At 63.5% G+C, this 110,965-nt stretch carries 105 protein-coding genes, 4 tRNA genes and 1 pseudogene (2 of these 110 only partly in view); 47 read left to right on the top strand and 63 right to left on the bottom strand.

Annotated features, from left to right (window positions below):
* Positions 1 to 376, bottom strand: the beginning of a protein-coding gene (gene gloB, locus N5C28_RS11925) for a hydroxyacylglutathione hydrolase (RefSeq protein ID WP_279822524.1). It extends 398 nt beyond the left edge of the window; 376 of the gene's 774 nt are visible here — the first part of the coding sequence; its start codon is at positions 374 to 376; the stop codon falls past the left edge of the window.
* Between the two features lie 74 nt (positions 377 to 450).
* Between gloB and N5C28_RS11920 the strand changes: the two genes are divergently transcribed.
* The 7 genes from N5C28_RS11920 to nudC all read left to right on the top strand — a co-directional run bounded on the left by N5C28_RS11920 (position 451) and on the right by nudC (position 8,415).
* On the top strand, positions 451 to 1,224 hold the full coding sequence (locus tag N5C28_RS11920) for a methyltransferase domain-containing protein (RefSeq protein ID WP_279822523.1): 774 nt from the start codon (positions 451 to 453) through the stop codon (positions 1,222 to 1,224).
* Positions 1,225 to 1,251: 27 nt separating this feature from the next.
* Entirely contained in the window at positions 1,252 to 1,704 is a 453-nt protein-coding gene (gene rnhA / locus N5C28_RS11915; protein WP_279822522.1) for a ribonuclease HI, read from the top strand.
* Positions 1,697 to 2,440 carry a DNA polymerase III subunit epsilon gene (gene dnaQ, locus N5C28_RS11910; RefSeq protein WP_279822521.1) on the top strand — a complete coding sequence of 248 codons (744 nt, stop codon included), beginning with the start codon at positions 1,697 to 1,699 and terminating at the stop codon, positions 2,438 to 2,440. The genes rnhA and dnaQ overlap by 8 nt, the downstream gene beginning before the upstream one ends.
* A 128-nt stretch (positions 2,441 to 2,568) precedes the next feature.
* Positions 2,569 to 4,818 (top strand): Orn/Lys/Arg decarboxylase N-terminal domain-containing protein, encoded by a 2,250-nt coding sequence (locus N5C28_RS11905; RefSeq protein ID WP_279822519.1) that lies wholly within the window; start codon positions 2,569 to 2,571, stop codon positions 4,816 to 4,818.
* Between the two features lie 220 nt (positions 4,819 to 5,038).
* A complete protein-coding gene (locus N5C28_RS11900) occupies positions 5,039 to 5,851 on the top strand; it encodes a crotonase/enoyl-CoA hydratase family protein (RefSeq protein WP_279822517.1) in 813 nt (270 codons plus the stop codon).
* 50 nt (positions 5,852 to 5,901) lie between these two features.
* Complete coding sequence (locus N5C28_RS11895; RefSeq protein ID WP_279822515.1) at positions 5,902 to 7,584, top strand: ferrous iron transporter B; 1,683 nt, start codon at positions 5,902 to 5,904, stop codon at positions 7,582 to 7,584.
* Positions 7,585 to 8,415 carry an NAD(+) diphosphatase gene (gene nudC / locus N5C28_RS11890; protein WP_279822513.1) on the top strand — a complete coding sequence of 277 codons (831 nt, stop codon included), beginning with the start codon at positions 7,585 to 7,587 and terminating at the stop codon, positions 8,413 to 8,415. It abuts the gene before it with no gap.
* On the opposite strand, the gene N5C28_RS11885 is transcribed toward nudC, so the two are convergent.
* Positions 8,389 to 9,162 carry a TSUP family transporter gene (locus N5C28_RS11885; protein ID WP_279822657.1) on the bottom strand — a complete coding sequence of 258 codons (774 nt, stop codon included), beginning with the start codon at positions 9,160 to 9,162 and terminating at the stop codon, positions 8,389 to 8,391. The genes nudC and N5C28_RS11885 overlap by 27 nt on opposite strands.
* Positions 9,163 to 9,268: 106 nt before the next feature.
* Between N5C28_RS11885 and N5C28_RS11880 the strand changes: the two genes are divergently transcribed.
* The gene (locus N5C28_RS11880) at positions 9,269 to 9,916 is read left to right on the top strand and encodes a hypothetical protein (protein WP_279822511.1); all 648 of its coding nucleotides are present in this window, start codon (positions 9,269 to 9,271) and stop codon (positions 9,914 to 9,916) included.
* 61 nt (positions 9,917 to 9,977) lie between these two features.
* On the opposite strand, the gene N5C28_RS11875 is transcribed toward N5C28_RS11880, so the two are convergent.
* The 4 genes from N5C28_RS11875 to N5C28_RS11860 form a co-directional block, all read right to left on the bottom strand.
* Positions 9,978 to 10,745: an SDR family oxidoreductase gene (locus tag N5C28_RS11875; RefSeq protein ID WP_279822510.1), complete on the bottom strand. Its 768-nt coding sequence runs from the start codon at positions 10,743 to 10,745 to the stop codon at positions 9,978 to 9,980.
* 27 nt (positions 10,746 to 10,772) lie between these two features.
* Positions 10,773 to 11,840, bottom strand: coding sequence for a phosphotransferase family protein (locus N5C28_RS11870; RefSeq protein WP_279822508.1), 1,068 nt, complete (start codon positions 11,838 to 11,840; stop codon positions 10,773 to 10,775).
* Positions 11,841 to 12,046: 206 nt separating this feature from the next.
* Complete coding sequence (locus tag N5C28_RS11865; protein WP_279822656.1) at positions 12,047 to 12,361, bottom strand: SCP2 sterol-binding domain-containing protein; 315 nt, start codon at positions 12,359 to 12,361, stop codon at positions 12,047 to 12,049.
* A 55-nt stretch (positions 12,362 to 12,416) separates the two neighbouring features.
* Positions 12,417 to 13,127, bottom strand: coding sequence for a phosphoglycerate mutase family protein (locus tag N5C28_RS11860; protein ID WP_279822506.1), 711 nt, complete (start codon positions 13,125 to 13,127; stop codon positions 12,417 to 12,419).
* Positions 13,128 to 13,341: 214 nt separating this feature from the next.
* On the opposite strand from N5C28_RS11860, the gene sohB reads away from it, so the two are divergent.
* Together sohB and N5C28_RS11850 are read left to right on the top strand one after the other, a co-directional pair.
* Entirely contained in the window at positions 13,342 to 14,361 is a 1,020-nt protein-coding gene (gene sohB / locus N5C28_RS11855; protein WP_279822503.1) for a protease SohB, read from the top strand.
* Positions 14,362 to 14,386: 25 nt separating this feature from the next.
* Positions 14,387 to 15,376: a YhdH/YhfP family quinone oxidoreductase gene (locus N5C28_RS11850; RefSeq protein ID WP_279822501.1), complete on the top strand. Its 990-nt coding sequence runs from the start codon at positions 14,387 to 14,389 to the stop codon at positions 15,374 to 15,376.
* Between the two features lie 52 nt (positions 15,377 to 15,428).
* Here the strand turns inward: N5C28_RS11850 and N5C28_RS11845 are convergent, their stop codons facing one another.
* Entirely contained in the window at positions 15,429 to 15,866 is a 438-nt protein-coding gene (locus N5C28_RS11845) for a hotdog fold domain-containing protein (RefSeq protein WP_279822499.1), read from the bottom strand.
* A 113-nt stretch (positions 15,867 to 15,979) separates the two neighbouring features.
* On the opposite strand from N5C28_RS11845, the gene N5C28_RS11840 reads away from it, so the two are divergent.
* Positions 15,980 to 16,558 carry a TetR/AcrR family transcriptional regulator gene (locus tag N5C28_RS11840; protein WP_279822498.1) on the top strand — a complete coding sequence of 193 codons (579 nt, stop codon included), beginning with the start codon at positions 15,980 to 15,982 and terminating at the stop codon, positions 16,556 to 16,558.
* 47 nt (positions 16,559 to 16,605) lie between these two features.
* Here the strand turns inward: N5C28_RS11840 and N5C28_RS11835 are convergent, their stop codons facing one another.
* Positions 16,606 to 17,103, bottom strand: a complete 498-nt coding sequence (locus tag N5C28_RS11835; RefSeq protein WP_279822497.1) for a DUF934 domain-containing protein — start codon at positions 17,101 to 17,103, stop codon at positions 16,606 to 16,608.
* Positions 17,087 to 18,745 carry a nitrite/sulfite reductase gene (locus tag N5C28_RS11830; protein ID WP_279822495.1) on the bottom strand — a complete coding sequence of 553 codons (1,659 nt, stop codon included), beginning with the start codon at positions 18,743 to 18,745 and terminating at the stop codon, positions 17,087 to 17,089. Before N5C28_RS11830 ends, N5C28_RS11835 begins: the two co-directional genes overlap by 17 nt.
* A gap of 623 nt (positions 18,746 to 19,368) precedes the next feature.
* Between N5C28_RS11830 and N5C28_RS11825 the strand changes: the two genes are divergently transcribed.
* Positions 19,369 to 20,472: an ABC transporter substrate-binding protein gene (locus tag N5C28_RS11825; protein ID WP_279822494.1), complete on the top strand. Its 1,104-nt coding sequence runs from the start codon at positions 19,369 to 19,371 to the stop codon at positions 20,470 to 20,472.
* Position 20,473: 1 nt separating this feature from the next.
* Here N5C28_RS11825 and N5C28_RS11820 read toward each other — a convergent pair whose 3' ends face one another.
* Genes N5C28_RS11820 through N5C28_RS11810 form a run of 3 tightly spaced genes read right to left on the bottom strand, consistent with a single transcriptional unit; the run spans position 20,474 to position 22,329 of the window.
* The gene (locus tag N5C28_RS11820; RefSeq protein ID WP_279822493.1) at positions 20,474 to 20,698 is read right to left on the bottom strand and encodes a DUF2970 domain-containing protein; all 225 of its coding nucleotides are present in this window, start codon (positions 20,696 to 20,698) and stop codon (positions 20,474 to 20,476) included.
* Between the two features lie 60 nt (positions 20,699 to 20,758).
* Positions 20,759 to 21,805, bottom strand: coding sequence for an RNA methyltransferase (locus tag N5C28_RS11815; protein ID WP_279822492.1), 1,047 nt, complete (start codon positions 21,803 to 21,805; stop codon positions 20,759 to 20,761).
* A gap of 53 nt (positions 21,806 to 21,858) precedes the next feature.
* Positions 21,859 to 22,329, bottom strand: a complete 471-nt coding sequence (locus N5C28_RS11810) for an OsmC family protein (RefSeq protein WP_279822490.1) — start codon at positions 22,327 to 22,329, stop codon at positions 21,859 to 21,861.
* Positions 22,330 to 22,430: 101 nt separating this feature from the next.
* Here N5C28_RS11810 and N5C28_RS11805 point away from each other — a divergent pair, with 101 nt between their 5' ends.
* Positions 22,431 to 22,733, top strand: a complete 303-nt coding sequence (locus tag N5C28_RS11805; RefSeq protein WP_279822487.1) for a DUF1883 domain-containing protein — start codon at positions 22,431 to 22,433, stop codon at positions 22,731 to 22,733.
* A gap of 4 nt (positions 22,734 to 22,737) precedes the next feature.
* Here the strand turns inward: N5C28_RS11805 and N5C28_RS11800 are convergent, their stop codons facing one another.
* Entirely contained in the window at positions 22,738 to 24,048 is a 1,311-nt protein-coding gene (locus N5C28_RS11800) for a diguanylate cyclase (RefSeq protein ID WP_279822485.1), read from the bottom strand.
* Between the two features lie 103 nt (positions 24,049 to 24,151).
* Entirely contained in the window at positions 24,152 to 27,868 is a 3,717-nt protein-coding gene (gene metH, locus N5C28_RS11795; RefSeq protein WP_279822484.1) for a methionine synthase, read from the bottom strand.
* 159 nt (positions 27,869 to 28,027) lie between these two features.
* On the opposite strand from metH, the gene N5C28_RS11790 reads away from it, so the two are divergent.
* Together N5C28_RS11790 and nfuA are read left to right on the top strand one after the other, a co-directional pair.
* A complete protein-coding gene (locus N5C28_RS11790) occupies positions 28,028 to 30,307 on the top strand; it encodes a fatty acid cis/trans isomerase (protein WP_279822482.1) in 2,280 nt (759 codons plus the stop codon).
* Between the two features lie 114 nt (positions 30,308 to 30,421).
* Complete coding sequence (nfuA, locus tag N5C28_RS11785; protein ID WP_279822480.1) at positions 30,422 to 31,006, top strand: Fe-S biogenesis protein NfuA; 585 nt, start codon at positions 30,422 to 30,424, stop codon at positions 31,004 to 31,006.
* A 70-nt stretch (positions 31,007 to 31,076) separates the two neighbouring features.
* On the opposite strand, the gene N5C28_RS11780 is transcribed toward nfuA, so the two are convergent.
* The 3 genes from N5C28_RS11780 to N5C28_RS11770 all read right to left on the bottom strand — a co-directional run bounded on the left by N5C28_RS11780 (position 31,077) and on the right by N5C28_RS11770 (position 32,741).
* Positions 31,077 to 31,325, bottom strand: coding sequence for a DUF1272 domain-containing protein (locus N5C28_RS11780; RefSeq protein WP_279822478.1), 249 nt, complete (start codon positions 31,323 to 31,325; stop codon positions 31,077 to 31,079).
* A 15-nt stretch (positions 31,326 to 31,340) separates the two neighbouring features.
* On the bottom strand, positions 31,341 to 32,336 hold the full coding sequence (locus N5C28_RS11775) for a GlxA family transcriptional regulator (RefSeq protein ID WP_279822476.1): 996 nt from the start codon (positions 32,334 to 32,336) through the stop codon (positions 31,341 to 31,343).
* 135 nt (positions 32,337 to 32,471) lie between these two features.
* Positions 32,472 to 32,741: a hypothetical protein gene (locus N5C28_RS11770; protein ID WP_279822473.1), complete on the bottom strand. Its 270-nt coding sequence runs from the start codon at positions 32,739 to 32,741 to the stop codon at positions 32,472 to 32,474.
* A gap of 563 nt (positions 32,742 to 33,304) precedes the next feature.
* Between N5C28_RS11770 and N5C28_RS11765 the strand changes: the two genes are divergently transcribed.
* Positions 33,305 to 33,973, top strand: a complete 669-nt coding sequence (locus N5C28_RS11765; protein ID WP_279822471.1) for a hypothetical protein — start codon at positions 33,305 to 33,307, stop codon at positions 33,971 to 33,973.
* Between the two features lie 293 nt (positions 33,974 to 34,266).
* Here N5C28_RS11765 and N5C28_RS11760 read toward each other — a convergent pair whose 3' ends face one another.
* Both N5C28_RS11760 and N5C28_RS11755 read right to left on the bottom strand, forming a co-directional pair.
* Positions 34,267 to 34,893 (bottom strand): hypothetical protein, encoded by a 627-nt coding sequence (locus tag N5C28_RS11760; RefSeq protein ID WP_279822470.1) that lies wholly within the window; start codon positions 34,891 to 34,893, stop codon positions 34,267 to 34,269.
* A gap of 48 nt (positions 34,894 to 34,941) precedes the next feature.
* Positions 34,942 to 36,021: a patatin-like phospholipase family protein gene (locus N5C28_RS11755; protein WP_279822468.1), complete on the bottom strand. Its 1,080-nt coding sequence runs from the start codon at positions 36,019 to 36,021 to the stop codon at positions 34,942 to 34,944.
* A 184-nt stretch (positions 36,022 to 36,205) separates the two neighbouring features.
* Here N5C28_RS11755 and N5C28_RS11750 point away from each other — a divergent pair, with 184 nt between their 5' ends.
* The 4 genes from N5C28_RS11750 to N5C28_RS11735 are packed head-to-tail and all read left to right on the top strand — an operon-like array spanning position 36,206 to position 38,834.
* A complete protein-coding gene (locus N5C28_RS11750) occupies positions 36,206 to 36,514 on the top strand; it encodes a PepSY domain-containing protein (protein ID WP_279822466.1) in 309 nt (102 codons plus the stop codon).
* Entirely contained in the window at positions 36,514 to 36,828 is a 315-nt protein-coding gene (locus N5C28_RS11745; protein ID WP_279822464.1) for a PepSY domain-containing protein, read from the top strand. The genes N5C28_RS11750 and N5C28_RS11745 overlap by 1 nt, the downstream gene beginning before the upstream one ends.
* Entirely contained in the window at positions 36,829 to 37,497 is a 669-nt protein-coding gene (locus N5C28_RS11740) for a response regulator transcription factor (protein ID WP_279822462.1), read from the top strand.
* Complete coding sequence (locus N5C28_RS11735; RefSeq protein ID WP_279822460.1) at positions 37,494 to 38,834, top strand: sensor histidine kinase; 1,341 nt, start codon at positions 37,494 to 37,496, stop codon at positions 38,832 to 38,834. Before N5C28_RS11740 ends, N5C28_RS11735 begins: the two co-directional genes overlap by 4 nt.
* A gap of 17 nt (positions 38,835 to 38,851) precedes the next feature.
* Here the strand turns inward: N5C28_RS11735 and N5C28_RS11730 are convergent, their stop codons facing one another.
* Both N5C28_RS11730 and N5C28_RS11725 read right to left on the bottom strand, forming a co-directional pair.
* Positions 38,852 to 39,448, bottom strand: coding sequence for an NAD(P)H-dependent oxidoreductase (locus N5C28_RS11730; protein ID WP_279822459.1), 597 nt, complete (start codon positions 39,446 to 39,448; stop codon positions 38,852 to 38,854).
* A gap of 133 nt (positions 39,449 to 39,581) precedes the next feature.
* Positions 39,582 to 41,729, bottom strand: a complete 2,148-nt coding sequence (locus N5C28_RS11725) for a methyl-accepting chemotaxis protein (RefSeq protein ID WP_279822458.1) — start codon at positions 41,727 to 41,729, stop codon at positions 39,582 to 39,584.
* 176 nt (positions 41,730 to 41,905) lie between these two features.
* Between N5C28_RS11725 and N5C28_RS11720 the strand changes: the two genes are divergently transcribed.
* The 3 genes from N5C28_RS11720 (at position 41,906) to N5C28_RS11710 (ending at position 46,200) form a co-directional block, all read left to right on the top strand.
* Positions 41,906 to 43,225, top strand: a complete 1,320-nt coding sequence (locus N5C28_RS11720; protein ID WP_279822456.1) for a Na+/H+ antiporter NhaC family protein — start codon at positions 41,906 to 41,908, stop codon at positions 43,223 to 43,225.
* A 110-nt stretch (positions 43,226 to 43,335) separates the two neighbouring features.
* A complete protein-coding gene (locus tag N5C28_RS11715) occupies positions 43,336 to 45,021 on the top strand; it encodes a methyl-accepting chemotaxis protein (protein ID WP_279822655.1) in 1,686 nt (561 codons plus the stop codon).
* 114 nt (positions 45,022 to 45,135) lie between these two features.
* Entirely contained in the window at positions 45,136 to 46,200 is a 1,065-nt protein-coding gene (locus N5C28_RS11710; RefSeq protein ID WP_279822654.1) for an AI-2E family transporter, read from the top strand.
* Positions 46,201 to 46,269: 69 nt separating this feature from the next.
* On the opposite strand, the gene nuoN is transcribed toward N5C28_RS11710, so the two are convergent.
* The 13 genes from nuoN to N5C28_RS11645 form a co-directional block, all read right to left on the bottom strand.
* Positions 46,270 to 47,763, bottom strand: coding sequence for an NADH-quinone oxidoreductase subunit NuoN (nuoN, locus tag N5C28_RS11705; RefSeq protein ID WP_279822454.1), 1,494 nt, complete (start codon positions 47,761 to 47,763; stop codon positions 46,270 to 46,272).
* A gap of 21 nt (positions 47,764 to 47,784) precedes the next feature.
* Positions 47,785 to 49,314, bottom strand: a complete 1,530-nt coding sequence (gene nuoM, locus N5C28_RS11700) for an NADH-quinone oxidoreductase subunit M (RefSeq protein ID WP_279822453.1) — start codon at positions 49,312 to 49,314, stop codon at positions 47,785 to 47,787.
* A gap of 39 nt (positions 49,315 to 49,353) precedes the next feature.
* A complete protein-coding gene (nuoL, locus tag N5C28_RS11695) occupies positions 49,354 to 51,201 on the bottom strand; it encodes an NADH-quinone oxidoreductase subunit L (protein WP_279822451.1) in 1,848 nt (615 codons plus the stop codon).
* Complete coding sequence (gene nuoK, locus N5C28_RS11690; RefSeq protein ID WP_279822449.1) at positions 51,198 to 51,506, bottom strand: NADH-quinone oxidoreductase subunit NuoK; 309 nt, start codon at positions 51,504 to 51,506, stop codon at positions 51,198 to 51,200. Before nuoK ends, nuoL begins: the two co-directional genes overlap by 4 nt.
* A complete protein-coding gene (gene nuoJ, locus N5C28_RS11685; RefSeq protein WP_279822447.1) occupies positions 51,503 to 52,012 on the bottom strand; it encodes an NADH-quinone oxidoreductase subunit J in 510 nt (169 codons plus the stop codon). Before nuoJ ends, nuoK begins: the two co-directional genes overlap by 4 nt.
* Positions 52,013 to 52,021: 9 nt before the next feature.
* On the bottom strand, positions 52,022 to 52,570 hold the full coding sequence (gene nuoI, locus N5C28_RS11680; RefSeq protein ID WP_279822445.1) for an NADH-quinone oxidoreductase subunit NuoI: 549 nt from the start codon (positions 52,568 to 52,570) through the stop codon (positions 52,022 to 52,024).
* A gap of 11 nt (positions 52,571 to 52,581) precedes the next feature.
* A complete protein-coding gene (gene nuoH / locus N5C28_RS11675; RefSeq protein WP_279822442.1) occupies positions 52,582 to 53,574 on the bottom strand; it encodes an NADH-quinone oxidoreductase subunit NuoH in 993 nt (330 codons plus the stop codon).
* Complete coding sequence (nuoG, locus tag N5C28_RS11670; RefSeq protein ID WP_279822440.1) at positions 53,571 to 56,300, bottom strand: NADH-quinone oxidoreductase subunit NuoG; 2,730 nt, start codon at positions 56,298 to 56,300, stop codon at positions 53,571 to 53,573. The genes nuoH and nuoG overlap by 4 nt, the downstream gene beginning before the upstream one ends.
* A gap of 94 nt (positions 56,301 to 56,394) precedes the next feature.
* The gene (gene nuoF, locus N5C28_RS11665; RefSeq protein WP_279822439.1) at positions 56,395 to 57,744 is read right to left on the bottom strand and encodes an NADH-quinone oxidoreductase subunit NuoF; all 1,350 of its coding nucleotides are present in this window, start codon (positions 57,742 to 57,744) and stop codon (positions 56,395 to 56,397) included.
* Positions 57,741 to 58,241 (bottom strand): NADH-quinone oxidoreductase subunit NuoE, encoded by a 501-nt coding sequence (gene nuoE / locus N5C28_RS11660; protein ID WP_279822436.1) that lies wholly within the window; start codon positions 58,239 to 58,241, stop codon positions 57,741 to 57,743. The genes nuoF and nuoE overlap by 4 nt, the downstream gene beginning before the upstream one ends.
* A 1-nt stretch (position 58,242) precedes the next feature.
* The gene (gene nuoC / locus N5C28_RS11655) at positions 58,243 to 60,024 is read right to left on the bottom strand and encodes an NADH-quinone oxidoreductase subunit C/D (protein WP_279822435.1); all 1,782 of its coding nucleotides are present in this window, start codon (positions 60,022 to 60,024) and stop codon (positions 58,243 to 58,245) included.
* A gap of 62 nt (positions 60,025 to 60,086) precedes the next feature.
* Positions 60,087 to 60,764: an NADH-quinone oxidoreductase subunit B gene (locus tag N5C28_RS11650; RefSeq protein WP_279822433.1), complete on the bottom strand. Its 678-nt coding sequence runs from the start codon at positions 60,762 to 60,764 to the stop codon at positions 60,087 to 60,089.
* A 10-nt stretch (positions 60,765 to 60,774) separates the two neighbouring features.
* Positions 60,775 to 61,188, bottom strand: a complete 414-nt coding sequence (locus tag N5C28_RS11645) for an NADH-quinone oxidoreductase subunit A (RefSeq protein ID WP_279822432.1) — start codon at positions 61,186 to 61,188, stop codon at positions 60,775 to 60,777.
* Positions 61,189 to 61,739: 551 nt separating this feature from the next.
* On the opposite strand from N5C28_RS11645, the gene N5C28_RS11640 reads away from it, so the two are divergent.
* Positions 61,740 to 63,122 carry a pectin acetylesterase-family hydrolase gene (locus N5C28_RS11640; RefSeq protein WP_279822431.1) on the top strand — a complete coding sequence of 461 codons (1,383 nt, stop codon included), beginning with the start codon at positions 61,740 to 61,742 and terminating at the stop codon, positions 63,120 to 63,122.
* Between the two features lie 3 nt (positions 63,123 to 63,125).
* Here N5C28_RS11640 and N5C28_RS11635 read toward each other — a convergent pair whose 3' ends face one another.
* From N5C28_RS11635 to N5C28_RS11580, 12 genes are all read right to left on the bottom strand, one after another.
* Positions 63,126 to 63,749 (bottom strand): hypothetical protein, encoded by a 624-nt coding sequence (locus tag N5C28_RS11635; RefSeq protein ID WP_279822430.1) that lies wholly within the window; start codon positions 63,747 to 63,749, stop codon positions 63,126 to 63,128.
* Between the two features lie 177 nt (positions 63,750 to 63,926).
* The gene (locus N5C28_RS11630; RefSeq protein WP_279822429.1) at positions 63,927 to 65,522 is read right to left on the bottom strand and encodes an isocitrate lyase; all 1,596 of its coding nucleotides are present in this window, start codon (positions 65,520 to 65,522) and stop codon (positions 63,927 to 63,929) included.
* A 483-nt stretch (positions 65,523 to 66,005) separates the two neighbouring features.
* Positions 66,006 to 66,818: a secretin N-terminal domain-containing protein gene (locus N5C28_RS11625; protein WP_279822428.1), complete on the bottom strand. Its 813-nt coding sequence runs from the start codon at positions 66,816 to 66,818 to the stop codon at positions 66,006 to 66,008.
* The gene (locus tag N5C28_RS11620) at positions 66,815 to 67,456 is read right to left on the bottom strand and encodes a histone acetyltransferase HPA2 (RefSeq protein ID WP_279822427.1); all 642 of its coding nucleotides are present in this window, start codon (positions 67,454 to 67,456) and stop codon (positions 66,815 to 66,817) included. The genes N5C28_RS11625 and N5C28_RS11620 overlap by 4 nt, the downstream gene beginning before the upstream one ends.
* 94 nt (positions 67,457 to 67,550) lie before the next feature.
* Positions 67,551 to 67,976: a GNAT family N-acetyltransferase gene (locus N5C28_RS11615; RefSeq protein WP_279822426.1), complete on the bottom strand. Its 426-nt coding sequence runs from the start codon at positions 67,974 to 67,976 to the stop codon at positions 67,551 to 67,553.
* The gene (locus N5C28_RS11610) at positions 67,969 to 69,135 is read right to left on the bottom strand and encodes a cupin domain-containing protein (protein WP_279822425.1); all 1,167 of its coding nucleotides are present in this window, start codon (positions 69,133 to 69,135) and stop codon (positions 67,969 to 67,971) included. The genes N5C28_RS11615 and N5C28_RS11610 overlap by 8 nt, the downstream gene beginning before the upstream one ends.
* Positions 69,136 to 69,213: 78 nt before the next feature.
* Positions 69,214 to 70,584, bottom strand: a complete 1,371-nt coding sequence (gene purB / locus N5C28_RS11605; RefSeq protein ID WP_279822424.1) for an adenylosuccinate lyase — start codon at positions 70,582 to 70,584, stop codon at positions 69,214 to 69,216.
* 87 nt (positions 70,585 to 70,671) lie between these two features.
* Entirely contained in the window at positions 70,672 to 71,529 is an 858-nt protein-coding gene (locus tag N5C28_RS11600; protein WP_279822423.1) for a DMT family transporter, read from the bottom strand.
* 6 nt (positions 71,530 to 71,535) lie between these two features.
* Positions 71,536 to 72,156, bottom strand: coding sequence for a high frequency lysogenization protein HflD (hflD, locus tag N5C28_RS11595; RefSeq protein ID WP_279822421.1), 621 nt, complete (start codon positions 72,154 to 72,156; stop codon positions 71,536 to 71,538).
* Positions 72,153 to 73,271: a tRNA 2-thiouridine(34) synthase MnmA gene (gene mnmA / locus N5C28_RS11590; RefSeq protein ID WP_279822419.1), complete on the bottom strand. Its 1,119-nt coding sequence runs from the start codon at positions 73,269 to 73,271 to the stop codon at positions 72,153 to 72,155. The genes hflD and mnmA overlap by 4 nt, the downstream gene beginning before the upstream one ends.
* A gap of 59 nt (positions 73,272 to 73,330) precedes the next feature.
* Positions 73,331 to 73,771 carry an NUDIX hydrolase gene (locus tag N5C28_RS11585; RefSeq protein ID WP_279822417.1) on the bottom strand — a complete coding sequence of 147 codons (441 nt, stop codon included), beginning with the start codon at positions 73,769 to 73,771 and terminating at the stop codon, positions 73,331 to 73,333.
* A 157-nt stretch (positions 73,772 to 73,928) separates the two neighbouring features.
* Positions 73,929 to 76,157, bottom strand: a complete 2,229-nt coding sequence (locus tag N5C28_RS11580; RefSeq protein WP_279822416.1) for an NADP-dependent isocitrate dehydrogenase — start codon at positions 76,155 to 76,157, stop codon at positions 73,929 to 73,931.
* A 369-nt stretch (positions 76,158 to 76,526) separates the two neighbouring features.
* Between N5C28_RS11580 and icd the strand changes: the two genes are divergently transcribed.
* Positions 76,527 to 77,783 (top strand): NADP-dependent isocitrate dehydrogenase, encoded by a 1,257-nt coding sequence (icd, locus tag N5C28_RS11575; protein WP_279822414.1) that lies wholly within the window; start codon positions 76,527 to 76,529, stop codon positions 77,781 to 77,783.
* Between the two features lie 70 nt (positions 77,784 to 77,853).
* On the opposite strand, the gene cspD is transcribed toward icd, so the two are convergent.
* Positions 77,854 to 78,117 carry a cold shock domain-containing protein CspD gene (gene cspD, locus N5C28_RS11570; RefSeq protein WP_279822413.1) on the bottom strand — a complete coding sequence of 88 codons (264 nt, stop codon included), beginning with the start codon at positions 78,115 to 78,117 and terminating at the stop codon, positions 77,854 to 77,856.
* A gap of 232 nt (positions 78,118 to 78,349) precedes the next feature.
* On the opposite strand from cspD, the gene clpS reads away from it, so the two are divergent.
* Together clpS and clpA are read left to right on the top strand one after the other, a co-directional pair.
* Positions 78,350 to 78,712 (top strand): ATP-dependent Clp protease adapter ClpS, encoded by a 363-nt coding sequence (gene clpS, locus N5C28_RS11565; RefSeq protein ID WP_279822652.1) that lies wholly within the window; start codon positions 78,350 to 78,352, stop codon positions 78,710 to 78,712.
* Positions 78,713 to 78,741: 29 nt separating this feature from the next.
* Positions 78,742 to 81,012 carry an ATP-dependent Clp protease ATP-binding subunit ClpA gene (gene clpA, locus N5C28_RS11560; RefSeq protein WP_279822411.1) on the top strand — a complete coding sequence of 757 codons (2,271 nt, stop codon included), beginning with the start codon at positions 78,742 to 78,744 and terminating at the stop codon, positions 81,010 to 81,012.
* A gap of 142 nt (positions 81,013 to 81,154) precedes the next feature.
* Here the strand turns inward: clpA and infA are convergent, their stop codons facing one another.
* The 4 genes from infA to trxB all read right to left on the bottom strand — a co-directional run bounded on the left by infA (position 81,155) and on the right by trxB (position 83,917).
* On the bottom strand, positions 81,155 to 81,373 hold the full coding sequence (gene infA / locus N5C28_RS11555) for a translation initiation factor IF-1 (protein ID WP_002553999.1): 219 nt from the start codon (positions 81,371 to 81,373) through the stop codon (positions 81,155 to 81,157).
* A gap of 99 nt (positions 81,374 to 81,472) precedes the next feature.
* A complete protein-coding gene (locus N5C28_RS11550) occupies positions 81,473 to 82,180 on the bottom strand; it encodes an arginyltransferase (RefSeq protein WP_279822410.1) in 708 nt (235 codons plus the stop codon).
* Positions 82,181 to 82,234: 54 nt separating this feature from the next.
* A complete protein-coding gene (aat, locus tag N5C28_RS11545) occupies positions 82,235 to 82,915 on the bottom strand; it encodes a leucyl/phenylalanyl-tRNA--protein transferase (protein ID WP_279822409.1) in 681 nt (226 codons plus the stop codon).
* Between the two features lie 51 nt (positions 82,916 to 82,966).
* Positions 82,967 to 83,917: a thioredoxin-disulfide reductase gene (gene trxB / locus N5C28_RS11540; RefSeq protein WP_279822408.1), complete on the bottom strand. Its 951-nt coding sequence runs from the start codon at positions 83,915 to 83,917 to the stop codon at positions 82,967 to 82,969.
* A gap of 223 nt (positions 83,918 to 84,140) precedes the next feature.
* Here trxB and ftsK point away from each other — a divergent pair, with 223 nt between their 5' ends.
* From ftsK to cysG, 6 genes are all read left to right on the top strand, one after another.
* A complete protein-coding gene (ftsK, locus tag N5C28_RS11535; RefSeq protein ID WP_279822407.1) occupies positions 84,141 to 86,543 on the top strand; it encodes a DNA translocase FtsK in 2,403 nt (800 codons plus the stop codon).
* Positions 86,544 to 86,573: 30 nt separating this feature from the next.
* Positions 86,574 to 87,200: an outer membrane lipoprotein chaperone LolA gene (gene lolA, locus N5C28_RS11530; RefSeq protein WP_279822406.1), complete on the top strand. Its 627-nt coding sequence runs from the start codon at positions 86,574 to 86,576 to the stop codon at positions 87,198 to 87,200.
* Between the two features lie 19 nt (positions 87,201 to 87,219).
* Positions 87,220 to 88,545: a replication-associated recombination protein A gene (locus tag N5C28_RS11525; RefSeq protein ID WP_279822405.1), complete on the top strand. Its 1,326-nt coding sequence runs from the start codon at positions 87,220 to 87,222 to the stop codon at positions 88,543 to 88,545.
* The gene (crcB, locus tag N5C28_RS11520) at positions 88,542 to 88,916 is read left to right on the top strand and encodes a fluoride efflux transporter CrcB (RefSeq protein ID WP_279822404.1); all 375 of its coding nucleotides are present in this window, start codon (positions 88,542 to 88,544) and stop codon (positions 88,914 to 88,916) included. Before N5C28_RS11525 ends, crcB begins: the two co-directional genes overlap by 4 nt.
* Before the next feature lie 16 nt (positions 88,917 to 88,932).
* Positions 88,933 to 90,213, top strand: coding sequence for a serine--tRNA ligase (gene serS, locus N5C28_RS11515; protein ID WP_279822403.1), 1,281 nt, complete (start codon positions 88,933 to 88,935; stop codon positions 90,211 to 90,213).
* A gap of 123 nt (positions 90,214 to 90,336) precedes the next feature.
* Positions 90,337 to 91,731 carry a siroheme synthase CysG gene (cysG, locus tag N5C28_RS11510; protein WP_279822401.1) on the top strand — a complete coding sequence of 465 codons (1,395 nt, stop codon included), beginning with the start codon at positions 90,337 to 90,339 and terminating at the stop codon, positions 91,729 to 91,731.
* Here cysG and N5C28_RS11505 read toward each other — a convergent pair.
* The 7 genes from N5C28_RS11505 to N5C28_RS11475 form a co-directional block, all read right to left on the bottom strand.
* Positions 91,728 to 92,729: a glutathione S-transferase family protein gene (locus N5C28_RS11505; protein ID WP_279822399.1), complete on the bottom strand. Its 1,002-nt coding sequence runs from the start codon at positions 92,727 to 92,729 to the stop codon at positions 91,728 to 91,730. The two genes, cysG and N5C28_RS11505, sit on opposite strands and share 4 nt — an antisense overlap.
* A gap of 88 nt (positions 92,730 to 92,817) precedes the next feature.
* Complete coding sequence (locus N5C28_RS11500) at positions 92,818 to 93,801, bottom strand: glycosyl transferase family protein (RefSeq protein WP_279822397.1); 984 nt, start codon at positions 93,799 to 93,801, stop codon at positions 92,818 to 92,820.
* Positions 93,798 to 94,133, bottom strand: a complete 336-nt coding sequence (locus tag N5C28_RS11495) for a TusE/DsrC/DsvC family sulfur relay protein (RefSeq protein WP_279822395.1) — start codon at positions 94,131 to 94,133, stop codon at positions 93,798 to 93,800. The genes N5C28_RS11500 and N5C28_RS11495 overlap by 4 nt, the downstream gene beginning before the upstream one ends.
* Positions 94,130 to 94,429, bottom strand: coding sequence for a sulfurtransferase complex subunit TusB (tusB, locus tag N5C28_RS11490; protein WP_279822394.1), 300 nt, complete (start codon positions 94,427 to 94,429; stop codon positions 94,130 to 94,132). The genes N5C28_RS11495 and tusB overlap by 4 nt, the downstream gene beginning before the upstream one ends.
* Positions 94,429 to 94,788: a sulfurtransferase complex subunit TusC gene (tusC, locus tag N5C28_RS11485; protein WP_279822392.1), complete on the bottom strand. Its 360-nt coding sequence runs from the start codon at positions 94,786 to 94,788 to the stop codon at positions 94,429 to 94,431. Before tusC ends, tusB begins: the two co-directional genes overlap by 1 nt.
* Position 94,789: 1 nt before the next feature.
* Positions 94,790 to 95,182 (bottom strand): sulfurtransferase complex subunit TusD, encoded by a 393-nt coding sequence (gene tusD, locus N5C28_RS11480; protein ID WP_279822390.1) that lies wholly within the window; start codon positions 95,180 to 95,182, stop codon positions 94,790 to 94,792.
* A gap of 114 nt (positions 95,183 to 95,296) precedes the next feature.
* Positions 95,297 to 95,965 (bottom strand): Bax inhibitor-1/YccA family protein, encoded by a 669-nt coding sequence (locus tag N5C28_RS11475; protein WP_279822387.1) that lies wholly within the window; start codon positions 95,963 to 95,965, stop codon positions 95,297 to 95,299.
* A 135-nt stretch (positions 95,966 to 96,100) separates the two neighbouring features.
* Here N5C28_RS11475 and N5C28_RS11470 point away from each other — a divergent pair.
* Positions 96,101 to 96,190 (top strand) — tRNA-Ser (locus N5C28_RS11470).
* A gap of 122 nt (positions 96,191 to 96,312) precedes the next feature.
* Here the strand turns inward: N5C28_RS11470 and N5C28_RS11465 are convergent.
* Complete coding sequence (locus N5C28_RS11465; protein ID WP_279822386.1) at positions 96,313 to 96,660, bottom strand: tyrosine-type recombinase/integrase; 348 nt, start codon at positions 96,658 to 96,660, stop codon at positions 96,313 to 96,315.
* 683 nt (positions 96,661 to 97,343) lie between these two features.
* On the opposite strand from N5C28_RS11465, the gene N5C28_RS11460 reads away from it, so the two are divergent.
* Positions 97,344 to 99,014 carry an AAA family ATPase gene (locus N5C28_RS11460; protein WP_279822385.1) on the top strand — a complete coding sequence of 557 codons (1,671 nt, stop codon included), beginning with the start codon at positions 97,344 to 97,346 and terminating at the stop codon, positions 99,012 to 99,014.
* A 163-nt stretch (positions 99,015 to 99,177) separates the two neighbouring features.
* Entirely contained in the window at positions 99,178 to 100,026 is an 849-nt protein-coding gene (locus N5C28_RS11455; RefSeq protein WP_279822383.1) for a hypothetical protein, read from the top strand.
* A 34-nt stretch (positions 100,027 to 100,060) separates the two neighbouring features.
* On the opposite strand, the gene N5C28_RS11450 is transcribed toward N5C28_RS11455, so the two are convergent.
* On the bottom strand, positions 100,061 to 100,309 hold the full coding sequence (locus N5C28_RS11450) for a DUF1654 domain-containing protein (protein ID WP_279822382.1): 249 nt from the start codon (positions 100,307 to 100,309) through the stop codon (positions 100,061 to 100,063).
* Positions 100,310 to 100,361: 52 nt separating this feature from the next.
* Between N5C28_RS11450 and N5C28_RS11445 the strand changes: the two genes are divergently transcribed.
* Entirely contained in the window at positions 100,362 to 100,784 is a 423-nt protein-coding gene (locus N5C28_RS11445; RefSeq protein ID WP_279822662.1) for a S24 family peptidase, read from the top strand.
* Positions 100,670 to 100,960 (top strand): annotated as a pseudogene (locus tag N5C28_RS11440) (Presumed portal vertex protein); the annotation flags it as partial. The gene N5C28_RS11445 and the pseudogene N5C28_RS11440, both read left to right, overlap by 115 nt.
* A gap of 64 nt (positions 100,961 to 101,024) precedes the next feature.
* Here N5C28_RS11440 and N5C28_RS11435 read toward each other — a convergent pair.
* Both N5C28_RS11435 and N5C28_RS11430 read right to left on the bottom strand, forming a co-directional pair.
* Positions 101,025 to 101,942: a hypothetical protein gene (locus tag N5C28_RS11435; RefSeq protein ID WP_279822380.1), complete on the bottom strand. Its 918-nt coding sequence runs from the start codon at positions 101,940 to 101,942 to the stop codon at positions 101,025 to 101,027.
* A 533-nt stretch (positions 101,943 to 102,475) separates the two neighbouring features.
* Positions 102,476 to 102,868, bottom strand: coding sequence for a RidA family protein (locus tag N5C28_RS11430; protein ID WP_279822378.1), 393 nt, complete (start codon positions 102,866 to 102,868; stop codon positions 102,476 to 102,478).
* Between the two features lie 342 nt (positions 102,869 to 103,210).
* On the opposite strand from N5C28_RS11430, the gene uvrY reads away from it, so the two are divergent.
* From uvrY to N5C28_RS11400, 6 genes are all read left to right on the top strand, one after another.
* Positions 103,211 to 103,855: a UvrY/SirA/GacA family response regulator transcription factor gene (gene uvrY, locus N5C28_RS11425; RefSeq protein ID WP_279822376.1), complete on the top strand. Its 645-nt coding sequence runs from the start codon at positions 103,211 to 103,213 to the stop codon at positions 103,853 to 103,855.
* Between the two features lies 1 nt (position 103,856).
* Entirely contained in the window at positions 103,857 to 105,677 is a 1,821-nt protein-coding gene (gene uvrC, locus N5C28_RS11420) for an excinuclease ABC subunit UvrC (protein ID WP_279822374.1), read from the top strand.
* A gap of 33 nt (positions 105,678 to 105,710) precedes the next feature.
* Positions 105,711 to 106,271, top strand: a complete 561-nt coding sequence (gene pgsA, locus N5C28_RS11415; protein ID WP_279822372.1) for a CDP-diacylglycerol--glycerol-3-phosphate 3-phosphatidyltransferase — start codon at positions 105,711 to 105,713, stop codon at positions 106,269 to 106,271.
* Positions 106,272 to 106,338: 67 nt separating this feature from the next.
* Positions 106,339 to 106,414 (top strand) — tRNA-Gly (locus tag N5C28_RS11410).
* Positions 106,415 to 106,453: 39 nt separating this feature from the next.
* Positions 106,454 to 106,527 (top strand) — tRNA-Cys (locus N5C28_RS11405).
* Between the two features lie 112 nt (positions 106,528 to 106,639).
* Positions 106,640 to 106,726: transfer RNA gene (locus N5C28_RS11400), tRNA-Leu, on the top strand.
* A 133-nt stretch (positions 106,727 to 106,859) separates the two neighbouring features.
* Here N5C28_RS11400 and N5C28_RS11395 read toward each other — a convergent pair.
* Positions 106,860 to 107,438, bottom strand: coding sequence for a hypothetical protein (locus tag N5C28_RS11395; RefSeq protein WP_279822370.1), 579 nt, complete (start codon positions 107,436 to 107,438; stop codon positions 106,860 to 106,862).
* A gap of 427 nt (positions 107,439 to 107,865) precedes the next feature.
* Between N5C28_RS11395 and N5C28_RS11390 the strand changes: the two genes are divergently transcribed.
* From N5C28_RS11390 to galU, 3 genes are all read left to right on the top strand, one after another.
* On the top strand, positions 107,866 to 108,771 hold the full coding sequence (locus N5C28_RS11390) for a hypothetical protein (RefSeq protein WP_279822368.1): 906 nt from the start codon (positions 107,866 to 107,868) through the stop codon (positions 108,769 to 108,771).
* A 105-nt stretch (positions 108,772 to 108,876) separates the two neighbouring features.
* Entirely contained in the window at positions 108,877 to 110,238 is a 1,362-nt protein-coding gene (locus N5C28_RS11385; protein WP_279822367.1) for a UDP-glucose/GDP-mannose dehydrogenase family protein, read from the top strand.
* Between the two features lie 39 nt (positions 110,239 to 110,277).
* Positions 110,278 to 110,965 carry the 5' portion of a UTP--glucose-1-phosphate uridylyltransferase GalU gene (galU, locus tag N5C28_RS11380; RefSeq protein ID WP_279822366.1) on the top strand. The gene runs 152 nt beyond the window's last position, so only the first 688 of its 840 coding nucleotides appear in the window; the start codon lies at positions 110,278 to 110,280; its stop codon lies off the right edge, out of view.

The raw sequence follows: 110,965 nt of genomic DNA, 5'->3' as shown, positions 1-110,965 counted from the left end.
AGTGCTGCTCGGCCTGGTGGTAGGCAATGTGGCCCAGGGTGTGGCCGGGCACGCTGAAAATGGCGAAAGGCAGGCCGAGTACCTCGACCTGCTGGCCCTGTTCCAGCGCAACGTCACGCCCGGGAATGGTTTCCTGGGCCGGGCCGTAGACCCGGGCGCCGGTCTGCTGCTTGAGGGCCTCGACGCCGCCGACGTGATCGAAGTGATGGTGGGTGATCAGGATGTCGCTCAGCACCCACTCGGGATGGGCGGCCAGCCAGGCCTGTACCGGTGCCGCATCGCCCGGATCGACGACCGCGCAGCGCCGCTGTTCGAGGTCCTGCAACAGCCATATATAGTTGTCGTTGAAGGCGGGAAGGGCGTCGATCTTTATCATGGGACGGGTCGCTAAGCTGAGCACAAAGGTGCATCTTAGGCGTCATTGCTATCGACGGCTACGTAGGTATTCCCATGTCTGACCATCCATTCGCCCAGGCCGATGCCGATTGGCTGCAGCTGATCGGGGATGCGCGTACCTGGTTCGGCGGGCCCCAGGGGCAGCAGTTGCTCCAGGCCGAGCAGCCCTTGCTGGAGGAGGAGCTGGCGCGGTTCTTCGGCGGCTACCTGGTGCACTACGGTCCGTCCGCCGAGGCACCGCCCAATGCCGTGCAGATCCAGCGCAGCGTCCGCCTCGGAGCGCCGTTCAAGGGGGTGGAAATCGTCTGCGAGGAGCAGGCCTGGCCGCTGACCGAGTTCGCCGCCGACGTGGTGCTGCTGCAACATGGCCTGGATTTCAGCCTGTCGCCCCATGGACTGCTGCGCGAGGCGGCGCGCAGCGTGCGCCCGGGCGGCCACTTGCTGATCGTCGGCATCAACCCGCTCAGCACCTGGGGCGTGCGTCGGCTGTTCGCCCGTGACAGCATGCGCCACGCGCGCTGCATTGCCCCGACCCGGGTCAGCGACTGGTTGCACCTGCTGGGGTTTGCGCTGGAGAAACGCCGCTTCGGGTGCTATCGTCCGCCGCTTTCTTCGGCGACCTGGCAGGCGCGTCTGGCGCCGCTGGAGCGTTGGGGCGGTTCCTGCCAGTCACCGGGTGGCGGTTTTTACGTGCTGGTGGCGCGCAAGCTGGTGGTGGGGCTGCGGCCGTTGCGCAAGCCCCGACGCGAGCCCATGGGCAAGCTGGTGCCGATGCCGGTGGCCAAGGTCAGCCGCCGCGATGCCAAGGACCCCGATGCCTGCCGATAGCACTATTTACTGAGAGATAAGCGCTGCATGACCGATCAAGTCGAGATCTACACCGATGGCGCCTGCAAGGGCAATCCGGGCGTTGGAGGCTGGGGCGCGTTGCTGGTGTTCAAGGGCGTGGAAAAGGAGTTGTGGGGCGGCGAGGCCGAAACCACCAACAACCGCATGGAACTGATGGCGGCCATTCGTGGCCTGGCCGAGCTCAAGCGGTCCTGCGACGTGCGCCTGGTGACCGACTCCCAGTACGTCATGCAGGGCATCCAGGACTGGATGCCGAACTGGAAGAAGCGCGGCTGGAAGACGGCCGCCAAGCAGCCGGTGAAGAATGCCGATCTGTGGCAGCAACTGGATGAACAAGTGAACAGGCACACCGTGACCTGGCAGTGGGTGCGTGGCCATACCGGCCATGCGGGCAACGAGCGTGCCGACCAGCTGGCCAACCGCGGGGTGGATGAAGTGAGGGCGTTGAAGCATGCGTAGTGTCGTACTGGATACGGAAACCACCGGTATGCCGGTCACCGATGGCCACCGGGTCATCGAGATCGGCTGTGTCGAGCTGATCGGGCGGCGCCTGACCGGGCGGCATTTCCACGTCTACCTGCAGCCCGATCGCGAGATCGATGAAGGCGCCATCGCGGTCCACGGCATCACCAACGAGGACCTCAAGGACAAGCCGCGCTTCAAGGACGTTGCCGATGAATTCTACGAATTCATCAAGGATGCCCAGCTGATCATCCACAACGCCGCGTTCGACGTGGGCTTCCTCAACAATGAATTCGCCCTGATCAAGCAGCAGGATCGGGCCGACATCAGCGAATACTGCACCGTACTCGACACCCTGGCCTTCGCCCGTGAGCGTCACCCGGGGCAGCGCAACAGCCTCGATGCGCTGTGCAAACGCTACGACGTCGACAACTCCGGCCGCGAACTGCACGGCGCCTTGCTCGACGCCGAGATCCTGGCCGACGTCTACCTGGCGATGACCGGTGGCCAGACCAACCTGTCCCTGGCCGGCGACGGCTCCGAGGGCGACGGCTCGGGTCGCCAGCAGGCCACGCCCATTCGCCGCCTGGCGGCGGATCGTCCGCGCACCCGGGTCATCCCGGCCACCGCCGAGGACCTGGCGGCCCATGCGGCGCGCCTGGCGATCATCGAAAAGGCCTCCGGTGCACCGGCGCTGTGGGTGCAGCTGGAGCAGGCCAAGGCCGAAGCTTGACGGTTTGCCGAGTTATCGCTGCGCGACCTTTTCGTACAGCGTGAAGCAACAGGGGTTCCGCCCATCCGGGCGAGCCTCTACCCTGAGGCGATAGGCAGGTCGGGCCTGCCGCCTCCAGGGACGCCACAATGTACAAAGACCTCAAGTTCCCCGTCCTGATCGTGCACCGCGACATCAAGGCCGATACCGTGGCCGGTGATCGCGTGCGGGCCATCGCCCGGGAACTGGAGCAGGACGGCTTCACCATCCTGTCCACGGCCAGCTCGGCCGAAGGGCGCATCGTCGCCTCGACCCACCACGGCCTGGCGTGCATCCTGGTGGCGGCCGAAGGCGCCGGCGAGAACAAGCACCTGCTGCAGGACATGGTCGAGCTGATCCGCATCGCCCGGGTACGGGCGCCGCAGTTGCCGATCTTCGCCCTGGGCGAGCAGGTGACCATCGAGAACGCCCCGGCCGAGGCGATGCCCGACCTCAACCAGTTGCGCGGCATTCTCTACCTGTTCGAAGACACCGTTCCCTTTCTCGCCCGCCAGGTCGCCCGTGCCGCACGCAATTACCTGGATGGCCTGCTGCCCCCGTTCTTCCGCGCCCTGGTGCAGCACACCGCGCAGTCCAACTATTCCTGGCATACGCCGGGGCATGGTGGTGGCGTGGCGTACCGCAAGAGCCCGGTGGGGCAGGCGTTCCACCAGTTCTTCGGCGAAAACACCCTGCGTTCGGACCTGTCGGTCTCGGTGCCCGAACTGGGCTCGTTGCTCGACCACACCGGTCCGCTGGCCGAAGCCGAGGCCCGGGCGGCGCGCAACTTCGGCGCGGACCACACCTATTTCGTGATCAACGGCACCTCCACCGCCAACAAGATCGTCTGGCACAGCATGGTGGGGCGTGACGACTTGGTGCTGGTCGACCGCAACTGCCACAAGTCGATCCTGCATTCGATCATCATGACCGGGGCCATTCCCCTGTACCTGTGTCCGGAGCGCAACGAGCTGGGGATCATCGGGCCGATTCCCCTCAGTGAATTCAGCCGCGAATCGATCCAGGCGAAGATCGATGCCAGCCCGCTGGCCCGGGGCCGTGCGCCCAAGGTCAAGCTGGCCGTGGTGACCAACTCGACCTACGACGGCCTGTGCTACAACGCCGAGCTGATCAAGCAGACCCTGGGCGACAGCGTCGAGGTGCTGCATTTCGACGAGGCCTGGTACGCCTACGCGGCGTTCCACGAGTTCTACAGCGGCCGCTTCGGCATGGGCACCTCCCGCGGCGAGGGCGCGCCGCTGGTGTTCACCACCCATTCCACGCACAAGCTGCTGGCGGCGTTCAGCCAGGCGTCGATGATCCACGTGCAGGACGGCGGCACCCGCCAGCTGGACCGTGACCGCTTCAACGAAGCCTTCATGATGCACATCTCCACGTCGCCGCAGTACGGCATCATCGCCTCGCTGGACGTGGCCTCGGCGATGATGGAAGGGCCGGCCGGCCGTTCGCTGATCCAGGAAACCTTCGACGAGGCCCTGAGCTTTCGCCGGGCCCTGGCCAACCTGCGGCAGAACCTGGCGCCGGACGACTGGTGGTTCAGCATCTGGCAGCCGCCCCAGGCCGAGGGCGCGGAGGGCGTGGCGACCGGCGATTGGCTGCTGCAGCCCCAGGCCGACTGGCACGGCTTCGGCGATATCGCCGAGGACTACGTGCTGCTCGACCCGATCAAGGTCACCCTGGTCATGCCGGGCCTGACGGCCGCTGGTGCGCTGGACCTCAGCGGGATTCCGGCCGCGGTGGTCAGCAAGTTCCTCTGGGAGCGCGGCCTGGTGGTGGAAAAAACCGGCCTGTACTCGTTCCTGGTGCTGTTCTCCATGGGCATCACCAAGGGCAAGTGGAGCACCTTGCTCACCGAGTTGCTGGAGTTCAAGCGCAGCTACGACGCCAACCTGCCGCTGTTCGATGCCTTGCCATCGATCGCCCGGGAGGGCGGCACGCAGTACCAGGGCATGGGCCTGCGCGACCTGTGCGACGCGCTGCATGCCTGCTACCGCGAGAACGCCACGGCCAAGGCGCTCAAGCGCATGTACACGGTGCTGCCGGAGGTGGCGCTGATGCCGGCCGACGCCTACAACCAGCTGGTGCGCGGCGAGGTGGAGGCGGTGCCGATCGAGCAGCTCGAAGGGCGCATCGCCGCGGTCATGCTGGTGCCGTATCCGCCGGGCATCCCGCTGATCATGCCGGGGGAGCGCTTCACCGCGCAGACCCGTTCGATCCTCGATTACCTGGCCTTCGCCCGAACCTTCGCCGAGCGCTTCCCCGGTTTCGATGCCGACGTGCACGGCCTGCAGCGCCAGGAGGAAGACGGCGCCTACACGGTCGATTGCATCAAGCTGTGAAGGGCAGGGCCTGCCCGTCCGTGGCAGGCCCGAGCGCGCCGGCTGATCTCCCGCTAGATCAACTGCTTAACGTCAAGAGCGAAACTCGGACTTAACTGCGATGACGTGGCGTGTGTCACGCTTCGTGGCATCGACATTTGTGCCTCGCTTGTTATAGTTGCTCGGTTTTAACTGTCAGAATTTTCTGGGTGTCGCGCGCCCGCTGCCGAGGATGACTGCTGTGTCTGACTACAAAGCCTTCCGTGTCGAGCTGGCAGACAAGATTGCCCACGTGGTGATCAACCGCCCGGAAAAGATCAACGCCATGAACGCCGACTTCTGGACGGAGATCATCGAGGTCTTCCGCTGGATCGACGCGACCGATGAGGTCCGGGTGGTGGTGCTGTCGGGCGCCGGCAAGCATTTCTCGTCGGGCATCGACCTGATGATGCTGGCGCAGGTCGGCAGCCAGCTGGGCAAGGACGTGGGCCGCAATGCCGAGGCCCTGCGCCGCAAGATCCTCGAGCTGCAAGCCTCGTTCAATGCCGTGGACACCTGCCGCAAGCCGGTGCTGGCAGCGATCCAGGGCTATTGCCTGGGCGGCGCGATCGACCTGATCTCGGCCTGCGACATGCGCTATTCGACCACCGATGCGCAGTTCTCCATCAAGGAGATCGACATCGGCATGGCTGCCGACGTGGGCACGCTGCAGCGCCTGCCGCGCATCATCGGCGACGGCATGATGCGCGAGCTGGCCTTCACCGGCCGCACCATCGACGGCAACGAGGCCCAGCGTATCGGCCTGGTCAACAGCACCTATGACGACACCGAGTCCCTGCTGGAGGGCGTGATGGCCATCGCCAGGGAAATCGCCGCGAAATCGCCGATTGCGATCCGGGGTACCAAGGAAATGATTCGCTACATGCGCGACCACCGCGTGGACGACGGCCTCGAGTACGTCGCCACCTGGAACGCCGCGATGCTGCAATCGAGTGATTTGCGCGTGGCCATGGCCGCGCACATGAGCAAACAGAAACCGGAGTTCGCCGACTGATGCTACTTCAGCAACTGATTTTTCTACCTGCGCGGGAGGCGCACTAGCTCATGGTTTCTGGAGCCACGTCGCTCAGCCTGGTGCGTGATGAGCTGTTCACCACCATGGAGGAGGCTGAGTCGAGTCTCGAACAGTTCATTGCCGAGCGGCACAACGGCAGCCTGTTGCAACAGGCCGTTGAGAACCTGCAGCAGGTGCGCGGCACGCTCAACCTGATCGAGCTGGCCGGGGCCGAACTGCTGGCCCAGGAAGTGCTTGACCAGGCCACCGATATCCCGGCAGGCGCCGGCGAAGAGCGCGACACGCAGTTGTCGGCCCTGAGTAACGCCCTGCACGTGCTGCGCCGCTACCTGGAAAACGTCGACGCCCACCGCCAGGAAATGCCCGAGCTGCTGCTGCCGGCCATCAACAACTTGCGTCAGGCTGGCAACCAGCCGCCGCTGCCGGAAAGTTTCTTCTTCAGCGTACGCCTCGACCATGCCCGGCCGCGCTCCGTACCGGCCAGCCTGGATGCGGCCGCGAAGGAAAGCGAAGGGCGTCGCCTGCGTCACATGTATCAGGTCGGTCTGCTCGGTTTCATCCGCGAACAGAACCCGCAAGCCAGCCTGAAGCTGATGAACCGCGCCATGGGGCGCCTGGATACCCTGTACGCCAACGAGCCGCGCGGGCGTCTGTGCTGGATCGCCGCGGCGGCGGTCGAGGCGCAGATCGATGGCCAGTTGCTGCCCCGCAAGTCGCGCAAGCAGCTGTTCTCGCGCCTCGATCGCGAGCTCAAGCAGATGCTCGGGAACAGCGTTTACGAAGCGCCGCGCAGCCTGCTCAAGGAATTGCTGTACCTGGTCGCCCTGGCCGACAGCCATGGCCCGCAGGTGGCCTCGCTGCGCGAGGTCTTCGGCCTGACCCCGCTGCCGTTCACCGATCACCTGCTGGAAGAAGAGTACCGTCGCCTGTCCGGCCCCGGGCAGTCGGTGATGCGCTCGCTCAGCTCGGCGATTCGCGAAGAGCTGGCTAGCGTCAAGGACATGCTCGACCTGATTGAGCGCGGCACCTTCCAGATGGACAGCCTGGGCAACCTGCACGCCCTGCTGGGCCGCCTGAGCAAGACCCTGGGCATGGTCGGCCTGAGCTCTGCCGGTAACTCGCTGAATGCGCAGTTGCAGGTGGTGGCGGGCTGGAGCGAAGAGCAGCCGCCGCAGACCGAAGAGCTGCACAAGCTGGCCGATGCCGTGCTGTATGTCGAGGGCATGGTCGCCAGCCTGGAGCGCGGCGACGAGCGCCGCGAGATTCGCCCGACGGCGGCGCAGCCGGGCAACGAGGCCGAGTCCTTCGCCTTCCACCAGCTCAATGAAGCCCGCATCGTGGTGGTCGACGAGGCCCAGGCCGGCCTGGCCCTGGCCAAGCGCGCCATCACCGCCTACCTGGAATCCAACGGCGACCGCATGCACCTGTCCAACGTGCCGTTCAGCCTGCAGGCGGTGCGTGGCGGCTTGTGGTTCCTCGGGCAGGAGCGCGCGGCGCTGCTGGTCGGTGCGTGCTCCGACTACATCCAGGAGCAGATGCTGGACGCCCCGCAGATGCCGTCCGAGCAGATGCTGGAAACCCTGGCCGATGCCCTGACCAGCCTGGAGTATTACCTCGAAGCCGGCGCCGTCCTGCGGCCGGAAACCCAGCCCAGTGTGCTCGACCTCGCGTCGGAAAGCGTGCGCGCCCTGGGCCTGCAGGTGGCTGCGTAAGTGGCCACGCGCTGGCAGTCGGCCCGGCTCGACAGCCAGCAGGCGGGCGGCTGGGTGGTTGTCCATTGCCGTCAGCAGTTCCTGGGTGACAGCAACGGTGTGCTGTTTCCCCGGGAATGGCTGAAGAAGCAGGACCTGCCGATCATCGCCGAACACGGCATCGGCCATTTCGATGGCGATGCGGTGTACCTGCTGGAACTCGAATACCCCGCCGAATTGCCCGGCGCCGCCTGGCAGGGCTTGCGCCAGCACATGCTGCAGGGCGATGCCGACACCTTCGCCATGCTCAGCTACGCCACGCAGATCGGCACCTGGGCACGGCAGAATCGCTTCTGCGGCAGCTGCGGTGGACGCATGCAGCCGCTGTCGGGCGAGCGCGCCATGCTGTGCCCTGACTGCGATATCCATCATTACCCACGGCTGTCACCGAGCATGATCGTGCTGGTGACCCGCGGCGACGAGATTCTCCTGGCCCGCTCGCCACGCTTTGTCACCGGGGTCTACAGCACCCTGGCCGGCTTCGTCGAGCCGGGGGAGTCGGTGGAGCAGTGCGTGGCCCGGGAGGTGCAGGAGGAGGTCGGTGTGCAGGTCACCAACCTGCAGTACCTGGGCAGTCAGGGCTGGCCGTTCCCGCATTCGCTGATGCTTGGCTTCCACGCCGAATACGCCGGTGGCGAGATCGTCATGCAGGCCGACGAAATCGAGGATGCCCAGTGGTTCAGCGTGCACGACCTTCCGCCGCTGCCGGCCACGCGCTCCATCGCGCGCTACCTGATCGACACCTATGTCGCCCGCCGCCTGGGTCTAGCTGAGCCAGTGCTGCCAGGTTAGGCGAGCGGTCAGCGCCAGCACCACCATGATGAACACCGGGCGAATGAACTTCGAACCGCCCTTGATCGCCGTGCGCGCGCCGAGCAGGGCGCCGACGCTCAGCGCCACGCCCATGCACAACCCCAGCACCCAGGCGACCTGCCCGCTGACGATGAAGATCGACAGGGCGCAGGCGTTGCTGACGAAGTTCATGCTGCGCGCCACGCCGCTGGCCCGCAGCAGGTCCAGGGGGTACATCAGCAGGTTGCTGACGGTCCAGAATGCCCCGGTACCCGGACCGGCCACCCCGTCGTAGAAACCCAGGCTCAGGCTCTGCGGCCACTGCCGGTAGCGCGGGATCGGGGCGTCCGGGTCCAGCGGCGCATCCGGGGTGCGGCCGAACAGCAGGTAGAGCGCGCAGGCGAATACCACCACCGGCAGCATCATGTTCAGCCATTCCGCCGGCAGCCACTGGGCGATGATCGCGCCGAGAAAGGCGCCGACGGCGGTGCCGATCAGGGCGTTGCGCCACTGGCTGGGGTCGAACAGTTTGCGTCGGTAGAAGGTGTAGCTGGCCATGGCCGAGCCGAAGGTCGAGCTGAGCTTGTTGGTGCCGAGCACCAGGTGCGGCGGAAGGCCGGCGGTGAGCAGGGCCGGGGTGGTCAGCAGGCCACCGCCGCCAGCGATCGCGTCGATGAAGCCGGCGACGAATGCAACGCACGTGAGAATGACCAGCGTCGTTGGGTCAACGGCCAGCTCGAAGGGCAGGGGCATAAAAAAGACGACCTGTGTCAGATTGCGTGGTGATCCCGCTGTTCTGCAGCAGAACAGCTGCGCATAATGCCGGCATTTTCATCTACAAGGAATGGCGTCGATGCAATACGACGGTCTGGCCTGGGCAACGGCATTGCTGGCACTGCTGGCGGTGTTCATCGCGGCCCGGATTCTGCTCAATAGCCAGTGGTTTCTCGGCTGGTTGCGGGGCACCTGCGGCCTGGCATTTCTTGCCCTGGCCGGGCTGGTCGGGCTGGTGGCCTACGACCTGTACAGCTACCGGACGCTGCCGGAAAACAAACCCCTGGCGACCCTGAGCTTCAAGGCCGACGGCCCCTATTACCGGGTCAGCGTGCTGGAAGGCAGCCAGGAGCGGACCGTAACCCTGGAAGGCGACCTCTGGCAGCTGGATGCGCGCCTGTTGCAGTGGAAAGGCCTCGCCGCGCTGATCGGCCTGGAGCCGGGCTACCGCCTGGAAAAACTCTCCGGTCGTTTCCTGGCGATCGAGCAGCAGTCCCTGGCGCAGCATGCCCAGGCCGAGCTGGCGGAAAGCCCCTACGGTGTCGATTTGTGGCGCTGGCTGCGCCTGGGCCAGCATGACCTGTTCATGTTCGACCCGCAGGCCCTGCGGGTGACCTACCTGCCGATTGCCGATGACGCGGTGTACAGCGTCAGCCTGACGCCCACCGGCCTGCTGGCCCAGCCCATGAACCAGGCGGCCAACCAGGCGATGCAGGACTGGCAGTAAGTCGAAAGAAGGGTGTAGCGAGGCAGCAGACCGGGACCGCAGTGCGGTCCCGGTTGCGTTTTCAGGAGAGGAAACCGCCGTCGACGTTCAGTGCCACGCCGGTGGTGTAGCTGGAGGCATCGCTGGCCAGGTACAGCACGGTGCCGGCCATTTCGCTCGGATCGGCCACGCGCTTGAGCGGAATGCGCTGCAGGGCGTGCTTGAGGATGGCGTCGTTCTTGGTCAGGGCCGAGGCGAACTTGGTGTCGGTCAGGCCCGGCAGCAGGGCGTTGCAGCGAATGCCGAACTGCGCGCATTCCTTGGCGAAGACCTTGGTCATGCTGATCACGGCGGCCTTGGTCACCGAGTAGATGCCCTGGAACTCGCCCGGCGAGACGCCGTTGATCGACGCGACGTTGATGATGCTGCCGCCGCCGTTCTGCTTCATCAGCTTGCCGCCTTCGATGGACATGAAGTAGTAGCCGCGGATGTTCACATCGACGGTCTTCTGGAACGCGCCCAGGTCGGTGTCCAGCACATTGCAGAACTGCGGGTTGGTGGCGGCGTTGTTGACCAGGATGTCCAGGCGACCGAACTGCTCCTTGATCTGGGCGAATACGTGGGTGATCTGCTCCATTTCGCCAATGTGGCAGGCGATGGCGGTGGCCTTGCCACCCTCGGCAACGATGGCGTCCGCCACGGCCTGGCAGCCGTCGATCTTGCGGCTCGACACGATGACGTGGGCGCCTTGCTGGGCGAGCAGCTTGGCGATGGCTTCACCGATCCCGCGGCTGGCACCCGAAACGAAAGCGATCTTGCCGTCGAGGTCGAACAGTTGAGTCTTGGACATTGCGGATTCCTTGTGGTGTGAGGCCGGTTACAGGGTCGATTTGCCGATGACCTGCAAGCTCATCTGCTCCAGCAGCTTGTTCATGTGGATGAACTGAGCGAAGCGCTTGTCCTGGGTCTGGCCGTGGTAGTAGCGGTAGTAGATCTGCTGCACGATGCCGGCCAGGCGGAACAGGCCGTAGGTGTAGTAGAAATCGATGCTCTTGATCTCGATGCCGGCGCGCTCGGCATAGTAGTCGGCGAACTCCTGGCGGGTCAGCATGCCCGGCGCGTTGCTCGGCTGGCGGCGCATCAGTTGGACCGGTGGCGGGTCGCCGGCTTCGATCCAGTAGGCCAGGGTGTTGCCCAGGTCCATCAGCGGGTCGCCGATGGTGGTCAGTTCCCAGTCGAGCACACCGATGATCTGGCTCGGGTTCTGCGGGTCGAGGATCACGTTGTCGAAGCGGTAGTCGTTGTGCACGATGCCGGGCTTGGCATGGTCGGCCGGCATCTTGTCGCGCAGCCAGGCCTTGACTGGTTCCCACAGCGGCGCGTCCGGGGTCAGGGCTTTCTCGTAGCGGTCGCTCCAGCCACCGATCTGGCGCTGCACGTAACCTTCGGGCTTGCCCAGGTCACCGAGGCCGCAGGCCTGGTAGTCGACATTGTGCAGCTCGACCATCTTGTCGATGAAGCTCTTGCACAGGGCGCGGGTCTTGTCGGCGTCGAAGTTCAGCTCCGCCGGCATGTCCGAGCGCAGGATGATGCCGTTGACCCGTTCCATCACGTAGAACTCGGTGCCCAGCACTGATTCGTCGGTGCAGTGCACGTAGGCTTTCGGGCAGTAGGGGAAGCCGGCGTTGAGCTGGGTGAGAATGCGGTACTCGCGGCCCATGTCATGGGCGGACTTGGCCTTGTGACCGAAGGGCGGGCGGCGCAGGACGAATTCCTTGTCGGGGTATTCGATCAGGTACGTCAGGTTCGACGCGCCACCGGGAAACTGGCTGATGCGGGGTTCGCCGGTCAGGCCGGAGATGTGTGCCTTGAGGTAGGCATCGATGATCGTCGCGTCGAGCTCTTCGCCTTCGCGGATGTGAGTGGACTGATCATTAAGCGCCATGCTTATCCCTTCTACTTATAATGGTTGCCCTGCAACATAGGTAAATCTAATGCTGCCCCGGTGTCGTCACAAGCGATACGTGCCGTTATAGGCGGGCGTGTTGCCCCGCAATCAAGCTGCCTGATCCATGCCGCCGCGCGGCCTGCAGGCGAAAAAAAACCGGAGCACGGGACTCCGGTTTCTTTCGGTTTCGCGGCCGCTGAAGCTTAGACCGGGAACAGCTCGCCGAGCTTCATGGCCAGCATCATGTCGCCTTCGGCGCGCAGCTTGCCGGCCATGAAGGCCTGCATGCCGTCGGTTTCGCCGCTGGTGATGCCTTTCAGGGTTTCGCTGTCCATGATCAGGGTCACGTTGGCGTTCGGGTTGTCGCCTTGCTCGACGGCGCAGGTGCCGTCCTTGACGATCAGGGCGTAGTTTTCGCCATCTTCGATGTTGAACTGGAACACCAGATCCAGGCCTGCAGCGGCGCTGGCGTTGAACTTGGATTGCATGGTTTGGACGATGTCAGCAACGCTCATGATCTTATCCTTTTTCTCGGTTTTTTCGCGCAGCCTTGCGGCTGCAGTAGGCCGGAACTCAGCGGTAGGTGATGAGTTCCGGCGCCTTCAACAGCTGTAAATGCACATGGCTGTTGAAGGAAGCCAGGCTCACTTGGCTGCCACGGAACTTCAGGCAGCTTAGTGAAGTGTTGACGATCTGCCAGTTCAGCTCGAAGGCATTGGCGGGCGGAACGCCGGTAATCAGGTGGAGCAGGGCGGTGATGGTGCCGCCCGAGGTGAACACGGCAATGCTGTCCTTGTTGCCGGCGTCTGCCAGCAGGCGGTCGAGCCCGCCCCGGACCTGTTCGACGAAACCCTGCCAGCTCTGCAGGCCTTCCTTGTCCTGCTCGCCGGAGATCCAGCGGCCGATCAGGCGGGCGAACAGGCGCTGGAATTCCGCGCGGTTCTGCGCGGCGTTGCGCAGCACGTGCAGGGCTTCGGGCTCTTCGGGCAGCAGGTCGGGCAGCAGGGCGCGAATGACCGCGTCGGCATCGAATTCGTTGAAGGCGGCATCCACCTGCAGCGCCGGAATCCCCACGCCGGCGGCTTCGAGCTGGGCGAGGGCGGCGGTGGCGGTGTGCTGCTGGCGGCGCAGCTCGCCGCTCACGCAGCGGTCGAACTGCAGGCCGAGCTGCGCCAGGTGCGAGCCGAGCACTTCGGCCTGACGAACGCCGACCGGCGACAGGACATCGTAGTCGTCGGCACCAAACGAGGCTTGGCCATGTCGAATCAGGTAGATGCTGCCCACGTCCGCTCGCGTCCCGGTACCTTGAAAGTTTCGCGAGGGTAGGGGTAAGCCGAGGGACCTGTCAACGAAAAAACATACGCTTGTTTGAATTGACGCCGTGCGGCCTGCAAAGGCTGCGGCTGCGGCTGGCCGTCCTACCATGCCGTCGGTATGCTTGGGCGTTACGGGTGCCGCGCGGCAGCGGGCACCGATATCCACGTACAAGGGGAAACGTGTGGAGTTTTTTGCAGATTACGCGGGATTTCTGGCCAAGACCGTCACCCTGGTGGTGGCCATCGTGGTGGTGCTGGTCGCCCTCGCGGCGGTACGGGGCAAGGGGCGCCGGGGCGGTGGCCAATTGCAGGTCAGCAAACTCAACGACTTCTACAAGCAACTGCGCCAGCGCCTGGAACAATCGATCCTCGACAAGGACCAGCTGAAAGCCACGCAGAAGGCCGAGAGCAAGGCCGCCAAGCAGGCCAAGAAAGCCGGTGTGCTGAAGCCCCGGGTGTACGTGCTCGATTTCGATGGCGACATCAAGGCCTCGGCCACCGACAGCCTGCGCCATGAAGTCACCGCGGTGCTGAGCATGGCCACCCCGCAGGACGAGGTGGTGGTGCGCCTGGAAAGTGGCGGCGGCATGGTGCACAGCTACGGTTTGGCGTCCTCGCAGCTGGCGCGTATCCGCCAGGCCGGCGTGCCGCTGACCATCTGCATCGACAAGGTGGCGGCGAGCGGCGGCTACATGATGGCGTGCATTGGCGAGAAGGTGATCTCCGCGCCGTTCGCCATCATCGGTTCGATCGGTGTGGTCGCCCAACTGCCGAACGTGCACCGCCTGCTGAAGAAGCACGACATCGATTTCGAGGTGTACACCGCTGGCGAGTACAAACGCACCCTGACCGTGTTCGGCGAGAACACCGAGAAGGGCCGGGAGAAATTTCAGGAAGACCTGCTGGAGATCCACGAGCAGTTCAAGAACTTCGTGGCCCGCTACCGCCCGAAGCTGGACATCGACGAGATCGCCACCGGCGAAGTCTGGCTCGGCATGTCGGCCCTGGAAAAACAGCTGGTCGACGAACTGAAGACCAGTGACGAATACCTGGCCGAGCGCGCCAAGGAAGCGGACCTGTTCCAGGTGCACTATGCCGAGAAGAAATCCTTGCAGGAGCGTGTCGGCCTGGCCGCCAGCGTGGCGCTGGACCGCTTCGCCCTGACCTGGTTGAGCCGTCTCAATCAGCAACGCTTCTGGTGAATTCCATTCAGTCGAGGGGGAAGGTATGAGCAGATTCACTGCGCTGCAGGCGCGGGAAACCGCAGCAGGAACGTTCGAGCAGGTGCTGGTCGAGCGCGATGTGGCCGAATTGCCCGCCGGGGAATTGCTGGTTCGCGTGCGCTACTCCTCGCTGAACTACAAGGACGCGCTGTCGGCCAGCGGCAACCGCGGCGTCACCCGCCAGTACCCGCACACCCCGGGCATCGATGCCGCCGGGGTGGTGGAAGCATCCAGCGTGGCCGAGTTTGCGGTCGGCGATGAGGTGATCGTCACCGGCTACGACCTGGGCATGAACACCGCCGGCGGTTTTGGCCGGTACATCCGCATTCCCGCCGCCTGGGCGTTGAAGCGCCCCCAGGGCCTGTCGCTGCGCGAGGCCATGGTGCTCGGCACCGCCGGCCTGACGGCTGCGCTGTGCGTCGACAAGCTCGAGCAGGCTGGTGTCACGCCGGATGCCGGGCCGATCCTGGTCACCGGTGCCACCGGCGGCGTGGGCAGCGTGGCGGTGGCCTTGCTGGCGAAGCTCGGGTTCACGGTGGCGGCCTCCACCGGCAAGGAAACCCAGGCGGATTTCCTCAAGGCGCTGGGTGCCGAGCAGGTGGTGCCGCGCAGTGCCCTGCAGGAGGGTGCCGAAAAGCCCATGCTCAAGGAGCAGTGGGGCGGGGCGGTGGACACCGTGGGCGGCGACATCCTGTTCAACGTGGTCAAGTCGCTGCGTTACGGCGCCAGCGTGGCCTGTTGCGGGCTGACCGCCGGGGTCGGTTTCAAGGGCAGCGTGCTGCCGTTCATCCTGCGTGGCGTCAACCTGCTGGGGGTCGACTCGGTGGAGCTGCCGCTGGTCGTCAAGGCGTCGATGTGGGACAAGCTGTCCCTGCAGTGGAAGCTCGACCTGGACGCGCTGGTCACCGAAGTCGCGCTCGATGAACTGCCCCAGGCGATCCCGCGGATCCTGGCGGGTGAGCTGGTCGGGCGGGTATTGGTGCGGCTCGACTGAGCACCAGCATGCATTGAAGCAAACGGCCCGGTTGATCCGGGCCGTTGCGCATTCAGGCGCGGCTGACGTACATGGTGATGTCGGCGCGGAACACCGGTTTGTCGCCGACGAAGGCCTGCACCGGCACCGTCACGTCGCCGATCTGGTTCCAGTCGATGCCGCTGCCATCGGCCACCGTGCGGATGTCGCCGTCGGCCTTGGCCAGGTATTCCACGCTCATGCCGCGCGGAATCCAGCGGCAACCGCTCGGGATCGAGGCATCGGTCATGGTGCCGGCGGCCAGCTCGGCGGCATTGCACAACGCGATCGCGTGCACGGTGCCGATGTGGTTGAGCACTTCACGGCGCTTGGCGAAGGTCACTTCGGCGTACCCCGGGCGCAGTTCGACGATCTGCGGGGCAATGCTGGCGAAGTAGGGCGCGACCTGGCCGATCATGGCGCTGAACTGGGCCGGCCCGGCCTGCTGGAACATCTGCAACATCTGACTCATGGGCTTTCTCCTGGGCAACATGGGTTTGATCGAGTGCGCGCGCCCAGGCAGTATACGAGCAATAGAATTAATTTCTAGAATATTATTCTAGTCGGATTGTTGCAGAGGACCGCATGGCCCATCGTTCGCGAAAAGATGAAATCCTCCAGGCCGCCCTGGCCTGCTTCACCGAGTTCGGGGTGGAAAACACCACCATCGAGATGATCCGGGATCGTTCCGGCGCCAGTATCGGCAGCCTCTATCACCATTTCGGCAACAAGGAGCGGATCATCGCGGCGCTCTACCTGGCGGGTACCGCCGAGTATGCGGCGCTGTTGCAGGACGGCTTCGCCACGGCCGACAGCGCCGAGGCCTGCGTGCGCCTGCTGGTGACCAGCTACGTGGACTGGGTGGTGGCCAACCCGGATTGGGCGCGTTTCATCCTGCACAGCCGTGGGAGGGTCGAGGCGGGCGAGATGGCCGAGCAGCAGCGTGAGGCCAATCGCGAGCACTTCCTGCGTATCTACGAGGCGCTGGCGGTGTACCGTGAACAGGGGGCGTTCAAGGTGCTGCCGGCCGATTGCTTCGCCTCGGTGGTGATCGGCCCGGCCCATGATTTTGCCCGCAACTGGCTGGCGGGACGCACCCAGACGGCCTTCGCCGACTGCCGCGAGGTGCTGGCGCGGGTGGCCTGGGACAGCGTCCGGGCCTGAAACGAAAAAGCCCCGCAAATGCGGGGCTTTTACTGTCCGGTCGTCGCTCAGGCGCGGCGACGGAACAGCGGCAGCGGCTGGTCGGCGGAGGCCTGGTAGACCTCGCTGAACTCCTCGAAGGCTTTCAGCGCGTCTTCCGGGTCCTTGTCAGCACGCAGGGCAAAGGCATCGAAACCCACGCGGTGGTAGGAGAACAGCTGGTCGCGCAGCACGTCGCCAATGGCGCGCACTTCGCCCTTGTAGCCATAGCGGGTGCGCAGCAGGTACGCCGTGGAGCAGTGGCGGCCGTCGGTGAAGGCGGGGAAGTTCAGGGCGATCACCTGGAAGTTGTCCAATTGATCAGCGATTTCCTCGATTTCTTCGCCGGCATCCAGCCACACACCCAGGCCGCCGTCGCGGGCCTTGAGGGCGTGGGCGTGTTCGACCCAGAGGCCGAGCGGGACGATCAGGTCGTCGCAGTTCGGCACGCCGTCGAGGGTCGCGTCCTTGGGCAGCAGGTGCCAGGTCTCGTCGAGGACCTGGCCATTCTTAATGATTCGCTGCATACACGCGCTCCTTGAACGGGTCGACACCGATACGGCGGAAGGTGTCGAGGAAACTTTCTTCTTCGCTGCGCTGCTCGACATAGACCTTGATGATCTTGTCGATCACGTCGGCCATGTCCGCTTCGGCGAACGACGGGCCGAGGATCTGCGCCAGGCTGGCGTCGCGGCCGGCGCTGCCGCCGAGCGACACCTGGTAGAACTCCTGGCCTTTCTTGTCCACGCCGAGGATGCCGATGTGGCCCACGTGGTGGTGGCCGCAGGCGTTCATGCAACCCGAGATGTTCAGGTCGATGTTGCCGATGTCGAACAGGTAGTCCAGGTCATCGAAGCGGCGCTGGATGGCTTCGGCGATCGGAATCGACTTGGCGTTGGCCAGCGAGCAGAAGTCGCCGCCCGGGCAGCAGATGATGTCGGTCAGCAGGCCCACGTTCGGCGTGGCGAAACCCTGCTCGCGCAGTTCGCCCCAGAGGGTGAACAGCTGCGCTTGCTCGACGTCGGCCAGGATGATGTTCTGGTTGTGGCTGTTGCGCACCTCGCCAAAGCTGTAGCGATCGGCCAGGTCGGCGATGGCGTCGAGCTGCTTGTCGGTGACGTCGCCCGGCGCCACGCCGGTGGGCTTGAGCGACAGGGTCACGGCGACGTAGCCCGGCTTCTTGTGGGCGAAGGTGTTGCGCTGGCGCCAGCGGGCGAAGCCCGGGTGCTCGGCGTCGAGCTGCGCCAGGGCGGCGTCCTCGTCCGGCAGGGCACGGTACTCGGGGTCGATGAAGTGCGCGGCGACGCGGGCCACTTCGGCCTCGGTCAGGGTGGTGGGGCCGTCTTTCAGGTTGGCCCACTCGGCATTCACGCGCTCGGCGAAGACCTCGGGGGTGAGCGCCTTGACCAGGATCTTGATGCGCGCCTTGTACTTGTTGTCCCGGCGGCCATAGCGGTTGTACACGCGCAGGATGGCGTCGAGGTAACCGAGCAGGTGCTGCCAGGGCAGGAATTCGTTGATGAAGCTGCCGACGATCGGGGTACGGCCCAGGCCGCCACCGACGGACACGCGGAAGCCCAGCTCACCGGCGTCGTTCTTCACCGCTTCCAGGCCGATGTCGTGCACCTCGATGGCGGCGCGGTCGCTCACGGCGCCGTTGACGGCGATCTTGAACTTGCGCGGCAGGTGGGTGAACTCGGGGTGGAAGGTCGACCACTGGCGAATGATTTCACACCAGGGGCGCGGGTCGATGATCTCGTCCTTGGCCACGCCGGCGAACTGGTCGGTGGTGGTGTTGCGGATGCAGTTGCCGCTGGTCTGGATCGCGTGCATCTGCACGGTGGCCAGCTCGGCGAGAATCTCGGGGACGTCTTCCAGGTCCGGCCAGTTGAACTGCACGTTCTGGCGGGTACTGATGTGCGCATAGCCCTTGTCGTAGTCGCGGGCGATCTTGGCCATCATGCGCACTTGCTTGGAGGACAGCAGGCCATAGGGCACGGCTACGCGCAGCATCGGCGCGTAGCGCTGGATGTACAGGCCATTCTGCAGGCGCAGGGGACGGAACTCCTCGCCACTGAGCTCTCCGGCCAGGTAACGGCGGGTTTGATCACGGAACTGCTTGACGCGGTCCTCGATGATTTGTTGATCGTACTGGTCGTATACGTACATGAAGTGTCCTGTTATCAGGCTGCTTACCAGGTCACCGAGGGCGGGGCGCCGGGCCTGGGGTGTGGAAAACGCCTACCGGGTGCCGATGTGCGTCGACATCGGGCCCTGTGGATCGATTTCGCCCTGGCCGGACGTTTCTTGCGACACGTCTCAATGACCTTTTACAGCAAATCTGCGCGCACGGCCGCGCACTCCTGGCGGAGCCGGAGGAAGATACCAGCTCAGGGTTATGCGCAAAAGTGAAGTTTGAGTATATGGAAAGAACTTTAAGTACTAAGTCAGGCGCCGTGCATAACTGCGTCGCTTGAGCACCGCGCCTGCGTGGTCTTAACTACCAGGGCGAACCACCCATAATCATAAGTAGAGGGGCTTGCCGATGACGGACCATACCGAACGCGACAACCGTGACAGTGCCGTTGATGCGGCGGCGATATTCATCCTCATCCTGCTCGTCGTGGCCACGGCGGTGTTCTGGGTCAGCGGGCAGTAGCACCGCTGGCGGCACCGGGACAGGGCCGGCCTCGCTCGACCGACGCCGGCTTTTTCCCGTTCGACGGATGGGTGGCGGCACAATGCCATGCCAGACCGCGTATACTGCGCGCGCTTTTTTCGGGGTGCGTGCGTTGAGAGCTGTATTCGCTGTCCTTACCGTGTTGTTTCTGCTGTCGGCTGGTGCCTCGCTCCAGGCCGCGGTCGAGACGCGCCCGACGGTTGCCCCCGCCTCGGTGATCTTCCTCAGCCCGGGGCGCTCCGACGAAGCCTTCTGGATCGACAGCGCCAACTTCATGCAGGCGGCGGCGACGAGCCTCGGCATGCGCCTGCAGGTCACCCACAGCGAACGCGACGCCAGTACCCTGATCGCCCACGCGCGGCGTATCCGCGAACTGCCGGAACCGCCGGACTACCTGGTGTTCGTCAACGAGATGTACACCGCGCCGGAGCTGCTGCGGATCTTCGACGGCAGCCCGATCAAGCTGTTCGCGTTGAACAGCACCCTCACGCCCGAGCAGCAGGGCATCATCGGCGGCACGCGCCAGCACTACGCCAACTGGATCGGCAGCCTGGTACCGGACGACGAGGAGGCCGGCTACCTCATGGCCCGCCAGCTGATTTCCCTGCTCGGTGGCCAGTCGACCAGCATGGTGGCGTTTTCCGGGGTGCGCTCGACGCCCTCGGCGGCCCTGCGCGAGCAGGGGCTGCGCCGCGCCCTGGCCGACAACCCGCAGATCACCCTGCGCCAGTTGGTCTATGGCGAGTGGCAGCGCGCGCGGGCCTATGAGCAGGCCCGCACCCTGATGCAGCGTCACAAGGACATTCGTGTGGTCTGGTCGGCGAACGACGAAATGGCCTTTGGCGCCATGCAGGCGGCGCGGGAGCTGGGGCGGCAACCGGGGCGGGATGTGTACTTCGCGGCCATGAACAGCTCCCAGGCGGTGCTGCAGGCGCGGGTGGCAGGTGAGGTGTCGGTGCTGTTCAGTGGCCATTTCACCCTGGGCGGCTGGGCCATGGTGCTGCTGCACGACTACCATGCCGGGCTTGACTTCGCCCAGCGTGGCGGCAAGGACCGCGCCCTGTCGGTGTTCCGCTCGCTGGACGAGGAGCAGGCCGCGCGTCTGGCCAAACGCCTGCAGGTGCCGGGCTACGGCCTGGATTTCAAACGCCTCAGTGCGGTGTACCGGCCGGGCCTGCAGCGCTATGACTTCTCGCTGGCGCCGCTGCTGGAGTGACTCAGACGCCGGCCAGGTGCAGCACCAGCTTGACCACGGCGAACAGCACCACCACGAACAGGCCGGTGAACAGCACGCCGAGGATTATGAAGTGGCTGGGTTTGCCGCGGCTGAAATCACGGCTGCGATTCTTGCCGCTCTGCACGCCGAACGCGGCGGCCAGCACGCTGTGCAGCATCTCCCAGAGGGTCAGTGGCTTATCGTCGTCATTGCCCGGCTCGCTCATCGCCCGCTCCCGTTGCTTTTACGACAAGCGTAGCTTCTTTGACGCGGGCTGCCCGGCGCCTCAGGACGGCTTGCGCACCGGGTGCAGGCGGCGGGTGTTGACGATGTCCACGGCGCGGGCGCGCAGCTGGCCGCAGCCGCCGTCGATGTCCTGGCCGGCGGAATTGCGCACCTTGGTCAGCACGCCGCGGCTGTGCAGATAACGCACCATCTGCACGATGCGGTCGCCGTCCGGACGCTGGTAGTCGTCGGCTTCCAGGCTGTTGTAGGGGATCAGGTTGAGCACCGCGAACTTGCCCTTGAACAGGCGCAGGATGCCGTCCATTTCGTCCTGGCTGTCGTTGATGCCCTTGAGCAGGGTCCACTGGTACTGGATCGGGTAGTCGACGGCCCGGGCGTACGCTTCGCCCAGCTCCATCAGCTCTTCCGGGTCGATGCGCGGTGCGCGGGGCAGCAATTGCTGGCGCAGCTCGGCATTGGTGGTGTGCAGCGACAGCGCCAGGGCGGGCTTGATCTGCTGCCGCGGCAGCCGTTCGAAGACCCGCGGGTCGCCGACCGTGGAGAACACCAGGTTCTTGTGGCCGATGCCGCCTTCGGTGCCCAGCAGGTCGATGGCCTCGAGCACGTTGTCGAGGTTGTGCGCCGACTCGCCCATGCCCATGAACACCACTTTCTTGACCTTGCGGTAGCGGCGGGCCAGGGCGACCTGGGCGACGATCTCGGCGCTGCTCAGCTGGCGCAGCAGGCCGCTCTTGCCGGTCATGCAGAACACGCAGCCCACCGCGCAGCCCACTTGGCTCGACACGCACAGACCGTCGCGGGGCAGCAGCACGCTTTCCACCATCTGGCCATCGTGCAGGGCCACCAGCAGGCGCGCCGAGCCGTCGCCGCCCGGGTGTTCCGAACGCAGGCGTACCAGGCCGTCGAGTGCCTCGCTCAACTGCGGCAGGGCGTTGCGCACGCTCAGGGGCAGGAAGTTTTCGGTGCGCTGGTAGCGGGTGCCGGTGTCCAGCGGCTTGCCGGCCAGCCAGGCACGGGTGATGCGCCCGATGTGCTGGGGTTTGGCGCCGAGGTCGACGAGCTGCTGCTGGAATTCGTGGATATGCATGGGGCGCGCATCCTACCACTGGCCGCAGGCAAGGCGTAGCGCCCGCTGCGCGGTCAGGTGCGAATCAGCGGCTCGCAGCGCACCACGGTCTTCACCGAGTTGGCGATGAAGCATTCTTCATGGGCCTGGTGGTGCAGGGCATGTTGCTGGGCCTGGGTGGGCAGGCGGTCACCGCCGAAGGTGACGTCCGGGTAGAGCACCACCTCGGTCATGGCCAGCCGGCCGTCGCCGTTGCGGCTCATCTCGCCCTGGGCCTTGTCCACGTAGCGTTCCACCTGGAAACCCTGCTTGGCCGCGAGCGACAGGAACCACAGCATGTGGCAGCTCGACAGGGACGCGACGAAGGCTTCTTCCGGGTCTACGGCGCCGGCATCCGACCAGGGCAGCGGCACCACCTGGGGCGAGGAGGAGGCGGGCACCTCGACGCCGCCGTCGAAACGCCAGCGGTGGGCGCGGCTGTAGCGGTTGCCGAGGAAATCCTGCTCATCGCGTTGCCAGAGAATTTCTGCGCTGTAGTGACTCATCGGGGCGCCTCCTGCGCTATTGGGCAGGCCCTGACGATGGGGGAACGAACCGTGTCGTGGTATCGTTCCGCTTTGGCTGACAGGGCCCAGTGGAGCGGTTCATGAAGTTCATACACCAGCGCGAGCACTTGAACGAAGATGACCTGGTCATCATCGAGTGTTCGCAAACCTGCAATATCCGCCTGATGAACGATGCGAACTTCCGCAGTTTCAAGAACGGCGGTCGTCATGTCTACCACGGCGGCGCGTTCGACAAGTTCCCGGCGAAGATCACCGTGCCCAGCACCGGTTTCTGGAACATCACCATCGACACGGTTTCGCGCAAGGCGATCAGTGTCACCCGCAAACCGACGCTCAAGCATTCGATCAAGATCGTCCGCCGGTCCTCATCGCACCTGAGCTGACGCCTTATTCGTGCCGCTGCAGCGAGTGGCCTTCGAGCTCGCTGCCCAGGCGGTACAGGTTGTTGCCGCTGCGCTTGGCCGCGTACATGGCCTGGTCGGCGAGGTGGATCATGCGGTCCATGCTCGTCGCGTGATCGGGATACACCGTGATCCCCAGGCTGGCGCCGATGCGCTGCTGGTTCGCGCCCAGCTGCAGGGGCAGGGCGAGGGCGGTGAAGATCTTGTCGGCTATCAGGCGGGCTTCCTCCTCCAGGTCGGTGCCGGCCGCCAGCCCCTCCAGTACCACCACGAATTCGTCGCCGCCGATGCGCGCCAGGGTGTCGGACTCGCGCAATGCATGGCGCAGGCGTTCGCCGGTGGTAACCAGCACGTGGTCGCCGGCGGCATGCCCGCACTGGTCGTTGATCGCCTTGAAGTCGTTGAGGTCGATGAACACCAGCATCACCCGCGTGGTGTGGCGTCGCGCCCGTTCCAGGGCCTTGCCCAGGTGCTCTTCGAACACCAGGCGGTTGGGCAGGCCGGTCAGCGAGTCGTGGTGGGCCAGCTGGTGCAGCTGATTGGCCCAGGTCTTTTCGTCGGTGATGTCACGCACCACGCCCATCATGCGCACTGTGTTGCCGTCTTCGTCCTTGACGATATTGCCGGTCTCGCGCAGCCAGCGCTGGGTGCCGTCCGGCCAGATGACGCGGTATTCCTCGTCATGGTTCTCGCCGGTCTCGATGCAGCGCAGCTCGCCCGCTCGGACCCGCTCGCGGTCATCGGGGTGGACACTGGCGCAGAACAGTTCGTAGGTCGGCACCAGGCTGCCGGGCTTGTGGCCGAACATGCCGTAGATGGCGTCGGACCAGTACAGCTCCTGGGTATCCACGCGCCAGTCCCAGGTGCCGATGCGGGCGAAGTACTGGCTGCGCTCGAAGCGTTCGGCATCGTCCTGGGCCACGGGGTAGAGCAGGACGATGGTGGAACCGGTGTGCGGCGAGGGGAAGCGCGAGATTTCCAGCGGCCGCTGGGTGTAGCGGCAATGGATGGTCTGCCGCTGCGCCAGCGGGTCGAGGTCGGCCAGTTGCGGCAACCAGTGTTCAAGGGTGGTGTCGCACAGCGGCACCTCGCCGCTGTCCAGCAGGTGCACCGCCATGGGGTTGTGCTGGCGGATGCGGCCACTGTCATCGACCAGCAGCACGCCCTCGGACAGGTGTTCGAGCATGGCGTCGTGGTGCGCCAGGGCCTTGTGCAGTCGCCGTATGCGCAACGCCTGGATGGCCAGCAGGAGCAGGGCACACAGGGCAACGGCAAGGCTGATCAGAAGCTGGGTCATCGCGTTCGGTACTACAGGGCCGACAGGGTGAATTTCGAGGATCGCTGCGGGCCATTATGCACGGCGCACAGTAAAAGGCCCGCCATTTGGCGGGCCTTGCGGATCAGTTGTCGTACCCCAGGTTGGGCGACAGCCAGCGCTCGGTGACGCTCAGCTCCTGATTCTTGCGGGCGGTGTAGCTGTCGATCTGGTCCTTGTCGACCTTGCCCACGGCGAAGTACTGCGCCTGCGGGTGGGCGAAATACCAGCCGCTGACGGCGGCGGCCGGGAACATCGCGTAGTGCTCGGTGAGGAATACGCCGCTGCGGCCTGCCTTGTTGAACGCCGCCTCGGGGTCGAGCAGCTTGAACAGCGTCTGCTTCTCGGTGTGGTCCGGGCAGGCCGGGTAGCCGGGCGCCGGGCGAATGCCCTTGTAGCGTTCCTTGATCAGGTCCTCGTTGCTCAACTGCTCGTCCGGCTCGTAGCCCCAGTATTCCTTGCGCACGCGTTCGTGCAGCCACTCGGCGCAGGCCTCGGCCAGGCGGTCGGCGAGGGCCTTGACCATGATCGAGTTGTAGTCGTCGCCCTTGTCCTGGTAGGCCTTGGCCACCTCTTCGGCACCGATCCCGGCGGTGGTGATGAAGCCACCGATGTAGTCGGTCACGCCACTGTCCTTGGGGGCGACGAAGTCGGCCAGGGAGAAGTTGGGCTTGCCGTCGGTCTTGATGGTCTGCTGGCGCAGGTGGTGCAGGGTGGCCAGGGGCTGGCCGTCAGCGCCGTAGACTTCCAGGTCGTCTTCACGCACCTGGTTGGCCGGCCAGAAGCCGAACACCGCGCGGGCGCTGATGAGCTTCTCGTCGATCAGTTTGTTGAGCATTTCCTGGGCATCGGCGTACAGCGTGCGCGCCGCTTCGCCGACGATCTCGTCGTCGAGGATGCGCGGGAACTTGCCGGCCAGGTCCCAGGAGATGAAGAACGGGGTCCAGTCGATGTACTCGGCCAGGACGCGCAGGTCGATGTTGTCTAGCACCCGGCTGCCGACGAAGGTCGGTGTCGCGGGTTGGTAGTCGGCCCAGTCGAATTGCGGTTTCTTGGCGATGGCGTCCGGGTAGGTCAGGCGCTCGGTGCGGGCGCTGCGCTTGGAGGTGCGCTCGCGGACTTCGACGTATTCCTCGCGGGTCTTCTCGACGAAGCCGCTTTTCAGTTCCTTGGACAACAGCTGGGTGGCCACGCCCACGGCGCGCGAGGCGTCGGTGACGTAGATGACCGCGTCGTTCTGGTACTTGGGCTCGATCTTCACCGCCGTGTGGGCCTTGGAGGTGGTGGCGCCGCCGATCATCAGGGGCAGGGTGAAGCCCTGGCGCTGCATCTCGCGGGCCACGTGCACCATCTCGTCCAGGGATGGGGTGATCAGGCCGGACAGGCCGATGATGTCGCATTTCTCGGCGATGGCGGTCTGCAGGATCTTCTCCGCCGGCACCATCACGCCGAGGTCGACGATGTCGTAGCCGTTACAGCCCAGCACCACGCCGACGATGTTCTTGCCGATGTCGTGCACGTCGCCTTTCACGGTGGCCATGAGGATCTTGCCCTTGGCTTCCGGCTTGTCGCCTTTTTCGGCTTCGATGAACGGAATCAGGTGGGCCACGGCCTGCTTCATCACCCGGGCGGACTTGACCACCTGGGGCAGGAACATCTTGCCCGAGCCGAACAGGTCGCCGACCACGTTCATGCCGCTCATCAGCGGGCCTTCGATCACCTCGATGGGGCGCGCGCACTGCTGGCGGCATTCCTCGGTGTCTTCGACGATGAACGCGGTGATGCCCTTGACCAGGGCGTGCTCCAGGCGCTTGTCCACCGGCAGCGAACGCCATTCTTCGTTTTCGACTTCCTTGGCCGCGCCGTCGCCCTTGTATTTGTCGGCGATGGCCAGCAGGGCTTCGGTGGCGTTGGGGTTGCGGTTGAGCACCACGTCTTCGACGGCGTCGCGCAGCTCCTTGGGAATCTCGTCGTAGATTTCCAGTTGGCCGGCGTTGACGATGCCCATGGTCAGGCCGTTCTGGATCGCGTAGTACAGGAACACCGAGTGAATGGCTTCGCGCACCGGGTTGTTGCCGCGGAATGAGAACGACACGTTGGACACGCCGCCCGAGGTCAGGGCGTAGGGCAGGTTGTCACGGATGTAGGCACAGGCATTGATGAAGTCGACGGCGTAGTTGTTGTGCTCGTCGATGCCGGTGGCCACGGCGAAGATGTTCGGGTCGAAGATGATGTCTTCCGGCGGGAAGCCCACTTCATTGACCAGGATGTCGTAGCTGCGCTGGCAGATTTCCGCCTTGCGCGCCTCGGTGTCGGCCTGGCCGGCTTCGTCGAAGGCCATCACCACCACGGCGGCGCCGTAGCGCTTGCACAGCTTGGCGTGGTGCTTGAACTGCTCGACGCCTTCCTTCATGGAGATCGAGTTGACGATGCCCTTGCCCTGGATGCACTTGAGGCCGGCTTCGATCACGTCCCACTTCGAGGAGTCGATCATGATCGGCACGCGGGAGATGTCCGGCTCGCCGGCGATCAGGTTGAGGAACTTCACCATCGCCGCCTTGGAGTCGAGCATGCCCTCGTCCATGTTGATGTCGATCACCTGGGCGCCGGCTTCCACCTGCTGCAGGGCGACTTCCAGCGCTTCGGTGTAGTTCTCCTCGCGGATCAGGCGGGCGAACTTGGCGCTGCCGGTGATGTTGGTGCGCTCGCCGACGTTCACGAACAGCGAGCTGCGGTCGATGGTGAACGGCTCCAGGCCCGACAGGCGGCAGGCTCTCGGAATCTCCGGGATCGCCCGCGGCTTGTACTTGGCGACCGCTTCGGCGATGGCCTGGATGTGGCCCGGCGTGGTGCCGCAGCAACCGCCGATGATGTTGAGGAAGCCCGAGGCCGCGAATTCCTCGACCACCGCGGCCATCTCCGCCGGGGTTTCGTCGTATTCGCCGAAGGCGTTGGGCAGGCCGGCGTTGGGGTGCGCCGACACATGGGTGCCGGCCTTGTTCGACAGCTCTTCCAGGTACGGGCGCAGGTCGGCGGCGCCAAGGGCGCAGTTCAGGCCCACGGAAATCGGCTTGGCGTGGGCCACCGAGTTCCAGAAGGCTTCGGTGGTCTGGCCGGACAGGGTGCGGCCCGAGGCGTCGGTGATGGTGCCGGAAATCATGATCGGCAGCTCGACGTCGTCTTCCTCGAACACCTGCTGCACGGCGAAGATCGCCGCCTTGGCGTTGAGGGTGTCGAAGATGGTTTCGATCAGGATCAGGTCGGCGCCGCCCTCGATCAGGCCGCGGGTGGCCTCGGTGTAGTTCTCCACCAGCTCGTCGAAGGTGACGTTGCGGTAGCCGGGGTCGTTGACGTCCGGGGAGATCGAGCAGGTGCGGCTGGTCGGGCCGAGGACGCCGGCGACGAAGCGCGGGCGATCCGGGGTTTCCAGGGTCTTGGCATCGGCCACTTCACGGGCCAGGCGCGCGCCTTCGACGTTCAGCTCGTACACCAGCGATTCCATGCCGTAGTCGGCCTGGGACACCTGGGTGGCGTTGAAGGTGTTGGTTTCCAGGATGTCGGCGCCGGCGTCCAGGTAGGCCTTCTCGATGGCCTGGATCACGTCCGGGCGGCTGAGCAGCAACAGGTCGTTGTTGCCTTTCACGTCGCTTGGCCAGTCGGCGAAGCGCGCGCCGCGGTAGTCCTCTTCCTCCAGTTTGTAGCTCTGGATCATGGTGCCCATGCCGCCGTCGAGAATCAGGATGCGCTGGCTCAGGGCATGCTGAAGGGCGGAGAGGCGGGCGTTGCGATCGGAAGAAGACATCGGCGGCATTACCTGGTGGACACGTGGGCGTAGAGGGCCGCGATGATAGCAAACCTGTACGGCTTTGCAGTGCCGTGGCGGTTTGCATGAATGATGTTCATGTTGCCCAGGAAGCTGCTCGGGCTAAAATCGCCGCTTCGCTTATCAAGGAAATAGGACATGCTCCCTCGGGCCTTGCTGTACGCCTGCCTGTCGTTCATCGCACCGCTGATGGCAGCCGAACCGATTTCCTACAGCCGCGACATCCAACCGATCTTCACCCAGAACTGCGTGGCGTGCCATGCCTGCTACGACGCGCCGTGCCAGCTCAACCTCGGCAGTGGCGAGGGCGCGCAACGCGGCGCCACCAAGCTGCCGGTCTACGACGGCACCCGTACCGAAGCGCAAGCCACCACGCGCCTGTTTCTCGATGCCCACGGTGCCGAGGCCTGGCGTCGCAAGGACTTCCATTCCGTGCTGGACGCCCAGGGCAGCCAGGCGGCGCTAATGGCGCGCATGCTCGAACTGGCGCACGAGGCACCGTTCGAACCCAATGCCAAGCTGCCGGACGACCTGGACATTGGCATCAACCGCAACAACCAATGCGCGCTGCCGACTGAGTTCGACGCCTTCGCCAGGAAGAACCCGCAGGTTGGCATGCCGTTCGCCGTGACCGGTTTGAGCGAGGCGGACTACCAGACCCTGCAACGCTGGCTGGCGGCCGGCGCGCCGGTGGACGACGTGACGCTGAAGGCCAGTGCGGCGGAGGCGGCGCAAATCGCCGAGTGGGAAGCCTTCCTGAATGCCCCGGGCGCCCGGGAGGACCTGGTCGCGCGCTGGCTGTACGAGCACCTGTTCCTGGCGCACCTGTACTTCGAGAAGGGCGAGGCCGGGCATTTCTTCCAGGTGGTGCGCTCGCGCACGCCCAGCGGCAAGCCGGTGGACCCGATCGCCACGCGCCGGCCCAATGACGACCCGGGCACCGAGTTCTACTACCGCCTGACGCCGATCCAGGGCGTGATCGTGCACAAGACCCACATCACCTATCCGCTCAGCGCCGCCAAGCTGGCGCGGGTCAAGCAGCAGTTCCTCGGCAGCGACTGGCAGTTGGACGCGGTGCCCGGCTACGGCGCCCAGCGGCGGGCCAACCCGTTCGAGACCTTCGCCGCCATTCCGCCCCAGGCGCGCTATCAGTTCATGCTGGACAACGCCGAGTATTTCGTCCGCACCTTCATTCGCGGCCCGGTATGCCGCGGGCAGATCGCTACTGACGTGATCCGCGACAACTTCTGGGCAGTGTTCCAGGACCCGCAACACGACCTGTACCTGACCGACCCGCAGTACCGTGCCGAGGCCACGCCGCTGCTGGCGATGCCCGGCCAGCTCGACGAGATCGGCGACCTGCTGGGCCTGTGGCGCAACTACCGGGACAAGCGCAACGAGTACGAAGACTTGCGCCTGAAGGCCTACGCCGACGCACCGGCGCCCGACTGGTCGCACATCTGGTCCGGCAACGACAACGCCCTGTTGTCGATCTTCCGCCAGCACGACAGCGCCTCTGTGCGCAAAGGCCTGCTCGGCGAGGTGCCGCAGACAATGTGGTGGCTCGACTACCCGTTGCTGGAGCGCACCTACTACCAGCTGGTGGTGAATTTCGACGTGTACGGCAACGTCTCTCACCAGGCGCAGACCCGCCTGTACTTCGACCTGATCCGCAACGGCGCCGAACAGAACTTCCTGCGCCTGATGCCGGCGGATTCGCGCCAGGCGATCCTCGACGACTGGTACCAGAACAGCGGCAAGCTGAAGATGTGGCTGGACTACCAGGGCATCGACACCCGCAGCCCGACGGCGCTGTTGCTGGATGAGTCGGCACCCAAGCAGCATTTCGCCGAAGGCCTGCTGACGCATTTCCAGACGCTCAACGCGCGCCCGGACCCGATCAACCGCTGCACGGGTGCCCATTGCCATCGCCCGGACCTGCCGGAAGAACTGCAGCACGCCGAACAGGCCCTGAGCCGCCTGGCGAGCAAGCCGGCCGGCGGCCTCAAGGTGATCGCGCAGTTGCCGGAAGCGACGCTGCTGCGGGTGGAGCTGGCCGATGGCAAGCGCGAGGTTTACAGCCTGCTGCGCAACCGGGCGCACAGCAACGTGGCGTTCATGCTGGGCGAAGAGCTGCGTTACCAGCCGAACCTCGACACGCTGACGGTCTACCCCGAGGTGCTCAGCAGCTACCCGAACTTCCTGTTCAACGTCTCGGCCAGTGAGGTGCCGGCGTTCGTCACCGCCATGGAGCAGGTCAAGGACGCCAAGGCCTTCGAGAAGCTGGTCGACCGCTGGGGCATTCGCCGCACCCATCCGCAGTTCTGGCAGTACTTCCATGACCTGACCGCGCATATCCGCGAAACCCAGCCGGTCGAGGCGGGTGTGCTGGACATGAACCGCTACCAGAACCTCTGACAGGACGCCCGCCGACGGGGCGGGCGTAATGCAATTTATTCCTACTAAAATACTAGGACTTTGCCCGCTGCCGTCGAGTGGCGTACACTGCGCCCATGTTTGCGAGGAGTTGCCATGAGCACCATCACCATTACTCAAGCGGCCCATGACTACCTGGCCGATCTGCTGAGCAAGCAGAACACGCCGGGCATTGGCATTCGTGTGTTTATCACCCAACCGGGTACCCAGTACGCCGAAACCTGCATCGCCTATTGCAAGCCGGGCGAGCAGAAGGCCGAAGACACCGCTCTGGGTCTGGCCAGCTTCACCGCCTGGATCGACGCGGTCAGCGAGCCGTTTCTGGAAGACGCCGTGGTCGATTACGCCACCGACCGCATGGGCGGCCAACTGACCATCAAGGCGCCGAACGCCAAGGTGCCGATGGTCAACGAAGACAGCCCGATCAACGAGCGCATCAGCTATTACCTGCAGACCGAGATCAACCCCGGTCTGGCCAGCCACGGCGGTGAAGTCAGCCTGATCGACGTGGTCGACGACGGCATTGCCGTGCTGCGTTTCGGCGGCGGTTGCCAGGGCTGCGGCCAGGTCGACCTGACGCTCAAGGAAGGGATTGAGAAGACCCTGCTCGAGCGCATCCCGGAGCTGAAAGGCGTGCGGGACGTGACCGACCACAGCAACAAGGAAAACGCCTACTACTGAGTGGGTGGCTGTTGCAGAAAAAAGGCGCCTTCAAGGCGCCTTTTTCATGTCCGCCAAACAGTCCTACGCACTAGCCCGCGTGTTGCGGGCATGGGCGTTTGCCGTGCACGCGCTCGCTGGAGGCCGGGTTGGCGGTCAGCTTGGCCGTGGGCCGGCGTGGGCGCTGCACCAGTTCGCCGCCGCAGTTCGGGCAGGCGCCGCCCAGGTGCTCGGCACACGCGGGACAGAAGGTGCATTCGAACGAGCAGATCAGCGCGACCCCGCTGTCCGCAGGCAGGTCACGGTCACAGCATTCGCAGTTGGGACGAAGTTGCAGCATGGCGGGCTCCAGGTATCAGGTGAAACGTTCGGCATAGGCCTGCGGGCTGACCGACAGGTGCTTGTGAAAGGTGCGGCGCAGGTTTTCCGGGTGACCGAAGCCGGTCAGGCGGGCCACGGTGGCGATCGAGGCCTGGGCGTCCTGCAGCAGGTTGCGCGCGGCTTCGACACGCACGCGCTCGACATAACGGCCCGGGCCCATGCCCAGTTCCTGGTTGAACACCCTCGACAGGGTCCGCGGCGTCATGCAGGCCTGGATGGCCAGTGCCTCCAGGGACAGGTCGTCGCCCAGGTGCGCGGGAATCCATTCGAGCAACGTCGCCAGGCGCGGTACGCGGCTGGGATCTGGGGTGAGCAGGGGGCTGTACTGGGCCTGGCCGCCGGGGCGGCGTAGGAACAGAACCAGGCGTCGGGCCACCGCCAGGGCGAGGGGGCGCCCCAGGTCGGCTTCCACCAGGGCCAGCGAGAGGTCGATACCGGCGGTCACCCCGGCCGAGGTGAATATATGGGCACTGCCGTGCGGATCATTGGGCGCGTAGGTATGCAGGCAATCATCCAGCACCTCCACGTCCGGGTGCTGCTGCCGCAGGGTGTCCAGGTCGGCCCAGTGGGTGGTGGCACGGCAGCCATCGAGCAGGCCGGTGGCGGCCAGGATCAGCGCGCCGGAGCACACCGAGCCGAGGCGTCTCACCGTCGGTTCGGCAGCCCGTAGCCAGGCCAGCAGGTCGCTGTTCTCGCACTGCGCCAGTTCACCGTAGCCACCGGGAATCAGCAGGGTATCGAGGTGTTCGGGGTCGGTGGCGCTCCAGGCCTGCTGGGCGACGATCTCGAAGCCGGCGGAGGTGACGACCGGGCCGGCCTGGTCAGCCAGAAGCAGCAGTTCATAGGCTGGCGGCAGGCCTTGGCGCTGGCACTCGACATTGGCCGAGGCGAATACCTGCATGGGCCCGGCCACGTCCAGGCTCATGACGTGCGGGTAGATCAGGCAGGCAATGGTTTTCCGGGCGTCCATCGGGGCAGTTCCCTGAGCGATGGAGGCAGTGTGCATGCCGGCGTGAATGGCAACAAGGACAACAAGCCCACGGATATTGCCATTCCAGGCCCCCTCACAGGCCGAGGGGGCGAAACGCCGTCAGTGCCGGAAACCTTACTCGGGCATGTGCCAGGGCGCGAGGTCGTAGCCTTGGCGGCTCAGGGCATCGCGGGACTCTTTCAGCACCTGCTCCAGCTGGGCCGGATCGCTGTAGGTGGTGGACCACAGCTGGGTGCGGCCGAGCAGGCGAGTGCTGGTACGGTCGATCACGCTGAGGCTCAGGAAGCCGGTGCCATCCTGTGGTGCCCAGGCAACGCACTGGAACGGTTGGAAGGCGCTATCGGCAATCAGCAGTGCATCATTGAAACGCAGCGGCGCGTTCATGGGGTGGGGTTCTCCGAAGTGATCCCAAATAAACAAAGTAGCCAGTTAATACTGACCGGTTACTGCAGTTGATGAACGGTGTTGACCCAGAAGTCACAACACCACGAAAAAAAATTTAAATACCGGGCAAGTATCACAGGTTGCTCCGTCGAACGGCGCCCTTAGTTAGGGCTGGAGACTGATGCAGGTCAACGGAACGTGAATTCAGGTTGAACGAAAGTGCCAGCCGTCTGTCGGGCTCCTGATCAAAAAATGAACGAAATCAGGGGCCGTCGTTCTTACCTACGTCGGCCAAGCGCACACGCTGCATCCCTGGCCACATCACCCCTGGAGCTTTTTTCTCATGTGGCCTGCGCCATGTGCGAGGGAGGCTTTTTTGTGTTTTTTGTCGAGGGCTCCATCCATGACAGAACCGGCGCGTGCATTCGGCACGTGCACGAACCCGGCTGTTTGAAAGAACCGAACGGCCTGCACTAAATCGCGACGCCAGTTGCATCATTACAACAACACGGGAACCCGACCTTCAGGTCATCGGGTTTCACGAATAATTCGAAGAGGCACCCATGGATTTCACACTAATGACTTCGTTTTTCGAGCAGAAAACGACCATGGAATTTTTACGTTTAGGGATTGTTTACGTTCATCTGATTGCCTGTTGCGTGGCCATCGGTATGGTTCTAACCAGCGATTTCGCCCTGATAAGGGAGTTGTTGAGGGGAGAAAAGAGTCACCTGCAGGACACGCGACATATGCAGAACCTGCAATCCACTGTTTCCAACGCGTTGCTGTTGTTGTGGCTGACGGGCATCGCACTTACCTGGCTCGATGTTTCCAGCAACGGCCTTTCTTATCTGCTCAATCCCAAGTTGCAGGTCAAAGTGGCCATTGTGATGTTGCTTACTTTCAATGGGATGGTATTGCACCATTGGGTGTTGCCGGCGTTGCAGAAAGCTGGCTCGTTGCTTCGATTGCAGTTTTCCATGCGCATGCTGGCGCTGTTCACCGGTGCGCTGTCCGGCGTCTCCTGGTTCTATGCCGCGATGCTGGGGGTGGGGCGACCCCTGGCCTGGAAGTATTCGGTGGTCGAATTGATGGCGGCGTATCCGGTATTGATCCTCGGTGGTTTCCTGCTGATGGCGTTGCTCACGCAATGGGCCAAACAGCGAGAAGAAACTCCCACGTCCGTTTCGTATAGCTATGCCATGGGTAATGCAGCATTGGCCGGACGTTGATCTGACAGAACGGTAAAACAAAACCCCTGGGTCACTGGCGTTGTTTATTGCGCCACTGGTTCAGGGGTTTTTAGTTTGCGGTGTGGTGCAAGTTGGCTGTTCTCCACGAGCAACAAGTCTTCGAGAAACTCAGCGACTTGGTTTTGAAAGCCTCGGTCGCGCCAGTATTCGACATGGCTGAGCGGTGTGTGGCGCTTGTACCAGGGGCCGACTGGCAGGGCGATGTCCCGCGCCACGAGGGGCGCGTAGGCGGGCAGGGTGCGCAGCGGGTAGCCCAGGGGGTCGGCCGGGGCCTAGAGATTGATCCAGCGGGCCCGGTCCCGCATCGTCTGGTTCAGGCAGTGGCCGGGGAAGCGAATGGGCACCACCGGGTCGTAGGCGAAGGTGAACAGCGGAATGTTGCAGCCGAAGGTCACCATGCCCACCAGGGTTTCCAGGGCGAGAAACGGGTCTGCCGGGCAACTGGGCGTCTTGTTGATGCACTGCTGGTCCCAGACGAAGTTGGAGACGATGTGCCCGCCCAGGGAGTGGGCCAGCACCACCAGCGGCGTATGGGCGTCGACCCGGGCGCGCAGGGCGTTGAGGCCATGGCGCAGGCACTGGTGCACTTCTTCGTAAGTGGTGTCGTAGGCCTGGCTGACCTTGCGGTAACCGCTGGCGTCGCCGAGAAACAGCGTCACCAGGCGCCGCAGCCAGCGCCAGCGCACCGGCTGGTCGCGCAGGCTGTCGAGGAAGGCCATCTGGCGTTTATCGAGGACGCTGGCCCAGTACAGGCTCTGGAACGCGATGTCATCGGCCTGTACCCCAAGGCGCTGGCGCAGGCCGGCGATCAGGTGCTGGGCAAAGGCGTGCTGACCGTCCTTGTCACGGCTGTCCGGCTGGGTGCCGATGCCGTGGATGATGGCGACCGCGAGTTTCATACTGACCGTCCCTGGTGATCCTTTGCGCCATCCTGCCGCAAGGGGATGTCAGAGCGCCAGTATCCGATCGCCCAGTTTGTCGTTCTCCACCAGCTCGAGGAATTCGTCGCCCAGGCGGCGGCTTTCATCCATGGCCTTGCGCCAATAGCGCTCGCGCCCGGCATCGTCGCCCAGGTAACGGGTGAAATCCTTGCGGTCCGGCAGCTTGCCGTGGGGCAGGCGCGCCAGATACTCGCGCGACGGCGCCAGCAGCAGGACATCCTGCAGGCGACCGGCATCACCACGGCGCCAGGGCATGCCCTTGTCGAACCAGCCGGGAATGACCCGGTCGGTGAAGTGCGGGTAGAGCACGATGTCGTTGCCGCTGTAGGGCAGGTCGAGGTGGTAGTCCAGCAGGCCGCCGTCGCGGTAGGTGCCGGGGCCGGCGCCGGGAATGTCACGCACGCCTTCCATGACCATGGGGATCGAGCCGGAGGCGAGCAGGGCATGGCGCAGGTTACCGGCATCGAGCGGCAGGTAGCGCGACGGGAAATCCTTGAGTTCGCCCAGCGGCGGGGCGCTGCGGGCGTCATGCAGGATCACCCGCTCGAAGTGCCGCGCCAGGCGCGGGCGGCCCAGCAGGTTGTTGCCGATCACCGAGGACAGGCCCAGCCCCAGCGTGCTGCGGCGATCCTGGGCGAGCAGGCCGTGGCTCTTCACCACCACCACGTTCAGGCGGTAGTGCGGGTTGTCGAGCACCTGGGCGTCCTGGCCGGCCAGCAGGAGGTCGAGCATCTGCCGGCAGCTGTGCGACACCTCGGCCATGCTCACACCCTTGGCGAAGCGCTGCGAGGTGTACAGCTCACCCAGGCGCCGAATGCCCTCCGCGGCGTCCGGCAGGCAGGCGCTGGCGAAGCGCCAGGAGCCGATAGAGGCGCCGATCAGGGCGCGTTCGCGGGGTGAGCGGGGCAGCCAGTCGCCGAACAGCGCCAGGTCCAGGCCCTGGATGCCAAGGGCCTTCGGTCCGCCGGCGGCGCCTGGCAGAATGGCCACGTCGGCCGGCTGCAGACCCCGCTCGCGGATGCGCGCAAACGCCCGAGAACCGGCTTTGATGGTCAGGGCAGGGTTTTTGATGTGAATCGCGCTCATGCTGGCCTCCGTCACGCAAGCCAGCGATTATAGAGGGGTGGCGGGGCAGGCCAAGCCACTTCATTCCATGAATGATGCCGGCATGCCTGAGTGATGAAGGGAGGGCGGGGGAATTCAGGTTGAGTTAAGTACGGTGTCGTAACGTGAACACCGTCGAAACACATTTCCCCCAAGGAGACACACCATGAAGCTGTTCACTGCCCTGTTTGCCGCCGCTGCCCTGACTGCCACCGCCGGTATTGCCCAGGCCCGCGACCTCGGTCCGGACGAAGCGCTGAAGCTGCGTGACGCCGGTACCATTCAGTCCTTCGAAAAACTGAATGCCGCCGCCCTGGCCCAGCACGCCGGTGGCACCATTGGCGATACCGAGCTCGAAGAAGAGTACGGTCGCTACATTTACCAGGTCGAAGTACGTGACCAGCAGGGTCTGCAATGGGACCTGGAGCTGGACGCAACCAACGGCCAGATCCTCAAGAACCATCGGGACGATTGATGAATACGCGCATTGCCCACTCCAGTCTGATCGCGTTGACCCTGTGTGCACTGGCCCTAGGGGCCAGTGCCCGGGATCTTGACCAGGACGAAGCCCTCCGCCTGCGGCGCGAGGGCGTCATCCTGCCACTGGAGCAGCTGATGCGCCCCGCCATGGAGCGCTACCCTGGCGCAACCCTCCTCGAAGCGGAACTCGAAGAAGATGATGATATTTTCATCTACGAAGTGGAACTGCTGACCGAGGGGGGCGTTGTACGTGAACTGGAACTGGATGCCCGCGATGGGCGAATCCTGAAGGACGAGGAAGACGACTGAATGCGCCTGCTGCTGGTGGAGGACCATGTACCGCTCGCTGACGAATTGCTGGCCAGCCTGACCCGACAAGGCTATGCGGTCGACTGGCTGGCCGACGGCCGGGATGCTGCCTATCAAGGCGCCAGCGAGCCCTATGACCTGATCATCCTCGACCTCGGCTTGCCGGGGAAACCGGGTCTGGAGGTTCTGCAGGAATGGCGCGGCGGTGGTCTGGTCACTCCGGTGCTGATTCTCACCGCCCGGGGTTCCTGGGCAGAACGCATCGAAGGTTTGAAGGCCGGCGCAGACGATTACCTGGCCAAGCCCTTCCACCCGGAAGAGCTGCAGCTGCGTATCCAGGCCCTGCTGCGGCGTGCCCGCGGCCTGGCCAATCAGCCGCAACTGGAAGCCGCCGGCCTGCAGCTGGACGAAGGGCGCCAGTGCGTCAGCCGCAATGGCGAGGAAGTGGACCTCACGGCCGCCGAGTTTCGCCTGTTGCGCTATTTCATGCTGCACGTCGGACAGATCCTGTCCAAGAGCCACCTGGCCGAGCACCTCTATGACGGTGAGACCGAGCGCGATTCCAATGTGATCGAAGTGCACGTCAATCACCTGCGGCGCAAGCTGGGCCGTACGGTGATCGAAACCCGCCGTGGCCAGGGCTACCGCTTCAGCGGGGACGCCGTTTGAGGTCGATCCAGCGGCGCCTGAGCCTGGGGCTGGTCAGCGTCCTGCTGGTCATCGGCCTGCTGCTGGCCCAGGCCAGCCTGTGGCTGTTCGACCACAGCCTGCGGCGCTACCTGCAGGCCGGCCTCAAGGACGAAGCGGAAACCCTGCTGGTGGCGCTGGTGCGTGGCCCCCAGGGCATGCAGCTGGACGAGCAACGCCTGAGCGCGGCCTTCCAGCGTCCCTATTCGGGGCTGTACTTCCGAATCGATTTTTCCGACCGTAGCTGGCGCTCGCGCTCGCTGTGGGACCGCGAGCTGGTTCCCAGCGAACGGGTGGGCCTGCAACCCGAACTGGGCGACGGGCCCCAGGGCCAGTTATTGCTGACCTACCGTGCCGACTACCGGCGTTTTGGCGAGAACCTGTCGATCTACGTGGCCCAGGACTACACCCCGGTGTTGCAGAGCTTCCGCCGCCTGCAACAGATCGGCCTGGGCGTCGGCCTCGGCGCGCTGGTGCTGATCCTGCTGCTGCAGCGCCTGACGGTGCGACGCGCCTTGCGTCCGCTGGAGCTGACCCGCCAGCAGATCGCCCAGTTGCAGCAGGGCCAGCGCGGCGAACTGGACACCCAGGTCCCCGAGGAGCTGGAACCGCTGGTGGCGCAGATCAACCACCTGTTGGCCCACACTGAAGACACCCTTAAACGCTCGCGCAATGCCCTGGGCAACCTCGGCCACGCGTTGAAAACCCCGCTGGCGGTGCTGGTCAGCCTGGCGTCCCGGGAAGAACTCAAGCAACTGCCCGCAGTGCGCGCCACCCTGGTGGATCAACTGGAACAGATCGAACAGCGCCTGGCACGCGAGCTGGGGCGTGCGCGCCTGGCCGGCGATGCGCTGCCCGGCGCCCATTTCGACTGCGAGCAGGAGCTGCCGGGGCTGTTCGCCACCCTGGGGATGATCCACGGCGGGCACCTGCAACTGGACTGGCAGGCCGAGCCGGGGCTGCGCATCGCGCGGGATCGGGAAGACTTGCTGGAGCTGCTCGGCAACCTGCTGGACAACGCCTGCAAGTGGGCCGACAGCCAGGTGCGCCTGAGCGTGTCGCGCACGCCCGAGCACTATGTGCTGTGCGTGGACGATGACGGGCCGGGGATCGAGGAGGAGCGCCGCGACGCCGTGCTCAACCGCGGCACGCGCCTGGATGAACAGGTGGCTGGGCACGGCTTGGGCCTGGGCATCGTGCGCGATATCGTCGATGCCTGGGACGGCCGCCTGCTATTGCTGGACAGCGAACTGGGCGGCCTGTGCGTGCGCATCGAGTTGCCGGTGCGCAGCACGCGTCGTCATCTGGCCGGGAGCTAGTCCCGGCCAGGCCTGGTTCACATGCCGTTGGTGAAGGCGGGGATGCTCAGGTCGATGCTGGCACGTACCGGGCGCAGGGCTTCGGCGTACTTCACCAGGATGTCCAGGTCGTAGTCGATCCGCGCGCGCAGGCGCTGGTCGTCTTCGCTGGCGGCCTCCGGGGTATTCAGAACCTTTTCCACCTGGCGCACGATCAGGTGCTCGGGCAGGTAGCACAGGCGGCAGTTCTTGTAGCTGGAGGCGCGCAGCTCGCTGATCGGGTAGGCGCCGCCGATGCCCGACGAAACCCCCACCAACAGCCCCGGTTTGTGCGCCAGCTCGGTCTTGCTGGCGTAGATGAAGAAGTTCTTGATCGCCGGGCAGGCCATGCCGTTCCACTCCGGAGCAATCACCACCACCGCATCGGCGGCTTGCAGCTGCTGGCTGTAGCTCGCCCAGGGGCCGGCGTCTTCGGCAGGCCAGAGCGGCAGCGGGCCTTCGCCCAGGTCGATCACGTGGCTCAGGCCTTCCTGGGTCTGCTGCTGTTCGATCATGCGCTGGCGCAGGAAGCGCGCGACTTTTGCCGATTGGCTGTTGCGGCGGCTGGAGCCGGCGACGAAGACCACGTTGAGCATGCTGTATCCCCCGAAATAGAAAGGCGTGCAGGCTAGCGAGGGTGGCCGCCGGGGGCAAGCGGGCGGCCGCCATTCGGGTGGTCGGATGGCGCCATGGCCACCCGAAGGCGTTTCGGGTGGCCGGCGGGCGGGGTCAGGCGCGGAACTGGTCCATCAGCCCCTGCTGGTGGTTGGCCAGGCGATTGAGGTTCTGACTGACCTGGGCCGACTCCGTGGCCTGGCTGGAAATCGACTCGGTGACATCGCGAATCGACGCCACGTTGCGGTTGATCTCCTCGGCCACCGAACTCTGTTCTTCGGCCGCACTGGCGATCTGCAGGTTCATGTCGGTGATCACGCTGACCGCCTGGCTGATGCGCTGCAGGGCGGCGACCGCCTGTTCCACCTGTTCGACGCTGCCCTGGGCCTGGCGGTGGCTGCTGCTCATGCTGCTGACCACTTCGCGCGTGCCGTTCTGCAGGCCTTCGATGACCTGGCGGATTTCTTCCACCGAGTCCTGGGTGCGCTTGGCCAGGTTGCGCACCTCATCGGCCACCACGGCGAAACCGCGACCGGCCTCGCCCGCGCGGGCCGCTTCGATGGCGGCGTTGAGGGCCAGCAGGTTGGTCTGGTCGGCGATCGAGCGGATCACCTCCAGGACCGAACCGATCTGCTCGCTGCTGTTGGCCAGGCCCTGGACTTCGTCCATGGCCACGCTCATTTCGTTGGCCAGCAGTTCGATGGTGGACGTGGTCCTGCCGATCACCCCCAGGCCTTCCCGGCTGGCGTGGTCGGCGCTGCGGGCGGCTTCGGCGGCCTGGGCGGCGTTGTGCGCCACGTCGTGGGCGGTGGCGCTCATTTCCTGGAAGGCGGTGGCCACCTGGTCGACTTCGCGGAACTGCTGCTGCATGCCGGCGCTGGTCTGGCTGGCGATGGCCGCGGACTGGTCCGCCGTGGCGCGGGCGTCCTGCACGCTGCGCTTCACGTCGGCGACGATCGGCTGCAGCTTGTCGAGGAAGCGGTTGAACCAGCCGGCCAGCTCGCCCAGTTCGTCACGGCGGGCGTAGTCGAGCCGGCGGGTGAGGTCGCCTTCGCCGCTGGCGATGTCCTTGAGCATGAGCGAGACGCCAATGATCGGACGGGTCACGCCCCGGGCCAGCAGCCACATCAGCAGCAGGCCGAGGGCAATCGCTAGGGCGCTGATCGCCAGGGTGACCGAGACCGCCTGGTTGCGTGCGCCATTGAGCTGCTCCTGCAGCTGCTGGGCCGGTTTGAGCAGGACCTGCTGCGGCACTTCCAGCAACAGGCCCCAGGGCTTGGCCTCCGGGATCGGGCGCAGGCTGGTCAGTACGCGCAGGGTGTCGCCGTGGTCCAGGACTTCGTCGCGGCCAGCATCCACCAGCTGCGCCAGTTGCGGACCCTGGTCGGGGAAGGCCGCCGACAGCGGCTTGCCCAGGTCGCCCGGGTTGCGGCTGTGGGCCGCCAGCAGCTTGGCCGGGCTGATCAGGCTGACATGACCTTCGCCATCGTAGAGCGAGCGGTTGGCTTCGCTGGCCATCTCTTGCAGGCTTTCCAGGCTGATGTCGACGCCGAGCACGCCGATCACCTTGCCGTCCTGCAGCAGCGGGAAGGCAATGCTGGTCATGAGGATCTGCCGGTCGCCCACCTCGTCGAAATATGGGTCGAGCACACAGGGGCGGGCGGTTTCGTGGGGGCAGGTGAGCCAGGCGTTGTAGGGCGCGCCGCCGGCCCCCAGGGTGGCATCGGCGAGCTGGGCTTCGTCCATGGTTTCCAGGATCAGCTTGCCGGGCGCCTGCTGGGCCCAGTAGAGGGAAAAGCGGCCGACGTCGTTGCCGCCGAAGTCCGCCTTGCCCGGGAATAGACCGTCGCGGTCGTCCAGGGCGTCGATATCGAACACCAGGTAGATGCCGAGTAGCTCCTGGTTGGCCTCCAGCGCCACGCGAATCTGCGCCACCAGGTCTTCGCGCAGGTCGAAGGCATTGGCCAGGCGCTCCTGGGCCTGGGTGCGCAGGAACAGGATCTGCTTGGTCAGCCCGTTGCCGTACTGGTAGTGGTCCATGAAGAAGCGCTGGGTGTTCACCGCCTGGGTCTGGCCGCGGGCCTCCATGACCTGGCGGGCCGACGCGTCGAGCATGTGGGTGCTGGATTCCCTGACCAGTTCGGCGCTTTGCCGGGCCTGGTAGAGCGAAGTGCCGAGCAACAGGGCGACGATGGTCGCGAGGCACAGGCCGGCCAGGAGGACGATCCGCCATTGAATGGACAACTGCTGGGGATTGGGCATTGGGTACTTCCGTTCTTGTAAGTCTTGTTGGCGCAGTTTGTATCGGCCAGCGCGCCGTCACCTTGAACGACCAGGCGTTTTGACAGGCTGACGGCCATGAGGCAGAGTACGCGGCTTTTTTCGGGCCTTGTGCGCTGTTGCCAGGCTCCAACCAGACTGTCTTGCGGGAGCGGGTCATGAATGCAGTAATCGCAGCGGTCGGCATCATGCTGATCCTCAGCCTGTGCCGGGTGCACGTGGTGGTCGCGCTGATCGTCGGTGCCCTGGCGGGCGGCCTGATCGGCGGGCTGGGCGTCGAGGGTTCGCTGACGGCCTTCAACAAGGGCCTGGGTGGTGGTGCCACGGTGGCCCTGTCCTATGCCTTGCTGGGCGCCTTCGCCGTGGCCATCGCCAAGTCCGGCCTGGCCCATGCCCTGGCCAACAAGGCGCTGGCGCTGGTGGGCAAGCAGGAGAGCCAGGGGGGCGGCATGCTCAAGTGGGTGCTGATCCTGCTGCTGCTCGCCGTGGCCGTGTCGTCGCAGAATATCCTGCCCATCCACATCGCCTTCATTCCCTTGCTGGTACCGCCGCTGCTGTACGTGCTGAGCAAGCTGCAAATGGATCGTCGCCTGATCGCCTGCGTCCTGACGTTCGGCCTGATCACCCCCTACATGTTCCTGCCGGTGGGGTTCGGCGGCATCTTCCTCAATGAGATCCTGCTGGCCAACGTCGCCAGCGCGGGCGTGGACATCGCCGGTATCAACGTCACCCACGCCATGGCCATTCCGGCGCTGGGCATGGTGGCCGGCCTGCTGGTGGCGGTGTTGTTCAGCTACCGCAAGCGGCGCGCCTATGATCTGGAGAAGATCGAGCAGGCCGAACGTGTCGATGTTCCCTACAACAGCCTGAGCCTGCTGGTGGCGGGCGTCGCGATTGCCGCCGCGTTCGTGGTGCAACTGTGGCTGGACTCGATGATCATCGGCGCCCTGGTCGGCTTCGTGATCTTCTCGGTTTCCGGTGTGGTGCGCTGGAAGGAGGCCGATGGGCTGTTCACCGAAGGCATGAAAATGATGGCCATGATCGGCTTCATCATGATCGCGGCGGCCGGCTTTGCCGAAGTGATGAAGGCCACCGGTGAAGTGAAGACCCTGGTCGACAGCTCCGCCGCCCTGATCGGGCACGACAAGGCCGTCGGTGCGTTGCTGATGCTGCTGGTCGGGCTGCTGGTGACCATGGGCATCGGTTCGTCGTTCTCCACCGTGCCGATCATTGCCGCGATCTTCGTGCCGCTGGGCGTGCAACTGGGCTTCAGCCCCCTGGCCATCGTCAGCATCGTCGGGACTGCCGGCGCACTGGGTGACGCGGGCTCGCCGGCTTCGGACTCGACCCTGGGCCCGACCGCCGGCCTCAACGTCGACGGCCAGCACAACCATATCTGGGACACCGTGGTGCCGACCTTCCTGCACTACAACCTGCCGCTGCTGGCCTTCGGCTGGGTGGCCGCGATGGTGCTGTAAGGGCATCGCTGCACAGGCGCTAAATTTTTTCTGCCAGAGCGTCGCTTTATATCCGGACGGGGCTGCCGATACAGAGGTAGCCCCGTTTCGTTCTGGCATAGAGGAAAACAATAATGCGCCTGACGTTGAAATCGAAGGTGGTGCTGCTCGCCCTGGTTCCGGTCATCCTGTTCGCTGTCGTGCTCAGCGGTGCCGCGGCCAAGGTCCTGCAGAACATGGCTGCCGAGGAAGTCGAAGAAACCCGCGAGCGGTTGATTCAGGAAAAACGCGTCGAACTCGAAAACTACATGCAGATCGCCCTGGGTTCGGTGCAGGCGCTGTATGACGGCGCGGCGTCCGGCGACATGGCCAGCCGCGACCAGGCCATCGCCGTGCTGTCGAAGATCAAGTTCGGCAAGGATGGCTACTTCTTTGGCCACGATTCCAATGTGGTGCGGCTGTTCCGCAGCACCAGCCCGGTGGATGTGGGCGTCAGCCTCAACGACCGCCGCGACCCCAATGGCGTGTACATCAACCGCGAGCTGGTCAACGTCGCCAAGAACAACACCTACTACGTCTATTACTCCTCGCCACTGCCGACCGACGAGTCGGTGCTGGTGCCCAAGCTTGCCTACAGCTACTACCTGCCGAAGTGGGACATGGCGGTGGGCACCGCGCTCAACCTCGACGGCGTCGAGGCGCAGATCGGCCAGGTGCAGGAAGAGATCGACGAGCGGATCAACACCATCCTCACCAGCATCCTGATCATTGCCGTGATCCTGCTGGTGGTGTTCGGCGTGGTCGGCACCATTCTCAGCAACACCTTCCTGCGCCCCCTGCAGCAGATCAAGGACAACCTCGACGACATCGCCGCCGGCGAGGGCGACCTGACCCGCCGCCTGCCGATCACCGGCGACGACGAGCTGGGCCAGCTGTCCGGCTCGTTCAACCGTTTCGTCGAGAAGATCCATGGCCTGGTGGGGCAGATCGCCGAGATGACCGCGCAGCTCACCGAGCTGGTGGGGCAGGTGTCGGCCCAGGCCCAGCGCTCCGAGCAGGCCATGCAGCAGCAGCGCCACGAGACCGACCAGGTGGCCACGGCGATCAACGAGATGTCCGCCGCCGCCCACGAAGTGGCGCAGAGCGCCCAGGGCGCCGCCGAAGCGGCGCAGCAGACCGACCAGGAAGGCCAGGCCGCCAAGCGCGTGGTCGATGGCAGTATCGAGCGCATCCATGCGCTGGTGCAGGACATCCGTGACAGCGGGCTGTCCCTGGACAGCCTGCAGAAGGATGTGTCGTCCATCGTCAGCGTGCTCGACGTGATCCGTTCGATCGCCGAGCAGACCAACCTGCTGGCGCTCAACGCGGCCATCGAAGCGGCCCGGGCGGGTGAGGCCGGGCGTGGCTTCGCTGTGGTCGCCGACGAGGTGCGGGCCCTGGCCAGCCGCACCCAGCAGAGCACCCAGGAAATCCAGGGCATGATCGACCGCCTGCAGCAGGGCACGCACCAGGCCGTGACCTCGATGCGTCAGTCCAGCGATGCCGGCGAGATCACCAGCGAGCAGGCGAACAAGGCCGGCTCGTCCCTGGACGCCATCGCCCAGCTGATCGCCACCATCAACTCGATGAACGCGCAGATCGCCAGTGCCGCGGAAGAACAGACCGCGGTGGCCGAGGAGATCAACCGCAGCGTGCACCAGATCGTGGTGGCGGTGGACAGCGTGGCCGACGAAACCCAGCAGGGCGCGCAGACCGCTCGCCAGCTGTCGAGCCTGGGCGATCGCCTTGGCGCGCTGGTGCGTCAGTTCCGCATCTGACGCCTGCCAGATCAGCCAGGGGGCGCCACGGGCGGCCCCTGGCTGCCGTGAAAATCTGCACTTTGTCGGCCATGGGACGACTAATCAGGTACACCCCTGATGACACGGCGCCCCATGACCTCCAATGCCCTTGAAAACCGCTCCCTGATTCTCCTGCTGGTCGTGGTGACCCTGGCCTTCGGCTGGGTGCTGTTGCCGTTCTATGGTGCTGTGTTCTGGGCCGTGGTGCTGGCGGTGGTGTTCAATCCGTTGCAGCGGCGCCTGGCGCTGCGCCTGGGCGGGCGCGGCAGCCTGTCGGCGCTGATCACCCTGCTGGTGTGTCTGCTGGTGGCGGTGTTGCCGGTGATGCTGATCACCCTGCTGCTGGTGCAGGAGGGCGCGGTGCTCTACCAGCGCCTGGAGTCGGGCGAGCTGGATGTCGGCGCCTACGTGGCCCAGGTCAAGAACATGCTGCCGCCGGCCCTGCAGGCGCAGCTCGATCGCCTGGGCCTGGGGAATTTCGACGAGCTGCGCGACCGCCTGGCAAGCGGCGCCATGCAGGGCAGCCAGTTCCTCGCCACCCAGGTGTTCTCCATCGGCCAGAACACCTTCGAGCTGCTGATCGGCTTCTTCGTGATGATCTACCTGCTGTTCTTCTTCCTGCGCGACGGCATCGACGTGGTGCGCCACATCCGCCTGTCGGTACCGCTGAAGGAGCACCACAAGCGCCGCCTGCAGATCAAGTTCACCCGGGTGGTGCGCGCCACGGTGAAGGGCAACGTGGTGGTGGCGGTGGTCCAGGGTTCGCTGGGCGGTTTCATCTTCTGGGCGCTGGGCATTCCCAGCGTGCTGCTGTGGGCCGTGGTGATGGCCTTCCTGTCGCTGCTGCCGGCCGTGGGCTCGGGCCTGGTCTGGGGGCCGGTGGCGCTGTACCTGATGCTCAGCGGCAGCCTCTGGCAGGGGGTGATCCTGCTTGCGTTCGGGATTGGCGTGATCAGCCTGGTGGACAACGTGCTGCGGCCGATCCTGGTCGGCAAGGACACGCGCATGCCGGACTACCTGGTGCTGATTTCCACCCTGGGCGGCCTGTCGCTGTTCGGCCTCAACGGCTTCGTCATCGGGCCGCTGATCGCCGCGCTGTTCATGGCCAGCTGGGACCTGTTCACCATGACCCGGACCAAGGTGCGCCTGCCGGGGTAATCGGCCTGTGGTCTTTTTCCGCCAATAAAAAACCCGGCAGAGGCCGGGTTTTTTAGTGGCGGATGCCGATCAGGGCAGGGCGGCGACCAGGCCGGCGTGCTGCACCAGCTCCAGCAGCGGCTGCGGGTAGACGCCCAGCAGGAACGCCAGGACGGCGACCACCAGCAGCATGATGCCGCCGGCACGCTGGCCCCAGTTGAACGGTGCGTCGTGGCGGCGCAGGTTCGGCTCCATCAGGAACAGGGTCACCATCACCCTCAGGTAGTAGAACACCGCGATGGCGCTGCCCAGCACCAGGGCGCCCAGCAGCCACCACAGTTGAGCCTGCACGCCGGCGGCGATGACGTAGAACTTGCCGATGAAGCCGGCGGTCAGCGGGATGCCCGCCAGCGACAGCATCATCACCGTCATCACGGCGGTCAGGTACGGACGGCGCCAGAACAGGCCGCGGTACTCGTACAGCGCGTCGGCGTCGCGGCCACTGTAGGGCGTGGACATCAGGGTGATCACGCCGAAGGCACCCAGGCTGGTCAGCACGTAGGTCGCCAGGTACACGCCGATGGCTTCCACGGCCATGCCCTTGCTGGCGATCAGCGCCACCAGCAGGTAGCCGAAGTGGGCGATGGAGGAGTAACCCAGCAGGCGCTTGAGGTTGCTTTGCAGCAGGGCCAGCAGGTTGCCGAACAGGATCGAGGCGATGGCGATCACGGTCAGCAGGTCATTCAACCAGCCGCCCGCGGTGGCCGGCGAGATCTGGTACAGGCGCAGCAGTACGGCGAATACCGCGACCTTGCTGGCGGTGGCCAGGAACGCCGCCACCGGTGCCGGGGCCCCTTCGTAGACGTCCGGCGTCCACAGGTGGAAGGGCACCAGTGATAGCTTGAAGGCCAGGCCGATCAGCATCATGCCGATGCCGATCTGCACCAGCAGGCTGGTGCCGTTGGCGGCCAGGGTGGCGCCGATCTGGGAGAAGCTCAGGCTGCCGGATTCGGCGTACAGCAGCGCCATGCCGAACAGCAAAAACGCACTGCCGGCGGCGGACAGCACCATGTACTTGATACCGGCTTCCAGCGAGCGCTTGTTGAAGAAGGCGTAGGCCACCAGGCCGTAGACCGGCACCGACAGCAGCTCCAGGCCGATGAACAGGCCCGCCAGGTGCTGGGCACTGACCAGCACCAGACCGCCCGCCGCCGACAGCAGCATCAGCAGGTACATTTCTTCGCGGTTGCCCGGGTAGCCGGCCTTGGACGAGCCAGTGGTGCCGCAGGTGGCTTCGCCCAGGTAGGCATGGGTGAGGGTCACGCAGGCCAGGGTCGCCGCGAGCACTATCGCCATGTAGTAACAGGCGAAGGCGTCGATCTGCAGCAGGGGCGTGACTTCCAGCGGCGCCACGCGCAGGGCCGGGATGATCGACAGCAGGGCCAGGTTCAGACCCAGCACCGACAGCACGAATGTCAGCGTGTGGTTGCGCTTCCAGGCGATCGCCAGCATGACCACGATGATCGTCGCACCGGTCACCAGTAGCGGCAGCAGGGCGATGAGGTGTTGAACGGTGAATTGCATTTCGCTGCTTTCCATTACCGATTACCGGGCCGAAGCGAGTTGGGTGAGGGCGCCGCCGATCCATTGCTGCACGCCTTGCATGCTGGCAACGGAGGTGTCGAGCACCGGCTGCGGGTAGACGCCGAGCAGAATCAGCAGCGCCGCCAGGCCCAGTACCATGCCCAGTTCGCGGGGCTTGAGGCCGAGCAGCGGGCCGTCGGCCTTGGCCGGGCCGAAGTAGGCGCGGTGGATCATGATCAACGAGTAGACCGAACCCAGCACCAGGCCGGTGGCGGCCAGCACGGTGACCCACGGGGCGGCCGGGAAGCTGCCGATGAGGATCAGGAATTCGCCGACGAAGTTGCCGGTGCCCGGCAGGCCCAGGGCGGCGGCGGCGAAGAACAGGCTCAGGGCCGGCAGCCAGGGCATGCGCGCCCAGATACCGCCCATCTCGCGCATGTCACGGGTGTGCAGGCGCTCGTACAGCTGGCCGCAGAGGATGAACAGCGCGGCGGCCGACAGGCCGTGGGCCAGCATCTGCACCACGGCGCCCTGCAGGGCGATCAGGCTGCCGGAGTAGATGGCGATCAGCACGAAGCCCATGTGCGAGACGCTGGAGTAGGCCACCAGGCGCTTGATGTCGGTCTGGGCGAACGACAGCAGGGCGCCGTAGATGATGGCGAACACCCCCAGGCCCATGGCGATCGGCGCGAACTCGGCCGAGGCGTTGGGGAACAGCGGCAGGGCGAAGCGGATCAGGCCGTAGGCGGCGGTTTTCAGCAGGATACCAGCCAGGTCCACGGAGCCGGCGGTGGGTGCCTGGGCGTGGGCGTCCGGCAGCCAGGAGTGGAACGGCACCACCGGGAACTTCACCGCGAAGGCGATGAAGAAACCGAGCATCAGCAGGTATTCGGTGCCCGGCGCCAGCTGGGTTTTCAGCAGGTCGGCGTAGTTGAAGGTCAGTACGCCGGTCTGGTTGAAGTGCACGAACACCAGGGCGAGGATCGCCACCAGCATGATCAGGCCGCTGGCCTGGGTGTAGATGAAGAACTTGGTGGCGGCGTTGATCCGCGAGTGACCCTTGCTGCCGCTGTGACCCCAGAGCGCGATGAGGAAGTACATCGGCACCAGCATCATTTCCCAGAAGAAGAAGAACAGGAACAGGTCGATGGCCAGGAACACCCCGACCACACCGCCGAGGATCCACATCAGGTTGAGGTGGAAGAAGCCGACGCGGTTCTGGATCTCGTTCCACGAGCAGAGTACCGAGAGCACGCCGAGCAGGCCGGTCAGGGTGATCATCAGCACGGACAGGCCGTCCAGCGCCAGGTGGATGCTCACGCCGAAGCGCTCGATCCACTGCACCTGGAACTCGTAGGCCCAGACCGGATCGGCACCCGGCGCCGGGGCCAGGCTGAAGTCGGCGGTGCCCCACAGCCACAGGCCGAGGCCGAACAGCAGGGTCATGGTCAGCAACGCGATCCAGCGCGGCAGGGTGGGGCCGAAGCGCTCACCCTGCCAGCACAGCAGGCCGCCGATAAAAGGGATCAGGATTAGCCAAGGCAGAATCATGACGGGCGAAATTCCTTTCGAGAAATAGGCATGTTCGGGTCAGGCCAGCAGGACCGCGGCGAGTACCAGCACGGCACCCCCGGCGATCGACATGGCGTACCAGCGCAGTTGTCCGGTTTCGCTGCGGCTCAGCAGGCCGTTGCCGCTGCGCGCCAGGCGCGGGACAACGCCGATACCGCTGTCGATCGGGTCACGCCCGAGCAGGCGGCAGGCCAGCAGGTACGGCTGGACGAACAGCTTGTCGTAGAGCCAGTCGAAGCCCCAGGCGGCGAACCACCAGGCGCTGAGGAAGCGGCCCGGCGCGCTTTGCGCCACGGCGTTCACCACCCGACGTTTGCCCAGGTAGAGCAGGGCGGCCAGCAGGATACCGGCGATGGCGATGGCTCCCGAGGCGATTTCCAGGCTGTGCTTGGCGTCGCCACCGGCGTGGCCGACGCTCTGCGGCAGGACACCGGCCAGCGGCGGGGTGATCCAGGCGCCGACGAAGGTCGAGAGCACGATCAGCACGATCAGCGGCAGGTTGTGGGCGACGCCATGACCGGCATGGGCCTCGGTCTTCGCTTCGCCGTGGAAGGCGATGAAGATCAGGCGGAAGGTGTAGATCGAGGTCATGAACGCGCCCACCAGGCCGGCGTACAGCAGGCCGGTGTGACCACTGGCGAAGGCTTCCCAGAGGATCTCGTCCTTGGAGTAGAAGCCCGCGGTGACCAATGGCAGGGCCACCAGGGCCGAGCCGCCGACGATGAAGCTGGCGTAAGCCAACGGCAGCTTCTTCCACAGGCCGCCCATCTTGAAGATGTTCTGCTCGTGGTGGCAGGCGTTGATCACCGAGCCCGAGGCCAGGAACAGCAGGGCCTTGAAGAAGGCGTGGGTCATCAGGTGGAAGATCGCCGCGTCCCAGGCGCCGACGCCCAGGGCCAGGAACATGTAGCCGATCTGGCTCATGGTCGAGTAGGCGAGGATGCGCTTGATGTCGGTCTGCACCAGGGCCGCGAAACCGGCCAGGACCAGGGTCACGCCGCCGACGATGCCCACCAGTTCGAGGATTTCCGGGGTCAGCAGGAACAGGCCGTTGGTGCGGGCGATCAGGTAGACGCCCGCGGTGACCATGGTCGCCGCGTGGATCAGCGCCGACACCGGGGTCGGGCCGGCCATGGCGTCCGCCAGCCAGGTCTGCAGCGGCAACTGGGCGGATTTGCCCACCGCGCCGCCGAGCAGCATCAGGGTCGCCAGCCACAGCCAGGTGTCGCCGGCGGCGTATTTCTGCGGTGCCAGCACCATCAATTCCTGGATGTTCAGGGTGCCGAGGTTGAGGAACAGCAGGAACAGGCCGATCATCAGGAACACGTCGCCGATGCGGGTGACGATGAAGGCTTTCAGCGCCGCATTACCGTTGGGCACGTGCTTGTAATAGAAGCCGATCAGCAGGTACGAGCACAGGCCCACGCCTTCCCACCCGAAGAACAGGGTCATCAGGTTGTCGCCCAGCACCAGCAGCAACATGCTGAAGATGAACAGGTTGGTGTAGGACAGGAAGCGCGAGTAACCCTCTTCGCCGCGCATGTACCAGCTGGCGAACAGGTGGATCAGGAAGCCCACGCCGGTGACCACGCCGAGCATGGTCAGCGACAGCCCGTCCAGGTACAGGGTGAAGCTCGGCGCCAGGCCATCGACGCTCATCCACTGCCACAGGGTCTGGGTGTACACGCCACCCTCGGGCGCGGCGACGTTGAATTGCCAGATGATCAGGGCGGTGGTCAGGGCCGACAGGCCGACCGAGCCGACGCCGACCACGGCCGCTGCGGTTTCGCTCAGGCGGCCGCGGGTGAAGGCCAGGATGAACCAGCCGACCAGGGGGAACAGTAACGTCAGGAATAGGAAGTTCATCCGCGCATCTCGCTGGCAGCGTCGATATCGAGGGTGTTGAAGCGCCGGTACAGCTGCAGCAGGATCGCCAGGCCGATACTGGCCTCGGCGGCGGCGAGGGTGATCACCAGGATGAACATCACCTGGCCATCAGCCTGCGCCCAGCGGGCACCTGCCACCACGAACGCCAGGGCGGCGGCGTTCATCATCACTTCCAGGCTCATCAACACGAACAGGATGTTGCGTCGAACCATCAGGCCGACCAGTCCCAGGCTGAACAGCACGCCGGCCAGGGCCAGGCCGTGCTCCATCGGAATCGAACTCATGGCGTGGCATCCTTCGCGTCGTGGCGGCCGAGGTGGTAGGCGGAGACCAGTGCGCCCAGCAGCAGCATGGAGGCCAGCTCCACCGCCAGCAGGTACGGGCCGAACAGGCTGATCCCGACGGCCTTGGCGTCCACGGTTTCCTGGCCGATGACCGCCCCGCTGGGCGACACGAACAGCACGTAGAGCAGCTGGCCGAGCAGCAGGGCGCTGAGCAGCGCCGGGCCGAACCAGATACCGGGGGTCAGCCACTTCTTCTCCTGGTCCACGGCGGCGGGGCCGAGGTTGAGCATCATCACCACGAAGACGAACAGCACCATGATGGCGCCGGCGTAGACGATGATTTCCAGGGCGCCGGCAAAGGGCGCGCCCAGGCTGAAGAACACCATCGAGACCGCCAGCAGCGAGATGATGAGGTAGAGCAGCGCATGCACGGGGTTGCTGCTGATGATCACCCTGAGGGTGGCCATCACCGCGACGCCGGCAGAGAAATAGAAAGCGAATTCCATCGTGCGTCCTTAAGGAAGTAGGCCTTTAACGTTGATCGGCTCGGCTTCGTTCTGCGCGGCGCCTTTCGGCTTGCCGGCGATCGCCATGCCCGCAACGCGGTAGAAGTTGTAGTCCGGGTTCTTGCCCGGGCCGGAAATCAGCAGGTCCTCTTTCTCGTACACCAGGTCCTGGCGCTTGAATTCGCCCATTTCGAAATCCGGGGTGAGCTGGATCGCGGTGGTGGGGCAGGCTTCTTCGCAGAGACCGCAGAAGATGCAGCGCGAGAAGTTGATGCGGAAGAAATCCGGGTACCAGCGGCCGTCTTCGGTCTCGGCTTTCTGCAGCGAGATGCAGCCGACCGGGCAGGCCACGGCGCACAGGTTGCAGGCCACGCAGCGCTCTTCGCCGTCGGGGTCGCGGGTCAGCACGATGCGGCCACGGTAGCGCGGCGGCAGGTACACGGGTTCTTCCGGGTACTGCAGGGTGTCGCGCTTGCGGAAACCATGGCTGAAGACCATCACCAGGCTGCGCAGCTGGGTGTAGGTGCCGTGGATGACGTCGAAAATGTACTTGAACATGCTGCTACTCCTTACTGGGCCATGGCCAGCACGACGGCGCCGGTCACCAGCAGGTTGATCAGGGTCAGCGGCAAGCAGAACTTCCAGCTGAACGCCATGACCTGGTCATACCGCGGGCGCGGGATCGAGGCGCGCAGCAGGATGAAGATCATGATGAAGAAAGCGGTTTTCAGGGCGAACCAGATGAACGGGATCTGCGGCAGGATGCCGAACGGACCGTGCCAGCCGCCGAAGAACAGGGTCACCAGCAGGGCCGAGATGGTCACGATGCCGATGTACTCGCCGACGAAGAACATGCCCCATTTCATGCCGGCGTATTCGATGTGGTAGCCGTCGGCCAGTTCCTGTTCCGCTTCCGGCTGGTCGAACGGGTGACGGTGGGTCACGGCGACGCCGGCGATGAAGAAGGTACAGAAGCCGAAGAACTGCGGAATGATGAACCACAGGTTTTCCGCCTGGTAGTCCACGATGTCGCGCATGTTGAACGAGCCGACCTGGGCCACCACGCCCATCAGCGCCAGGGCCAGGAACACCTCGTAGGAGACGGTCTGGGCCGAGGCGCGCAGGGCACCGAGCAGCGCGAACTTGTTGTTGCTCGACCAGCCGGCGAACAGCACGGCGTAGACCGACAGGCCGGCCATGGCGAAGAAGAACAGGATGCCGATGTTCAGGTCCGCCACGCCCCAGGTCGGGGTGACCGGGATGATGGCGAAGGCGATGAGCATGGCGCTCATAGCGATCACCGGGGCCAGCATGAAGATCGCCTTGTCGGCGAACGGTGGCGTCCAGTCTTCCTTGAAGAACATCTTGATCATGTCCGCGGCGATCTGGAACATCCCGTAAGGGCCGACGCGGTTGGGGCCATGGCGATCCTGCCACCAGCCCAGCAGGCGGCGCTCGATGAAGCTGAGCAGCGCACCGGTGACCACCACGGCCAGCAGGATGACGATGGCCTTGAGGACCGCGACGATGATGTCGATCAGTTCGGGAGTCAGCCAGCTCATTGTGCGGCCTCCTGAACACCGGTCACTTCGGCGCCATTGAGCAGCGGCGGAATGCCCGGCAGACCGGCCGGCAGACCGACCAGACCAACCGCCAGCTCTTCACGTACCTGCAGCGGCAGGCGCAGGGCCTGGCCGTTGACGGTCAGGCTGAGCAGCGCGCCGTCGTTCACGCCCAGGCTGTCGGCGTGCTCCTTGGCCATGGCCACGTAAGGCTGCGGGATGCGCTCCTGCACCGGGGCGGCCAGGGCCGAGGTTTCCTCGCTGCCGAACAGGTGGTGCAGGGCCACCGCTTGCAGGGTGCCCTTGGCCGGGTTGAAGGCAGCAGGCACTTCGAACCAGGGCAGGGCAGTGCCGCGGTTTTCGATCAGGCGTACGCCAGGGTCGCCGGCACGCAGATGACCGCCCACTTCGTCCTGGAACTTGTTCCAGGCTTGCGGGGAGTTCCAGCCCGGGGACCAGGCGAACGGAATCTGCTGACGCGGTTCGGCGGAGCCGGCATAGCCTTCCATGGAGAAGGCGAAGGCCGAATCCTTGTCCTGCGGCTGGCGCGGCTCGTGCACGCTGATGTTGGCGCGCATGGCGGTACGGCCGCTGTAGCGGTGCGGCTCGCGGGCCAGTTTCAGGCCCTTGATGCGGAAGCTCGAGGACGGCGCGGCGTCGCGGATGCCAGCCAGGGCGGACACGCTGTCGGCGCAGGCCGAGGTGACCTGGTCCAGTTGCGTCCAGTCCACGGTCTTGTTCTCACGGGTGCTCTGCAGGGCATGCAGCCAGCGCCAGCTTTCACGGACCAGGTTGTTGCTGTCGTAGTAGGTCGGATCGAAGACCTGGAAGAAGCGCTGGGCGCGGCCTTCGAAGTTGACCAGGGTGCCATCGCCTTCGGCGAAGCTGGCGGCCGGCAGCAGCAGGTGGGCCTTGGCGGTGGTCGCGGTCTGCTGGTGGTCGACCACGATCACCAGCTTGGCGGCGGCCAGGGCGGCATCGACCTGGCTGGCAGCGGCGCGGCGGTACAGGTCGTTTTCCAGCACCACCACGGCATCGGCCTGGCCATTGGAGAGGGCGCTCAGGGCGGCGTCCAGGGACTGGGTGTGCAGGGCGTCGCCTTGCAGCAGGGCCATGCCCATGCTGTTGGCTTCCGGCACCACCAGGCTGATGGAGGCGTTCTTCTCGCGGTTCTTCAGGGCGTTGGCGATGTTCGCGGCGGCCTCGATCAGGGCCTTGCTGCCCAGGGAGGCACCGGACACCACCAGCGGACGCTTGGCGGCGAGCAGGGCGTCGGCGATGCGCTGCACCAGTTCGGCGGCGTCGCTTTCCAGGCCGCTGACGGCCGGGGCGCTCGGGTCGATGGCGTGGGCCACGGCGCAGCCCAGGCGGGCCAGGTCGTCCGGCGCGGCGTGCACGCATTCGGCGGCCACGTCATCCAGGCGGGTGGCGCTGACGCTGGCGATGAACAGCGGGTTGAGGGCGTTCTGGGCGACGTTCTGCACGGCCGCCATGTGCCAGTCCTGAATCTTCGCGTTGGCGGCGATTTCAGTGGCCTTGCCCTTGACCGACTGGCGCAGGGCCAGGGCCAGGCGGGCGGCGGTCTGGGTCAGGTCTTCGCCGAGGACGAACACCGCGTCGTGGCTTTCCACGTCGCGCAGGGTCGGGGTCGGCAGCGGGCCGTTCTGCAGCACGTCGCGGATCAGCTGGAGCAGTTCCAGTTCGCTGGCGGCCACACCGGTGTAGAAGTACTCGGCACCCACCAGTTCGCGCAGGGCGAAGTTGCTTTCCAGGCTGGCACGGGGCGAACCGATGCCGATCACCGTGCGCCCGTTGAGCAGCGCGGCGGCCTGGTCAAGGGCCGCGTCGAGGCCCATCTTCATCTTGCTCAGCATCATCATCGGCTGGCGCGGACGGTCTTCGCGGTTGACGTAGCCGTAGCCGAAGCGGCCGCGGTCGCACAGGAAGTACTGGTTCACCGAGCCGTTGAAGCGGTTCTCGATGCGGCGGATTTCGCCGTAGCGCTCACCGGGGCTGGTGTTGCAGCCGCTGGAGCAGCCGTGGCAGATGCTCGGGGCGAACTGCATGTCCCACTTGCGGTTGTAGCGCTCGGAGTGGGTCTTGTCGGTGAACACACCGGTCGGGCAGACCTCGACCAGGTTGCCGGAGAATTCGCTTTCCAGGGTGCCGTCTTCGACGCGGCCGAAGTACACGTTGTCGTGCGCGCCGTAGACGCCCAGGTCGGTGCCGCCGGCGTAGTCCTTGTAGTAGCGCACGCAGCGGTAGCAGGCGATGCAGCGGTTCATCTCGTGGGCGATGAACGGGCCGAGCTCCTGGTTCTGGTGGGTGCGCTTGCTGAAGCGGTAACGGCGGGTGTTGTGCCCGGTCATCACCGTCATGTCCTGCAGGTGGCAGTGACCGCCTTCCTCGCAGACCGGGCAGTCGTGCGGGTGGTTGGTCATCAGCCATTCGACGACGCTGGCGCGGAATTGCTTGGCCTCTTCGTCGTCGATGGAAATCCAGGTGTTGTCGGTGGCAGGCGTCATGCAGGACATGACGAGGCGACCGCGGGTGTCGTTCTCGTCGGTGTATTGCTTGACCGCGCATTGGCGGCAGGCGCCGACGCTACCGAGCGCCGGGTGCCAGCAGAAGTAGGGAATATCGAGGCCGAGGGACAGGCAGGCCTGTAACAGGTTGTCTGCGCCATCGACTTCGAGATCTTTGCCGTCTACGTGGATAGTGGCCATGGTCGAGTGTCTTCTTACCCGCCGAAGCGGACTTGGCTAATGGAATCACGGTGTGCCGCGGGGCCATACGGGTGGCCGCCGCGGCGCAAATTGTTCACGCCGGCGCGAATTGCCCCGGGGTCGCCGGAGCGCTCGTGCTGGCCACGCCAGCCTCGAACTCCGAGCGGAAATACTTGATGGCACTGCCCAGCGGCTCAACGGCACCTGGCGCGTGGGCGCAGAAGGTCTTGCCGGGGCCGAGGAAGTTGACCAGGCCGAGCAGGGTCTGGATGTCTTCCCGGGTGCCCTGGCCGCGCTCCAGGGCGCGCAGGATCTTCACGCTCCAGGGCAGGCCGTCACGGCAGGGGGTGCACCAGCCGCAGGACTCGCGGGCAAAGAACTCTTCCATGTTGCGCAGCAGCGAGACCATGTTGATGCTGTCGTCCACCGCCATGGCCAGGCCGGTGCCCATGCGGGTGCCGACCTTGCCGATGCCGCCGGCGTACATCTGGGCGTCGAGGTGCTCGGGCAGCAGGAAGCCGGTACCGGCGCCGCCGGGTTGCCAGCACTTGAGGCGATAACCATCGCGCATGCCACCGGCATAGTCTTCGAACAGTTCGCGGGCGGTGATGCCGAACGGCAGCTCCCACAGGCCCGGGTTCTTGACCTTGCCGGAGAAGCCCATCAGCTTGGTGCCGTGGTCTTCGCTGCCCGGGCGCGCCAGGGTCTTGTACCAGTCCACGCCGTTGCCGATGATCGACGGCACGTTGCACAGGGTTTCCACGTTGTTCACGCAGGTGGGCTTGCCCCAGACGCCGACGGCGGCCGGGAAGGGCGGCTTGGCGCGCGGGTTGGCGCGGCGACCTTCCAGGGAGTTGATCAGCGCGGTTTCTTCACCGCAGATGTAGCGGCCGGCACCGGTGTGCACGAATAGCTCGAAATCGAAGCCGCTGCCCAGGATGTTCTTGCCCAGCAGGCCGGCGGCCTTGGCTTCCTCGATGGCGCGGTTGAGATTGGTGGCGGCGTCGACGTACTCGCCACGCAGGAAGATGTAGCCGCGGTAGGCCTTGAGGGCGCGGGCGCTGATCAGCATGCCTTCCACCAGCAGGTGCGGCAGCTGCTCCATGAGCATGCGGTCCTTCCAGGTGTTGGGCTCCATTTCATCCGCGTTGCACAGCAGGTAGCGGATGTTCATGGATTCGTCGTTGGGCATCAGGCCCCACTTCACGCCGGTGGGGAAGCCCGCACCGCCGCGGCCCTTGAGGCCGGAATCCTTGACGGTCTGCACGATGTCGGCCTGGGCCATCTCGCTCAGGGCCTTGCGCGCAGCGGCGTAGCCGTTCTTCTGCTGGTATTCCTCGAGCCAGACCGGTTGCGCGTCGTCGCGCAGGCGCCAGGTCAGCGGGTGGGTTTCTTCGCTGCGGGCGATGCGGTTGGCCGGGCCGATGGAGGTCAGAGTCTTCATTCGTAGGCCTCCAGCAGGTCGGCAACGCCGTTGGGCTGCACGTCGCCGAAGGTGTCGTCGTCGATCATCAGCGCCGGGGCCTTGTCGCAGTTGCCCAGGCAGCACACCGGCAGCAGGGTGAAGCGACCGTCGCTGCTGGTCTGGCCGAGGCCGATGCCCAGTTGATCCTGGATAGTCGAGACCACCGATTCGTGGCCGCCGATGTAGCAGGTCATGCTGTCGCAGACACGGATGATGTGGCGACCCACCGGCTGGCGGAAGATCTGGCTGTAGAAGGTGGCCACGCCTTCGACGTCGCTGGCCGGAATGCCGAGGATCGCGCCGATGGCGTCAGCGGCGCCGTCCGGCACCCAGCCGCGTGCCTTCTGCACGATTTTCAGGGCTTCGATGGACGCCGCGCGCGGGTCCTCGTAGTGGTGCATTTCGTGCTCGATGGCCGAACGCTCGCTGTCGCTGAGTTCGAAGCGGTCGGTTTGAATCAGATGTGCCTGGCTCATGTCAGCGGTCCACGTCGGCCATAACGAAGTCGATACTGCCCAGATACGCGATCAGGTCGGCCACCATGCTGCCGCGGATCACCGAAGGGATCTGCTGCAGGTGCGGGAAGCTCGGCGTGCGGATGCGGGTGCGGTAGCTCATGGTGCTGCCGTCGCTCGTCAGGTAATAGCTGTTGATGCCCTTGGTCGCCTCGATCATCTGGAAGCTCTCGTTGGCCGGCATGACCGGGCCCCAGGAGACTTGCAGGAAGTGGGTGATCAGGGTCTCGATGTGCTGCAGCGTGCGCTCTTTCGGTGGCGGTGTGGTCAGCGGGTGGTCCGCCTTGTACGGGCCTTCCGGCATGTTGCGCAGGCACTGGTCGATGATGCGGATGCTCTGGCGCATCTCCTCGACACGGACCATGCAGCGGTCATAGGCATCGCCATTGACGGCCAGCGGAACTTCGAATTCGAAGTGCTGGTAGCCGGAGTACGGGCGCGCCTTGCGCAGGTCGAAATCGAGACCGGTGGAGCGCAGGCCGGCGCCGGTGACGCCCCATTCCAGCGCTTCCTTGGTGTTGTACTGGGCCACGCCGATGGTACGGCCACGCAGGATGCTGTTCTGCAGGGCAGCCTTCTCGTACTCGTCGAGGCGCTTGGGCAGCCAATCGACGAATTCCTTGACCAGCTTGTCCCAGCCGCGCGGCAGGTCGTGGGCCACGCCGCCGATGCGGTACCAGGCCGGGTGCAGGCGGAAGCCGGTGATGGCTTCGATAACCTTGTAGGCGCGCTGACGGTCGGTGAAGGTGAAGAACACCGGCGTCATGGCGCCGACGTCCTGGATGTAGGTACCGAGAAACAGCAGGTGGCTGGTGATACGGAAGAATTCCGCCATCATCACCCGGATGAAGTCGACGCGGTCCGGCACGGTGATGCCGGCCAGCTTCTCTACCGAGAGCACGTACGGCAGGTTGTTCATCACCCCGCCAAGGTAGTCGATACGGTCGGTGTAGGGGATGTAGCTGTGCCAGGACTGGCGCTCGGCCATTTTCTCGGCACCGCGGTGGTGGTAACCGACTTCCGGCACGCAATCGACGATCTCTTCACCATCGAGCTGCAGGATGATACGAAACGCACCGTGGGCGGACGGGTGGTTCGGACCGAGGTTGAGGAACATGTAGTCCTCGTGCTCGCTGCCGCGTTTCATGCCCCAGTCTTCGGGCTTGAAGCGAGCGGCTTCTTCTTCGAGCTGCTGCTTGGCCAGGGTCAGGGTATACGGGTCGAATTCGGTGGCGCGCGCCGGGTAGTCCTTGCGCAGCGGGTGACCTTCCCAGGTCGGCGGCATCATGATGCGGCTCAGGTGTGGGTGGCCGGTGAAGTGGATGCCGTACATGTCCCAGACTTCGCGCTCGTACCAGTTGGCGTTCGGCCAGATGGACGTCACGGAAGGCAGGTTGAGGTCGCCCTCGCTGAGGGCCACCTTGATCATCACGTCGCTGTTACGGGCGATCGACATCAGGTGGTAGAACACCGTGAAGTCGGCACCTGGCAGGCCCCGGCGGTGCGTACGCAGGCGCTCGTCGACGCCGTGCAGGTCGTACAGCATGACGTAGGGGCGGGGCAGGTTGCGCAGGAAGCTCAGGACTTCGACGAGTTTCTCACGGGCCACCCAGATCACCGGCATGCCGGTGCGGGTGGGCTGGATCGTCAGGCTCTCGGCGCCAAAGCGGGCATTGAGTTCGGCGACGACGTCTTGGTCGTCGGCCTTGTACGGCGGAATAGACAGAACGGTGTCTGCAGTCATGGTCTCGGTCGCTATCGGTCAACGTAGAGAATGAATCGGGCCTTCTTGTGGAAGGGTGGGACTCAGACTTCGTCAGGGCTGCGCAGGTTAGTGACAGCAATACGCTGTTCACGGCGCTGTTCCTTTTGCGAAGGCATTTCGGCGCGGTAGACGCCTTGGTCGCCAACGACCCAGGACAACGGACGACGCTCCTGGCCGATGGACTCCTGCAAGAGCATCAGGCCCTGCAGGAATGCTTCGGGGCGGGGCGGGCAGCCGGGTATGTAGACGTCCACGGGGAGGAACTTGTCCACGCCCTGAACGACCGAGTAAATATCGTACATGCCACCGGAATTGGCGCACGAGCCCATGGAAATGACCCATTTGGGTTCCAGCATCTGCTCATAGAGGCGCTGGATGATCGGCGCCATCTTGATGAAGCAGGTGCCGGCAATCACCATGAAGTCGGCCTGGCGAGGTGAGGCCCGAATGACCTCTGCGCCAAAGCGGGCGATATCGTGGGGAGCCGTGAAGGCGGTGGTCATCTCCACGTAGCAGCAGGACAGGCCGAAGTTGTACGGCCAGAGGGAATTCTTGCGCCCCCAGTTGACGGCCCCGTTAAGCACGTCTTCCAGCTTGCCCATGTAGATGTTCTTGTGGACCTGATCCTCTAGCAGCGGGTCGGAAACGACCTCCCGCTGACCGATCGGGTACTGCTCATTGGCAGCATCCGGGTCGACCCGAGTAAGTTTGTATTGCATCGCCAAAGCCTCATTGTTTTAGCTTCGCCTGCCGCTCACGACGTCCTTCGGGAGCCCAATCGAGCGCCCCGATACGCCAAAGGTAGACAAGACCTGCCAACAGAATTGCTATAAAAACGGTAGCTTCGATAAAGCCGGCCCAGCCGCTTTCGCGAACGGATACGGCCCAGGCGAAAAGATAGAGGGCTTCGACGTCGAAGATCACGAAGAGCATCGCGACCAGATAGAATTTGGCGGACAAGCGCAGGCGGGCGTTGCCGGTGGGGAGCATCCCGGATTCGAACGGTTCGTTCTTGCTGCGGCCCCAGGCCTTGCTGCCAAGCAGGCTGGAGACGCCCATCATGAAGCCGCAGAGGCCGATGACCCCAAGCAGAAAAACGGCCAAGGCCCAGTTGTGGGACAGGATGGTACTGGCTTCCGACATGCCGGAACTCCTCAATACAAGGAACGGCGTTCACTCGCGGTTAAAAGTCATGTTGCCCGGCAACCTGCAGTTGCCCTGCATTTATCGGGTAATTTTATGCCCGATTCGACCTGTAAGTAAATTTTTCAGATTAAAAAATTAACTGATAGGTCGAGTTCTCTGCGGCGGATTGCCGCAACCCCTAGTCGCGCAAGGCTTTCGTCTAAATCGCTGTTTACGGGAAAAATACGGGCGAGGCCTTTTGCCTTCATGTATTGATAGTTGTTCTCATTTAATTGTTCGTTATTTGATCGCGCCGGTTCGACGAACTCACGGCGTTGTTCAGTGACTGTGCAGTACTGTTCAAGTTGCAAATAACCGAGGCTGATTACCGCGCAACTGATTATGCGCAAATCGTCGGTGCGTCGGATTGTTGAGCCCGTGACCTTGTACTAGCGTGCAGGAAGCGCCCTTCGTGGCGTTGCCCTGTTTTCCGCCTGGAACGGGTCTGCGTGGTTGCCCCTGCCTGTGGCATGTCGACCCTTCATAGAACAATAAATGAGGGAATCGCCATGCGTGTCGTCCGCTCCTCGTTGTGTGCCCTGTTGCTGTTGCCCGCCCTGAACGTTCAGGCGGAGCAGGGTGATTACAATTTCTGGCAGACCATGAGCAATCTGGTGTCGCCGCCGCCCGCCGACAGCAAGGTCACGCCGGCCCAGCGGCTCGGGCCGTATCCGCTGCTGGCCAACCCGGCCGGGTTCAATAGCGGCTTCAAGCCCGGCAACTACTACGCCTGGCAGACCGTGCAACTGGCGCCGCAGACCGGCGCGGTGTGCGGCAACGGCTCGCCTTACAAGTTCTTCGTCAACCGCGTGCCCAATACGCGCAACACCATCGTTTATCTGGAGGGCGGTGGCGCCTGCTGGGATTACGCGAGCTGCACCGGGCAAAGCGGCATCCGCGGCGCGCGCAACCCGGACGGCATCCCCAATGACTACATGAGCCTGCTCAACCCAGGGGCGAGCCTCGTCAGCCCGTTCGTCGTGCGCCTGCACCCCTGGACCCGGGTCAAGACCCAGAACTGGAACATGGTCTACGTGCCGTATTGCACCGGTGACATCTATTCCGGTGACCGCGTCGCCGTGTACCAGGACCCGCAGAGCCAGCAGGAGCCGCTGATCTGGCACCACAACGGCATGCGCAACATGCGGGCCGTGGTCGGCTGGCTGAAGGACAACCTGCCGCGGCCGACGCAGATGCTGACCACGGGCTGCAGCGCCGGCGGGGCCGGGGCCCTGACCAGTTATGGTCCGACCCGTCAGGACATCGCGCCCACGCGCAGCTTCCTGATCAACGACTCGGGCCCTGTATTCACCGCCATGGTGGGCGGCTCGAGTGCCACCTATCCATCCCTGCCGCTGCAGACCTTCATTCGCAATGCCTGGGGCCTGGACGAAGGACCGCTGCCGTTCCTGCAATCCCGCGTCCCGGGGCTGAACCTGAACAACCTGGGCACCCTGTACCCGGCGCTGTCCAGCAACCTGCCGGCCGACCGCATGGGGCACACGCATTTCTGGAAGGACCTGAACTACTCGTCGTATTCCTACGAGCGGTTCTACCCGGAGATCGCCAATGCGCCTGACCAGGCGACCAAGGAAGCGCTGATTCACGCCAAGTGGGACGTGGACACCGGCCGCCTGCGCGATGAGCTGGCCAACCTGCCGAATGTCGGGGGCTATTTCCCGCAGTACCGCGCGGTCAACGAAAGCCATTGCACGAGCATCATCGAATTCGCCAATGCCGATATCCAGGAGCAGAACCTGCAGCTGGATGACTTCGTCAACAACGTGCTCGAAGGCAACGGTCCGGTCATCGATGCATCGGAGCTGAGCGACACGGCGGATCGCAACAAGCCGTTCAACCTGCTGTATTTTGCGCTCGATCAGTTGCTCTGAGTCCTACTGGTAGGCGCGTTCGCGCGCCTCCTGCAGGCGTTGCCGCAGGTACTGGTCACGGCTGAGGCCGTCGGGAACGCTGTCCGCCGCCATGACCTCGCTGACGATGCGTTTCTCGTCTTCCTTGTACTGCAGAAAGCGCTCGTCAGGCTGTGTCATGGCCTGGCGGGCGGCGGTGCGGGCCTGGTAACGCTCCACCAGGGCGGCGGCCTGGGCTTTCTGCGTGGTTTCGTCGCTCACCGTGGCCTGGATCAGGCCGAGTTGCAGCAGCAGGGCTTCGCTCGAAGCCAGTTCGTTGCGCTGTTCGTAACGCTCGATGTCGGCGCGCAGTGCGTCGGCCTGCCGGTTGCGTTCGGATTCGGACAGGCTGTGGGCGTCGGCGAAGAAGGTGCGGTAGGCGGCATGAAACAGCAGGCGCTGTTCCTGTTCCTTGATTTGCGGTGCCAGCAACAACTGCTGTTGCTGGGCGGGGTTGGTCGGCGCCGTGTCCGGCGACGGTGCGTCGGCATCGGCCTGGGGTGCCGGCACGGCTGGCGCAGCGGGGGAATCCGGCTGCTGCCAGTAGACCGTGGCGGTGGCGCTGATCAATGCCAGCGCGCCCATCGCGAGATAGAAACGTCCGTTCACCTGACTCTCCCATCCTTCGGTGTGATGCCTCGCAGTCTAGTCCATGAGGGATTGTGAGGGGCGACGAGGGCGCCCGGCGCGTTCGAGCCCCAAAGAAAAAGCCCCGGCATCGCTGCCGGGGCTTTTTTACACCTTATCCGCCCGCATTCGTGGTTTGGGCGAATGAGCCGGTTCCACTCAGTGGAACTGGTTCATGGTGTTGTCTTTGCCGCTTGCCTTCAGAGCCGCTTCGCCAGCGAAGTACTCTTTGTGGTTGTCGCCGATGTCCGAGCCCGCCATGTTCTGGTGCTTGACGCAGGCGATGCCCTGGCGCAGTTCCTGACGCTGTACGCCCTTGACGTAGGCCAGCATGCCCTGGTCGGCGAAGTACCCTTTGGCCAGGTTGTCGGTGGACAGCGCGGCGGTGTGGTAGGTCGGCAGGGTGATCAGGTGGTGGAAGATACCGGCATGGGCCGAACCGTCACGCTGGAAGGTGCGGATCTTCTCATCGGCAACCTGGGCCAGTTCGGTCTCGTCGTACTCGACGCTCATCAGCTTGGCGCGGTCGTAGGAGGACACGTCCTTGCCTTCGGCGACGAATGCATCGAACACCTGCTGGCGGAAGTTCAGGGTCCAGTTGAACGACGGGCTGTTGTTGTACACCAGCTTGGCGTTCGGGATGACCTGACGGATGCGGTCGACCATGGCCTTGATCTGGCCAACGTGCGGCTTCTCGGTTTCGATCCACAGCAGGTCGGCGCCGTTCTGCAGCGAGGTCACGCAGTCCAGGACGCAGCGGTCTTCACCGGTGCCGGCACGGAACTGGAACAGGTTGGACGGCAGGCGCTTCGGACGCAACAGCTTGCCACCGCGGTTCAGCACCACGTCGCCGTTGGCCAGGTCGGCAGCGGAGACTTCTTCGCAATCCAGGAAGGAGTTGTACTGGTCGCCCAGGTCACCCGGCTGCTTGGTCACGGCGATCTGCTTGGTCAGGCCGGCACCCAGGGAGTCGGTACGGGCAACGATCACACCGTCGTCAACGCCCAGCTCGAGGAAGGCGTAGCGCACGGCGTTGATCTTGGCCAGGAAGTCCTCGTGGGGAACGGTCACCTTGCCGTCCTGGTGGCCGCACTGCTTCTCGTCGGACACCTGGTTTTCGATCTGGATGCAGCACGCACCGGCTTCGATCATCTTCTTGGCGAGCAGGTAGGTGGCTTCCGGGTTGCCGAAACCGGCGTCGATGTCGGCGATGATTGGCACGACGTGGGTTTCGTAGTTGTCGATCTGCGCTTGCAGCTCGGCTTCCTTGGCCTTGTCACCGGCGGCGCGGGCGGCGTCGACAGCGGTGAACAGCAGGTCCAGTTCGCGGGCGTCAGCCTGGCGCAGGAAGGTGTACAGCTCTTCGATCAGGCCGGAAACGGCGGTCTTCTCGTGCATGGACTGGTCCGGCAGCGGACCGAAGTCGGAGCGCAGGGCGGCGACCATCCAGCCGGAAAGGTAGAGGTAGCGCTTGTTGGTGGTCTTGAGGTGCTTCTTGATCGAGATCAGCTTCTGCTGACCGATGAAGCCGTGCCAGCAACCCAGCGACTGGGTGTAGACGGATGCGTCGGCGTCGTACTCGGCCATGTCCTTGCGCATGATGGCCGCGGTGTACTTGGCGATGTCCAGGCCGGTCTTGAAACGGTTCTGAGCGCGCATGCGAGCCACGGATTCCGGGTTGATGGCGCTCCAGCTGCTGCCGAACGTCTCTTTCAGAGCGGCGACTGCCTTGATGTCGTTTTGATAAGCGGACATGGTCAATCCTTCAATGTATGTGTGTGGTTGAGCACCGACTTTCCCACTCGGAACCTGCTTTCGAAGGTCGTGGTTGCGGGGAACACATAGCGATACGGGAGAAAGAGACCAGGGCGCAGTCGCGGCCGGAGGAGGGGTGACGAGACGTACAGGGCCTCGGGGCAGTGTGGTGGTCGGCGGCGTGATTGAAGCCGCTGGACGACACGACAGGCTGCGACGATTGGCTGTGACGTTAAAACGCTTCCCCGTCCCTCAGGACAACTTCGTTCCAGTCGCAATCTCGTCGAACTGCCTTGTGGGCCTTGCAACACGAATCGGCTCTGACGGTAAGTTGGAGCGCGACCCGGAGGCCCTTTCCAGGGCCCCTGATTAGCGGGAGCGAGGCCATCATGCCTCTGGGAAAAGGGTTCGTCAAACGTTTTGTAGTGCTTTTTTGCGACTACTACATAAGTCTGGCGACGACCGGTTGGTCAGCCCGGGCGGTCACTGATTGACCACATCGACCTTGACCCGCAAGGTCATGTCGTCGCGACCGCGGGTGGAATGGCGCTGCAGTACGTCACGCTGTTCGGAGAGGTTTTCGCCGCTGACGCCGCCGATGCTGATCCATTCGCCGACCCGGCCGCTGACGCGGGTGTCGGTGCTCTGGACATCGATCACGCCGGGTTGGTAGGCGTTGACGCGGTCGCGGTTGCTGCTGATGGAAATATGCACGATGTCGCCGCTGAGGCTGGCGGTGACGTAGAAGCCGCGGGTGACATCGCGGTACTGGGTGTTGTTGTAGACCTGGCCGTACGGGCCGCGCTCGGTGGTGGTGATCGGCACGCTCTGGCCCACCTGGATCAGCGCGGGGTAGCCCTCGGTGGCCTGCACCTGCTGGGTGCCGCCGCCCCGGCTGTCGGTGCTGCGACGGATGATGCGCACCTGGTCGCGGCCATTGACCTCGCCACGGCCGACCTGCACCTCGGCATCGCCGGCGCTGATGGTGCCGTCGGCCCGGTAGCCGCGGTCGGTCTGGTAGCTCGATTCGGAGCTGTCGACGCTGATCAGCAGGCGACGCGGCTCGGTGTCCAGCTGCTCGAGTACCTGGCGCACTTCCCGGATCTTCTCGGGGGAGGCGTTGACCACCAGCTGGTTGCCGTAGGGGCTGACGCGCCCGTCGTTGCCGAGGATCGACTGGATCACCGGCATGACGTCTTCGGCGCTGCGGTAGTTCAGCGGGATGACCTCGGTGGCGGCACTCAGCACCTGGCTGATGCTCAACAATCCGGCGGACAGCAGCAGGCGGATTTTCATAGCAGGAAGCTCCGTAGGTCGGGGTCGGTGACGCTGGTGTCCCAGGCCTGGTCGAACTGGGCCTGGCGCAGGCGCACGCGGCCGGGGTCCTGGTACAGGGCGTAGCCGGCGGTCAGCTCCGGCTCCGGGCGCATCAGCAGGCCACGGTCGTCGGCGATGAGGTAGGTGACGTCCTCGGTCGGGTAGTCCGGGTGCAGCTTGCGGATGTGCAGGTTGCTGGAGAGACGACGCGAGAGGGTCACCAGCCGGTGGCCTTCGCGGATCGCCCGGGCCACGTCCTTGACCAGGATGCGCAGGCGGTTGCGCGGGTTGGCCAGCAGAAAGGTGGTGCAGGCGTCCTGGATGCTGCTGTGGTGATACAGCCAGGGTTCCAGGTCGTGGGTGTAGATGCACAGGCTGTGGCGTGCCTGCTGGAGCAGGGCGAGCGCATGGGCGCGGGCCTGTTCGGGGTGTTCGAAACGTTCCAGCGCGGTGTGCGCGCCGAGCACGAACGGGGCCGGTTCGGCCTGTTCGATGTCGGGGGTAATGGCGGGCGGGTTATGGACGGTGAAGCGCCCGGGCGACTGGAACTCGATGGCGGGAAGGTCCACCGGCTCGCGGTTGTCGGGTGCATCCGGCGAGGTGTTTTCGTCCGTCATGGCGCTCTCTCGATCCGATGGTGGTCAGCACCCTGGGCTGCTGGCGTCGCGTGCCTGCTGCTGCATGCAACGAAACGCCAGTCGATCCTATGTTCTAGTTGCTGTGGCGCACCATGTCTACATGGGGGATGCCGGCGTCCAGGTATTCCCCGCTGACGATGGCAAAGCCCAGCTTTTCATAGAAGGGCGTCGCGTGCACCTGGGCACTGAGCATTTGTTGCTGCAGGCCACGCTTTTCCGCTTCTGCCACCACGGCGCGGATCAGCGCATCGCCGACTTTCAGCCCGCGCCAGTCCTTGAGCACCGACACCCGGCCGATATGGCCATCGTCCAGCAGGCGCGCGGTGCCGATCGGGTAGTCGTCTTCATAGGCGAGGAAGTGCACGGCTTCTGCGTCCTCGGCATCCCACTCCAGCTCCGGTGGCACGGCCTGCTCGGCCACGAACACCGCTTCACGAATGCGCCGCAGCTCGGCGTTGTCCTTCTGCCAGTCGGCCAGACGGACGTGAATCTCACTCATCGGCAAACTCCAGGCTGCCTTGCTTGACCAGCTCCCAAAGGAGGTTACGCGCCTCGTCATCGGCCAGCCACGGGCCAAGATTTTCGACATGTAACGCGTCCGCCGAGCACACCAGCTTGAGCAGCTCGCGCAGGCTCTCGGAGAGCAGGCGGCTCTGGCCGCTGGCGAACAGCACCAGGTCTTCTCCGACTTCCGACCAGGCCATGCGGGCGCTCGGGTTGCGCACCATCACCGCGCCGTCTTCCAGGGTCTCGAGGAAGGTCGCTTCGTCGATGTCGATACCGGCGATCAGCTCGGGGTATTTGGGCTCGGTCATGAATTGGCCGAACCAGGTCATCAGCAGGCGCTCGTCACCCATGTGCTCGTTGAGCAGGGCCTTGAGGCGATCCAGGGCGTCGCGCTGGATCTGGGTCGGGTCGCTGGCGGGCTGGGCGTCGGCATCGCTGTAGCGTTCTTCCTCGGGCAGGAACTGACCCAGGAAATCGGTGAAATGGGTCAGGACTTCGGCGGCGCTCGGCGCACGGAAGCCTACGGAATACGTCATACAGTCATCCTCAGCGGTACCACAGTGGGCCAGGAGCGGCGGCAGGTAGAGCATGTCGCCGGGTTCCAGGACCCATTCATCGGTTTGTTCGAAATCGGCAAGAATCTTCAGGTCGGCGTGAGCAAGCAGCGGGCTGTCGGAGTTGCACACCTGACCAACCTGCCAGCGGCGCTTGCCGTGGGCTTGTAGCAGGAATACGTCGTAGTTGTCGTAGTGCGGGCCGACACCGCCACCGGGGGCGGCGAAGCTGATCATCACGTCGTCGATGCGCCACTTGGGCAGGAACTTGAACTGTTCCAGCAGCTCGGCCACGTCCGGCACGAACTGGTCGACGGCCTGCACCAGCAGGGTCCAGTCGCGCTCCGGCAGGTCGGCGAAGGCGTCTTCGGCGAAGGGGCCGCGGCGCAGCTCCCACGGCGTCGCGCCGTGCTCGATGACCAGGCGCGACTCGACTTCTTCCTCGAGGGCCAGACCCGCCAGCTCGTCAGGGGAAATCGGGCTTTCGAAGTCGGGGATCGCCTGGCGCACCAGCAGCGGTTTCTTTTGCCAGTAGTCGCGCAGGAACTCGCGCGCTGTGAGGCCGCCCAGCAATTGCAGTGGAATATCAGGATTCATTGCTAAGCCTTTGAAATAAATAAATATCGTTAAACAAAAACGCCCGGCTCAGCCGGGCGTTCAATGGGCTGTTTCGCTTCAGATGCGCTTGGCCTGGGCCACCGCGTTGCCAATGTAGTTGGCCGGGGTGAGCTGTTTCAGTTCCGCCTTGGCGTCGGCCGGCATGTCGAGGCCGTCAATGAAGCTGAGCAGGGCTTCCGGGCTGATGCCCTTGCCGCGGGTCAGCTCTTTGAGCTTCTCGTAGGGGTTCTCGATGGCGTAGCGGCGCATCACGGTCTGGATCGGCTCGGCGAGCACTTCCCAGCAGGCGTCCAGGTCTTCAGCAATTCGTTGAGTATTGAGCTCCAACTTGCTGATTCCCTTGAGGCTTGCCTCGTAGGCGATGACGCTGTGGGCGAAGCCGACACCCAGGTTGCGCAGCACGGTGGAGTCGGTCAGGTCGCGCTGCCAGCGGGAGATCGGCAGCTTGCTGGCCAGGTGCTGGAACAGGGCGTTGGCGATACCCAGGTTGCCTTCGGAGTTTTCGAAGTCGATCGGGTTGACCTTGTGCGGCATGGTCGAGGAGCCGATTTCGCCGGCCACGGTCTTCTGCTTGAAGTAGCCCAGGGAGATGTAGCCCCAGACGTCGCGGTCGAAGTCGATGAGGATGGTGTTGAAGCGGGCGATGGCGTCGAACAGCTCGGCGATATAGTCGTGCGGCTCGATCTGCGTGGTGTAGGGGTTCCACTGCAGGCCCAGGTCGCCTTCGATGAACTGGCGGGCGTTGGCTTCCCAGTCGATACGCGGGTAGGCGGACAGGTGGGCGTTGTAGTTGCCCACGGCGCCGTTGATCTTGCCCAGCAGCGGTACGGCTTCAACCTGCACGATCTGGCGCTCGAGGCGGTAGACCACGTTGGCCAGTTCCTTGCCCAGGGTTGTCGGCGAAGCCGGCTGACCGTGGGTGCGCGACAGCATCGGCACGTCGGCGAATTTCACCGCCAGCTCGCGGATGGCACCGGCGATCTGGCGCATCAGCGGCAGCAGCACGGTGTCGCGGCCTTCGCGCAGCATCAGGGCGTGGGACAGGTTGTTGATGTCCTCGGAGGTGCAGGCGAAGTGGATGAACTCGCTGACCGCGTTGAGCTCCGGCAGCTTGGCGGCCTGCTCCTTGAGCAGGTATTCCACGGCCTTGACGTCGTGGTTGGTGGTGCGCTCGATTTCTTTCACGCGCTCGGCGTGCTCGACGGCGAAGTTGTCGGCCAGCTCATTGAGCACGGCCTGGGCTTCGGCGGAGAACGGCACGACTTCGGTGACGCCTTCGTGTGCGGCCAGGCGCTGCAACCAGCGAACCTCGACCAGGACGCGGAAACGGATCAGGCCGTATTCGCTGAAAATGGGGCGCAGGGCGCTGGTTTTGCCGGCATAGCGGCCATCGACGGGGGAAACCGCGGTGAGCGAGGAAAGCTGCATGGGAGGCGTTCTCGGACAATCGGGCGTTGAAAAGGGCGCACATCATACATGAAAACGGCGCCCGGACTGCGATTGCCCGACAGCCGTTCAGCGCTTGCGCCGGGTGATCGACAGCAGGCTGGCGATGAGGATCAGGGCGGCGCCGAGCAGCGACGTCAGGTCCGGGGTCTCGCCCCAGCGCCACCAGGCGATGGCCCCGGCGAAGACGATGGCCAGGTAGGCCACCGGACCGATCAGGCCGGGCGCCGCCAACACGTACGCCTTGGACATGATCAGCTGGCTGGCGGTGGCCAGTAGGCCGATGCCCAGCAGCAGTGCCAGGTCATGCTCGCTTACCGGCTGCCAGGACCAGGTCAGGGGGATCGCCGAGATCAGGGCGCTGAACAGCGAAAAGTAGAAAACGATGCGGTAGGCCGGCTCGGTGTCGCTCATCTCGCGGATCGAGACAAAGGCGAACGCCGCCATGATGCTGGCCGAAAGACCGATCAGTGCCTGACTGTCGAGCAGGGCGGCAGAGGGCTTGGCCACCAGCAATACGCCGATCAGGCCGACCACCGTGGTGCCGAGGATGCGTTTGCTCAGCGGTTCTTTCAGCCACCAGCGGGCAATCAGTGGCGTGAACAGCGGCGCGGCATAGGTGAACAGCATGGCGTCGGCCAGCGGCAGGTGGGCGATGGCGTAGAAGAAGCAGTACATCGCCGCCAGGCCGTAGCCGGCGCGGCCCAGGTGCGAGCCGAGGCGCTGGGTGCGCAACGGGCGCACGCCCTTGAGCAGGATCAGTGGCAGGAAGAACACCACGCCGACCAGGTTGCGGAAGAACACCACCGACTCGTTGTTGACGCTGCCGGAGACTTCGCGCACGCCAACGCCCATGCAGGCGAACAGCAAGGCGGAGAGAGCGAGCAGCGCGGCGCCCTGTAACGGCTTGTCCAGGCGCCCGTTCACGATCCGTCAGCCCCGCAGCAGCGGGTAGAGTTCCTTGAGCAGCTTGCCGCGGCCGAACACCAGCTGCCAGCGGTGGCCGCCCAGTTGACGCCAGAGACGGGCCGAGCGGATGCCGGCCAGCAGCAGCGCGCGGATTTTCGCGGCATTGTCGGGCTGCTGCAGGTGGCGCATGTCGCCCTGCACCTGGATGCGCTGGCGGAAGGTGCTGATGGTGTCCTGGTACAGCGCGCCGCAGGAGGCGACGACATTGTCGTGCACCAGGCCGAAGTGTTCGACCTGCTGCTGGATCTGGTCCAGGCGGCTGCCCATCAGTTGCAGCAGGTCGTCGCGCTTGGCCAGTTGTCGCTCCAGGGCCAGCAGGGCAAGGGCATATCGCAGCGGGTCGCGCTGCAGGCTGGTGGGGTCGCGCTCCAGGGCGCTGGCGAGGGCCTTGTAGCCATCGCGCAAGTTGAGGTCATCGCCGCTGTAGACGTCCAGCGTGCTTTGCGGGTCGCGGACCAGCAGGCTGCCTAGCATGCAGGCGACGGCGGGGTCGCCGATCTGGCCGGTGCGCGCGAGCTTGTCGACCAGGACCGCGGACTCGAACACGGCGCCGAGGGCAATCAGTTGTTCCTGGATCGGGCTCATTGGGCGTTTTCCTTGCTGCTCCAGGGGTCGGCAATTTCGATGACGCCGCCGCCGAGGCAGATTTCACCGTCGTAGAACACCACGGACTGACCCGGGGTGACGGCCCGCTGTGGCATGGCGAAGGTGGCGCGGTAGCCGGTGTCGGTCTTTTCCAGGGTGCAACGCTGGTCGTCCTGGCGATAACGCACCTTGGCCGTCAACTGGCGCGGGCTGCTCAGGTCGATCGGGTTGACCCAGTAGATGTCCGAGGCGAGCAGGGCGCCCGAGAACAGCCAGGGGTGGTCATTGCCCTGGCCCACGACCAGCACGTTGCGCTCCAGGTCCTTGCTCAGCACGTACCAGGGCTCGTCGCTGGCGTCCTTGAGACCGCCGATGCCCAGCCCCTGGCGCTGGCCGATGGTGTGGTACATCAGGCCATGGTGGCGGCCGATGACCTCGCCCTCGGTGGTTTCGACGTCGCCGGGCTGCGCGGGCAGGTACTGCTTGAGGAAATCGCTGAAGCGGCGCTCGCCGATGAAGCAGATACCGGTGGAGTCCTTCTTCTTCGCCGTGGCCAGCTCGTATTTCTCGGCGATCGCGCGCACCTGGGGCTTTTCCAGCTCGCCCACCGGGAACAGGGTCTTGGCGATCTGCTCGCCGCCGACGGCGTGCAGGAAGTAGCTCTGGTCCTTGTTCGGGTCCAGGCCCTTGAGCAGTTCGGTGCGGCCGTCGATGTCGCGGCGGCGCACGTAGTGGCCGGTGGCGATCAGGTCGGCGCCGAGCATCAGGGCGTAGTCGAGGAAGGCTTTGAACTTGATCTCGCGGTTGCACAGGATGTCCGGGTTCGGCGTGCGACCGGCCTTGTACTCCGCCAGGAAATGTTCGAAGACGTTATCCCAGTACTCGGCGGCGAAGTTGGCGGTGTGCAGCTTGATGCCAATCCTGTCGCACACGGCCTGGGCGTCGGCCAGGTCATCCATGGCGGTGCAGTATTCGGTGCCGTCGTCTTCGTCCCAGTTCTTCATGAACAGGCCTTCGACCTGATAGCCCTGTTCGAGCAGGAGCAGGGCGGAAACGGACGAATCGACACCGCCGGACATGCCGACAATTACGCGTTGGGTGCTAGGTGCTTGCATGGGAGTCTGCGAGTGAAACCGGAAAAACCGCGGAGTCTACCAGAAAGCCGCCGGGCCGATCAGTCTCGCACCAGTTCCAGCGCGCCGCGCTCGCCGGCCAGGTAGTCGTCTACGCAGCGCAGGACCAACTCGCTGCGCCAGCGCTCGGGCTGGCTGGCCAGCTCGTCGCGGGTCAGCCAGGTGATGCCGCTGATGTCGGTGTCCAGCGAGCGCTCCGGGTGGTGACGCAGGGGGCGGGCGATGAAGCAGATGCGCTGGTAGGTCACGCCGTTGCTCGGGGCGGTATACAGGTAGATGCCCAGCAGGCCGGTGAGCTCGACGTCCCAGCCGGTTTCCTCGAGGGTTTCGCGCAGCGCGGCATCGCGCAGCGATTCGTCGGGTTCCAGGTGACCGGCGGGCTGGTTGAGCACCAGGCGGCCGCCCTTGAGTTCTTCGACGAAGAGAAAGCGGCCCTGGTCTTCGATGACCGTGGCGACGGTGATATGCGGATTCCAGCTCATGGGTGGGCCTCGAAAAGTGTCGATCATAGGGTAATTGTTCGGGGTGCTGGGATTCGGGTTGCTTTCCAGCGTGGGCTGGCGGGGCTGTTCTCCGGGGCCAGAATGACGAACCCCGGCACGGGGCCGGGGTTCGTCAGGGTTGCAGGATCGGCCAGGATCAGGCGTTCAGTGCGTCCAGAGCCGCGTTGAAGGTGGTGCTCGGGCGCATCACCTTGCTGGTCAGCTCAGGGCTGGAGCGGTAGTAGCCACCGATTTCAGCCGGTTTGCCTTGAACGGCAGCCAGCTCGGCGACGATGGTCGCTTCCTGCTCGGTCAGGGTCTTGGCCAGCGGCGCGAAGTGGGCCTTCAGCGCAGCGTCCTCGTCCTGGGCGGCCAGGGCCTGGGCCCAGTACAGCGCCAGGTAGAAGTGGCTGCCGCGGTTGTCCAGTTCGCCTACCTTGCGCGCCGGGGACTTGTTGTTGTCCAGCAGCTTGCCAGTGGCCTGGTCCAGGGTCTTGCCGAGCAGCTTGGCCTTGGCGTTGCCGTTCTTGATGCCGGTGTCTTCCAGGGAGACGGCCAGGGCCAGGAACTCACCCAGGGAATCCCAGCGCAGGTAGTTCTCTTCCACCAACTGCTGAACGTGCTTGGGCGCCGAACCACCGGCACCGGTTTCGTACATGCCGCCACCGGCCATCAGCGGAACGATGGACAGCATCTTGGCCGACGTGCCCAGTTCCATGATCGGGAACAGGTCGGTCAGGTAGTCGCGCAGCACGTTGCCGGTCACCGAGATGGTGTCCTGGCCACGGATCTGACGCTCCATGCTGACGCGGATGGCTTCGTTGTAGCCCATGGAACGGATGTCCAGGCCGGTCAGGTCATGCTCTTGCAGGTAGGCGTCGACCTTCTTCTGCAGTTCGCGGTCGTGGGCGCGCTCCGGGTCCAGCCAGAAGATGGCCGGGGTGTTGGACTGGCGGGCACGGGTAACGGCCAGCTTGACCCAGTCACGGATCGGGGCGTCCTTGGTCTGGCAGGCGCGCCAGATGTCGCCGGCTTCCACGTCGTGCTGCATCAGCACGGTGCCATCGGCGGCTACGACGCGCATGGTGCCGTCAGCGGTCATTTCGAAGGTCTTGTCGTGGGAGCCGTACTCTTCGGCCTTCTGCGCCATCAGGCCGACGTTCGGCACGGTGCCCATGGTGGTCGGATCGAACGCACCGTTGGTTTTGCAGAAGTTGATCATTTCCTGGTAGATGCGGGCGTAGGTGCTTTCCGGCATCACGGCCTTGGTGTCTTTCTGCTTGCCGTCCTTGCCCCACATCTGACCGGAGTTGCGGATCATCGCCGGCATGGAGGCGTCGACGATCACGTCGCTCGGGATGTGCAGGTTGGTGATGCCCTTGACCGAGTCGACCATGGCCATTTCAGGGCGATGGGCATAGACCTCGTGGATGTCGTGCAGGATTTCTTCCTGCTGGGAGGCGGGCAGGGACTTGATCTTGTCGTAGACGCTGCTGATGCCGTTGTTCGGGTTCACGCCCAGCTCTTCGAACAGCGCGCCGTACTTGTCGAACACGTCCTTGTAGTAGACGGTGACGGCGTGGCCGAAGACGATCGGGTGGGAGACCTTCATCATGGTCGCCTTGACGTGCAGGGACCACATCACGCCGGTTTCCTTGCAGTCCTGCAGGGTCTTCTCGAAGAAGGCGCGCAGCTTGTTGCAGCTCATGAACATGCTGTCCAGAACTTCGCCTTCCTGCAGTTTCAGGGTCTTTTTGACGTCGACCTTGCCGTCCTTGCCCACGAACTCGATGCGCACGTCACCGGCCTTGGCCATGGTGATCGACTGTTCGCTGGAGAAGAAGTCGCCGCCGCGCATGTAGTCGGCGTGGGACTGCGACGCCATGTTCCACTTGCCCATAGAGTGCGGGTGCTTGCGGGCGTAGGCCTTGACGGCGGCCGGGGCGCGGCGGTCGGAGTTGCCTTCACGCAGGACCGGGTTCACGGCGCTGCCCAGCACTTTGCTGTAGCGGGCGCGGGCATCTTTCTCGGCGTCGGTCTGCGGGTCTTCCGGGAAGTTCGGAATGTTGAAGCCCTGGGCCTGCAGTTCGGCGATGGCGCCCTTGAGCTGCGGCACGGAGGCGCTGATGTTCGGCAGTTTGATGATGTTGGCGTCTGGCTGCAGGGTCAGCGTGGCCAGCTCGGCGAGGTCATCGTCGATGCGCTTGTCGGCATCCAGTTGGTCGGCAAAGCTCGCCAGGATACGCCCAGCAAGAGAGATGTCGCGGGTTTCGACGGAAATGTCAGCTGACTTGGCGAAGGCTTCTACAATTGGCAGAAGCGAGTAGGTGGCAAGGGCGGGAGCTTCGTCGGTGAAGGTATAGATGATCTTCGAGGGGGTGGACATTTAGAGTTAACTCTCTTCTTTGCTGAGCGTACACAGAATCTCGACATGCGCAGGTAGGCGCCTGGGCTCTCCGTTGTCGAAGAGCCCGTGGTCGAGGACTCGCCGCGGTGATGTTGGATGCACCAGTAGAGTGTCGAGCATTTCGAGTCACCGAATCGCGGTGGCAAAACGGCGAGATCAAGAGGCGATCGTCTCGTGCGAGACGGGACCGCTCCTTATGACTTGTTAGTCATCGGCGCAGTATAACACTGCGTCCATGCGTCGCAGAATGCCTTGGCGCATAAGACCAACGAACATGTGGTTTCATCGGAATCAACTACGTTACTCTCAGGCAGATGAGCACTGTTTAACCACAAGACGGAGTCCAGCATGGGATACCAAAAGATCCAGGTGCCAGCAACCGGTGACAAAATCACCGTCAACGCCGACATGTCGCTCAACGTACCCGACAACCCGATCATTCCCTTCATCGAAGGCGATGGCATCGGCGTGGATATTTCCCCTGTCATGATCAAGGTCGTCGATGCGGCCGTGGAGAAGGCCTACGGCGGCAAGCGCAAGATTTCCTGGATGGAGGTCTATGCCGGCGAGAAGGCCACCCAGGTATACGACCAGGACACCTGGCTGCCCAAGGAAACCCTGGAAGCCGTGCGTGATTACGTGGTGTCGATCAAGGGCCCCCTGACCACCCCGGTCGGCGGCGGTATCCGCTCCCTGAACGTGGCGCTGCGCCAGGAGCTCGACCTCTATGTCTGCCAGCGTCCGGTGCGCTGGTTCGAAGGCGTGCCGAGCCCGGTGAAGAAACCTGGCGACGTCGACATGGTGATCTTCCGCGAGAACTCCGAAGACATCTATGCCGGGGTCGAGTGGAAGGCAGGCTCCCCGGAGGCCAAGAAGGTCATCAAGTTCCTCACCGAGGAAATGGGCGTCACCAAGATCCGCTTCACCGAAAACTGTGGCATCGGCGTCAAGCCGGTTTCCCTCGAAGGCACCAAGCGCCTGGTGCGCAAGGCTCTGCAGTACGCGGTGGACAACGACCGCAGCTCGGTGACCATCGTGCACAAGGGCAACATCATGAAGTTCACCGAGGGCGCCTTCAAGGAATGGGGCTACGAGGTGGCGCGTGACGAGTTCGGTGCCGAGCTGCTCGATGGCGGCCCGTGGATGCAGTTCAAGAACCCGCGTACCGGCAAGAACATCGTGGTCAAGGACGCCATCGCCGACGCCATGCTCCAGCAGATCCTGCTGCGCCCGGCCGAGTACGACGTGATCGCCACCCTCAACCTCAACGGTGATTACTTGTCCGACGCCCTGGCGGCGGAGGTGGGTGGTATCGGTATCGCCCCGGGCGCCAACCTGTCCGACACCATCGCCATGTTTGAGGCAACCCACGGCACGGCGCCCAAGTACGCCGGTCAGGACAAGGTCAACCCGGGCTCGGTGATCCTGTCGGCCGAGATGATGCTGCGCCACATGGGCTGGACCGAGGCGGCGGACCTGATCATCAAGGGCACCAATGGCGCCATCGCGGCGAAGACCGTGACCTATGACTTCGAGCGTCTGATGGACGGTGCCAAGCTGATGTCCTGTTCGCAGTTCGGCGACGCAATGATCAGCCATATGTGAACTGACGAGTGGTAAAAGAAAGGCCGGTCATCTGACCGGCCTTTTTCATGGTGAATCAAACACCGAGGTGTCAGACTTCAACCGTCGTGCCCTGAGGCAGGCTCACTGCAGCGGGCTTTTCGGTGGTGGCCGACAGCGCGCTGATGTTTACGGCGTGGAGTCCTTTAGGACCTTGAATAATATCGAAGCTTACCGGCTGGCCAGCTTTGAGCGTCTTGTAACCGTCCATCTGGATAGCCGAGTAATGGGCGAACAGGTCCTCATCTCGGCCATCGGCGAGGATGAACCCATAGCCTTTGGCGTTGTTGAACCACTTGACCTTACCGCTGAGCATGCTGATATCCCTCTGCAAAGGACTCCATCACTGGAGTATCATCCACTTCGATCCCGCGCACGACTCAACCGGTTGGACGAAAAGGCGCGGAACCCCTCACACCCTAATCAAGGGTATTCATTGTTTGTAACACCGTTTTGCCGATAGTCAAGGCCATGCTGTAACCGGCTGCGAAGGCGGTCAAACTCTTTCCAGAACTCGAATTCGTCCAGCCATGAACCTTTATTCCGACATGCATGCAAGTAGCCAGATTCGACTAACATTCAATCAGGATCGCCCCGCAACGCATGAGGATGACGCCGCCGGTGTGGCCGTGCAGGAATCCAAACCGGCGTTGCAGGCACCTCCGCTGTATAAAGTGGTCCTATTCAATGACGACTACACACCGATGGATTTCGTGGTCGAAGTGCTCGAGGTGTTTTTCAACCTTAATCGGGAGCTGGCGACCAAGATCATGCTGACCGTCCATACAGAGGGACGAGCCGTGTGCGGCGTGTTTACTCGCGATATCGCTGAAACCAAAGCGATGCAGGTAAATCAATACGCGAGAGAGAGCCAGCATCCACTACTCTGTGAGATAGAGAAGGACGGTTAACGCCGGCCGCTTGGGCATGAGGTGAAGCTATGTTAAATCGAGAGCTCGAAGTCACCCTCAATCTGGCCTTCAAGGAGGCTCGCACCAAGCGTCATGAGTTCATGACGGTTGAGCACCTCCTGCTGGCCCTGTTGGACAACGAGGCCGCCGCCAGCGTCTTGCGCGCATGTGGGGCGAACCTGGACAAGTTGCGCCATGACCTGCAGGAGTTCATCGATTCCACCACGCCATTGATTCCCCAGCACGATGAGGAACGCGAGACCCAGCCAACCCTGGGCTTCCAGCGTGTCCTGCAGCGTGCGGTCTTCCATGTGCAGAGTTCCGGCAAGCGTGAAGTAACCGGCGCCAACGTGCTGGTGGCGATCTTCAGCGAGCAGGAAAGTCAGGCCGTGTTCCTGCTCAAGCAGCAGAGCGTTGCCCGCATCGACGTGGTCAATTTCATCGCCCACGGCATTTCCAAGGTGCCGGGCCATGGCGGGCATCCCGAGAACGAGCAGGAAATGCAGGATGAGGAGGGCGGTGAGTCCTCGACGTCCGGCAATCCGCTGGACGCCTACGCCAGCAACCTGAACGAACTGGCGCGCCAGGGACGGATCGATCCGCTGGTTGGCCGCGAGCAGGAAGTGGAGCGCGTCGCGCAGATCCTCGCCCGTCGCCGCAAGAACAACCCGTTGCTGGTCGGCGAGGCTGGCGTGGGCAAGACCGCGATCGCCGAAGGCCTGGCCAAGCGCATCGTCGACAGCCAGGTGCCGGATCTGCTGGCCGACAGCGTGGTCTATTCCCTGGACCTCGGCGCCTTGCTGGCGGGAACCAAGTACCGCGGCGATTTCGAGAAGCGCTTCAAGGCGCTGCTCAACGAGCTGCGCAAACGGCCCCATGCAATTCTGTTCATCGACGAGATCCACACCATCATCGGCGCGGGTGCTGCGTCCGGCGGCGTGATGGACGCGTCGAATCTGCTCAAGCCCATGCTGTCCTCGGGCGAGATCCGCTGCATCGGTTCGACCACCTTCCAGGAATTCCGCGGCATCTTCGAGAAGGACCGCGCCCTGGCGCGTCGCTTCCAGAAGGTCGATGTCACCGAGCCTTCGGTGGACGACACCTACGGCATTCTCAAGGGCCTCAAGGGGCGCTTCGAGCAGCACCACGGCATCGAATACAGTGACGAGGCGTTGCGTGCAGCCGCTGAGCTGGCGGCACGCTACATCAATGACCGGCACATGCCGGACAAGGCCATCGACGTCATCGACGAGGCGGGTGCCTTCCAGCGCCTGCAGCCGGAAGACAAGCGTGTGCAGCGTATCGACGTGGCCCAGGTGGAAGACATTGTGGCGAAGATCGCCCGGATTCCGCCAAAGCACGTCACCAGTTCCGACAAGGAGCTGCTGCGCAACCTCGAGCGCGACCTCAAGCTGACGGTGTTCGGCCAGGATGCGGCCATCGATTCGTTGTCCACGGCGATCAAGCTGTCCCGTGCCGGTCTCAAGGCGCCGGACAAGCCGGTCGGCTCGTTCCTGTTCGCCGGTCCTACCGGTGTCGGCAAGACCGAAGCCGCCCGTCAGTTGGCCAAGGCCATGGGCATCGAGCTGGTGCGCTTCGACATGTCGGAGTACATGGAGCGGCACACCGTGTCGCGCCTGATCGGTGCGCCGCCCGGCTACGTCGGTTTCGACCAGGGTGGCCTGCTGACCGAAGCCATCACCAAGATGCCGCACTGCGTCCTGCTGCTCGACGAAATCGAGAAGGCGCACCCGGAAGTCTTCAACCTGCTGCTGCAGGTCATGGACCACGGGACGCTGACCGATAACAACGGCCGCAAGGCGGACTTCCGCAACGTCATCCTGATCATGACCACCAACGCCGGGGCGGAAACCGCTTCCCGCGCGTCCATTGGCTTCACCTACCAGGACCACTCGTCCGATGCCATGGAAGTGATCAAGAAGAGCTTCACGCCGGAGTTCCGTAACCGCCTGGACACCATCATCCAGTTCGGTCGCCTGAGCCACGAAGTGATCAAGAGCATCGTCGACAAGTTCCTCACCGAGCTGCAGGCGCAGCTCGAAGACAAGCGTGTCATGCTCGAGGTCAGTGATGCGGCGCGGGGTTGGCTGGCCGAGAAGGGCTACGACGTGCAGATGGGCGCTCGCCCGATGGCGCGCCTGATCCAGGATCGGATCAAGCGTCCGCTGGCGGAGGAGATTCTGTTCGGCGAGCTGGCCGAGCACGGTGGTGTCGTGCACATCGACCTGGAAGATGGCGAGCTGACCTTCGACTTCGAAACCACAGCTGAAATGGCCTGATAACAGGTCGGCTCCAAGCAAAAAGCCCGGTGCATGCGCCGGGCTTTTTTATGGGTGCGTGTTGCGCGAGGGCGGTGGTGCAGGTCGTCGCAGCAACAAAAAAACGCCCGGCAATGGCCGGGCGTTTTGACTGGTGCTTGGCTTAGCGGGCGCGGTAGGTGATGCGGCCCTTGCTCAAGTCATAAGGCGTCAGCTCTACGCGAACCTTGTCGCCAGTCAGAATGCGGATGTAGTTCTTGCGCATCTTTCCGGAGATGTGCGCGGTTACGACGTGCCCGTTTTCCAACTCCACGCGGAACATGGTGTTGGGCAGGGTGTCGACGACAGTGCCTTCCATTTCGAAGCTGTCTTCTTTCGACATGCAGTAAAGCCCTCGGTATCCAATGAATGGCCCGGTGCAACTGGCGCCAGGCAAAAGCGGCGTGCATTGTGCCCGAAAAGTGGGGATTACGCCAAGGGCTTAGGTGACGACGACCCAGCGTTGATTGACGAACAGCTCTATCGGGCGGTACTGGGTCTTGTAGCTCATTTTCCGGCAGTTCTTGATCCAGTAACCGAGATAGACCGCGTGCAGGCCCAAACGTGCGGTTTCTCCGATCTGCCACAGGATGGCGAAACGCCCCAGGCTGCGGCGCTCTTCGCTGGGGTCATAAAAGGTGTAAACCGCCGACAGGCCGTTGGGCAGCAGGTCGGTGACGGCGATAGCCAGCAGGCGATCGTCGTGGCGGAACTCGTAGAACCGCGAAAAAGGCAGGTCGCGCACCAGGAAGGTGGAAAACTGCTCGCGGGTGGGCGGGTACATGTCGCCATCGGCGTGCCGCTGCTCGATGTAGCGGACATACAGGGCGTAATACTCTTCGGTGAAGGTCGGTTTCACGGCCGTCACCTCGATGTCGGCATTGCGCTTGAGAATACGGCGCTGCTGGCGGCTGGGGCTGAAGGGTTCGGCAGGAATGCGGGCCGGTACGCAGGCCGTGCAGCGCTGGCAGTGCGGGCGATAGAGGTGATCGCCGCTGCGGCGAAAGCCCATCTCCGACAGTTCGGCATACACGTCCGCATCCATGGGCTGACTGGGGTCGAGGAACAGCGTGGTGGCCTGTTCTTCGGGCAGGTAGCTGCACGGGTGAGGCTGGGTAGCATAGAACTTCAGGCGGGCCAGCTCGGTCATGTTCGACTCTCGGGATAAGCCTTGAGTAAGTGTAAGCCAGCCTTGGGCACTCGCCTAGGCGCGCCAGGTGGCGCCGTTGGGCTGGTCGAGGTGGTTCGCCAGGTAGTGGGCGAACGCATCGCGGCTGATCGGGCGGGCGCCGAAGCTGTGCAGGTGCTGGGTCGGCATCTGGCAGTCGATCAGGACGAAACCGGCTGCTTTCAGGTGTTCGACCAGGGTGACGAAGCCTACCTTGGAGGCGTTGTCGGCGCGGCTGAACATCGATTCTCCAAAGAATAGCTGTCCCATGGCAAGACCGTAGAGGCCGCCGACCAGTTCCTCGTCGCGCCAGACTTCCACCGAATGCGCAAAGCCGCGGGCATGCAGTTCGAGGTAGGCGTCGCGCATGGTCTGGGTGATCCAGGTGCCGTCGGCGTAGGCGCGGGGCCCTGAGCAGCCGTCGATGACCGCGGCGAACTGCTGGTCGAAGGTCACCCGGTAGGTGCCCTGACGCATGACTTTGCGCAGGCTGCGCGATACGTGCAGCTCGTCCGGAAGGATTACGGTGCGCGGGTCGGGCGACCACCAGAGGATGGGCTGTCCGTCCGAGAACCAGGGGAAGCAGCCATGGCGATAGGCCTGGACCAGGCGCTCGGGGCTCAGGTCGCCGCCGGCCGCCAACAGGCCATTGGGCTCGCGCAGGGCTTTGTTGAGGGGCGGGAAGGTCAGCGAGTCACGCTGCAGCCAGGTCAGCATTCGGCAATCGCCAGGGCAGGGGAGGGCGGGGGTGACCCCGCCCGGGATCGATCAGTTGTCGTCGAGGAATTTTTCGACGTCCAGCGCCGCCATGCAGCCGGCGCCGGCGGAGGTGATCGCCTGACGGTAGACGTGATCGGCCACGTCGCCGGCGGCAAACACACCTTCGATGCTGGTCGCGGTGGCGTTGCCTTCGCTGCCGCCCTTGATCAGCAGGTAGCCGTCACGCATTTCCAACTGGCCCTTGAACAGGTCGGTGTTGGGCTTGTGGCCGATGGCGATGAACACGCCGGCCAGCGGCAGGTCCTGGGTTTCGCCGGTCAGGGTGTCGCGCAGGCGCGCGCCGGTCACGCCGCTGGCGTCGCCGAGGACTTCTTCCAGGGTGTTGTTCCAGTGCAGTTTGACGTTGCCGTTGGCGGCCTTGTCGAACAGCTTGTCCTGCAGGATTTTCTCCGAGCGCAGCTTGTCGCGGCGGTGCACCAGGTGCACTTCCTTGGCGATGTTGGACAGGTAGAGGGCTTCTTCGACAGCGGTGTTGCCGCCACCGATGACTGCGACCACCTGGTTGCGGTAGAAGAAACCGTCGCAGGTGGCGCAGGCCGATACGCCGCGGCCGGAGAACGCTTCTTCCGACGGCAGACCCAGGTACTGGGCGCTGGCGCCGGTGGCGATGATCAGCGCGTCACAGGTGTAGGTGCCGCTGTCGCCCTTGAGGGTGAACGGGCGCTGCTGCAACTCGGCAGTGTGGATGTGGTCGTAGATGATCTCGGTGTCGAAGCGCTCGGCGTGTTTCTGCATGCGCTCCATCAGGGCGGGGCCGGTCAGGCCTTCCACGTCGCCTGGCCAGTTGTCGACTTCAGTGGTGGTGGTGAGCTGGCCGCCCGGCTGGATCCCGGTGATGATCACCGGCTTCAGGTTGGCCCGGGCAGCGTATACCGCAGCGCTATAACCGGCAGGACCCGAACCCAGGATGATCAGGCGGGAATGCTTGACTTCGCTCATAAAAAGACCCCATAAGCCTTTGTCACAAAAGAGAATGCATGCTCCAATTGAGCCGCACGGAAGATGTTGGTGGCTATGCTACACCGAAGCAGGGGCGCAGCGGGAGCCAGCGACCCGCAAGCGTGGCATCGTGTGGGCAAACCCGTACAATAGACCGCCGAGGCCTTTCCTTGCTCCTTGTTAATCGTTTAGTCGGCGCCACAGGCGCAGGAACAGATGCGTTTTGAAGAACTCTAGCCCTACAGCCCAGGCCCCCGTGTGGCGTCAGCAATTACCTAGCCGTTTGAAGGAAGGTGCGCTGATCGCTCTGGGGGCATTGTGTCTTTATTTGTGGATGGCATTGCTGACCTACGACCCGGCCGATCCGGGCTGGACGCACACCAGCAATGTCGAGCAGGTGCAGAACGCCGCCGGCCGCGCCGGTGCGTGGTTCGCTGACATCCTGTTCATGGCGTTGGGCTATTTCGCGTACCTCTTTCCGTTGCTGCTGGGCGTCAAGACCCTGCAGGTATTCCGCAGCCGCCACCAGCCGTGGCAGTGGAGCGGCTGGCTGTTCTCCTGGCGCCTGATCGGCCTGGTGTTCCTGGTGCTGTCCGGTGCGGCGCTGGCCTACATCCATTTCCATTCCGGCTCGCACATGCCGGCCTCTGCCGGTGGTGCACTGGGCGAAAGCCTGGGGCAACTGGCCGTCAACGCGCTGAACGTGCAGGGCAGCACCCTGGTGTTCATCGCCCTGTTCCTGTTCGGCCTGACGGTCTTCACCGACCTGTCCTGGTTCAAGGTCATGGACCTGACCGGCAAGATCACCCTCGACCTGCTCGAATTGCTGCAGAGCCTGGTCAACCGCTGGTGGAATTCGCGCCTGGAGCGCAAGCAGCTGGTCGCCCAGCTGCGTGAAGTGGACGAGCGCGTCAGCGAAGTCGCCGCCCCCGTGGTGCGCGACCGCCGCGAGCAGGCCAAGGTCAAGGAACGCCTGATCGAGCGCGAAGAGTCCCTGAACAAGCACATGACCGAGCGCGAGAGCCGTCCGGCCCCGGTCATCACACCGCCTGCGCCGCCCAAGTCGGTGGAGCCCAGCAAGCGCGTGCAGAAAGAGAAGCAGGCGCCGCTGTTCGTCGACAGCGCCGTCGAAGGCACGCTGCCGCCCATCTCCATTCTCGACCCGGCCGAAGCCAAGAAGGTCGCGTACTCCCCCGAATCCCTGAAAGGCGTGGGGCACCTGCTGGAGATCAAGCTGAAGGAATTCGGCGTCGAGGTCACGGTGGATTCGATCCACCCCGGCCCGGTGATCACCCGATACGAGATTCAGCCTGCTGCCGGCGTGAAGGTCAGCCGCATCGCCAACCTGGCCAAGGACCTGGCGCGCTCGCTGGCCGTGACCAGCGTGCGGGTGGTCGAGGTCATCCCGGGCAAGACCACCGTGGGTATCGAGATTCCCAACGAAGACCGGCAGATCGTGCGGTTTTCCGAGGTGCTGTCGTCCAATGAGTACGACGAGGCCCGTTCGCCGGTCACCCTGGCCCTGGGCCACGACATCGGCGGCAAGCCGGTGATCACCGACCTGGCGAAGATGCCGCACCTGCTGGTGGCCGGTACCACCGGTTCCGGTAAGTCGGTGGGCGTGAACGCCATGATCCTGTCGATCCTGTTCAAGTCGTCGCCTGCGGACGCCAGGCTGATCATGATCGACCCGAAGATGCTCGAACTGTCGATCTACGAGGGCATTCCGCACCTGCTCTGCCCGGTGGTCACCGACATGAAGGAGGCGGCCAACGCGCTGCGCTGGAGCGTTGCCGAGATGGAGCGGCGCTACAAGCTGATGTCCAAGATGGGCGTGCGCAACCTGGCCGGCTTCAACCGCAAGATCAAGGACGCCATCGAGGCCGGCACGCCGATCGCCGATCCGCTGTACAAGCGCGAAAGCATGGAAGACGAGGCGCCGTTGCTGGAGCCGCTGCCGACCATCGTGGTGGTGGTCGACGAATTCGCCGACATGATGATGATCGTCGGCAAGAAGGTCGAAGAGCTGATCGCCCGTATCGCCCAGAAGGCCCGTGCCGCGGGTATTCACCTGATCCTGGCGACCCAGCGTCCGTCGGTGGACGTGATCACGGGCCTGATCAAGGCCAACATCCCGACCCGCATGGCCTTCCAGGTATCGAGCAAGATCGACTCGCGCACCATCATCGACCAGGGCGGGGCAGAACAGCTGCTCGGCCACGGTGACATGCTGTATATGCCGCCGGGTACCAGCCTGCCGATCCGCGTACACGGCGCCTTCGTCTCCGACGAAGAAGTGCACCGCGTGGTCGAGGCGTGGAAACTGCGCGGTGCGCCGGATTACAACGAAGACATCCTGGCCGGTGCCGAAGAGGCCGGCAGCGGCTTCGAGGGCGGCGGCGAGGGCGGTGGCGAAGGCAGCGAGGAAGACCCGCTGTACGACGAAGCCGTGCGCTTCGTGACCGAAAGCCGCCGTGCCTCCATTTCCGCGGTGCAGCGCAAGCTCAAGATCGGCTACAACCGAGCCGCACGCATGATCGAGGCCATGGAAATGGCCGGTGTCGTCACCTCGATGAACACCAACGGTTCCCGCGAAGTCATCGCCCCGGGGCCGGTTCGCGACTAAACGTCCACGACTTATTTCATGAGGATTTCCATGCGCCTGATTCGCCTGTTGCTCGTAGCCGCACTGAGTGTGTCGAGCCTGTTCGCCCACGCCGAAGACGAAGTGGCGGTGCAGCGCCTGACCCAGTTGCTCAACCAGGCCCAGACCATCAATGCGCGGTTTTCCCAGCTGACCCTGGATGGCAGCGGCACCCAGCTGCAGGAAACCGCCGGCCAGCTGGCGCTCAAGCGCCCGGGGCTGTTCCGCTGGCACACCGACGAGCCGATGGAGCAACTGCTGGTGTCCAACGGTCAGAAAGTGTGGCTGTACGACCCGGACCTGGAGCAGGTCACCATCCAGACCCTGGACCAGCGCCTGACCCACACTCCGGCTCTGTTGCTGTCCGGTGACGTGTCGAAGATCCGCGAGAACTTCGAGATCACCCACAAGGAAGGCGGCAGCGTGGTGGACTTCATCCTCAAGCCAAAATCCAAGGACACCCTGTTCGACAGCCTGCGCCTGTCGTTCCGCAACGGCGTCCTGAATGACATGCAGCTGATCGACAGCATCGGCCAGCGCACCAACATTCTGTTCCTCAATGTGAAGATGAACGAAGCCATCGACGACGGCCAGTTCAGTTTCGACATTCCCGAGGGCGCAGACGTCATCCAAGAGTAAGAGGCTCCAGCCCGGTTCCATGGACCTGTTTCGCAATGCGCCCGTCGCTCAACCCCTGGCCGCCCGCCTGCGCGCGGCCAGCCTGGACGAGTACGTCGGTCAGGAACACCTGCTGGCGCGCGGCAAACCGCTGCGCGAGGCTCTGGAGCAGGGCGCGCTGCACTCGATGATCTTCTGGGGGCCGCCAGGCGTGGGCAAGACCACCCTGGCGCGCCTGCTGGCCCAGGTTACCGATGCGCACTTCGAGACGATTTCCGCCGTGCTCTCCGGGGTCAAGGAGATCCGCCAGGCGGTGGAGGTGGCCCAGCAGCATGCCGCCCAGTACGGCCGCCGGACCATCCTGTTCGTTGACGAAGTGCACCGCTTCAACAAGTCCCAGCAGGATGCCTTCCTGCCCTACGTGGAAGACGGCACGCTGATCTTCATCGGCGCCACCACGGAAAACCCCTCGTTCGAACTGAATAACGCGCTGTTGTCCCGTGCCCGGGTCTATGTGCTGAAAAGCCTCGACGAAACGGCCCTACGCAAGCTGGTTGACCGCGCCCTGACCGATCCAAAGGGGCTGGGCGAGCGCCACTTGAACCTGCCGGATGACAGCTTCGCGATCCTGGTGGCCGCGGCCGATGGTGATGGGCGACGCCTGCTCAACTTCCTGGAAAACGCCGCCGACCTGGCCGACGACAACAGCGCCATCAGCGTCGAGTTGCTGCAGGACCTGCTGGGTGACAGCCGTCGCCGTTTCGACAAGGGCGGCGAGGCCTTCTACGACCAGATTTCCGCACTGCACAAGTCGGTGCGTGGTTCCAGCCCGGACGGTGCCCTGTACTGGTATGCGCGCATGCTCGATGGTGGCTGCGACCCGCTGTACATCGCGCGCCGGGTGGTGCGCATGGCCAGTGAGGACATCGGCAACGCCGACCCCCGCGCCCTGACCCTGTGCCTCAACGCCTGGGATGTTCAGGAACGCCTGGGCAGCCCGGAAGGCGAGCTGGCGGTGGCCCAGGCCATCGTCTACCTGGCCTGTGCGCCGAAGAGCAACGCGGTCTATACGGCCTTCAAGTCGGCCATGCGTGAGGCCGCGGAGCACGGCTCGCTGGAAGTGCCGCTGCACCTGCGCAATGCGCCGACCAAGCTGATGAAACAACTGGGGTATGGCGACGAGTACCGCTATGCCCATGATGAGCCGGACGCCTACGCCGCCGGCGAAGACTACTTCCCCGAACAGCTGCCGCCGCGCCAGTACTACCAGCCGGTGCCGCGCGGCCTGGAAGGCAAGATCCGCGACAAGCTGGCCCACCTGGCCAGCCAGGATGCCGCCAGCCCGCGCAAGCGGAGGCCATCATGATCGGTGTGGTTCTGGCGGTCGCCGCCGGCGGGGCGACCGGCACCTTGCTGCGTTTTGCCACGGGCAACTGGATCACGGCGCACTGGCCGCAGCACTTCTATACCGCTACCCTGGCGGTGAATATCGTCGGCTGCCTGCTGATCGGTTACCTATACGGCCTGTTTCTGCTGCGGCCTGAGGTGCCTCTCGAGGTGCGTGCCGGCCTGATCGTCGGCTTCCTTGGTGGCCTGACGACGTTTTCTTCCTTTTCGCTCGACACGATCCGCCTGCTCGAAAGCGGGCACGCGCCTCTGGCCTTCGGCTATGTGGCGCTGAGTGTGTTCGGCAGCCTGCTCGCCACCTGGGCGGGTCTATCTTTCACCAAACTCTGATTGACGAGAACCTGACATGCTCGACGCCAAACTGGTACGTACCCAACTGCATGAAATCGCCGAGCGCCTTACCGCTCGTGGCTTTCAACTGGACGTAGCGCGTTTCGAATCCCTCGAATCCCAGCGCAAGGACGTACAGACCCGCACCGAGCAGTTGCAGGCCGAGCGTAACAGTCGTTCCAAGGCCATCGGTCAGGCCAAGCAGCGCGGCGAAGACATTGCGCCGCTGCTGGCCGATGTGGACCGCATGGGCAACGAGCTGGAAGAGGGCAAGCGCGAACTGGAGACCATCCAGGCCGACCTCGACAACCTGCTGCTGAACATCCCCAACCTGCCCCATGAATCGGTGCCGGTCGGCGAGGATGAAGATGGCAACGTCGAGGTGCGCCGCTGGGGCACCCCGAAGGCCTTCGATTTCGAGATCAAGGACCACGTGAGCCTGGGCGAGCAACACGGCTGGCTGGACTTCGAGACCGCCGCCAAGCTGTCGGGTGCGCGCTTCGCCTTGCTGCGCGGCCCGATCGCCCGTCTGCACCGCGCCCTGGCGCAGTTCATGATCAACCTGCACACCGCCGAGCACGGCTACGAAGAGGCCTACACCCCGTACCTGGTGCAGGCGCCCGCGCTGCAGGGCACCGGTCAATTGCCGAAGTTCGAGGAAGACCTGTTCAAGATCAGCCGCGAAGGTGAGGCCGACTTCTACCTGATCCCGACCGCCGAGGTGTCGCTGACCAATATCGTGTCCGGCGAAATCCTTGAGGCCAAACAGCTGCCGTTGAAGTTCGTCGCCCACACCCCGTGCTTCCGCAGCGAAGCCGGTGCGTCGGGCCGCGACACCCGCGGCATGATCCGCCAGCACCAGTTCGACAAGGTCGAGATGGTCCATATCGTCGAGCCCGGCAAGTCCTTCGAGGCGCTCGAGGAGCTGACCAGCCACGCCGAGAAGGTCCTGCAGCTGCTGGAGCTGCCATACCGCGTGCTGGCCCTGTGCACCGGCGACATGGGCTTCAGCGCCACCAAGACCTACGACCTGGAAGTCTGGGTGCCGAGCCAGGACAAGTACCGCGAGATCTCGTCCTGCTCCAACTGCGGCGACTTCCAGTCGCGCCGCATGCAGGCGCGCTACCGCAACCCGGAAACCGGCAAGCCGGAGCTGCTGCACACCCTCAATGGCTCGGGCCTGGCCGTGGGCCGTACCCTGGTGGCGGTGCTGGAAAACTACCAGCAGGCCGACGGCAGCATCCGTGTGCCGGAGGTGCTCAAGCCGTACATGGGCGGTATCGACGTCATCGGCTGAGCCGTACGCTCGACAGCATGACCCGGGGTGGCGATGGCCACCCCTTTTTTCAGTGCCGTCTGGCTTGTCCCAGGCCAGACGGCGTGTTCAATCGGCCCGGCCATTCACACCTGCGAGACCCCCATGGATTTCCTCCCTCTGTTTCACAAGCTGCAAGGTCGCCGGGTGCTGGTGGTCGGTGGCGGCGAAGTGGCGCTGCGCAAGTCGCGCCTGCTGGCGGACGCCGGGGCGGCACTGCGCGTGGTGGCGCTGGACGTGAAAAGCGAGCTGCGCGAACTGGTGGCGCAGAGCGCCGGCGATCTGGTGTTGCGTGATTACCAGGCGGCCGACCTGAGCGGCGTGGCCCTGGTCATCGCGGCCACCGATGACGAAGCGCTCAACGCGACGGTGTCCGAGCAGGCCCAGGCCCTGGGCATTCCGGTGAACGTGGTCGATGCGCCGCAGCTGTGCAGCGTGATCTTTCCGGCCATCGTCGACCGTTCGCCGCTGATCGTTGCTGTGACCAGTGGCGGCGATGCGCCGGTGCTGGCACGGTTGATCCGCGCCAAGATCGAAACCTGGATTCCGGCTAGCTACGGCCAGCTGGCGGGCCTGGCCAAGCGCTTCCGCGCGCGGGTCAAGGGCCTGTTCCCGGATGTGCAGCAACGCCGGGTGTTCTGGGAGGACGTGTTCCAGGGGCCGATCGCCGAAAGCGTGTTCGCGGGAAAAATGGCCGAAGGCGAGCGTCTGCTGGAGGCGAAGATCGCCGGGGCCGCGCCCCAGGCGCTGGGTGAGGTTTATCTGGTCGGGGCGGGGCCGGGCGATCCCGACCTGCTGACCTTCCGTGCGCTGCGCCTGATGCAGCAGGCGGACGTGGTGCTGTACGACCGCCTGGTGGCGCCGGCCATCGTCGAGCTGTGCCGCCGGGATGCCGAGCGCATCTACGTCGGCAAGCGCCGCGCCGATCACGCCTTGCCTCAGGAGCAGATCAACCAGTCCCTGGTCGAGCTGGCCAAGTCGGGCAAGCGGGTGCTTCGCCTGAAAGGCGGCGATCCCTTCATCTTCGGGCGTGGCGGGGAAGAGATCGAAGAGCTGGCGGCCCACGGCATTCCGTTCCAGGTGGTGCCTGGCATCACCGCGGCCAGCGGCTGTGCGTCCTACGCGGGCATTCCCCTGACGCACCGCGATCATGCGCAGTCGGTGCGTTTTGTCACCGGCCACCTCAAGGACGGCAGTTGCGATTTGCCCTGGGGCGAGCTGGCGGCGCCGCGTCAGACCCTGGTGTTCTATATGGGCCTGGTCGGCTTGCCGGTGATCTGCGAGCGGCTGATTGCTCATGGCCGGGCGGCGAGCACGCCGGCGGCGCTGATTCAGCAGGGCACCACGCAGAATCAGCGGGTGTTCACCGGTACCCTGGAAAACCTGCCGCAGCTGGTGGCCGAGCATGAAGTGCATGCGCCGACGCTGGTGATCGTCGGCGAGGTGGTGCAGCTACGCGACAAACTCGCCTGGTTCGAAGGCGCCCAGGCGCAGGATTAACGCCCCATCCACACACCGTTGCCAGGCAGGCGCTCGCGGTCGTGCGGGCGCGTGAAGTCCTGCTCCGGGCCCTTGGGAATGACGCCGGTCGGGTTGATGGTGCGGTGGCTGGCGTAGTAGTGGCTCTTGATGTGAGTCATGTCCACCGTCTGCGCCGCCCCCGGCCACTGGTACAGCTCACGCAGCCAGTTGGACAGGTTCGGGTAGTCCTCGATGCGCTTCAGGTTGCACTTGAAGTGCCCGTGATAGACCGCGTCGAAGCGCACCAGGGTGGTGAACAGGCGCCAGTCGGCTTCGGTCAGGTAATCGCCCGCCAGGTAGCGGCGCTCACCCAGGCGTGACTCCAGCCAGTCCAGTTCGGTGAACAGCGTATCGAAGGCTTCCTCGTAGGCTTGCTGGGTGGTGGCGAAACCGGCCCGGTACACGCCGTTGTTCACTGCCGGGTAGATCCGCTGGTTGAGCAGCTCGATCTCGTCGGCCAGGGCGTCCGGGTAGAAATTCAGGTGGTTGTCGGTCAGCCCGTTGAAGGCCGAGTTGAACATGCGGATGATTTCCGCCGACTCGTTGCTGACGATGCGCTGGCGCTGCTTGTCCCAGAGCAGGGGCACGGTCACTCGGCCGGTGTACTGGGCATCATCGGCGGTGTAGCGCTGGTGCAGGAACTCGAAGCCGTCCAGAGCATCGCCGGTGGAGCCGGTGGTGGTGTCGAAGCTCCAGCCGTCTTCGCGCATCAGCCAGCTCACCACCGACACGTCGATCAGCGATTCCAGGCCTTTGAACTGGCGCAGCAGCAGGGTGCGGTGAGCCCAGGGACAGGCCAGCGAGACGAACAGGTGGTAGCGCCCGGCTTCGGCCTTGAAGCCGCCTTCACCGCTCGGCCCCGGCGCGCCATCGGCCGTAATCCAGTTGCGGCGCTGGGCTTCTTCACGCTGGAAGCGCCCGTCTTTGGCCGTGTTGTACCACTGGTCTTGCCAGCGCCCTTCGATCAGCAAACCCATGTCCTGAAGCCTCGATTCGGCAAATGAGGTTTCAGTCTAACGAGATGGTTTCGATGGAAGGGTGGAAAAACCTGCCCGTATCAATCGATCAATTCGATTGAAGGCGATTGTCCCAGCGCTGTTGCGCCTCGGCGAACGCCGCTTCCCGGGGCATGCCCAGGCCGCGCAGGGCCAGGGCCATGGTGCTGAGCACGGCCAGGCGGGCATAGCTGTCTTCGACCTCGCCGCGCCAGAAGGCTTGCAGATGGGTGATATCCAGGGACTCGGGTTTGACATGGCGCTGGGCGGAGAGGGCGGGCCACTCTTCGTCCCAGTTGATGCCGTTGGCCGTGCCATGGAGGTGGCTGGTGGCATCGGGATTGACCTCGATCTCGCCGCCTTCGCCCTTGATCACGATCGCGGTGTCGCCCAACAACTGGCTGGCTTCGCGGTGCACCGCCTGGTAGCCGGGGTGGAAGATACTCTGCAGGCCGCAGCGGGCCGACAGCGGGTTGAGAATGCGCGCCAGGGAGTGGATGGGCGAGCGCAGGCCCAGGGTATTGCGCAAGTCGATCATGCGTTGCAGCTGCGGCATCCAGTCGCCGAGCGGAATGAACGCCAGGTTGCCCTGCTGCAGGGCGCTGCCGACGTCCTGCCAGTGGCGGCACAGCGGAATATCCAGTTGTTCCAGCACTTGTTCGGTGTATAGGCGCCCGGCCGTGTGTGGGCCGCCGCCGTGCATGAGGATGCGGACGCCGCTGGCCGCCAGGGCCTTGGCGGCCAGGAGATACCAGGGCAGGTGCCGCTTCTTGCCGGCGTAGGTCGGCCAGTCGATGTCGACGTCGAGCGCCGGCACCTGCAGGCGGGCGCGAATGGCGTCGGTGAAGCCGGCCATTTCCTCGGCGCTTTCTTCCTTGTGCCGAAGCAGCATCAGGAAGGCACCCAGTTGGGTGTCCTCGACCTTGTCGTCGAGCAGCATGCCCATAGCCTCGCGGGCTTCCTCGCGGGTCAGGTTGCGGGCGCCACGCTTGCCCTTGCCGAGAATGCGCACGAACTGTGCGAACGGGTGTTCCGGGGGCGTTACCAGGTTCATAGGCAATTGGTCGGCTTGGGCAGGCCCGCCAGCTTGGCGGCAAGTTTGGCGGGAGTGCCGTTGAACAGGCGGTTGAGGTGCAGGCTGTTGCCTTTTTCCGGCCCGAGCTCGAGGGCGACGTACTTGATCAGTGGCCGGTTGGCGGGCGACAGCTGGAATTCGTCGTAGAAGGCACGCAACAGCACGAGGATTTCCCAGTGCTCGGCGTCGAGTGGCAGGCCTTCTTGTGCGGCCAAGGCCTGGGCGACGGGCTCGGACCAGTCAGTGAGGTCGACCAGGTAGCCGTCCTTGTCCAGGGCGATCGAACGGCCTTCAACCAATAGCGTACTCATAGCCAGCTATTGACCTTGGCGAAGCGGCAGCTGAGTTCGACGAAGCCGGCGTAGTCCACCGCCTGGGCGCGGTCCGAGGCTGCGATACCGCGTGCCTGCAGGTCCTCGTCCAGAGCGTACAGGCCGATGCTGTCCGGCATCAGCTCCAGGGCCTGGCGCTGCAGGGTGCCCGCTTGCAGGGCATAGACGGCATCGCCGCTGAGCAGCAGGCCGTCGTCTGCGCCGAGCAGGCGCAGGCAACTGCTCAGGCGGCTGTCGCTGAATGGCGAATGGGAAAGTACGTGCAAAGTGGCCATCAGAGGGTGATCACCTGGTCGTAACGGGCAATAAGGGCGGTGAGGTCGCTATCGTCCAGCACCTCCACCGACAGGGCCAGTGCGTCGCCGGGCACGCCGCGTTCCTGCAGGCTGCGCGACGAGGCATACAGGGATTCCACGCCAAACATCGGCAGTGCCTGCAGGTTGGCGCTCAGGTCCTTCTGTTGCAGCGAGGCCGCTTGCTGGCCAGAGGCGAGCTGGAACACGCCGTCATCGAGAAACAGCATGCCCAGCGGCAGGTCGAAGGCACCACCCGCCAGGGCGATATCCAGGGCTTCGCGGGCGCCGGGGCCGGACCAGGGTGCCTGGCGGGTGATGATCAATAGAGATTGGCTCATGTCATGGGCCTCCGAAACTCACCAGGCGATCAGCGATCTGGTTCGCCTCGTGCAGTTGGCCCAGGCCGGACAACGTCCACGGCGCTTGCAGGTTGGCGCCGCCGCGCTCGTAGCGTTTGGCCTCGTCGCCATCGAGCACGCCACGGCGCAAGGCGGCGGCGATACAGACCACGCCGTCGAGCTGGTGCTCGCTGACGAAGGCGCGCCACTCGGACGTTAGGTTCAGTTCATCCTGAGGGCTGACCACGTGGCTCGACGCGCTGTGCACGCCGTCCTGGTAGAAGAACAGACGGACGATTTCGTGGCCGCCTTCCAGCGCCGCCTGGGCGAAGCGCAGGGCTCGCCGCGAAGAGGGGGCATGGGGCGGGGCGAACAGGGCGATGGCGAACTTCATACGGAATCCGACGGTGAAAACTGGGCGAATGATAAGGCCTCGGCGCCCAAGATGCTCGCTGCAGGCATGAAAAAGCCCGCCGAAGCGGGCTTGTTCCAGTCGTGACGCTGACGATCAGTCGTCGCCGCCCATGATGCCGAAGATCTGCAGCAGGCTGACGAACAGGTTGTAGATCGATACATACAGGCTGATGGTCGCCATGATGTAGTTGCGTTCGCCGCCATGGATGATCGCGCTGGTCTGGTACAGGATGCACGCCGAGGAGAACAGCACGAAGCCGGCGCTGATCGCCAGTTGCAGGCCGCTGATCTGGAAGAAGAAGCTGGCTACTACTGCGCCCAGCAGGACGAAGAAACCGGCGGTGATGAAGCCGCTGAGGAAGCTCATGTCCTTGCGGGTGGTCAGCACGTAAGCTGACAGACCGAAGAACACCAGGGCCGTCATGGTGAAGGCGGAGCTGACGACTTCAGCGCCGTTGGCCATGCCCATGTAGCGGTTCAGGATCGGGCCCAGGGTGTAACCCATGAAACCGGTCAGGGCCAGGGTGGAGACCAGGCCCCACGGCGAGTTGCGCAGCTTGGCGGTCAGGAAGAACAGGCCGTAGAAACCGATCAGCACCACGAAGATGTTCGGGTAGGGCACATTGGCGCGCTGTGCCAGGAACGCCACCAGGCCACTGAAGGCGAGGGTGATGGCCAGCAGGCCATAGGTGTTGCGCAGAACGCGGCTTACTTCCTGCTGTTCGACCTGCGCGTGATTGAGCGCGTATTCGTGTTCGTGCATGGCGTCACTCCTGTAGAGGCGATTGGGTCCGTGACCAGAGTCATGCCTGATCATAACAGAGCCCCGCGCAGTGCCAAGACAGAGAGTTTGACAGTGTGTTGCGTTCGGGTAAGATTGCCGCCCGCACAAAACGCCGGAAGCGTGGCAGAGCGGTTGAATGCAACGGTCTTGAAAACCGTCGAAGGGGAAACTCTTCCGTGAGTTCGAATCTCACCGCTTCCGCCATCTAATGCATTGTTTCTAAAGGCTTTTTTCTGGCGAAATGCTGAAAAGGGAACGTTTTGGGAACACTTTGGGAACAAAAGGGTGTTTGGGAAGGCCACTGAGGGGCCTCCCCGAATGGGGTCTTACAGTAGATCCAGCGCTCTGTTCAGCATCCCTACGAAGTCCGGGCCGTCCTTGCTGATCCACTTGGCGTAGTGCCGAAAGATCATCGCTGTCGACGTGTGCCCCATCTGATCCGCAATCCACTCCGGCGAAGCGATGCTGCTGCTCAGCATCTGGCTGGCGAACGTGTGCCGGCATTGGTTTGGTCCCCGCGGGCGCAGCTCTGCACGCTTGAGGTGCGCTTTCCACCAGCCGTTACGCAGCGTGTCGGACGTTGAATACGCCTCACCGCTCGCGGTGTTGTGGAACACGAAGCGCACACGCTGTTGCCGGCGCGTGCGGTTGTCGCGGTCAATCACCTCGATCATCACTGGTTCCAGGTGCGCGGTCAGCGCCACCTGGCGTTAGCGCCCGCAGTGCCGTCGACGTCCTCCCAGGCCACCGCCATGGCTTCGCTCCCCCATGGGCCGGACCAGATATGAATTCCGCTATGTTCAGCTCTTTGGCTCGATCGCTCTCCGTGCGGTGATCTTGTCCGAGGCATAGGAACTAGCTCTTTTGGCTCTCTGGCGTGATCTGGACGAGGTCGCCCAGCACGACATCCAGCGAGCCGCTGAAGAAAAGAAACGACTCTCTACCCTCGAAAGCCGACTCTAGGAACTGGAGGCAGTTGTAGCTGATATCAAAAGGCTGGCATGATCTGTTCCCATTGGGAACGTAAAGGAATACATGATCATGTCAGTACACGACACCCAGCATCTCCCACGCCTCACAGGCCACCGTATAACTCAAGAGTGTGCGCGGCTCGGTCTGACTCATTCTGAATTTCCTGAGCGCCTTTGCTATCAACCTTCGACGTATAAAGGTTTTCGAAGCGGGCGCCGGCGAGCCATTGCCTTACAACTTACAACCTGTCGGGCATACTACGGTTAGGTCTGACTTATAGGCTAATGGTTTGCCAGTGGTTAAGTTTCTTATTTTTAATGGCGACGTCACGGGTTTCGCGCTTGCTAATTTTGTCGGTTATTAACTTTATGTTATCGAGGGCGTAATGGCTGGAGAATTATTGGGAGTCGGAGTCAGAGACCTCCGAAGTTTTGGGGCTGAAAAGCAGCTTGTACCTGTTCGATCAATCAATGTTTTGGTTGGCAAAAATAGCTGCGGAAAAAGCACTTTCCTGAGGACTTATCCGTTGCTTAGGCAGTCCATCGAAGGTGACACAAGAACTCCTATATTATGGTATGCAGGGTATGGGGGGTATGTGGATTTTGGAGACTTCAAGACTTCTGTTAGAGATGGTGAAGATCAGTTATTTTTTGATTTTTCTATGCTGCTAAAAGTTGAGAGCCGGCGATATACAGCACTTACAAGAGAGCTTTATGAGGCGAGAGTTGATGCAGGTGCGCTCCGGTTTTCTGATACTCATAGAATTCAGTATGAAAAATATAACGATCTAGTTCGGCCAAGACGTTATGATAGTTATGAGGTCGATTTAGAACTCGGATTGTCTATGGTCGATAAAGACAAGTTGCTGTCGACTTTGATCTTGAGTGTATTTGGTGTAACAGTTGAATTAAATTATTCGGATAGAGGGGTTAATAGGTTTGAGGTGAGGACCGCCGATGGCGGTTATAGTAAGACCTTCGATGTACGATACATTTCATCTAAAGGCAATATTATTCCGACAGAGGTTAGTGGGATAAAGGACGTGACGCTTGCGTCAGGCGCCGTGAAGATGATTGATTCTGAATACTTAGGAAGGCATGTAATTTCCAATGTTATTGAATTGCTTGGGTTGTCTTCCTCTAAGCATGCGGAGCTTCGGAAGCGTTTAGGATATTTGGATTCTCGCCCTAAAGATGAGTTGAAAAGAGATTTAATAAAAATTATTTCTGATATGAATTACGTGGGCCCCCTAAAGAAAATTGAAAAAGAAGGGGTTCTGGAAGCAATTCAGGCAAATATACTTGCTCTTAATGTTAGTCGCTTTTGGAGTGCGGCAGATGATTTGCTAAAGAATTTTTATAGCGGTGTTCGGTATATGGGGCCGTTGAGAGCTACGGCAGAGCGATTTTATAGATTCCAAGATCTACAGATTGGTGAGCTAGATCATACTGGGGCTAATCTGCCCATGCTGATTTATTCTTTGGATAGAGCTAAAAGGAAAGAGTTGTCGGACTGGATAAAAGCAAATTTTGGCTTTTTACTAGAACTGCAAGTTGTAGGGTCTCACTATACGTTAAGAATCAAGGAGGAAGGTGAGTCAAACTACCATAATATTAGTGATATGGGTTTTGGGTATTCGCAAATACTTCCGGTTATTGTTTCCGTCTGGCTGGAATTGGTTAATAAGAACGGGCGTGCGGCGAGGGGGGTGAACAATGGGTCGTCGCGTAAACGCGCTTTGGTTATTGAGCAGCCGGAGCTGCATTTGCATCCTGCTTTGCAATACAAATTTGGCTTGGCTATCGCAAATGTAGCCGCTTTGGGCAAACAGTTGGGGTACACCTTCGTTATTGAAACTCATAGCAAACACATGATTGATGCGTTGTGTGAGGCTGTGAGATGCAAATCAATATCTTCCGAAGATTTAAGTATATGTCTTTTCGAAAAAGAGGGGGCGGGTCAAACTAAAATTCGTTTCTCTGGGTTCGATGATAATGGATACTTGACTAATTGGCCTGCAGGGTTCTTGGCTCCCGACTATGATTATAATAATTAATAGCTTGCCTGACTTTGGCAGTGACCGCGAAGGTAAGCTGAGAGCGCTACAGAATATTCTGACTTCCCATGGTGAGGGGAAGCATATCTTGTGGGCTCCGGTAGAGCTCATTAGTGAATTACAATCGTTGTCGTGCCTCTGTGAATATTCGCAAAGAGTGCTTGTGGATTTGCGCGGATTCGTTTTGGAAACAAGACATATTGAGAGGAAGTTCTCTTTTTATGTGGAAGTTGATTTTCAGGATGCCCGCAGTTTGCGTTTTGATGGTGATAGATTTGTTATAGGATATTCATGGGCTACTGATAGTTCGTATTTTCAGTCGGCACAGCTGCTGGCTGAAGATTATAATGATTTTTTGTTCTTCGAGAGAAGTGCGGAGATATATGTTGCGTCAAATCGAGAAGTTTCTTCTATTTGCGCCGTGAAGCTTTCTTGCATACCGGGTGGTGGGAGCGGGATTTTCGGGGTGTTCGAGGAAACTAAAGCGCTAAACAAATTATTTTTTTGTATCGTTGATAGCGACAAGAATCATCCCGGCGCATCTATTGGAAGTACTGCATCTCAATTCTACAGAACCCAGCTCGGTTACTATAGAAATTACATGCTGGAAATTCTCGAGTGCCATGAGTTGGAAAATATTATTCCTTTGAAAATTCTCACCGAGGTCGCAGGGGGGGAATTAGAGGGACTAATTTTTTCTGAACCTGACGCGTTGTGCTTCAGGAAATTTGCTGATCATAAGAAAGGGCTGTTAGTTAGCGAGGCCATTCAAAGCGATAGAGAGCACTCTTGCGATTATTGGCAGTGGCTTGAGGATAACGGATATGAAGATGATGCCGTCGTTTGCCCTCCGCTAGGGGCGAGAATTTTAGAACATTGTGTTTCATATATGAGAGAAAATAATCCACATCGAATTGCGGATATGATTGATAGAGACACCGATAGGTATTGGTATGATATTTCTCACATGGTGGCTTCTTGGGGTGTAGGCCTCAGGCGCGTTGTACGTTAATGGCTGCATAGGACGTTGTTGGCCTTTGTTGGACTCAATCATCCACCGGCAACGTCCAGAACAGCTGCCAGCCGTCATCGCGGTAGGCCACGGTGACGTTATCGTTCTCGCCGATCTCGTCCAGGATGCGCGCCCAGTCCTCGGGGCTGTCGCCCTCCATGCGCAGCAGTACCGCTGATCGGGATTTTTGCGCGGCCGGTGCGTTGATGGCCCGCTGAACACGGGCCCCGAGCAGCTCGTAAGAGGTGGGCACCGCTGCCGGCGCCGGTTTGCCTTTTGCCATGGTTTTGCTTCTCGATTGCTGTATGTACATACAGTAATTCCGAGTTTGCAAAATGTCACTCTCCATCCTGGGCCGCAACCAGCGGCTCGACCACCTGCTGCCCGAGGCGCGTGAGCTGCGCATTACGGGCTTCCAGTCACCCGCCGAGGACGAGAAGGAAGGCGGGCTCTCATTGGACGCACTCACCGGCCTGGGCGCCCCGCAGATCTTGGGGGGGCAGGTCGACGATAACAGCCTCATCGGCTTCGGCATGTACCCCGGCGACCGGCTGATTGTCGATCGCGGCACGATGCGCAAGCGCGAGCAGTATTATGTGGTGGTCGACCTGGCCAGCGACGGCTGCTACCGCGTACGCATGATGGCCGACAACGACCGATCCCGATCAGCGAGGTGGCGGCCAAAGATGACTTCGGCGCTATCAAGAACATCAGTCGCGACGACCTGCTGGCGGCGCTGCGCATTCCACTGTAGCTGATGGGTATTGTGCCCCAGAACGCGGGCGGGTTTGGTTCGATCAAGGACGCCGCAGCGGTCTGGGCTATGAGCGAGCTGGAGCCGATCCAGGCGAAGCTGAAGCAGATCAATGAGTGTTTGGGGGAAGAGGTGGTGCGCTTCTGGTCGTTTGAGCTGCCGGCTCCGAGAGAGCTTTGAGAAAAAGAGGGTTTCTGGGCAGGGCTATCGGCCAGCAGGTGAGCGTTAGTCCTGCTCCTGTCATTCACAGCCCATAATATTTCGACAGATTAGTCGCCAGAATCGAAGCTGCGGCTTGAACCGGAACATCCCATGCTGCAGTGCCAGCTTTACGGATCATTGCTGCCATCCAGTCCTTAACCTTTGCGCCAAACTCAGCAGGCTGTTCTATCGCAAGATTTGCATCTTGCTCAATCGCGGTTCGAAGGTACTGCAGGTCCTCAGAAGCAACCTTGTTCTCAGATAGCGCCCTGAGGAGCGATTCAATGTCGTTTTGGGCGACGGATGTGCTGTTATTGGACGCTTGACTGCCATCGCCTATCGCGAAATTAATATTTGCCCCATGCCCGAAAACTGCGCCCTTAAAAATCTCATTCAGGCCGGAAATCTTTGGTACGCCTGACAAATCATCGTCCTTTGCATCGGTTGGAATCTGGTCGGCTAAGTTAAGCAGAAGGTCAAGAAGACGAGAGCGTGCTTCAGTTAGAATCTGTGCGAATGTGCCCGCTGGCAGGACGCCCCAAGCATTCACGATCGAGTAAGACTCATCTATTCCATGCAGAAGAAAGGGGTACATCTCTTGTTTGATGCTGGCTGTGAGCTCTTCCCCCTTAAGAGCGAAACCCTCGATCACAGCAATACTTTGCTGGAAGCGTGTCGTAAGTAACTTCTCCCTCATGTGTTGAGGGATGCCCCCTAACGGCAATGGCATGTTTTCGTAGCGGCGGGCCAAGTTTTCAAGCGTCCCATGAGGCGTGAATCTTACTGCGCGGTACTCAGGTACCGAGTCTCTATCGGCATACCCCTGGATTTCGCTTCGGACCCATTGCGCAAAGTCTCTGTCTTGGAGCTTATGCGCAATGATCTGTGCCTTGATGAAGGCGCTCGCAAGTGGTGCTTCAGCATTTGAAACCAGTTCGATTGCTTCATTGATGAGCTTCATCTGGTCCTACCTAAGATTCTACATTCTTCGAGCCTACTGGCATTTCGTCATGACCGTCCAGTAGGTCGGGTGGGCCTGGCGCTCGCAGTCTTCCCCGCCATGCCTGCCCGCTAAACCTATGGCTTTTTCTGCATGCTTGCGAGTCCTGTGGCGCTGCCCAGTGCCTAGGCGTGCTCGTGGTACGGGGGCTGAAGCCCTGCTAAACCCTGTAGCTAGGAGGCTATTCCGGGAAGCCCGATGGCAATCGAGCCCGTTTTTCTGAGGTCATTTCGGAAAAAGGTAATTTTGGTAATGGCTGTGCGAAAAGGGGGGCTGGAGGCCGCGTAGTTACTGGGCTGCAGCGATTACCTTGGAGAGTAATTTCTGGTAAGTGGAAAGGTGATTTTTCTGTAAGTGATTGAAAGATTCGGACGAGTTACCGGAAACGAATCGAGCTTCTGCAGCGCTCCGCCCTTGGTGGACGTGCTCTTGAAGCCTCGCAGAAAAGGCACCCTGGGGGTGCCTTTTTCATTTCTGCATCTTGAGTCCCTGTGTCAGCGGGGAATCCGCGCGATGACCTTGATCTCGAAGTCGAAGCCCGCGAGCCAGTTGACGCCGATCGCCGTCCAGTTCGGATAGGGGGCCTTCGGGAAGATCTCGCCCTTGACGGTCATGATCGTGCCGAACTGGTGTTCCGGGTCGGTGTGGAAGGAGGTGACGTCGACGATATCGTCAAACCCGCAACCGCCGGCCTTCAAGGTCGCCTCGAGGTTGGCGAACGCCAGGCGGACCTGGGCCTCGAAGTCCGGCTCGGGGGATCCGTCGCTGCGGCTGCCGACCTGACCGGACACGAACAGCAGGTCATCCGAGCGGATGGCCGCGGAGTAGGTCTGGGAGGTGTAGAGGTCATGTCGCCCTGCAGGGAATACGGCGTCTCGGGTTGCCATGGTGGTCTCCTTCTGAGGCCATTCGCCCCGTGGAAATGGTCAGGAAACTCTAGGCCGTCATGGCGCATGGATAAACGCCGAGGAGGCATAAACACTGTTTGGGCTCACCAAATAATCGCGCTCTGCCTTCTGGCGTCGCATACTGGCGAGGCTCGGTCGGAGTCGTGCCTGGTCGCGCGGCCGGTTGTTCTATGTGTTTGATTGAGCGGTGAATGCAGTATTTTGACGCTTGCTTTTTGACGGTTATGCGTCAAGCTAGGTCTAGCCGGGTCTTTTTGCTAAGGTGGCCGGCATTCCAACAAGACCACAGTCTTGAGTGGCTGACTCATAACGAGGTGTCGCTTGATTAGGGTGCTAGTGGTCGATGACCACGATCTGGTTCGAACAGGTATCACGCGCATGCTGGCCGATATCGACGGCTTACAAGTCGTCGGTCAGGCCGAGTCTGGCGAAGAGTCCCTGCAGAAGGTCCGCGAGCTGAAGCCCGATGTCGTCCTCATGGACGTCAAGATGCCCGGCATCGGCGGCCTGGAAGCGACCCGCAAGCTGATCCGCAGCCACCCCGACATCAAGGTCGTCGCCGTGACGGCCTGTGAAGAAGACCCGTTCCCCACGCGCCTGTTGCAGGCTGGGGCCGCGGGTTACCTGACCAAGGGCGCTGCGCTGGATGAAATGGTCCAGGCCATTCGCCTGGTGTTTGCCGGCCAGCGGTACATCAGCCCGCAGATTGCCCAGCAGCTGGCGCTGAAATCGTTCCAGCCGCAAACCAGCAACTCGCCGTTCGATCTGCTGTCCGAACGTGAGATCCAGATTGCGTTGATGATCGCCGGCTGTCAGAAGGTGCAAAGTATTTCGGACAAGCTGTGTCTATCACCCAAGACAGTGAACACCTACCGCTACCGAATTTTCGAGAAGCTGTCGATCACCAGTGACGTCGAGCTGGCCTTGCTCGCCGTACGCCACGGGATGGTCGACGCCACCCGTTGAGATGACCGTGTTCGACCCCAGTGCGTTTCTGGCCACCTGCAGTGGCCGCCCCGGCGTGTACCGCATGTTCGATGCGGACAACAAATTGCTGTATGTCGGCAAAGCCAAGAACCTGAAAAAGCGTCTCGCCAGTTACTTCCGTAAAACCGGACTGGCGCCGAAGACGGCTGCCCTGGTCGGCAAGATCGCCCAGGTCGAAACCACCATCACCGCCAATGAAACCGAGGCGCTGCTGCTCGAGCAGACGCTCATCAAGGAATGGCGGCCGCCGTACAACATCCTGTTGCGCGACGACAAATCCTACCCCTACGTGTTTCTCTCGGACGGCGACTTTCCGCGCCTGAGCATTCATCGCGGGGCGAAGAAGCAGAAGGGTCGCTACTTCGGGCCATACCCCAGTGCTGGCGCGATTCGCGAGAGCCTGAACCTGCTGCAGAAGACCTTCCTCGTGCGTCAGTGCGAAGACAGCTATTACCGCAACCGGACCCGCCCGTGCCTGCAGTACCAGATCAAGCGCTGCAAGGCGCCGTGCGTGGCCCTGGTGGAACCCCAGGAATACGCCGAAGACGTTCGCCACTCGGTCATGTTCCTGGAAGGGCGCAGCAATGCGTTGACCGATGAGCTGTCCAGCGGCATGCAGGCCGCCTCCATGGCCCTGGATTTCGAGCGGGCGGCGGAGTTGCGCGACCAGATCGCGTTGCTGCGCCGGGTCCAGGACCAGCAGAGCATGGAAGGCGGCACCGGCGACGTGGACGTGGTCGCTGCCATGGTCAACCCGGGCGGCGCCTGTGTGCACCTGATCAGCGTGCGTGGTGGGCGGGTGCTCGGCAGCAAGAACTTCTTCCCGCAGGTGGCGATCGAGGAGGAGGGCAGCGATGTGTTGCTGGCCTTCCTGGCCCAGTACTACCTGAGCAGCCAGGAGCGCGACCTGCCCAGCGAGCTGATCGTCAACACCCAGCATGAGGACTTCCCGACCCTGATCGCGGCGATTGCCGAGTCCCGCGGACGGGAGTTGAGCATCAGCTATCGGGTGCGCGGTACCCGGGCGCGCTGGCAGCAGCTGGCGGTGACCAATGCCGAGCAGGCGCTGGGGGCGCGGCTGGCCAACCGGCAGCACGTGGCCGCCCGTTTCGATGCCTTGGCCGAGGCGCTGGACCTGGACGAAGTGCCGCAGCGCCTGGAGTGCTTCGACATCAGCCATTCCAGTGGCGAGGCCACCGTGGCGTCCTGCGTGGTATTCGGGCCGGAAGGGCCGCTCAAGTCCGACTACCGCCGCTACAACATCGAAGGCGTGACCGGCGGCGACGACTACGCGGCCATGCACCAGGCCCTGACCCGACGCTTCAGCAAGGTGAAGGAGGGCGACGGCAAGCTGCCCGACATCCTGCTGGTCGACGGCGGCAAGGGACAGTTGGCCATGGCCCGCGAAGTGCTCGAAGAGCTGGCCGTGCCGGAACTGGTGCTGCTTGGCGTGGCCAAGGGCACCACGCGCAAGCCGGGCCTGGAAACGCTCTATCTCAACGACGCATCCCACGAATTCACCTTGCCGGGCAATTCACCGGCCCTGCACCTGATCCAGCAGATACGCGATGAATCCCACCGTTTCGCCATCACCGGGCACCGAGCCCGCCGTGGCAAGGCGCGTCGCACCTCAAGCCTGGAGGAGGTCGCTGGCGTGGGGCCGAAGCGCCGCCGCGAACTGCTCAATCACTTCGGAGGGCTGCAGGAGCTGTCCCGCGCCAGTATCGAAGAGATCGCCAAAGCGCCGGGGATCAGTAAAAAGCTTGCCGAGCTGATTTATGCCGCATTGCACAGCGAGTAGAATGCCGGCTCACCTTGCAGCCTAGTTGTGCCGATGAATATCCCCAACCTGCTTACCGTGCTTCGTGTTGCGCTGATTCCGTTCTTCATTCTGCTGTTCTATCTGCCCTTCAGCTGGAGCTATTGGGCGGCCAGTGCGGTGTTCGCCATCGCGGCCGCCACCGACTGGCTGGACGGCTACCTGGCTCGCCGCTGGGAGCAGAGCACACCCTTTGGCGCCTTCCTCGATCCGGTGGCGGACAAACTCATGGTCGCGGTGGCGCTGGTGCTGCTGGTGGCCGAGCACGGCAACCTGTGGCTGACCCTGCCGGCGACCATCATCATCGGCCGCGAAATCGTCGTGTCCGCCTTGCGCGAGTGGATGGCCGAGCTGGGTGCACGCGCCCATGTCGCGGTGTCCAACCTGGGCAAGTGGAAGACCGCCGCCCAGATGGTCGCGCTGGTCATCCTGCTGGGCAATCCGCCGCTCTTTAACTTCTGGGTGCTGCTCGGCTACGGCTTGCTGATCATCGCCGCCGTGCTCACCCTGTGGTCGATGGTGCAGTACCTGCTGGCTGCCTGGCCGCACCTGAGCACCACCGCGGAAAAGAAATAAACTTTTTTGAATCAAGGGGTTGACGGGGCGTCCTGAACCTATAGAATGGCGCCCGTCACCAAGACAAGCGGGAATAGCTCAGTTGGTAGAGCACGACCTTGCCAAGGTCGGGGTCGCGAGTTCGAGTCTCGTTTCCCGCTCCAGTTTTACACGAGTCGCCACGGCGGCTCGTTTGGTTTAAAGGCTGAGTTGCAGAGTGGTTATGCACCGGATTGCAAATCCGTGAACGCCGGTTCGATTCCGACCTCAGCCTCCAAATAGAAAGCCTCGTAGATCAGTGATTTACGAGGCTTTTTTATTAAGCCGGATAATGTTGCGAGCCCGACATGGGCTGTATATAGTCCAGCCCACGTTGCACAGCGCCATTCGCCCCGATGGTGAAATTGGTAAACACAGCAGACTTAAAATCTGCCGACCGCGAGGTCTTGCCGGTTCGATTCCGGCTCGGGGCACCATTCCAATCAGGCGATACAGCCTGTTTCTGCAAGCGCTGATCGTCTTGGCGCTTGTCGCGTTACTGTCGCTTCTCGACTTTCTTCTTCCCTGTCCTTCGGCGTCCCGCTGAATACGCCGAATCGCGTGCCTTCGCTAGGCTTTCGGCTTCCTGGGCAATACCTTCGTCAGATTCCCCGTCTGCTTGTTGAGCGCCGGCTTGCTTATGCGCAGGATCAGCGACTCGACGTGCTTCGGGTAGTCGGAGTGGTCCTTTCCGCCGACATCGTAGGCCGAAATGTATTTGACCACCGATTTGCGTTTGGCCGGGCGGGAGGCGGAGCGGGGGAAGGGAACATCCACGGTTCGACCGAGCGCGTCGATGATTTCACTCTTCAGTGACGAGTTGGCCTTACCGATGTAAATGAGCCTGCAGAAGCTGTCGTAGAACGCATAAACGCCCGGTTGATCATGGTGCCCGCGCAGCATGCTGTTGATCTGGCTGGCGACCGCTTCGTTCTCATCGAACGGTGTGTGCTCACAAACGACCTGAAACTCGGGGATAAGCGCGACGGCCATGATGTAGCGCGCAGTGTCTGCCCTGGCGGAGACCTCATCCGCGCTCCAGCGGCGCAGCTGTGTCTGGGTATACCCGGTTGCCTCCGCTGCTTCCTTGAGATCGCCATTGAAGTACATCTTGATGGCGAAACGTATGACAGCGTTGCTGTCGCTCATGTGGAGTGCTCCCTGCTGGTGGTGTGCGCGTCTGGCGGTGCAGCATAACGATCTTGGCGAAGTGCTATCGCTTTTTTGAGTGCGATATCGAGTGCCGGCAGGCAAACCGCAGGCAGAAAAAAGCCCGCACGGAGCGGGCTATTTCTTGGGGGGCAGTTCCTTTTGCCGGGCGGGAGTATTCCACAGCCAACACGACAGGTCTGTGACACCGGGCAATGGAAAGGGCGCTGTGTTCGCATTATTTTCATCGGGTCGACGCGCTGCAATGGCCATTCTAGACGCTTTGCGTGAATTTCCTGTCAGTGGAGAAACGGCGTGGCGGCCGTTGGCTACCGGCATCACGGTATCGGCGAGCGCGATCACGTAGCATCGTGTGCCGCCACCCGCTCGAGGTCGCCTGCAGGCCTCGTCAACCCAGGAAATCGCCATGGACAGGCCTGCGCACGCCCTTTACTACACCACCGTCATCGGCCTCTCGAACCAGGATGCCGTGCTGGGTGGTTTTCTCTACGGCGAAGGCCATGAGCCGAGCATCACCCGGGTGTCGATGATCCACGACGGCCAGTGGTTTCATCTGTACGACCTCGATGACATCGTGCACGCCACGGCGCTGATACCGGGCCTGGGCGAGTGTCCCGCCACCCTGTGCTTTCTCGGGCGCCGGGGCCTGCTGCGCGAGCATCCTCGCGGTGGGTCGCCATTCGACAGCCAGCTGCGCAGCAAGGCGGGCTACTTCCTGGGGCTTCGCAGCATTGCCGGTTCGCTGTACGCCTGCGGCACCCAAGGGCAATTGCTGCGCCGCCAGGGCGATACCTGGGTCGATCACGATCAGGGCCTGTTCAGGCCGTTGAGCGGCCAGGTGGACCGCATGCTGCGGGCCCTGGATGGATTTGCCGACGACGATCTCTACGCGGTTGGCATGGGTGGCCAGATTTCGCACTGGGACGGCAGCCGCTGGCAGGCACTGCACAGCCCGACCGGCTGGCTGCTGAACGACGTCTGCTGTGCGCCGAACGGGCAGGTCTACATCGGTGGGGTGGCGGGCACGCTGCTGCGTGGGTCGGCGAACAGGGGATGGCAGTCCATCGAGGGAGCGGGGCCGGCAGACAGCATCGAGTCGCTGGCCTGGTTTGACGGCAAGCTGTACGCCGCCGCACAGAACCGGCTTTTCTGCTGGGACGGCGAGGCGCTGACGGCAGTTTCTCCGGGTGTCAGCGGCTCGCAGGCGTTCTTCAGGTTGCATGCCTGTGAACAGGCGCTGTGGAACGTCGGGGACGACTGCGTGCTGAGTTTCGACGGCAACACCTGGACGAGACACGAGCCGCCGGCCTGAGTGGCGCCCACGCGTTGGTCCCTTGTCACGGGACTGTCGCGGCTTCGTCATACGCCTGCCACTGCGATTGGCTGCAATCGCTGCAACTCATCTGGAGATGCGGCGATGCGAATCTGCGTGATCGGAGCAGGCTATGTGGGGTTGGTGTCGGCGGCCTGTTTCGCCGAAATGGGCAACCGTGTGGTGTGCGTCGAACGCGATGCGTTCCGTGTGGCCCGCCTGCGGCGAGGCGAGAGCCCGATCTACGAGCCCGGCCTCGAACCCATGCTCAAGGCTCACCTGGCCAGCGAGCAACTGAGCTTCACCCCGCATCTGCATGAAGGCATCGACCAGGCCGAGGTCATCTTCATCGCTGTCGGCACCCCCAGTGGCGAGGACGGTTCGGCCGACCTCAGCCACGTGCTGGCGGTGGCGGACGAGCTGGGCGAGCACCTGACCCAGCCGTGCCTGGTGGTCGACAAGTCCACCGTGCCGGTGGGCACCGCCGAACGCGTTGCACAGCGCATCAACGCGCGCCTGGCCAAGCGCGGCAAGCGTTTCAGTATCCAGGTGGCGAGCAACCCGGAGTTTCTCAAGGAAGGCTCGGCCATCGACGATTTCATGCGCCCGGACCGGGTCATCATCGGGTGCGACGAGGCAGACGGCAGTGCCGTGCTGCGCCGGCTGTACGCGCCATTCCTGCGCAACCACGAGCGGTTGCTGAGCATGGGCGTGCGGGCCGCCGAGTTCACCAAGTACGCGGCGAACGCCTTCCTGGCCACCAAGATTTCCTTCATGAACGAGATGGCCGGGCTGTGCGCCCGGCTGGACGTCGATATCGAGGAGGTGCGCCGGGGCATCGGCAGCGACAAGCGCATCGGCACGCACTTCATCTATGCCGGCTGCGGCTATGGCGGCTCGTGCTTTCCCAAGGATGTGCGGGCGCTGATCCGCAGCGCCGAGCAGGAAGGCATCGAGCCCAGCATCCTGCGTGCCGTCGAAGCGCGCAACGCGCTGCAGAAGACCCTGCTGTTCCAGGCCCTGCGCGAACACTTCGGTGGCTTTCTGCACAACCGCGTGGTGGCGATCTGGGGCCTGGCGTTCAAGCCGGGCACCGACGACCTGCGCGAGGCTCCCAGCCTGGTGCTGATCGATGCACTGCTGGCCGCCGGGGTGACCGTCCAGGCCTGCGACCCGGTGGCCACGGCGGCGGTGGCGAAGCGCTACGCGGCAGCCGTGGAAAGCGGCCAATTGCGCCTGAGCGAATCCCCCTACAGCGTGGTCGAGGGGGCCGATGCGCTGGTGCTGGTGACCGAATGGAAACAGTTCCGCCAGCCCGATTTCATGCGCATCCGCGGGCTGATGCGCATGCCGGTGCTGTTCGACGGGCGCAACATCTACGATGCCGGACAACTGGCCGAGCAGGGCTTTTTGTACCGCGGCATCGGTCGGCCTGCGGTGGGGCATTGTAAGGCCAGTGCCGCCTGATAGACTGAGCCGGTTTTCGTCCCTTCGGTAAGGAGTATCATGATTAAAAAATGCTTGTTCCCGGCTGCCGGCTACGGCACACGCTTCCTCCCCGCAACCAAGGCCATGCCCAAGGAAATGTTGCCGGTGGTGAACAAGCCGCTTATCCAGTACGGCGTCGAAGAGGCGCTGTCGGCAGGGCTGACGCAAATCGCCATTGTCACCGGTCGCGGCAAACGCGCCCTGGAAGACCATTTCGATATCAGCTATGAGCTGGAGCACCAGATTCGCGATACCGACAAGGAAAAGTACCTGGTGGGCATCCGTCGCCTGATCGACGAGTGCAGCTTCTCCTACACCCGCCAGGTGGAAATGAAAGGCCTGGGCCACGCCATCCTCAGTGGTCGCCCGCTGATCGGTGACGAGCCGTTCGCCGTGGTCCTGGCGGACGACCTGTGCCTGAACCTGGAAGGCGACGGTGTGCTGGCGCAGATGGTCAAGCTGTACAACCAGTTCCGCTGCTCGATCGTGGCCATCCAGGAAGTGCCGCCGGAGGAGACCCACAAGTACGGGGTGATCTCGGGCGAGATGATCCGCGACGACATCTACCGCGTGAACAGCATGGTCGAGAAGCCGAAGCCGGAAGACGCGCCCTCGAACCTGGCGATCATCGGTCGCTACATCCTCACCCCGGACATCTTCGACCTGATCGAGCGCACCGAGCCGGGCAAGGGTGGCGAGATCCAGA

Origin of the sequence: Pseudomonas sp. GD03944 (genome assembly GCF_029839275.1) — a bacterium.
GTDB lineage: Bacteria > Pseudomonadota > Gammaproteobacteria > Pseudomonadales > Pseudomonadaceae > Aquipseudomonas.
This window is presented reverse-complemented; position numbering and strand designations above follow the sequence as displayed.

What these genes read in the sequence shown, in the direction of transcription:
- N5C28_RS11505 (WP_279822399.1), bottom strand. Translation starts at nt 92,729, where the DNA reads ATGGGTTTGCTGATCGAAGGGCGCTGGCAAGACCAGTGGTACAACACG.
- N5C28_RS11840 (WP_279822498.1), top strand. Translation starts at nt 15,980, where the DNA reads ATGGCCCATCGTTCGCGAAAAGATGAAATCCTCCAGGCCGCCCTGGCC.
- N5C28_RS11710 (WP_279822654.1), top strand. Translation starts at nt 45,136, where the DNA reads ATGACCTCCAATGCCCTTGAAAACCGCTCCCTGATTCTCCTGCTGGTC.
- nuoK (WP_279822449.1), bottom strand. Translation starts at nt 51,506, where the DNA reads ATGAGTTCGATTCCGATGGAGCACGGCCTGGCCCTGGCCGGCGTGCTG.
- N5C28_RS11430 (WP_279822378.1), bottom strand. Translation starts at nt 102,868, where the DNA reads ATGGCAACCCGAGACGCCGTATTCCCTGCAGGGCGACATGACCTCTAC.
- dnaQ (WP_279822521.1), top strand. Translation starts at nt 1,697, where the DNA reads ATGCGTAGTGTCGTACTGGATACGGAAACCACCGGTATGCCGGTCACC.
- icd (WP_279822414.1), top strand. Translation starts at nt 76,527, where the DNA reads ATGGGATACCAAAAGATCCAGGTGCCAGCAACCGGTGACAAAATCACC.
- infA (WP_002553999.1), bottom strand. Translation starts at nt 81,373, where the DNA reads ATGTCGAAAGAAGACAGCTTCGAAATGGAAGGCACTGTCGTCGACACC.
- nfuA (WP_279822480.1), top strand. Translation starts at nt 30,422, where the DNA reads ATGAGCACCATCACCATTACTCAAGCGGCCCATGACTACCTGGCCGAT.
- cspD (WP_279822413.1), bottom strand. Translation starts at nt 78,117, where the DNA reads ATGCTCAGCGGTAAGGTCAAGTGGTTCAACAACGCCAAAGGCTATGGG.
- N5C28_RS11830 (WP_279822495.1), bottom strand. Translation starts at nt 18,745, where the DNA reads ATGTACGTATACGACCAGTACGATCAACAAATCATCGAGGACCGCGTC.
- tusD (WP_279822390.1), bottom strand. Translation starts at nt 95,182, where the DNA reads ATGAAGTTCGCCATCGCCCTGTTCGCCCCGCCCCATGCCCCCTCTTCG.
- N5C28_RS11810 (WP_279822490.1), bottom strand. Translation starts at nt 22,329, where the DNA reads ATGAGTCACTACAGCGCAGAAATTCTCTGGCAACGCGATGAGCAGGAT.
- N5C28_RS11630 (WP_279822429.1), bottom strand. Translation starts at nt 65,522, where the DNA reads ATGTCCGCTTATCAAAACGACATCAAGGCAGTCGCCGCTCTGAAAGAG.
- hflD (WP_279822421.1), bottom strand. Translation starts at nt 72,156, where the DNA reads ATGAGCCCGATCCAGGAACAACTGATTGCCCTCGGCGCCGTGTTCGAG.
- rnhA (WP_279822522.1), top strand. Translation starts at nt 1,252, where the DNA reads ATGACCGATCAAGTCGAGATCTACACCGATGGCGCCTGCAAGGGCAAT.
- N5C28_RS11525 (WP_279822405.1), top strand. Translation starts at nt 87,220, where the DNA reads ATGGACCTGTTTCGCAATGCGCCCGTCGCTCAACCCCTGGCCGCCCGC.
- N5C28_RS11650 (WP_279822433.1), bottom strand. Translation starts at nt 60,764, where the DNA reads ATGCAATACAAACTTACTCGGGTCGACCCGGATGCTGCCAATGAGCAG.
- N5C28_RS11870 (WP_279822508.1), bottom strand. Translation starts at nt 11,840, where the DNA reads ATGGCGCTTAATGATCAGTCCACTCACATCCGCGAAGGCGAAGAGCTC.
- clpA (WP_279822411.1), top strand. Translation starts at nt 78,742, where the DNA reads ATGTTAAATCGAGAGCTCGAAGTCACCCTCAATCTGGCCTTCAAGGAG.
- N5C28_RS11625 (WP_279822428.1), bottom strand. Translation starts at nt 66,818, where the DNA reads ATGAAAATCCGCCTGCTGCTGTCCGCCGGATTGTTGAGCATCAGCCAG.
- uvrC (WP_279822374.1), top strand. Translation starts at nt 103,857, where the DNA reads ATGACCGTGTTCGACCCCAGTGCGTTTCTGGCCACCTGCAGTGGCCGC.
- N5C28_RS11800 (WP_279822485.1), bottom strand. Translation starts at nt 24,048, where the DNA reads ATGACCCAGCTTCTGATCAGCCTTGCCGTTGCCCTGTGTGCCCTGCTC.
- nuoE (WP_279822436.1), bottom strand. Translation starts at nt 58,241, where the DNA reads ATGAGCCAGGCACATCTGATTCAAACCGACCGCTTCGAACTCAGCGAC.
- N5C28_RS11580 (WP_279822416.1), bottom strand. Translation starts at nt 76,157, where the DNA reads ATGTCCACCCCCTCGAAGATCATCTATACCTTCACCGACGAAGCTCCC.
- N5C28_RS11920 (WP_279822523.1), top strand. Translation starts at nt 451, where the DNA reads ATGTCTGACCATCCATTCGCCCAGGCCGATGCCGATTGGCTGCAGCTG.
- cysG (WP_279822401.1), top strand. Translation starts at nt 90,337, where the DNA reads ATGGATTTCCTCCCTCTGTTTCACAAGCTGCAAGGTCGCCGGGTGCTG.
- N5C28_RS11760 (WP_279822470.1), bottom strand. Translation starts at nt 34,893, where the DNA reads ATGAAACTCGCGGTCGCCATCATCCACGGCATCGGCACCCAGCCGGAC.
- N5C28_RS11815 (WP_279822492.1), bottom strand. Translation starts at nt 21,805, where the DNA reads ATGCATATCCACGAATTCCAGCAGCAGCTCGTCGACCTCGGCGCCAAA.
- nuoN (WP_279822454.1), bottom strand. Translation starts at nt 47,763, where the DNA reads ATGCAATTCACCGTTCAACACCTCATCGCCCTGCTGCCGCTACTGGTG.
- N5C28_RS11845 (WP_279822499.1), bottom strand. Translation starts at nt 15,866, where the DNA reads ATGAGTCAGATGTTGCAGATGTTCCAGCAGGCCGGGCCGGCCCAGTTC.
- lolA (WP_279822406.1), top strand. Translation starts at nt 86,574, where the DNA reads ATGCGCCTGATTCGCCTGTTGCTCGTAGCCGCACTGAGTGTGTCGAGC.
- N5C28_RS11445 (WP_279822662.1), top strand. Translation starts at nt 100,362, where the DNA reads ATGTCACTCTCCATCCTGGGCCGCAACCAGCGGCTCGACCACCTGCTG.
- nuoJ (WP_279822447.1), bottom strand. Translation starts at nt 52,012, where the DNA reads ATGGAATTCGCTTTCTATTTCTCTGCCGGCGTCGCGGTGATGGCCACC.
- N5C28_RS11820 (WP_279822493.1), bottom strand. Translation starts at nt 20,698, where the DNA reads ATGAGCGAGCCGGGCAATGACGACGATAAGCCACTGACCCTCTGGGAG.
- N5C28_RS11880 (WP_279822511.1), top strand. Translation starts at nt 9,269, where the DNA reads ATGCAATACGACGGTCTGGCCTGGGCAACGGCATTGCTGGCACTGCTG.
- N5C28_RS11895 (WP_279822515.1), top strand. Translation starts at nt 5,902, where the DNA reads ATGGTTTCTGGAGCCACGTCGCTCAGCCTGGTGCGTGATGAGCTGTTC.
- nuoI (WP_279822445.1), bottom strand. Translation starts at nt 52,570, where the DNA reads ATGTTCAAGTACATTTTCGACGTCATCCACGGCACCTACACCCAGCTG.
- N5C28_RS11620 (WP_279822427.1), bottom strand. Translation starts at nt 67,456, where the DNA reads ATGACGGACGAAAACACCTCGCCGGATGCACCCGACAACCGCGAGCCG.
- nuoL (WP_279822451.1), bottom strand. Translation starts at nt 51,201, where the DNA reads ATGAACTTCCTATTCCTGACGTTACTGTTCCCCCTGGTCGGCTGGTTC.
- N5C28_RS11460 (WP_279822385.1), top strand. Translation starts at nt 97,344, where the DNA reads ATGGCTGGAGAATTATTGGGAGTCGGAGTCAGAGACCTCCGAAGTTTT.
- N5C28_RS11610 (WP_279822425.1), bottom strand. Translation starts at nt 69,135, where the DNA reads ATGAATCCTGATATTCCACTGCAATTGCTGGGCGGCCTCACAGCGCGC.
- nuoM (WP_279822453.1), bottom strand. Translation starts at nt 49,314, where the DNA reads ATGATTCTGCCTTGGCTAATCCTGATCCCTTTTATCGGCGGCCTGCTG.
- tusB (WP_279822394.1), bottom strand. Translation starts at nt 94,429, where the DNA reads ATGGCCACTTTGCACGTACTTTCCCATTCGCCATTCAGCGACAGCCGC.
- N5C28_RS11645 (WP_279822432.1), bottom strand. Translation starts at nt 61,188, where the DNA reads ATGTCGGAAGCCAGTACCATCCTGTCCCACAACTGGGCCTTGGCCGTT.
- N5C28_RS11850 (WP_279822501.1), top strand. Translation starts at nt 14,387, where the DNA reads ATGAGCAGATTCACTGCGCTGCAGGCGCGGGAAACCGCAGCAGGAACG.
- N5C28_RS11585 (WP_279822417.1), bottom strand. Translation starts at nt 73,771, where the DNA reads ATGAGCTGGAATCCGCATATCACCGTCGCCACGGTCATCGAAGACCAG.
- N5C28_RS11770 (WP_279822473.1), bottom strand. Translation starts at nt 32,741, where the DNA reads ATGAACGCGCCGCTGCGTTTCAATGATGCACTGCTGATTGCCGATAGC.
- nuoG (WP_279822440.1), bottom strand. Translation starts at nt 56,300, where the DNA reads ATGGCCACTATCCACGTAGACGGCAAAGATCTCGAAGTCGATGGCGCA.
- serS (WP_279822403.1), top strand. Translation starts at nt 88,933, where the DNA reads ATGCTCGACGCCAAACTGGTACGTACCCAACTGCATGAAATCGCCGAG.
- trxB (WP_279822408.1), bottom strand. Translation starts at nt 83,917, where the DNA reads ATGAGCGAAGTCAAGCATTCCCGCCTGATCATCCTGGGTTCGGGTCCT.
- metH (WP_279822484.1), bottom strand. Translation starts at nt 27,868, where the DNA reads ATGTCTTCTTCCGATCGCAACGCCCGCCTCTCCGCCCTTCAGCATGCC.
- N5C28_RS11615 (WP_279822426.1), bottom strand. Translation starts at nt 67,976, where the DNA reads ATGAGTGAGATTCACGTCCGTCTGGCCGACTGGCAGAAGGACAACGCC.
- clpS (WP_279822652.1), top strand. Translation starts at nt 78,350, where the DNA reads ATGCATGCAAGTAGCCAGATTCGACTAACATTCAATCAGGATCGCCCC.
- N5C28_RS11395 (WP_279822370.1), bottom strand. Translation starts at nt 107,438, where the DNA reads ATGAGCGACAGCAACGCTGTCATACGTTTCGCCATCAAGATGTACTTC.
- mnmA (WP_279822419.1), bottom strand. Translation starts at nt 73,271, where the DNA reads ATGCAAGCACCTAGCACCCAACGCGTAATTGTCGGCATGTCCGGCGGT.
- N5C28_RS11775 (WP_279822476.1), bottom strand. Translation starts at nt 32,336, where the DNA reads ATGGACGCCCGGAAAACCATTGCCTGCCTGATCTACCCGCACGTCATG.
- N5C28_RS11755 (WP_279822468.1), bottom strand. Translation starts at nt 36,021, where the DNA reads ATGAGCGCGATTCACATCAAAAACCCTGCCCTGACCATCAAAGCCGGT.
- purB (WP_279822424.1), bottom strand. Translation starts at nt 70,584, where the DNA reads ATGCAGCTTTCCTCGCTCACCGCGGTTTCCCCCGTCGATGGCCGCTAT.
- N5C28_RS11765 (WP_279822471.1), top strand. Translation starts at nt 33,305, where the DNA reads ATGGATTTCACACTAATGACTTCGTTTTTCGAGCAGAAAACGACCATG.
- N5C28_RS11390 (WP_279822368.1), top strand. Translation starts at nt 107,866, where the DNA reads ATGGACAGGCCTGCGCACGCCCTTTACTACACCACCGTCATCGGCCTC.
- N5C28_RS11495 (WP_279822395.1), bottom strand. Translation starts at nt 94,133, where the DNA reads ATGAGTACGCTATTGGTTGAAGGCCGTTCGATCGCCCTGGACAAGGAC.
- aat (WP_279822409.1), bottom strand. Translation starts at nt 82,915, where the DNA reads ATGCTGACCTGGCTGCAGCGTGACTCGCTGACCTTCCCGCCCCTCAAC.
- N5C28_RS11905 (WP_279822519.1), top strand. Translation starts at nt 2,569, where the DNA reads ATGTACAAAGACCTCAAGTTCCCCGTCCTGATCGTGCACCGCGACATC.
- crcB (WP_279822404.1), top strand. Translation starts at nt 88,542, where the DNA reads ATGATCGGTGTGGTTCTGGCGGTCGCCGCCGGCGGGGCGACCGGCACC.
- N5C28_RS11385 (WP_279822367.1), top strand. Translation starts at nt 108,877, where the DNA reads ATGCGAATCTGCGTGATCGGAGCAGGCTATGTGGGGTTGGTGTCGGCG.
- N5C28_RS11640 (WP_279822431.1), top strand. Translation starts at nt 61,740, where the DNA reads ATGCGTGTCGTCCGCTCCTCGTTGTGTGCCCTGTTGCTGTTGCCCGCC.
- N5C28_RS11805 (WP_279822487.1), top strand. Translation starts at nt 22,431, where the DNA reads ATGAAGTTCATACACCAGCGCGAGCACTTGAACGAAGATGACCTGGTC.
- N5C28_RS11550 (WP_279822410.1), bottom strand. Translation starts at nt 82,180, where the DNA reads ATGACCGAGCTGGCCCGCCTGAAGTTCTATGCTACCCAGCCTCACCCG.
- N5C28_RS11875 (WP_279822510.1), bottom strand. Translation starts at nt 10,745, where the DNA reads ATGTCCAAGACTCAACTGTTCGACCTCGACGGCAAGATCGCTTTCGTT.
- N5C28_RS11720 (WP_279822456.1), top strand. Translation starts at nt 41,906, where the DNA reads ATGAATGCAGTAATCGCAGCGGTCGGCATCATGCTGATCCTCAGCCTG.
- nuoC (WP_279822435.1), bottom strand. Translation starts at nt 60,024, where the DNA reads ATGACTGCAGACACCGTTCTGTCTATTCCGCCGTACAAGGCCGACGAC.
- N5C28_RS11740 (WP_279822462.1), top strand. Translation starts at nt 36,829, where the DNA reads ATGCGCCTGCTGCTGGTGGAGGACCATGTACCGCTCGCTGACGAATTG.
- nuoH (WP_279822442.1), bottom strand. Translation starts at nt 53,574, where the DNA reads ATGAGCTGGCTGACTCCCGAACTGATCGACATCATCGTCGCGGTCCTC.
- N5C28_RS11745 (WP_279822464.1), top strand. Translation starts at nt 36,514, where the DNA reads ATGAATACGCGCATTGCCCACTCCAGTCTGATCGCGTTGACCCTGTGT.
- N5C28_RS11725 (WP_279822458.1), bottom strand. Translation starts at nt 41,729, where the DNA reads ATGCCCAATCCCCAGCAGTTGTCCATTCAATGGCGGATCGTCCTCCTG.
- N5C28_RS11450 (WP_279822382.1), bottom strand. Translation starts at nt 100,309, where the DNA reads ATGGCAAAAGGCAAACCGGCGCCGGCAGCGGTGCCCACCTCTTACGAG.
- N5C28_RS11465 (WP_279822386.1), bottom strand. Translation starts at nt 96,660, where the DNA reads ATGATCGAGGTGATTGACCGCGACAACCGCACGCGCCGGCAACAGCGT.
- N5C28_RS11730 (WP_279822459.1), bottom strand. Translation starts at nt 39,448, where the DNA reads ATGCTCAACGTGGTCTTCGTCGCCGGCTCCAGCCGCCGCAACAGCCAA.
- N5C28_RS11475 (WP_279822387.1), bottom strand. Translation starts at nt 95,965, where the DNA reads ATGCACGAACACGAATACGCGCTCAATCACGCGCAGGTCGAACAGCAG.
- N5C28_RS11780 (WP_279822478.1), bottom strand. Translation starts at nt 31,325, where the DNA reads ATGCTGCAACTTCGTCCCAACTGCGAATGCTGTGACCGTGACCTGCCT.
- tusC (WP_279822392.1), bottom strand. Translation starts at nt 94,788, where the DNA reads ATGAGCCAATCTCTATTGATCATCACCCGCCAGGCACCCTGGTCCGGC.
- N5C28_RS11750 (WP_279822466.1), top strand. Translation starts at nt 36,206, where the DNA reads ATGAAGCTGTTCACTGCCCTGTTTGCCGCCGCTGCCCTGACTGCCACC.
- N5C28_RS11790 (WP_279822482.1), top strand. Translation starts at nt 28,028, where the DNA reads ATGCTCCCTCGGGCCTTGCTGTACGCCTGCCTGTCGTTCATCGCACCG.
- N5C28_RS11500 (WP_279822397.1), bottom strand. Translation starts at nt 93,801, where the DNA reads ATGAACCTGGTAACGCCCCCGGAACACCCGTTCGCACAGTTCGTGCGC.
- nuoF (WP_279822439.1), bottom strand. Translation starts at nt 57,744, where the DNA reads ATGAAGACTCTGACCTCCATCGGCCCGGCCAACCGCATCGCCCGCAGC.
- N5C28_RS11835 (WP_279822497.1), bottom strand. Translation starts at nt 17,103, where the DNA reads ATGCAGCGAATCATTAAGAATGGCCAGGTCCTCGACGAGACCTGGCAC.
- pgsA (WP_279822372.1), top strand. Translation starts at nt 105,711, where the DNA reads ATGAATATCCCCAACCTGCTTACCGTGCTTCGTGTTGCGCTGATTCCG.
- N5C28_RS11435 (WP_279822380.1), bottom strand. Translation starts at nt 101,942, where the DNA reads ATGAAGCTCATCAATGAAGCAATCGAACTGGTTTCAAATGCTGAAGCA.